Raw genomic sequence first — 115,343 nt, forward strand, 5'->3', positions numbered from 1 at the left:
CCTCATCTACAATAGAAGAACTCCAACAACAAAAGGCCAAGCTGGAACAGCAAAATGCCGAATTGACCGCTAAACTTCAGTGGTACGAGGAACAGTTCCGTCTGGCCCAGCATAAGCGCTTCGGCACCTCCAGCGAGAAGACCCATCCGGATCAGCTCGAGATGAACCTGTTCAATGAAGCCGAGGTGTTAGCGACCCCGGCTTCCGAAGAGCCGCAAACCGAGACCCTTACCTACAGCCGCAAGAAATGGACGGACACTCGCGAGGCCAAACTGGAGAAATTACCTATCGATACCCTTCACTATGAACTGCCTGAAGAGGAGCAGGTTTGTGCGTGCTGTGGCGGAGACCTTCATCCTATGAGCACGGAGACCCGCAACGAAATCACCGTGATTCCAGCAGAAGTCAGAGTCTTGCGTCACATTCGGCAGGTGTATGCCTGCCGCCGGTGTGAACGCGAAGCGATTCAGACTCCAATTGTCACAGCTCCTATGCCGAAATCGGTCTATCCCGGCAGTCTGGCTTCACCGTCCATTCTGGCGCATGTCATGAACCAGAAATATGTGGAGAGTCAGCCTCTCTACCGCCAGGAGCAACAGTTTGCCCGGCTCGGGCTGACGCTCTCGCGGCAGACCCTGGCAAATTGGATGATGTATGGGGCAGATCAATGGCTGACGCCGCTGTTTGAGCGAATGAAAGAACATTTGCTAGGGCAGGAGATTTTGCATGCGGACGAAACGACGCTGCAGGTGCTGCGGGAGCCTGGAAAGTCCGCCGAGTCGCAGTCGTACCTGTGGTTGTATCGGACCGGACGCAGTGGACCGCCCATCGTGTTGTACGAATACTGCAAGGCGCGTGGCGGGGAGCATCCCCGAAATTTCCTGGCCGGATTCAGGGGATACCTGCACGTGGATGGATACCCTGGCTACCATAAGGTAGCCGGGGTGACTCTGGTCGGGTGCTGGGCCCATGCGCGCCGCAAGTTTGACGAAGCGCTGAAGGCCTTGCCCGCCTCCGAAGCCAGGATTGGAACGGCTGCGCAGCAGGGACTCACCTTCTGCAATCAGTTGTTCGCGGTGGAGCGAGAACTGAAGGATGCGACGCCGGAAGAACGAGAGAACGTCCGAATGGAGCGCAGCCGCCCGATTCTGGATGCTTTTTCAGTATGGCTGCGTCAGCAAAAGTCTCGCGTCCTGCCCAAGAGTGCCCTGGGCCAAGCGATCACTTATTGCCTGAATCAATGGGAGAAGTTGTCCGCTTTCCTGAAGGACGGACGCCTGGAGATCGACAATAACCGCAGCGAACGGGCGATTAAACCGTTTGTGATTGGACGCAAAAACTGGCTTTTTGCCAACACCCCACGCGGAGCCAAGGCTAGTGCAGTCATCTATAGCGTGATGGAAACGGCAAAAGAAAACGGACTGAATCCGTTCCAGTACTTGAAGTTTCTATTTGAACAGCTTCCACAACTCCCTGATCTGAAAGATCCAGAAGCGCTGGACCCGTTCTTGCCTTGGTCAGCCGCTTTGCCACCGATCTGTCGGGTATTGAAATCCTAACCTCATTCTAAAATCGAGCCCTCATCTTGGTGTCAAGGTGTGGGCTGTTTGACGCTTACGTCGTAAATAATATAGCCATATATTAAATACTAGACGGACTGGTGGAGATAACGATGACAGGGAAGATTCTAGTAAGCGCATGTCTGTTAGGACATAAAGTACGTTATGATAATGGTGATGTGCCGTGTCTAGATGCCCGTTTCCTGAAGTGGTATGAGGAAGGACGTTTTGTCCATATTTGTCCTGAGGTAGTCGGTGGGTTACCAACGCCTCGCCCCGATGCTCAGCGGCAAGGTGAGCGGGTAGTGACGGGTGCAGGTGCAGATGTTACAGAACCCTTTATGAAAGGTGCTCAAGCAACGCTGAAGCTGGCTACAGAACATCAAGTTGCGTTAGCGATTTTGAAACAGGATAGTCCTTCTTGTGGTAGTCTGTATATTTATGATGGAACATTTATGGATACGAAGATGTCAGGAGAAGGTACAACTACGGAGTTATTACGGCAGTATGGGTTTAAGGTGTTCGGTGAAGATCAACTAGATGAAGTGGAGAAAGAACTAGCCCGGATGGATGGGTAAGTCATTCTTAAAGTCATAAATGGAACTCATGCTACATAATGTGTATAAGGGAAACGAAGCAGTGTCCTTGGGAGAGGAATTGCCGTCCGAAGAGCCATCCTTTATTTGGGATTGGAGGCGGACGCAGATGAGTATTGATCAGCTCATTTCATTGCTCGTTCTTGTCATCATGATCGTACAGCTTGCCGGCTACAAAGGGAAACATTAAGTTCAAAGTCTCACCTCATTGTAACTGCTTCCGGACCTCAGAAACTATTGAGCCGTTCGGAAGCTTTTTTTGTTCCACGCTAAGCATATTGCCGAATCTAAAGGATTCCATCACAGAGATGTCTAATATATACATAATGTGGGTTTTTGGGAAGCTGGAGGAAAATAGGATGATGTTCTACTAAACGGTGTGAAAGGATGGATGAATAGCGTGCCGATGTCTGAGTATTATCAGGAAATCCGAGGAAAAGTGGGATCAGAGTTATTAATGATGCCCTCCGTAGCTGCAGTAATAAGAAATAAAGAAGATGATATTCTATTTATCCGCAAACCTGAAGAGTCCTTGTGGGGATTGCCAGCAGGAGCCATCGAGCCAGGGGAACGTCCGGGAAGAACTTTGCGCAGAGAAGTATATGAAGAGACTGGATTAATGGTAAATCCTACTTCCATTCTTGGGGTTTTTGGTGGAGGGAAATATAGATACGAATATAACAATGGAGACCAGGTGGAATATACAGTCATCGTATTTGAGTGTTCTATCATCCGTGGAACACTGAGAGCAATGGATGGAGAAGTCGAAGAATTTAAGTTCTTTAAAGAGAGTGAGCTGCCCGAGATGACCATTCCCTATCCAGTGGAGATTTTCAAGAAAGACCGTGAGGCAGCAAAAACGATATTTGAATAAGCAGGAGAGGAGTTACTCATGAAGACTTTTATTTATATGATTAGGCACGCAGTATCACCTTTTGTGCTTGGAGATGAAAGGGAACGAGGATTATCTGATAAAGGGCATGAGGATGCTTATAGAATTAAAGAAATATTGGCGGAAGAGGAGATCACACATTTTATCTCCAGTCCTTATAGACGAGCCATAGATACGGTTAAGTATTTGGCTGAGGCTTCGGATCATGAGATTGAGCTGTATGAGGAGCTTAGAGAAAGAGCTATCGCAAGCATGGAGATTGAGATCAGTGAACAAGAATATCTCCAGGGAATACGGACCTCATTCACAGACTTACAATATAAAATGCCGGATGGAGAGAGTACTCAGGAAGCTCAAGAGCGTGCGATTCCAATCATAAAAGAATTGATCCGGCAAAATAAAGGCAGTAAAATCGCACTTGGTACGCACGGGAATATCATGACCATTATCCTGAATTACTTCAATAAAGAGTATGGTTATGAGTTCTTTGAACAGACTTCCAAACCAGATATTTATAAGTTGGAATTTGATGAATTAGAGCTTACTAGTGTGGAACGAATGTGGAATCCCGAAGCGCTGAGTAAATGAGATATTTTATTAAGCTCAATGGATTAAGCGCATTTTATGCCTTTATGTTGTTTGTCGTCATAGAGCTACTAGTGAATATTTATCGAATCAGTAGAATTTCGGGCTTGGAGCTGGGTAAAGTAGATAACTTGCTGCTTATCTTCATGCTTGTATTATTTATATTTTCTTCTATAGGGTTTGTTTGGATTACAAAAAAATATTTGAACGGTAAAAAATCCAAATATTTCACTGCGATCCTTTGGTATCCCTATTTGTTTCTGTTCGTTAATTTATTTGCAGCATGGTTCCCAATTACAGAAGCTGCGGATAAACCAGCACCGGTAACAGGACTGATCATAATAGGGGCCATGATTATTTATCCGTTTTATATCGTGATCATTAATATTATCGCAAGCATAAACTTCAAGTCAGACGCTGGATAGAGGATGGAAATGAGAGTTAATGCTCTGAAAGAAAGACTTTTTTATGGATGCATCTGCCTAATTGTTATTGCACTGGGTTTAAGCTCTAGAGTATTCTCGGAACATCTGCCTTTGTTTGTATCGAGACATTTTGGAGACGCACTTTGGGGCAGCATGGTTTACTTTATGTTTCGCGTACTGCTAGTGAACAGGAAGCTATGGATTGCTTTTATGTGGAGTCTGATGTTTAGCTTCGGCATAGAATTCAGCCAGCTATATCAAGCGGAGTGGATCAATAGCATCCGGGCTACTGTACTCGGTGGATTAATTCTCGGAAAAGGGTTCCTATGGGTTGACCTTGTTAGATATGGCGTTGGAATTATACTTTCTTATGGATTGGATCAGTACTTTCACCCAAAACAGTATCGAGTAGATAAATAGCTTTCTCATTGGAGATGAACCTACAAATGGTTAATAGTTTGATTGTAGTATGCTTGCTTACAATGATTATTCATACCGCAGAAACCTTATCGTATTCGGTAAGATACGCCGGAGTGAAGCTGAATAAGATAGCTATTGCTTTGTCTCTGACAGGCATTATTGTTCTCGTGTCAAGAACCGCAAACATGATTCAAGCTCCACTGACGGCTAAATTCGTAGACTACGCCAAATTGCATCCTGATTTTCCGCTTATTAATTATTTGAGAATTATTCTGTTAGCTTCATCATTAGGCACTTTAATTGCAATTGCCGTGTTTCCTACCTTTGTGGGTCTTTTTGGTAGAATCATATCTAAGCTAGAGATCGAAGGTTCTATTCCCAAGCTGCTTACGAGCGTAACCATTGGGCAGTTAAAGAATACAAGAAAATACATAAGAAAACCAAAAGTGAACCTATATAACTTTAGATACCTGGGAATTCCTAAACGGTTTATTGTCATGAATGTTTTTGTTACAGCATTCTATACGGTTGGTGTATTGGCTTCTCTGTATGCTGCCAAGTTAGTTCCTGAATTCAGCACCACTGCCTCTCAAGCTTCTGGACTAATTAACGGATTAGCAACCATATTGCTCACCGTATTTATCGACCCGCAGCTTGGTCTTATTACTCATAAGGCTACTGAAAATATAGAATATCGCAACCAGCTTGGAAAAATATATGTCGTCTTGATGGGCTCCAGATTTCTAGGGACATTGCTAGCCCAATTGCTGATCGAGCCCGCAGCCGGTTTCATCAGTTTACTGGTAAAACTGATTTAAGGAATGGCGAACCGCTCTACTTATGGAAGCTTAGATTCTGCGGCGCGCAAAGCTAGTGCTATCTTCTGCTCCCAGCTGTAAATATTTTGCTGCATGGCATGAACTCGTATCATTTGATCATAGGATGCTCTCAATTCTGTTGCTGCTGTAATCGCATCTCCTTGTTTTACAGCCGATTTGTAGTGTTTATCTGCTTCTGATCGAACTTTCTGTGCTGCAGCGATATTCTTGTTCTCGTCGGTGATTTGCTTCTTCAAAGCTGTGATCGGTGCCAGCGCATCTTTGATAGGTTTGAGCTTAGTAGCGGTTTGCTTACGGGCGGTTGCCAACGCGTCTGTCTTTGCCTTGATTTCAGTTCTAGCGATGGTTACCGCAGCCTTGAGCTTATTGCGTCTCAGGTCAAGGAGAGTGGCGGTCTTAAAGTCTTTAGCTTTCTTCGCTGCAGCAGACTGCTTACTGAGTGTACTGTATTGTTCCAGGAGGGGAGCGTGCTTCTTTTGAACAGTTGTGGCTTCAGAAGATAAACGACTCAGCAGAGCCTTATCTGTTGACTCTATGACAGTGTGAATAGATTTCAGTGTTTCATTGTTCTGCTTGCGCAGTATCTGGATTTTAGAGCTATCAGACTTGAGGGCAGCTTGAAGAGAGGTATAATTACCATGGAGACCGTTAATGTCATTTAACGCAGAATCCCAATCTGTACCTCCAGCAGCCATCGGAAGGTTGCTAATGAGGAGAGCTACTACAAGGATGAATTGGACGAACCTTTTAAAATAACTAAATTTGTGAATTATCAATCGTTTCAGCTCCTTAATTAGTTTATGCGCGCAAAAAAGCACCTCCAAGATAGGCATGATTGCCTGTCTTGCGAGGTGCTTCTCCCGCACAGAATATAAATGATGCAATCACTATAACTTGAAATTAATGGATAGTCAACCCCGAAATAGAACGTTAGTTTGCTTTTTGGAATAATGAAACATGAGGAGAGTCAAATATGAATTCACAACTAGATCGAATGCAGGATCGAGTGGCCTTAATAACCGGAACTTCTAGTGGATTTGGACTGCTCACAGCCCTCAAACTAGCTGGACAGGGATTCAAAGTTGTAGCAACCATGCGCGATTTGAGTCGTAAAGGTGAGCTTGAACAGCAGGCAGAGCAAGCAGGACTCTTAAAGCAGCTTCATTTCATGACTATGGATGTAACTGATAGTGATTCTATAGAGGCGACTATATCCTCAGTGCATGATACATTTGGAAGAATTGATGTTCTGGTTAACAATGCAGGTTTTGCTATAGGCGGCTTCATAGAAGAGATAACTATGGAGGAATGGCGCCAGCAAATGGAGACGAATTTTTTCGGATTAGTGGCGGTGACAAAAGCTGTGCTGCCAGTGATGCGAGAACAGAGAAGTGGTACGATTATTAATGTGGGGAGTATAAGCGGGTTGTCCGGGTTTCCGGGGTATGCTCCATATGCAGCTTCCAAATTTGCAGTAGAAGGATTCAGTGAAAGTCTACGTCATGAAATGTCTCCTTATGGAATACGTGTAGTATTAATTGAACCTGGCTCTTTCCGTACCCCGATTTGGGGAAAGGGAATAGAACAAATCCGTCGAAGCGAGAATTCTCCTTACAGAAAACGTCTGGATGCAGTGCTACGATATTCCAAACATACCGCTGAAACTGCACCAGATCCAAGTCAAGTCGCAGATCTTATCGGTCGTATTACTGAAATGAAGTCACCAAGGCTTCGGTACCCTATCGGCAAAGGCACCCGGATCTTGATCTTAGGCAAAACGCTGCTCCCGTGGAAATGGCTGGAGAGAATTATTGCGAAAGAATTGAGGTGATGGAATGGAGCAATCCATAAACTTAACAATCATTAAACTCATTGGATATGTATCCAGTTTGATGACCGTTTTTTTATGGTTTATATTTATATTCATTAATCCTTATGCTGAGGTTACGAATCAATCCAGTATTATAATGAGTATGGTAATGCTGGTGTTGCCGGCCGGATTACTAGCGATAGGCATCTCTTTAAACAGAAGTCTTCTCATGCTTCTCGCCTTTATTTGGAGTTTTCCCTACAGTCTGTATATGTTTTTGACGCCAGGTATCTTCAGATTGTTTGGGGTTACAAGCTTAATGTATTTATTGTGTTTTGTGTTATTTAGAATCATCAAGATCAGACTTTGATAAGAATTGAGGTGTGCCGATGCTAGATTCGTCAGGACTGCATATTTGTTTCGATCCAGCAGGCCGTGAAATTGAAATCCTTGATGTAACTCCAGTTGGTAAAGATAAATACCGCATCGAAGAGACGCCGATTTTTAATCCAGGTGTTACAATGGGTGATATTATACGAGTGAAGGAAGAACAAGGAATCTTTTATTATCAGGAAACGGTACAGAAATCTCATTTTAAAAGGTACGCCTGGCTCCTCAGTAAAGAAGCTGTTGATTCAGCAGCCATTTCTGCTTTTAAACAACGGATCACGGATAATGAAGGGAAATGTGAACAAATCTTTGGTGGTTTGATAGTCATTCATATTCCTAAGAATACTTTGATTGATGTGGATGGGGAAATGAATCGAATCATTGAGCGGTTTGAGAAGTGAAGGTACGTAAATATAAACGAAGGATGAATAAGAAAAAATACTGCGGCATGAAATGCAAGGTAGCTTGCACATGATGCAGCAGCATGGAGATTAGGTGAAACGGTTTAGACAATCTGAGCGATACAATCTATACTTATTTTATTTCTTTCATAAATGTCTTAAAATTTTCGGCGATTTCTTTTGATTTGGTATGGTGCAGATAATGTCCTGCATCAAGTTTTACCAATTTTCCTTGTACGGAATTTTTGACTTGCTCTTCATGCAATGATATCCAATCTTTTAAGAGAGTATCATCCCCTTGTACAAAGAGCAATAGGGGAATATCCTTTGGAAAAGTTGAATTTAGAGCCCCTTTATAATTAGAAGACATATGTTCCACTTCATTTAAATTAGTGTAATTATAAGTGTTTCTAAGTGTAAGCAATCTCAATTGTTCTTTAGTTTCATCATCAAACGGCAATTCAGCATAGGGATTTCCACTTGATTTAAATAACAATCTGCCCAATCCTGATTTTCTAAGTAGTTTTAATTTTCCTGTTGGTATTTTAACACCTATTCTGTCTTCCGTTGCAATACTATTATCAATCCCGACAAATGCACTCACTTCGTTTGGATATTTGTTCACATAATTCAAACTGTACATACCGGAAATAGAGTGTGCCATTAGAATATAACGGTCAATCTTAAGCTGCTTTACAGCTTCATGAATCTCACTTACAATATTTTCCGTGGTTCGTTCTTTTTCAGTTCTATCACTTAATCCATAACCGAAAGGCTCGATCACGACAACTTTGTAAAATGGAGATAGTTCATCTACTAGCAGTTTAAAATCAAGTCCCGGTGCCACCGTTCCATAACCAGGTAATAGCACGACTGTCTCTTCGCCTTGTCCTTGAATCAAAACATTCATATTTTTACCATCAACGCTTACAGACTGACCATAAGGTTTTATTCTAGCTTGGTCCGATTTATTGAAGAAAATATTAGCGACAAAAACAGTCACTAGAAAAAGTACTATTGCGGTAGCTAAAGCCCCTAAGGAAATAAGTGTAATTCGAAGCGGTTTATTCATCCTTTTTTTCGTAGCTTCTTCTTTTGGTTTCACGCGTATCTTCACCTGTCCTCATCAGTTATTATGGCTATCCTAAAGACTCGCCAAAGAAAGCTTACCCGATGAAGGTGAACCCTACATGACGACAATATGAACTGAATATGAATGAGCGAAAAAAGCTACAGCACCGATCAAAGAGTCTATAAAATGAATATGAGGTGAGCGATTATGTTGAAATTTATCAAACAATATTTGCCTAGTATTGCTATCGCCGTGGTCATTTCTTTGTTTGTAAGAACTTATGTTGCTGAAGCCATGAAGGTTCCCACGGGCTCTATGATCCCTACAATTGAAATTAATGACCGACTAATCGTTGAAAAAATGTTATGGATGACCACACTTGATCATGGAGATATCGTTGTGTTTACGCCGCCGGTAGCAGGCGATGAGAATAAAAGATATGTGAAGCGGTTGATAGGGCTGCCAGGCGATACCATTGAAATTAAAGATGGAGCACTTTACAGAAACGGAACGGAGATCAATGAGCCCTATCTTAATGAGCGGATGGACTATACTTTTGGACCCGTTACGGTTCCGGCGGACCATTACTTTTTTCTCGGAGATAACCGGAATATAAGCTATGATGCTCATCTTTGGGCTACTCCTTTTGTAGCGAAGGATCAGTTGATCGGAAAAGTGATCGCGGACTTTAGTATTCCTTTTTAGGTGAAGCCGCAGGGGTCTTTTGAACTAATTATGAGCGTTAATGAGACTTTAACCATATTGTGACTTTGGAAGAATTTAGCTATCCTTAAGGTAAAATATACCTATACATAGGAAGGGTGCTGAATTTTGAAAGCTCATGTCACAGATCTAAAACATGGCGATTGTCTTATGATGGACACTTTCAATAGTGTTGGCCTACATGTGCTCCCGAAGGGGACCATTGTCTACAAAGAAGAAATCACCCTCCTGATGAGACATCGTATCGATTATGTCGATATTGAACCTCGCAGCATAGCGATGGATAATGAAGGGATGAATTTGGAGCAAAGTCTGAATGGAAATTTTGATCTTGTGATCCAAAACTATGAGTCTATTTTTCTAGAAGCACTCAGCAAGGGCAGTTTCACGCAGTCAGATGTAGATCTTACGCTGCAGCCCTTGCTGGAAAAAATGGATGAGCATAAGGATGTAGTGTCCTTATTACTGTTGCTTGAGCGGGAGGACGTTGGTACATACAATCATTCTTTGCAGGTCGGACTTTTATCTTTTTACATAGCGACTTGGTTAGGTTATACCAAAGAAGAACGTTACGAGATTAGCCGGGCTGGGTATCTACACGACATAGGAAAAAGTCAGATCGACCCTTCTATCTTGAATAAGGCAGGAAACTTAACCTCTGAGGAAACGGAAGAACTAAAACGTCATACTACATATGGATACGATATTATTCTTAAATCTATGAATGACGAGAAGACTGCACTGGTGGCGCTTCAGCATCATGAATTTGAGGATGGGACAGGTTATCCTAATATGCTTCGTAAGACGGACCTGCACCCGTATACACTGATCGTGGCTGTCGCTAATGCTTACGTCGGGATGACCTCAACAAGAGCGAATCAACCAAAACAGGGGCTAATAACCGTTCTGCGCAAGGTGCATGAGCTAGGCTTTGGTAAACTGAATGGAAATGCGGTACAAGCTTTGATTGGACATTTATTGCCGAACTTTGTAGGTAAAAATGTTCAGCTTAGCAATGGAGAGCAAGGTACGATTATTATGAATAATCCTTTGGACATTTTTAAGCCGTTAGTGAAAGTAGATGAAACTACGTTTAGGGATTTATCCAAGGAGCGTAATTTGACTGTTGAAGAAGTATTTATTTAATGAATAATTTCGTTGCAAAATTAGGCTATCCACTTGGTCGCTAAGATCGAGAGATAGTCTTTTTGTGTTATAATCGAAGCTGGGTTCAAAACCCATAGTAACGAATAGGAGAGTGCTTATCGTGATTATCAAGTTCATTCGTTTGCGTTAAATCGAGGTACAATTCAATGATACCATCATCCATTTATTTTAAAATGTGACCGGTCTTATTTAAGTGTGCAATCTTTGATTACCAAATTCGAATGAAATGAGGATTAACAATGAGCGAAAAGATATTTAAAGTAAACGGTATTGAACTATGTTCGGAGAGTTTTGGAGACTCCAGCAATCCTGCAATATTACTGATTATGGGTGCCACATGTTCTATGGTTTTTTGGGATGAGGAGTTTTGTCAACGATTAGCGGATACAGGACGATACGTTATTAGATATGATAACCGGGATGTAGGACGTTCTGTTGTTTATGAACCTGGGAGTTCCAATTATACAGTGCTTGATATGGCCGATGATGCTGCTGGGTTACTTGACGCTTATAATATAGAACAGGCAGATATCGTGGGGATGTCCTTAGGGGGTATGATTGTACAAGTTCTTGCTATTCGCCATCCTCAGAAAGTTCTAACCTTAACATTGATCGCATCTAGTATTTTTGAATCTGATGATAATGATCGGAACTTGCCTCCAATGGATGAGAGGATCCTCGCTTTTCATGCGGATGGAGCTACTCTGGATTGGTCAGATGAAGAAGCGATAGCGGATTACTTGGTTTCCGGTTCGAGCATACTTTGTGGTTCAAAACATAAATTCGATGAGAAAAGAGCCTATAAACAAGTTAGGATGGAAATAAAACGTGCAAACAACTTACTCAGCATGTTTAATCATGCTCTTCTAACAGGGGTAGATGACTACGAAGGTAAGGCGAAAAATATCGTAGTTTCTACATTAGTTATCCACGGTACAGAAGACAGCGTACTTCCTTTAGAGCATGGCTTGGCGCTTGCCGAAGAAATTCCTAATGTGTCACTACTAACCTTAGAAGGAACGGGTCACGAAGTTCACCCTGATGATTGGGAAACCATAATTAAAGCTATTTCGAATCATACTCTAAGCGGTAAAGCTTAACGAGGTTTAAATATATAAAAAGGGTTACAAATCGGTGATGCCGATTGTAGCCCTTTTTCTACATCTACTTAGGAATTAAATCGTTTCACTAATTTTTCTTTATGCGCAGTAAATACCTCTTCTAAAGTGATGCCATACAAATCGGCTAACAATGCGATATTTCCTAGCACATCTCCGATTTCCTCAATCAAGTCGTTTCTCAGTTGCTCTGGTGGAGGGGTAGATTCATCTGGACGATCTCTTCCGATTTCATAGGACCGTACTGCCCGTGCAACCTCACCGGTTTCTTCCATAAGAAATCCAACGCTTATAAAAGGACCGTAATCGGCCCAGCCTCTTTGCCCATAAAAGCTTTTTATCCATTTCTGCACTTCATTGATCTCCATATTATGTAGCACTCCTTAATCTTTAACATGATTTATTCACCAACATATAGTATATTAGATGTCGGATATTATCAATATATAGTTTGGGGATGAGGATTTGAAATCAATTTGCGTTTTTGCAGGGTCGAATTTAGGGGTACATGAGGAATATAAGGATAAAGCTGTTGAACTTGGAAACTACATGGCGATGAATAATTATCGCTTAATTTACGGGGGGTCCAGAATCGGATTAATGGGTGAAGTCGCCAATGCTGTGTTGAAAGGTGGAGGTGAGGTGATCGGGGTTATGCCTAGGGGGTTGTTTAATGGAGAGATGGTACATAGAGAATTAACGCAGTTGATAGAAGTAGAAGATATGCATGGACGTAAAGCAAAAATGGGAGAATTGGCGGATGGTTTTATTGCATTACCCGGTGGTTTTGGGACGTATGAAGAGCTGTTTGAGGTTTTGTGCTGGTCACAAATTGGTATCCATAAGAAACCGGTGGGTGTTCTAAATATCAGGCATTACTTTGACCCTCTGATGAATTTAATTCAACATAGCATTAACGAGGGATTCTCTAATGCTTCACATCTCAGTCTGCTAAACCTATCAGATGAGCCGCAGGAGCTCTTAACGTTACTGGAGGGTTATATTCCCCAGACGTTAGAACAAAAGTGGAAACAGCTTAACTAGAAAAGTTCAAGCGTATTTTTAAGACAACATGAGTTTGAAAAATGGCGGTAGGTTAATCTTGCTGTCTTCTCTAAATTAATAAGTGAAATCCACTGAATTTGAATTTCACTAGTGGATTGGCTATGATAAATATAGAGAATCGCTACAAGAGGAGAAATGGATTATGACCCCCGAGAATCAAATCGAACAATTTAAAAAGCTAAAGCACGAGGTTACCCGTTTTATGTTGATTTATAAATTTGCATTGGATGAGATGGAGACGAAGATTGAGATCCTGAAACAGGAGTTTCAATCACTTCATGATTACAGCCCGATTGAACATACCAAATCGCGGATCAAGTCTCCAGAGAGTATTATGAACAAAATGCTGCGCAAAAATGGCGAATTATCACTGAACTCAGTGCGAAATTGTATTAAAGACATTGCTGGTTTGCGGATTACCTGTTCTTTTATCTCAGATATTTATCATGTTAGTGAAATGCTTCAAAAGCAGGACGACTTAACGGTTCTTGAAGTGAAGGATTATATTAAGAATCCCAAGCCTAACGGATATCAAAGTTTGCATTTGCTGATTCAAGTACCAGTATTTATGTCAGATCGTCAGGAGCTAGTTTGCGTTGAGGTACAAATTCGTACCATTGCTATGGATTTCTGGGCAAGTCTCGAACATAAAATTTTCTATAAATATAATAAATCGGTACCAGAGAGTATGACACGTGAGCTGAAAAATGCTGCGGATGCCGCTCATGCCCTTGATCTACAAATGGAGCGTCTGCACCGAGATATAAAGGAAATCAAAGACGATGATGAAGATGATCTTAGCTCCTTCGAGGAGGAGCTTCGCCGTATAGTGGTTCATAATAAGCAATTCACACTTCCAGCTAACTTTATTAAATTGCTTGACGGCAAATAAGCTGTGTTTATTTCCTAGGGTTATCCGTTTCGTTTCGGATTAGCTCTAGGTTTTTTCTTGTATACATCATTGCCAGGGATAACTAAAATAGAGTATTCTCAACTTGAAAGAGAGACTTATAACTTGTAATCATCAGCTTCATCAAATTGATATGAAGGAGAATGAAGATGAGCGAGCGTACACTCCGAACCATTACTGTTAATCAAATTGGATATCCGGTGGATGGAGAAAAGATTGCGGTATTTTCTGGTTCTGGACATGACTTTAGGATCGTTAATGTGGACAGTGGTGATGTAGTATTCGAAGGGGTATCGGGTGCAGAACGGTTTGATGAGGCAAGCGGAGTAACTGTACATACAGGTGATTTTTCTGAGGTTAGTGCTACAGGTAGATACCGGATTGAGCAGGGTGAGGGGATAGCTTCGGCATCATTTATAATCTCAGATAAACCTTATCATGAGCTTCAACAGGGCTTGCTGAAGGCCTTTTATTATTATCGCTGCGGGGTTGAGTTAACGGAAGAGTATGCTGGAGATTGGAAGCATAAAGCATGTCATACAGCAGAGGGAATTGTATATGGACAAACAGATCTTCGGCTGGACTGTTCTGGAGGCTGGCATGATGCAGGTGATTATGGAAAATATAGTGGACCCGGAGCAAAGGCCATCGCTGATCTTTTGCTAGCCTATGAATTATATCCATCCGCTTTTGTAAGCGCTATTCCGATCCCTGAAAGTGACGGGCATACGCCAGATATACTGCTGGAATGCAAAGTGGAGCTGGATTGGTTGTTTAAAATGCAGGACCATAAAACAGGTGGAGTCTACCATAAATTAACTACATTGAACTTCCCCGACCTGGATGTAATGCCTGAGGATGACACAGCGGATCTATATTTCTCACCGGTATCAGCTACTGCCACGGGAGATTTTGCTGGAGTCATGGCCATGGCTGCAAGAGTGTATGAGCCATTTGACTCAGCCTATGCGAAGAGATGTCTGGCTGCAGCAACACTAGCTTGGGAGTGGCTTGTTCAACATCCAGACGTACCCGGCTTCACGAATCCACTTGAAATTAGCACTGGAGAATACGGGGATGGGATCGATAAGGATGAGCGCTATTGGGCAGCAGCGGAGTTATATCGTACGACGGGGAATGAAGAATACCATCAAGCTGTTCTGCAACTAGTAAAGCTAGAATTTCCGAGATACAGTTTAGGCTGGGCAGATATGGGCGGCTATGGGACGCTTGCGTACCTGTTAAAGGGTGAGGAGCAAGCAGACCGAACTTTGTATACATCTTTAAAAAAAGGGCTTATAGCTGAAGCGGAACGTTTAGCAGAAGTGAGTCGTAAGGATGGTTTTAGAATCTCCTTGAAAGAGGAGGATTACATTTGGGGAAGTAACATGCTCGTAATGAATAACGCAATGCTGCTGCTTGCAGCTGAATATTTTAGTGGTGATTCGAGTTTTGCGGACTGTGCGCTAGATCATTTACACTATCTGATGGGGCGTAATGTACTTGATATCAGTTATGTTACCGGATATGGCGATCGTCCTGTGAAGCATCCACACCATCGTCCATCTGTTGGTGATCATGTGGCTGATCCAGTCCCGGGTCTAGTGTCTGGGGGGCCAGATCGTGGGCTCCATGATGAATATGTAGTAGAACATCTGCAAGGCAAACCAGCCGCTCAGTGTTTTGTAGATCACGAACTTAGCTACTCTACGAATGAAGTAACGATCTATTGGAATTCACCGGCAGTGTTCGTTACAGCTCGATTTAATCAATAAATTGAAGGGGAAGGCATGTCTCTTAGAGGAGATGCCTTTCTCTTTTTTTATGTTAAAATGCTATAATACGTGGTGGTATGTAATTTGTACGTGTGGCAATAGGAGGTAAGGCATTGGGCCGTATTTTTGAAATTCAAGGAATTGCAAAACTGAACTGGAAAAGCAGCGAACAGGCTTCGAAATATCTATTCTCGGACATCTCCGCAGAAATAACTGAATCGGACCGGATCGCTTTGATCGGCGCCTCAGGTCAAGGTAAAAGCACACTGCTTAGAATAATGGCTCTGTTGGATGCTCCGGATGAAGGGGATATGCTTGTTAATGGCACTTCATTCAAAAGCATGGATTCAAGGCTGTGGAGAATGAAAGTAGGGTTTGTGGCTCAACAAGCGGTTATGTTGCCTGGCAGTATGGAGGATAACCTAAGAACCGTCAGTAAGCTGCATGACAGACCATATGACCTTAAACTAGTACAGCGACTATTGGAGCAGCTAGGGCTGGATCAATTGGATTTAAGTAAAAAAGCGGCAGATTGCTCTGGCGGTGAGAAGCAGCGGATTTCCCTAATTCGGTCATTGCTACTGCGACCTAATGTTCTATTACTCGATGAAATCACAGCATCACTAGACATTGACAGTACTCAAAGGGTTGAGGATCTGCTAGTTCAGTGGCATAAAGAAGAAGGAACTTCAATGATATGGGTGACTCATGACCTTAAACAGGCTAGCCGAATAAGCACTACCACATGGTTTATGGGGAATGGTAAGCTAGAACAACACTTGAGTGAATCTTTTTTTGCTGAATCTGCGGAAGCTTTGGCCAAAAGGTTTATTCGACCGTTAGAAGGAGCGTCATTATTATGAGTTATACTGCACTGAGTTTTACGCTTCTGTTTGTATTAGGAACGATGTTAGTCTCAGTATGGCAAAAGCTCGGACTGGAAAAAGATATTATTGTAGGCACTATAAGGTCGGCGATTCAATTGCTAGCGGTCGGATATGTGCTGCAATTTATTTTTAAAACCGATCAGATGATCTACGTCATTTTGATTATAATCTTCATGATAAGTGTTGCCGCATGGAATGCAGCGAAAAGAGGGAAGGGACTACGTGGATTAGTCTGGAGAATTGGACTTGCGATCGCCTCTATGGAACTTCTCATGATGGGCATTCTGCTTGGCTTACATATTATTGAGGCGACTCCACAATATATCATTCCGATTAGTGGCATGACCATTGGCAGCGCCATGGTTGTCTCGGGGTTGTTCATTAACCACATCAAGCACGAAATACAGCAGAGCAAAGGGGAAATCGAGACCCTGCTGTCACTCGGTGCAACGGTTCCACAGGCGATCCATGAAGTTAGAAAAAGATCTGTGAAATTCAGTATGATCCCAACCATCGACGGAATGAAGACAGTAGGCCTAGTCCAGCTTCCAGGGATGATGACGGGTATGATTATTGCAGGTGCTGATCCAGTAATCGCAGTCCGCTACCAGATTCTGATTGTGTTCTCATTCACCGCTTCTGCGGCCATAACAAGTATACTGCTTAGTGTAATGAGCTACCGGCTCTTTTTCACACCGGACCTACGGCTTAAGCAAACGGTAGAACTATAATAGAATTTTATTTCTCACAAGCGATTCCGTCATTGTCACGGTCGCTTTTTTTGTTGGCATTATAGAGCTCTTTGGATACATAGGGTTTATATTTTGTTTTGCCGCCCTTGTTCTTAGTTGAACTGGAAAGAGCAACACCGCCTTTGTAATCTTTATTTAATTCTGTGCAGTTCTTGTAAGTTTTGGCTTTGGATTCAGCGTTTACCGTGCTCATGGTACCGATGGATAAAGTGAGTAGCAGCCCTGTTGCTATGCATATACTTATCGTTTTTTTCAAGGGAAACATCTCCTTTGGATGAAAAATTCAAGCCAGTACTTTCGTTTATGCACTAGTCCTAGGAATATAATACTATAGAAATGGCACTTGGGAAGTGGAAAGTGACATAATTATTGTTGTTAAGATACATAGAAATTAGCAATAACGGGGAATAATTAGAATTCAATTCACATGAGGTGAAAAGCTTTGTATGAGGTGATTCTGATTAGTAAAAAGAAATTGATGGCTGCCCTGATCGCAGGCGTATTGCTTCTGCCGGGAATCGCAATAGGTGCACCTGACACCGGAACGGTGTTTCATTCTAATGGAAAGCTGCTCTCAGCCATGCCTTTGCCAGCTCCGGAGTCTAAACGAATCCTATTACCAACTGCATTTCAAGCAGCTGAGTTATACGGGTTCGGTTTACAGCACCGGAATGCATCGATTCAATATTCGATCTTTTCCAAAGAACTCAAAAAGGTTATGTACCCGCAGTTTGTTGAACTGAACTGGGTAACTGGCGTATCCAGCCCATGGATCACAAAATACGAGGTTACTAAAGAAACAGTAATTAACCCAAATTCAGAGGTTATAGAAATGCGCATAGATTCCGCGACCTCAGCTGGTCCGGAGCCATCCATGCTTCTGAAGATCTCACTTGTTAAAGATCATAATAGCTGGGTGATTACCGGCGTAAAGCCGAATCCTTAAACGTATGGAGAATTGAAAAAGAGCAAGCGTAATAGGGAACACTCCCGTACGCTTGCTCTTTTTTTACTGACTGAATACATTATTCCTCTATTACGCGACTAGTCTCTTCCCGCCTTGACCATTAATTCCGCCATCATTTTTGGCTCGGTTCTGACAGTGGTCATATGATCTCCTTTACCCTCGATGAAGCGAAAGACACCTAAATGACTGGACTGAGTCGGATGAAATCCATATGGACCTTGTGGGATAGCTGTGTCTTCCGTCAGATAAAGATAACTTTTAGGGATTTGGAGACTGTAAAATTTCTTGAGATCTAGCTTTTCGAATAGTGGGGTAGCCGGTTCAGGTGGTGCTTGTTTATAAAAGGCTTGTGCTTGCGCAAGACTTGCAGTGTTGACGAATGTATCCCGGAAGAGCGGGAAAGGGAGTGTGATGGTGTTATTGCCGGATGCATCTTTAAGCTGTTCAAAGGCTTTGAGCGTATCTGCCGGAAACTGATCCGCCACACTTTGTCCGTCTAGCGGCGCGAAGGCATCGAAGAACACGATCCGTTTGATCCGATCAGGGACTTGCTGGGAAACTGTCTGGATGACTGACCCTCCAAAGCTATGTCCGAGGAGAATAAAATTCTTCAAGTCTTTTTGTTTGATATAGTCGACAACGGACTTTGTGATTTGCTCATGCGTTACGTTATTATTCTTATCCGCACCATGTCCGGCATATTCCGGCGTGTAGACGGTGTGTCCTAATTTGCGGAGCTCGGCTGCAGTTTCATCCCAAAAACCTGCTGTAGCCCAAGATCCATGAATCAGAACAAAGGTTAATGGAGTCTGTTTGGAAGATGATTTGTGATCAGCGGCCACAACAGTGGAGAGTTGATTCAAAGATTGCAAGCCCATCATGGTGAAAAGAGTAATACATAACGCTAAAACTATTTTAGTGTGGATCGATTTCATACTTTGCCTCCTGCATAGTTTGAGAATTTAACACTATAGAGGATGCCCCGTTTAACAGGTAAAGATGAATTTTTAATGGAGTCAGTGAATCTCCGGCACCTAGGCATAGGCAAACGCATATCTTGTTGTTAGGGAATTCAAAAAAATTATAGTAACAGAAGGGTAGGAATTATCAGTGACTTCATACATGGACTACACGTCCCCAGATACAGAATTTACTTTTGATGTGAACACTAATACTCTCTTTAAAAAGGATGCCAACAACTTTATTAATTTGCTGTCCGTTAAGCAGTTGAACACACTGGAGAATACTTCGCTGCTTGATATTTTCTTAGTAAATCGAATGTGGTGGAGCCTCATTATCATCAAAATGCGGCAGAGCTTGTCTATTGTATCTGCGGTTCAGCGGTAGTGTCCTTAATTAATCCGTTTACAAATGAACTTTTGCATTTCCCAATTTGTCCAGGTCAAGTGGCAAATGTACCGCAAGGCTGGTGGCATTATGAAGTAGCAACGGTCGATAATACTCATTTGCTCGCGATTTTTGACGCACCTATTCCTGAGGTTATCTTAGGTTCGGATATTCTAAGCAAAACTCCGGCGAATGTATTAGCTCATACTTACTGTTTGAATGAAGCCTTGGTAAAGGAAGCCTTAGCGCCTATTAAACCTGGAACCTTTATCGGCCCACCTGCCGACTGCTGTGAGGAAGATAAAGTAAAGGGAGTTAGCAATATGGCTCCTAATATGGCTCCAAATATGAATATGCATGCAAATATGAAACCGAACATGCACCCACACATGCATCCGAACATGCAGCCGTACGCTCATATGCAAGCTCAACCCATTCCCATCTCTTCACAAATGCCTCCAGCGACGCAAGCATTTAATTACCAGCCTTACCCGATGCAAGGATACTACACGCAAGGCTATGAACAGCACTATCGTCAACAGCCTTATGTACAACAACAACCGAATTATCAATATTCAAATAATCAAGAGTAACTACAAAAGACCTCCCGAGATCATTTCTCGGGAGGTGTACTTGTTATGGTTTAAGAAATACGGACAAGCACTCTTCCTCGTGTGTTTCCTTGCAGAATATCATTCAATGCCTGCGGCAATTCATTTAAGGTTACTTCACGATCTACAAGGTTCTCAAGCTGTGCAGGCTTCAGATCAGTTGCCATCCGTGTCCACACCTTTTCACGAAGCGAAGCAGGGCACTCTACGGAATCAATGCCTAGCAGATTAACTCCCCGAAGAATAAACGGAAGGACAGTAGTCGGAACAGAAGTGCCGCCGGTCAGGCCGCTAGCTGCAACAGAACCTCTGTAGGAGATTTTACTCAAAATCGCGGCAAGTGAGTTACCCCCAACGGAATCTACAGCAGCCTGCCATTGCTGTTTCTCTAAAGGTTTGGTCGAACTGCCAATAACTTCTTCGCGTGAAATGACTTCTTCCGCACCAAGACCTTTTAGATACTCGTTAGCTTCGGCATTACCAGTACTGGCCACAACGCTATAGCCCTTTGTGCTAAGCATAGCGATAGCTGATCCACCTACTCCGCCGGTCGCTCCAGTTACGAGGACTTTACCATTGTCTGGTACTATGCCGTTGTCCTCCAGTGCTTGAATGGATAAGCCAGCCGTCAGTCCAGCGGTACCATAGATCATAGCTTCTCTTAGTGTAAGTCCTTCCGGGAGAGGGGTGATCCAAGCAGCAGGAATACATGCGTATTCGCTATATCCTCCAAAGTGAGACACGCCAATACCATACCCTGTCGCAATGACTTGCTGTCCTTCATGAAACCGCTCGTCTGTGGAAGACACCACAATACCGGATAAGTCGATGCCAGGAATAAAAGGGTAGGTTCTTAAAATCTTCCCGTTTGGGATACTGGCTAGTCCGTCTTTATAGTTCACACTGGAGTATGCAACCTTAATTACAACTTCTCCTGCGGGTAGTTCTTCTAAGGTAACCGGCTTAACAGCGACGGAGAATGATGATTCTGTTTTGTCGACAACTAGTGCTTGAAATGATTCTGTCATAAGTGTAAGCTCCTTCAATACGTTATAGGTAAGACATGTATATAATATTTATTCTGCCCAGTCAACTTGTCATTGTCTATGATATAACGCAAGTGAGACTCCGTGGATCACACTTTAATTGTGAATTGTAACATTATATCAAACTGGATAGAAAGAATCCTGATTTGATTATTTTAAGGTGAAAACGACTTTGTGCCCGTCGCTACGATCCCTGATGTATTTGGTCATGGTGCCTAAGGGAATACTATATGAAGAAAAATACTAAAGTGATCTATTCAATAGGATGAAAGTTTGTTTAAATGGTATAGTATAGTGTATTTGAAATCTTAGGATTGTAGAAAGAGAGGCTAATTCATGGCGATTGCAACAACGATGATTGTAAGGCTCGAAATTCGGAAATCGGTTGCTTCTTTTGGTGATGTTGCTTCAGGAATTGCCACTGCTGGCGGAGATATCGTTGCGATTGACGTGATTCGTGCAGGTAAGGATGTAACAACTCGAGATATAACAATAAACGTGCAAGATGCCGCGAATGGAGAAATCATGTCTATACTATCGAAGATGCCAGGGGTCAAAGTAATCAACGTGTCAGATCGAACATTTTTAGCTCATCTAGGCGGAAAAATTGAAATCACACCTAAAATGCCTATCAAGAATCGTGAGGATTTATCGCTGGTGTATACTCCGGGAGTTGCCCGAGTGTGTACGGCAATTGCTGAAGATCCGAACAAAGCCTACTCATTGACGATGAAGCGGAATACTGTAGCTGTCGTTACGGACGGTACGGCTGTGCTTGGACTAGGAGATATTGGTCCGGAAGCGGCTATGCCTGTTATGGAAGGTAAGGCTATGCTGTTCAAACAATTGGCGAACATCGATGCCTTTCCACTATGCTTAAATACCAAAGATCCAGATGAAATCATTAATATTGTAAAAGCAGTATCTCCTGGATTTGGGGGAATAAACTTAGAGGATATCAGTTCTCCGCGCTGTTTCGAGATTGAACGTCGGCTTGCCGAAGAGCTGGATATTCCGGTATTTCATGATGATCAGCACGGTACATCTGTTGTAGTTTTGGCAGGTCTTTTGAATGCGCTTAAAGTAGTGAATAAATCTATCGAAGATGTTCGAATTGTCGTTGTGGGTATAGGTGCAGCTGGTGTGTCTATTTGTAATATGCTTCTGGCGGCAGGAGCTCGCAAAATCTACGCGGTAGATCGTGAAGGTGTTCTTAGAAAAGATCTTCAGTATGATAATCAGGAATGGCGGAAGCTTGCTGACGCAACGAACCCGGAAGGCATTGAAGGTGGACTGACGGAGGTTATGCAGGGAGCCGATGTCTTTATTGGGGTGTCACGCGGCGGGATTCTATCCGTCGATCATCTCAAGAGCATGGCCAGCGATAACATTGTGTTTGCAATGGCGAATCCGACACCGGAGATTGAACCAGAATTGGCTGAGCCTTTTGTTCGTGTATTAGCGACAGGTAGAAGTGACTATCCGAATCAGATTAACAATGTGCTGTGTTTTCCCGGGATCTTCCGTGGTGCACTGGATTGCAGAGCAAAAACAGTGAATCTTGAAATGAAGCTGGCCGCGGCAAAAGCGATTGCTTCCGTCGTCCATCCGGATGAAGTTAATGAGCAATACGTAATCCCGAGTATTTTTAACGAAAAAGTAGTAGAGCTAGTGCGTTTGGCAGTGATCCACGCAGCTATCGCAACAGATGTGGCCCGCCGGATTCCTAAGGATATTGCTAAGGATATGGAATAAAGGTTAACTATAAATGGACTGCTTTGCTTAGTGAGAGAGCAGTCTGTTTTTTTATACGAGTCTGTAAAATATATTGTGTAAACTCTCAAACCCATTAAAATGGAAGTAAGAGAAAGGCTGGGGAGAACACATGGGACTTTGGACAAAACAGCAGTTACGGGAATTTATTAAGGAAAACAATTTGGTAAGCGCACAGGATGCGCAGAATGCTCTAAAAGAGCTGTTTGCGGAGACGATTCAGGAGATGCTGGAAGCCGAAATGGATACTCATTTGGGCTATGGAAAGCATGAGGTGAAAGCGAAGCTCACGCCAAACAGCCGTAACGGAAAGAGCCGTAAAACCGTAGTCAGTGAGTATGGTGAGCAGGAAATCGCTATTCCTCGGGATCGGTTGGGCGAGTTTGAGCCCTTGGTCGTCAAGAAGCATCAGTCGAATGTAACGGGCATCGAAGAACAAATTATTGCGCTGTATGCGAAAGGGATTAGCACCCGAGAAATTCAGGACCATTTAGGGCAGATGTATGGTATTGAGGTATCTCCAACGCTCATTTCCAATGTCACGAACAAGATTGTGCCTCTCATTAAAGAATGGCAGAACCGGCCTCTGCAAGGGGTCTATGCCGTCGTCTATTTGGATGCGATCCACTTCAAAGTCAAGCAAGATGGGGCCATTATCAATAAGGCTGCCTACATGGTCATTGGCATTGATCTGGACGGAAACAAAGACGTGCTGGGGATGTGGATTGGTGAGAATGAGTCCTCCAAGTTCTGGCTGAGTGTGCTGAATGAACTGAAGAATCGCGGGGTTCAGGACATTCTCATTATCTGCGTGGATAACCTGTCCGGATTCTCTCAAGCGATTGCCGCCTGCTATCCTCAAACGGAAATCCAGAAGTGTATTATTCACCAAATCCGCAGCTCCACACGGTACGTGTCGTACAAGGATATTAAGAAGGTAACAGCCGACTTAAAGCCTATTTACAAGGCAGCTACCGAGGAAGGTGCCTTGCTTGAACTCGACCGTTTCGAGGAAGTTTGGGGAGCGAAATATCCCCTCATTATCCGTTCCTGGCGGACCAATTGGGACGAACTCGCTACCTTTTTCAAGTACCCGCCTGAGATCCGCAAACTGATTTACACCACCAATATGATTGAGAGTTACCACCGTCAGCTTCGTAAAGTGACGAAGGGAAAAAGCATCTTTCCCACAGATGAGGCGCTACTAAAAATGCTCTATCTGGCCACCGTCGACGTCACTCGGAAATGGACAGGACGTGTCCAAAACTGGGGGCAAATGCTGCTCCAGCTGTCGGTCTTTTTCCCCGATCGGGTCGGTCAACACTTGCGTTAAATTCGCGACTTCCCCCTCGGGGGAATCTGTGCTTAAAAGAGTTTACACAAAATTATTGACAGACCCGTGTGTGATGATTATATCCATTAGTATATGGATCTACCCAAAGTATGAGACATATACCTTTAGAAAGATTATCATTCTTTTTGGATTTGCTTACTTCTATACTCTTTTCTTTTTATATCCGCAAACTTGGACCACCTATATATTGATTTGTCTTATTCCCGCACTTTCTATTCTATTTTTCGATTTAAAACTGTTCTACTTTTCCTTTATTATAAATGGATTATTAATGGTAATCACTTTTAGTTACGTCATTTTTATTGATAAAGGTGATTTATATACTTATTTACATCATGATATTGTAGGCAACATTATTAATATAATAGCTGTTCAAGCGTTATTATTTTTCATTTTCCATTTATCATTTAAGCGGGTGAAGAAGCAGCAACTGTATTATGAACAATTACAGCAATCCGAGCGGTTAAAGATGGTAGGACAATTAACAGCTGCTGTTGCGCATGAAATTCGAAATCCAGTAACAGTGGTCAGAGGCTTTTTGCAATTGTTTAAAGAGGACACTTCATTTGATGATCCTATGAAAGGTAAGTTCAACTTGATGATTGATGATAAAACACAGTAGAACAGATAATCTCTCAATTTCTAACCCTTTCAAAACCAAATGGAGATCAAAGACTAGAGAAAGTAGATGTGAAGGAAGTTCTTCAAAGTGTTACAGGTCTGCTTCATTCCTATGCCATGCTGTCTGATAATCAAATCGATATAAAGGTAGAGGAAGATTGCTTTATTTCTATTAATAAAATAGAGTTTAAGCAGTTACTCATTAATATTATAAAAAATGCGCTAGAAGCTTCAGATGTTGGGAAATCCGTCTCAGTCACAGCAAATAGAAATAATCATTTTATCGAGATAATGATCATGGATGAAGGAAGTGGAATGTCCGAAGTAGAGATTAAGGCGCTCGGCACACCTTTTTATTCATTAAAAAGTAATGGAACTGGTTTAGGGTTAATGATTTGCTTTAATATTGTAGAAAAATATGATGGGGAAATCTTTTATAATAGCTCTAAAGGTAAGGGGACAACCGTTACTATTCGCTTTTTAGCTACGAATGATCAATAATATTCCAAAAATGGAAAAGTTAATTCTGGAGGGAATATATGCGAAGAATTCACATCATGGGTGCATCTGGAGTAGGAACTAGCACATTAGGTCAGCAATTAGCCAAGGTGTTACCTCATATTCAGTTGGATAGTGATGACTATTTCTGGGAGCATAAGTTCACTAAACAGCGTGAAATCAACGATAGATTAACTAGAATTAAGCAGGATTTGGTCCATAAGGAGCCATGGATTCTGAGCGGTGCAGTTTGCGGCTGGGGGGATGGACTTCGGTCCTATTTTGACTTGGTCATTTTTTTATGGATTCCGCAGGAGATCCGTTTGAATCGTTTAAGAGTTAGAGAATACGAGAGATATGGTGACGAAATTTTACCTGGTGGAAATAAATACGAAGCGAATCAGACTTTTATGGAGTGGGCCGCTTTATATGATACTGCAGGAGTTGAAGTCAGAAGCAAGGTACTACACGAGGAATGGATGTCCGCGTTGAAATGTCCTATTTTACGAATAGAAGGAGATTTAACTCCTCAGGAACGTGTTGAAGTCGTGCTGAATTATTTAAAGTCTATGGAATCAGGAGGAACTCATGATGATTAAGAATCTGGGTACGCTGTTGCTGTCTGGGATGTTGTCAGTTCTTCTTGTTGCCTGCAATACAACTACATATAAGCATAATTACACCTTTACAGGTGAAGGAGAAGTATGGTCTGCAGCATATGTTCAAAAGGCTACGGAGAAGTTCATCGATAAAAAGGGTGAAAGGCCAGATTATGAAACTTCACAACAATCTACATTTGAGCTTAAATATAAAGGAGAACAAACGGATCTGGATAAAATAAAAGATTTTAAATATATCTTCAAGGGAACCTCGGGTGAAGAAAGTAAAACCTTAGAAGATGTTAATGGAGTAAGAAGTGAGTTGAAGTCCGAGAGATCCGGGAGTGGGGCGTACGAGCAGGAGGACTCTATCATTAAGGTAGTAGTGGAGTGGGATGGAAAGAAGGAAGAATTTGATCTGGAGGTTCGTAAATAGTGGAGCATATATGAAAATTGGTTTAGTGAGACATTTTAAAGTGGCGCAACAACCGGTGAGTGGGCGAATGTCGGGAAAACAATTCAACGCGTGGGTTGAGGCGTATAATCAATCTAATATTGAGTCTGGGGTGTTCAGTAATTCAGAGCTTGTTTGGGAGGTATGCCTTAGCAGTGATCTTCCTAGAGCTATTCATACGGCGACTCAGATCTACTCAGGCGATATTATCTATACTCAGCAGCTAAGAGAAATCGAGATCGTCGCAGCCTCGCAGACTGAAATTAAGCTGCATCATTCGATTTGGTTAGCGCTGGGACGGATCGCTTGGTACATAGGTCATTCCTCGCAGCGTGAGAGTAGAGGGTCAACGTTACTTCGCACACAAGCAGTTATTGAGCGCTTAGAACGCGACTTTGGATCATCCAATGTACTCATAGTTACTCATGGCGCTTTTATGAAGGTATTAGCACAACAACTGGCCCTCAGAGGTTATATTGGAAAACGGATATTTTATCCACGGAATGGTGAACTGTATTTGTATGAAAAAGATTCTTAAATTAAAGAAGGCAGGTTGAACATTCATGGTTGTTATTAAAGAAATAGAATGGGAGTCTCTCCATGAACTTGGTGATTTATACCAGGAGTTGATGGATCATCCCTCGGATCCTAATAAATTTGAACAAGTATTTAAAGTGATTAAGGCAGATAGTCGGTACATATTGTTGGGCGCTTTTGTGGATGGGGAGTTGATGGGGTCTTTGATGGGGATTGTCTGTCATGACCTAGTAGGGGATTGCAAACCGTTTATGGTGATTGAGAATGTGGTAGTGTCATCGCGTGCCCGTCGTCAAGGTGTGGGGAAAAAACTGATGCTCGCCATCGAAGAAATGGCTCATGAGAGAGGCTGCTTTTATATCATTTTAGTCTCAGGAGAAAAGCGGAAGGAAGCGCATATTTTTTATGAATCCTTAGGGTATAGAGATGAGAAGGTAGAGGGGTACCGGAAACATCTAAGTTCCCATTAAAAGGAGGTAATTGATTTGCAAACATTTTTCCAATATAACTGGATGGTTCGTGAACAATGGTATGAGTGGTGTGAGAGTATTTCTGAGGAAGAGCTCCTTGAGGCACGTATTGGCGGTGTAGGCAGTATATTGAAGACACTCTTCCATATTGTTGATGTGGAATGGAGCTGGATTCAAGTATTGCAAGGGAAACCGGATTTTCAGGAGGACTTTGAGCTTTACAAGTCTTTGCAGCAGGTAAGGATGCTGGATGCGAAGTTCCGGACCGATGTGGAACCCTTTGTACTGTCTTGGCATGAGGGTTTAGAACGGAATATTTTTGAGGATCACCTGGCGGATGGCCGGATCGTGACGGATACTTGGGGCGAAGTGATGCGCCATGTGATCGCTCATGAGATTCATCATGTCGGACAGTTGTCCGTTTGGGCAAGGGAAATTGGGAAGGAGCCAGTTTCTGCTAATTTAATTGGAAAAGGGCTCCGATGATTCGTGAATCGAATGGGTATTGTGTATATCATGTAGTGCTGTCTGTGGAGAGTAACGGCGGAAACCACAAATGGCGAAGATCAACCCAGCCTTGACTATTGAAGCTTACGCCTCGGACAGAGGGCAAATAAGCAGTCTGAGTAGGTTTTTCATACAAGATGTACAAATGATGCTCCTCAAGAAGACGGTTCTCGATAATCCTAAAGCTCTCCGATCTAGCTTCAGGATTAGGTTCCCTTGCAATGGTATAGAGCCAGCCTTCAATATCCGCCCGGGTATGCGGTTCTATATGCTGGGAGAGCGTGAGGTATAAATCAAATAAGCGAAGCTGTTCATCCTCGTCGCGAAATAATGAGAAAACAATCAGGTCAGATTCCAGTCGAACCGGGCCTTTGAATTCCTCTGGAGACACAGAAACAACCGTACATGAATAGCCTTGCCGCCCTAGCTTGGTAGCAATAAATTCAGCATCGCTAGCATATTGCGGAATAGTGGATATTTGCAGCGAGATTTCTTGGTCTTCTATTGAATTTTGCGATACAGATATTGAATTTTCTATTAAACAGGATACAATCTTTGCCCGAAGAAGGGGGTCGCTAAGCGGTCCTTTTTTTTGTGTATTGCAGGTCACAAATTTACGAATGTAGGACTCCGAATGAATTCGGCTCCAAGACGAAGAGTTGGTAGATGAAGGGTTCTGAATCACATGAAAAGCCGAACCTGTATCTGAGGAATCTGTCTCGGTATCCCATGGAACATAGAGTATTTCGACCCGATCTAAATGAGCTCTTCCTTGAAAATAATAAGGAAAAACCTCCAGCACACAGGTGTCCTCGTTCATGTCCACAACCTTGAATGGCCCCGTCCCCACCGGTCTGCGACCAAAGCTAGATTCGTCCATTCCTTCTAAATCACGCGGAACAATAGCGGCTCTGCTCGTACACAAAAACGGGAGAAATAGCTCGTTAGGCTGCTTAAGAGTAATTTGTACGGTGGATGGATTCAGTGCGTTAACCTGCTGGATTTCTTTGAAAATATAACTATAGAGCGTCCGCTTAGAGGTTCGCATTAACCGTCCCAAGGAATAGACTACATCTTTGGCAGTCAGTACTTTTCCGTGATGGAACAAGACTTCCTTGCGCAGAAAAAAAGTCCAGATCGTACGGCTTTCATCCACTTCCCAGGCATGAGCAAGACTAGGTACAATCTTATCCCGTTCCCCGCTGCGTCTCACTAGTCCGTCGAAAACATGACTGGAAACAAAGGACTCTGCCAATAGATTCATATGGAGTGGATCGAAGGTGTGCAGCTGCTGGGTGATGGGAAGTCGAAGGGTATCAATCTGTTTATCACTACGTATTTCGGAATGATGCCCAAAATAGGTCAACAGCCAACCTTGCAATGTATCCTGCAGTGAAGATGAGCTGGCATGGGTTTTGATGCCTTCAATCGCTTTGTGAACATCTTTACGGCTAATGGCCTGCATCATGGATTGCAGTGCAATTTCTTCAGAGGGAACAAGGAACTGTAATAAGGAACGACTTCCCCGTCCTCGCTTAGGTGTCCATTGTACCCATTCGAGCTGTATCATTTTATTCACAATATGCATGGCATTTCGATGTGTACATCCGAAGGTGGATGCTAGTTCATCCATTGTAACTGAGATTTCTGCCGCTCCCCCAAACTGAGAGTGAAGTTTTAAATATTGGTTATGCAGCTTCATGGTTTAGTTCCCTTCAGAAAATAGGAAATTATTAATTAATTCTTTCTCTTTTTTTTCTTATTTTATCATTTAGAATAAGGATAAGAAAGTAAGAATATGGGGGTGTTTACCATGACCGATGAAACGGAGCTTAAGCTTAATCGATCACTTTCCGCTTTAATTGTTGCCTTCTTACTGGCGATTGTTCATCAGTTGTTGTTCTACGGAAAGTTGCCGGGGGTATCTTATCCTATTTTTGTTTGTCTGTTTTATGCATATATGCTTTATTACGCTAAGGCTAAACTGCGTAAACTCACCAAATTCAGTTACTTCTGGTTCGGAGCGATTTTTTTACTTTCGTTGACCTATGTATTCTTTCATAATTTATTCTACTTTGGGTTGAACCTGTTAGTAATCCCGATGCTGATTTTATTACATATGACTTATCTCCTAAGTGATAAACGCCCCTCTTGGAGCAAGTTCAAAGTGCTTTGGGATACACTCGAGCATGTGATTCCACAGAACTTTCGTCACTGGGGTACTGTGTTTAAGGACATCAAAAGTAGCAGTGATCGTAAGGTGAAGGATGAGCGCAAGCAAGTGCTCGGGAAAGTGTTTACCGGGCTTGCGATTTCTTTACCGATACTGCTTGTTGTGATTACCCTGCTTGCCTCGGCCGATGGCGTGTTTCATCATGTGCTAATTTGGCTGCCAAATATGCTCGATCGGATTTCATTTGGCGAAATTATTGGTCGGACGCTCTGGATATTCCTAATGGGGATGGGATTTTTCGGGTTAGTATGGGGCTTTGTAGATTCGAAGATCTATGACTGGGAGGTGCAGCCTAAGGAGTATGGCCCCGTGCTTGCGCCTCTCACCTTTAAGGTTGACCCAGTAATTATGACGACAATTCTTATAGCCGTTAACACGGTATATGTTCTGTTCGTAATCGTGCAGTTTACTTACTTGTTTGGGGCCTGGGAAGGTATTTTACCAGAGGGGAGTTCCTATGCTGATTACGCTCGTAGTGGATTTTTTGAGCTAATTATGGTGACCGCGATTAATTTCATAATTTTAATGCTGGCATTGGGATCGGAAGGAAAGAGGGGCGGGATGCTCCAGAAAGTCATTAATATCCTATTGTATATCTTGGTCGGTTGTTCAACTGTTATGTTATATTCCGCCTTTACTAGACTGACTTTATATGAAGAGGCGTATGGCTATACTACGATTCGATTCCTAGTACATGCGTTTATGATTTTTATGGGATTGCTGTTGATTCTTGCAGCATTGCGGATAGCTGTTCAGCGTTTGCCACTGGCTAAATGTTATATTGTGCTGGGTATGGTCTCTTATGTTGTAATGAACTATATCGGGATGGACGTTATTATTGCTAATAAGAATATGGAGCGTTATGAGGTAAGCGGTAAGCTGGATGCAAATTATTTGGTGGGCTTATCACCAGAGGTTATTCCTTCACTGATTAAATTCAGCCGTAAGGAAGACGGGATGCTGGATCAATTTTTGAAAAATGAACGCTGGGACGGTGCTCAAAGAGAGCGGAAGTGGCAGTCTTTTAATATCCCGGAATATCGAGCGCAGCGCGAGCTGGATAAATATTTTGCACAGTAAAGGTTATAAGAAGGTGTGAGGACAGTGAGAAAGAAGCCATTTAATAAGGGCTGGTCATTTATCGTCATTTTTATTACGGTAGGTTTAAGTTATGGGATTTATCATATTTATTTATATAATGCACCAAGGCAAAGTCATTACTCTCGCGTATCCAGCAGCAATCTAGAGACGGAATATCTGGGAGACATTCAGCTGCTTCAGAGCCTCAAATCGCTCACCAAGGCCCCCAAACTCCGTGACGATATTGAACGGTATCAATATTATAATTTGGATAACGAGACAACAGTGGCTACAGCACGTGGTGATGATAAAATCATTCTAATCAGCGTCTATTCCGATCTGAAGATGAACACTGCCAGAGGTATTCATGTCGGGTCATCTGCCGACGAAGTGATTGAAGCTTGCGGCTCATCTTATTATAAAAGAGGGGAACAAGGGGCTGATATTATCGGGTATGTGGATAAAATCAATCATCGGAGTTTAGAATTTTGGTTACAAGATCATAAAGTGAATATGATCCGATATAGTGTGGACTCTGTTGTGACGTAAGGTGAATTGAACTTATACTTTCTTATATTTTCAAAAAGGACATATGTCCTTTTTTTTGTGGGGTATTCTAAATTACAATGATTTGAGCAAACAATAGAGGGGGCACCACATGCAAACGATAAATGACCGTGAAGCTGTTCGTGCCTTGGCAGTGAAGAACGGTCTGGACGGAATTTTTAGCCCAATGGTAACTCACAAAATGGAACTGAGACGTTATGCAGATGAAGAGAAGCTGTGCTTGGTTGGCGATCAGTTGGATGGGATGTTCATATTGGTTGAGGGCAAGCTCAAAATTCAGACACTGCTGCCGAACGGCAAATCTATGCTGGTGCGGTTTACAAATCCGATATCAGTGATTGGGGATGTGGAGCTGCTTCATCGCTTTCCTGTCAAGAATCAAGTGGAATCTGTGGGTGAGAGCTTGATTCTTTTTGCCGGGAGAAGATTACTGCTGAGAGAGCTTGAGGAAAATACAGCTTTGTTACGTTTTCTCGTAGGGGAACTTAGTCACAAATTGCATACGCTTGGTCAAGCCTCCGCACTTAACCTGTTGTATCCGGTCGAGAATCGATTTGCCAGCTATTTGATGTCTTTATTCGCCGATAAAAACGGTGACCGACGTGTGGAGGAGATTCGAACCTCTAGCCTTATAGAGACAGCAGAGTTGTTAGGTACAAGTTATCGGCATCTTAACCGGATCGTGCGTCGATTCATTGATGAAGGAATTATTGCACGAAATCGTGGGCGCTTAAGCGTATTGGATGAAGGAAAGCTGGCAGAGCTGGCGAACGGAAATTTATACGAATAAAAAGATCTCTAAAGACCATTAGTTCCAGCTGGTCAAGCCCCCATTTTATAGACACTGAAAAAAGACCCTAGGCAATAAGCTGTTTCCGGTACTCTACCGGAGGCAGCTTATTTAACCTTCGTTGTGGCCGATGTTGGTTATAAAATCGAATGTAATCTTCAATTTTCCTTTGTGCCTCATCCATATTTCGGATATCATAAGGATAGAGTCCTTCCGTTTTGAGATGCGAGAAGAAGCTCTCCATAGAGGCGTTGTCATAACAATTGCCTCGGCGAGACATGCTGATTCGGGCCCCAACCTTTGGCAGCATGTCGTGGTATGCATGAGACGTGTATTGGAATCCCTGATCGCTGTGAACGATCAGTCCAGTCACGTCTTTTTGCTGACTCCACGCCTGCTCAAAGGTCCGGAGAACCAGTTCGTTGTCGTTCCTAGCGCTCATTTGATAAGCGATAATTTCGTTATTGAATAAATCTTTAATCGCAGAAAGATAGAGCCACTTTTCGCCTACACGATATTGCGTAATGTCTGTCACCCATTTTTGGTTGGGAGCATCCGCTTTGAAATCCCGTTTCAAAATATTTTTCGCCACACGGTCTCCTTCAGAAGTAGCATAATTACAACGATGTTTTCGGCGGATCCTCGAACGAATGCCTAAATCCTGCATAATTCTGAGTACCTTCTTATGATTCATCCAAACCCCGTGGTCTTGTAGCAAGAACAATTGAATTTGGCGATAACCGTAGACTCCTTCATACCTTTCATAGACCTTCTGAATGAGCGCCTTTGCTTCCTGATCCCGATCTGTTCCTTTGCGCTTCATGAAAGCGTAGTATCCACTTCTAGAGACCCTAAAGAGTTTACACAGGTTGCTAACGGCATACTCTTTTGCAGCGTTCTCAATGACTCTATATTTGTGCGTTTCACCTCCTGCATCCAGATTTCCAAACACTTTTTTAGCATTTCATTTTCCCGTTTGAGCTTTTGAACATACCTATCTTGATCGATATATTCAATACGACGCCCCCGTTGATCTAGTAGCCCAAATTCCCCTAGCTCTCGGTATTTCTTCATCCATCTCTTTACCCGTCCTTGATCTTGTATCTCAAAATGCTCCGTAATTTTCCGATAAGTCCATCTTTCCTCCACATGTAAACGAATGGCCTCTTTTTTAATCTCATCTGAGTAATTTTTAAACTTCTGTCCTTTAATCGCCATAAAAATGCACCCCCTAGAATTTCATCGGATAAACCAGGGGTTTTTTCCAATGTCTATTCTAAGGGGTGCACTTCAAGCCTAGGGCCGGACGTAGAGGTCTTTTTGTTTTTTTAAGCGAACATTCAGTTTAAATTCAGAGAAGCTTAAGGGAGCAATAGTAGGATAAAAGTACCAAATAGAGGCCTACTATACATATAGAGATGAGGAACAACGATGTTCAGAAATATCCGTGGAAAAATAGTATTGGGATTTACTGCTGTGATTGTAGTCTTCCTAGTGGCAATAGCAGGAAACACATTGTTTCAAGGAAAGGCTACGATGCTGACAGATCAGGTCAATCGCAACTGGAACAAGCTGTCGCTTGTTCAGGGATTAACGGATAAAATTCGCACAGCAGATGAGCTAGGGGCTCGTTATGTGATGAGCAACACAGATGCTGAACGTAAATCATATCTGTCTAAGTATGAAGAGACACTTCCATTAATTGAGAATGCTTTTACGGAGCTGGAGAGTGCTAGATTAAGTGAAGAAGACTTAAAGGGTGTAACGGAACTGAAGGGGAAATGGAATGATTATTTGTTCATTTTAAAGGAAGCCTTCGCTTTAGCCAAGGATGGAAACTTCCCGGAGGCGCAGAAGAAATTCACGAATTTATCTTTAGATTCAATGATTGAATCTCAAATTGAGTTTCAGAATATGCTTGTGGAGGAAATACAGATTGGGCAGAGTCAAGCAGAATCCCATCGTAGCAACGCATTGATTACTAGCTTTGGTGTGACCGGATTATCGGTAGCTCTTGCCCTGATCCTTGCGTTAATCATATCAGGACGAATTATTAAACCCCTCCGTGATGTGAACACACAGCTTAGGGAGATTGCAGATGGAGATGCTGATCTAACGCGTAAGTTAAAGGTCCAGTCTAAAGATGAGATCGGAGAACTAGCTTTTAATTTTAATAAAATGACAGAAAATTTGGGATCAATGATTGAACAAGTGAAGCTATCAGCGAATAGTCTCGCGAATTCCTCTACAAATCTTACCTCAGATAGTGGAGTGACAGCAGGTGCCACAGAACGAATATCGGATATTATGGGTGAAGTAGCTTCAGGAACAGCTAAACAGATGAATGATTTACAGACCAATACAATTACAATCTCAGAAATATCGTTAGGAATCGGTCAAATTGCCTCCAGCGTTCAGGATATTTCTGAAGCCTCGCATCGTTCTGCATCGTTTGCTATTGCCGGAGATGAATCACTTCAAGCAGCAGGGCAGCAGATGGAATCCATTAATCGATCCATACAATCTTTGTCACAGCAAGTGCAAGGCTTTGTGAATCGATCACAAGAAATTGGCGGTATTGTTGCTGTCATAAAAGGGATTGCTTCGCAGACGAATATGTTGGCGTTAAATGCGACAATTGAAGCAGCCCGCGCGGGTGAGCAAGGTAGAGGTTTCGCTGTAGTTGCCGATCAAGTTCGTAAACTGGCAGAGCAATCCGCAGAATCTGCGAATCAAATTGCGGAAATGGCGAGCGGAATTCAAAGTGAAGCAGATGATGCCATGAAGGTTATGGTGGGTAGTATGAGTGAAGTTAGAGGAGGCACGGAGATTATTCAGCAGGCTGGACGTTCTTTTGGAGAGATTCGATTATCTATAGATTCACTGGCTGAACAGGTCCAGGAAGTATCCGGAGCTGTGGAAGAGATCACAGCGGCAACGGAAGAGATTGTGGAATCTCTTCGAAATGTTACGGAAATTGCAGAAACTATTGCAGCAAGTACACAGCATGTGTCGGCAGCATCGCAAGAGCAAATGGCCTCGGTGGAACAAATTGCTTCCTCTGCAAGTGAATTGAACTTAATGGCTCATGGACTACAGGGGCTGGTAGCTAGATTTAATGTATAGTGCGAGCTTCAGAGAGTTAAGAGGGAATTTCCCGCTGCTCTCTGAAGCTTTTTTTGTTTGGTTGAACGTAATATCCCACATACTAAGCATAGAAATCGCCATCGACGTCAACCTACCTATAACTTATATTATTACCATTATTAGTTAGTTAGTGGTCAACCTCTGGATATAGATCGGAGACTTGAAAAGTGAGAGTTAAGGAAACAAGAGGATGACTGGCAGCTAATAATGGTGTGATTGTTAAGTCTCGTCGAAACACTATCATATCTATTTTAGGAGGCGGATGTCTATAATAATACTATTTTGAAAGCGCATTCTTAATGGCTGCATAGCTTCACAAATCTTTGGGAGGTGGTTCTCTAATGATAGCAGCTTCTAAAAAATTTACGGGTAAACCGACAGTAATGTATTTTTTGATTGTAATCTTATTTGTAGGTCAGTTAGCTTTATATCCCTCAGTGAGTTTAGCTGCGGGGAATTTAGCCCAAGGGAAGAGTATTACTTCAAGCTCATTCGGCGATGTTTATGTAGCAACTAATGCCAATGACGGCAATCAAGGAACATATTGGGAAAGTGTAAGTAACGCATTCCCGCAATGGATTAAAGTGGACTTAGGCGAAGTAAGCAGCGTCAATCAGGTTGTTCTAAAACTGCCGGCGAACTGGGAATCTAGAACCCAAACATTGTCGGTGGAGGGAAGCTCTGATGATTCTACTTACACTAACTTAGCAGCCTCTGCCAATTACACCTTTAATCCAGCAAGCGTTTCTAATACTGTGACCATTAACTTTACAGCTGCGAGTGCTAGATATGTTAAATTGAACTTCACGGCAAATACAGGCTGGCCGGCAGCACAGCTATCGGAAATTGAGATTTATGGCAGTACAACTACACTCCCAACCACAGGATATGAAGCGGAGAACGCTGCCTTATCCGGTGGAGCAAAAGTCAATACAGATCATACTGGTTATACCGGAACCGGATTCGTAGATGGCTATTTGACACAAGGAGCAACGACTGCCTTTAGTGTTAATGTTGCCTCTGCTGGAAACTATGATACCGCATTAAAATATGCAAATGCTTCAGGGAGCACTAAAACAATAAGTATTTATGTCAATGGGACTAAAATAAAGCAATCTTCTCTTTTAAATCTAGCTAACTGGAATACATGGTCTACAAAGGTTGAAACGCTAGCCTTGAATGCTGGTGCTAATACGATTACTTATAAATATGATGCAGGTGATACTGGAAACGTGAATCTGGATAACTTGATCCTTACTCCGTCTTCAGCACCGACAGCAACACCAACACCGACACCGACACCGACACCGACACCGACACCGACACCGACACCGACACCAACAGCAACACCAACACCGACGCCAACACCAACAGCAACGCCAACACCAACGCCGACAGCTACTCCAACACCCGGGACGGGTTCTAATTTGGCATTGAACAAAAGTATAACTGCGTCCTCTTCAGTCTTTACTTTTGTACAGACGAATGCGAATGACGGGGATGTGACCACTTATTGGGAGGGTGCGGGAGGAAGTTATCCGAACACATTAACGGTTAACTTGGGTAGCAATGCTGATGTTACATCAGTAGTTCTAAAGCTGAATCCTTCATCGGCGTGGTCTACACGTACTCAGACCATTCAAGTGCTTGGGCATAATCAGAATACAACGGCTTTTACGAGTCTTGTACCTGCGACCGTGTATACCTTTAATCCGGCAACCGGTAATACAGTGACGATTCCGGTCACGGCTACGGCTAGTGAATTGCAGCTAAAGATCACTACTAACTCTGGTTCAAGTGCTGGACAAATTGCTGAATTTCAGGTAATTGGTACACCATCTGCGAATCCAGACTTGACGGTGACTGGTCTTACATGGACTCCAACATCTCCCATTGAGACGGATGCCATTACTCTTAATGCAACAGTTAAGAATATCGGGACTCTAGCATCTGCTGCAACTAATGTGAATTTTTATTTAGGCACTACACTTGTAGGTACTAGCCCAGTAGGTGCTCTAGCTGCTGGCGCATCAACGAGCGTATCTCTTAATATGGGGGCAAAAGATGCGGCAACCTACTCATTAAGTGCAAAGGTCGATGAGAATAATACTGTTATTGAATCAAATGAGGGAAATAATAGCTTCACTAGCCCGACTTCCCTTGTAGTTGCACCTGTATCGAGTTCTGACCTGGTTGCTTCCTCCGTCAGTTGGACACCTGGAAATCCAGCAGGCGGCAACACTGTAAGCTTCTCAGTGGCCATTAAGAATCAAGGTACAGCAGCTTCCGCGAGTGGTGCGCATAACATAACTCTGACGGTTTTAGATGCTACTACGAATGCGGTAGTTAAAACTCTTACAGGCACCTATAACGGCGTGATATCAAGTGGGGTAACCACAGCACCTGTAGCTCTCGGTAATTGGACAGCAGGAAATGGCAAATATACTGTGAAGAGTGAAATTGCAGTAGATGCTAATGAGCTGCTTGTGAAACGGGCTAATAATATTCAGACGCAGTCACTGTTCATTGGTCGAGGAGCGAATATGCCTTACGACATGTATGAGGCTGAGGATGGGGTGATTGGCGGCGGAGCTGTGAAGCTTTCAGCTAACCGGACCATCGGCGATCCTGCAGGTGAGGCTTCAGGCAGAAGAGCAGTCACGCTGAACACCACAGGCAGCTATGTTGAATTCACGTCAAAAGCCAGCACAAACACTCTGGTTACTCGTTTCTCAATTCCAGATTCAGCGAGTGGTGACGGCACAAATGCTACGCTTAACATCTATGTTAATGGTGTCTTTAGCAAAGCTATTAACTTAACTTCTAAATATGCATGGTTGTATGGTTCTGAGACAAGTCCTGGCAATTCGCCAAGCGCAGGTTCTCCACGGCATATTTATGATGAAGCTAACATTATGTTTGACAGCACGATTCCGGCAGGAAGTACGATCCGTTTACAAAAGGATAGCGCTAACACCTCTCAATACGCCATTGATTTCATCAGTCTAGAGCAGGTTTCACCGATCGCTAATCCAGATCCGGCTAAATACACTGTTCCAGCAGGCTTTACGCATCAGGATGTTCAAAATGCACTTGATAAAGTGCGCATGGACACCACAGGAAATCTCGTAGGTGTGTATTTGCCACCAGGTAACTATCAGACCTCTAACAAGTTTCAGGTCTACGGCAAGGCAGTGAAGGTTATCGGTGCGGGTCCTTGGTATACAAGGTTTATTGCTCCAACTAACCAAGAGAATACCGATGTCGGCTTCCGCGCCAGTGATACAGCCAATGGATCTACCTTTGCGAATTTCGCTTATTTCGGAAACTACACATCACGAATCGACGGTCCTGGTAAAGTATTTGATTTCTCCAATGTGGCGAATATTACGATCGATAACATTTGGACCGAACATCAGGTATGTATGTACTGGGGAGCTAACACGGATAATATGGTGATTAAAAACTCCCGTATCCGTAACACCTTCGCTGACGGCATTAATATGACTAATGGCAGCACGAACAACCTCGTGTCTAATATTGAAGCCCGGGCAACCGGTGATGATAGCTTTGCGTTGTTCTCGGCGATTGATTCCGGCGGTGCAGATATGAAGGACAACGTCTACGAGAACCTCACTTCAATCTTGACTTGGCGTGCTGCCGGTGTAGCTGTCTATGGCGGATATGCAAATACCTTCCGTAACATTTATATCGCGGATACGCTTTGCTACTCCGGGATTACGATTAGCTCGTTAGACTTTGGATATCCGATGAACGGTTTCGGAGCTTCACCGACTACGAATTTTGAGAATATTTCTATTGTTCGTGCAGGTGGGCATTTCTGGGGCGCGCAGACTTTCCCGGCGATTTGGGTATTCTCGGCCTCGAAGGTCTTCCAAGGTATTCGAGTTAATGATGTGGATATCATTGATCCAACCTATCATGGCATCATGTTCCAGACCAACTATGTAGGTTCCACTCCACAATTCCCAGTAACAGATACCATCTTTAATAACGTTACAATTACCGGTGCACAGAAGAGCGGCGATGCTTTTGATAGCAAATCCGGGGTGGGTATCTGGGTGAATGAAGCTGCTGAGGCAGGTCAAGGTCCAGCCAGAGGCTCAGCAACCTTCAACAATCTGAAGATTACGAATACAGTAACGAATATTAAGAATAATACATCTACCTTTACCATTAACGTGAATCCGTAAGTTGTAGTAGACCAGCATTCAGTTATGATGAAGCCGCCTACCCATAAGTATGGGAGGCGGCTTTTTAAGGTTTTTTAAGTTAGGACTGCTAGTTCCAGAATCGACAGGAGATGCCGCTCAAGTTACAATAATGGGAAGTACAGAAATGAAGGAGGCTCTAGGATGACACCCCTTGTTGTTAACAATATAACAGAGCTTATTGGGAATACACCGGTTGTGCGGCTGAATCGGTTGACCACACCCCAAGATGCAGAACTATATGTGAAGCTGGAACGCTTCAATCCCAGTGGCAGTGTAAAGGATAGAGCCGCTTATAATCTGATCCTGCAAGCGGAACTAGACGGGCTGCTGAAACCTGGAGGAACCATTATTGAGCCGACAAGCGGAAATACAGGCATTGGATTGGCTATGAATGCCGCTGCAAAAGGCTATAAAGCGATTCTTGTCATGCCTGACAATATGACGAAGGAACGAATCAATATTCTAAAAGCTTATGGAGCTGAAGTTGTGTTGACTCCTGCAGCGGAGCGGATGCCGGGGGCTATAGCAAAAGCAATCGAGCTAGGGAAAGAAGTGGCGAATAGCTTTATTCCACAGCAATTCGAGAATAAAGCGAATCCTGACATTCACCGAACAACGACAGCTCTTGAAATTATGGAGCAAATGGAAGGGAAGCTGGACGTGTTCGTTGCATCTTCGGGAACAGGAGGCACAATTACTGGAACTGGGGAAGTGTTGCGTGAGCAGCTTCCGGATATTCGTATTCTTGTTGTTGAACCGCAAGGCTCGCCAGTGTTATCCGGTGGAAAGCCCGGACCGCATAAGCTGGTTGGAACCAGTCCGGGCTTTATACCCGCCATTCTGAATACGAAGGTCTATGATGAAATTGTTCAAGTTTCGGATGAAGATGCACTGAATACTGTGAGAATGCTGGCAGCACAGGAAGGGATTCTGCTAGGCCCATCAGGTGGCGCCGCAGTATGGACAGCATTGCAGGAAGCACGGCGCCTCGGGGCCGGCAAGCGAGTGCTATGTATTGCACCTGATGCGGGGGAACGTTACCTGAGCATGGGAATATTCTAACTTCGTTTGGAGGAATAAGAATGAATAAGCTCATGGTAAGTTTCTTTATTGTCCTTATGTTGGTGGGTTGTTCTAGCAACAACTCTTTGACCAGTGATGGGGATCATGCTGAGTCTACACCTGAACAAAGTGCGGAAACTGTACTGCCTTCTCCAACTCTTCCTTCAAGCGCAGAGCCATTACCGACTCCAAGCAAGCAGAAGACTGATGCTTATCTAGACACTGATAAGCTGAAGATGAGTTTTGGCTTTGCGGATGCAGAGGGGCGGAATATTCTAGTCACCGGGCATGAACAAGGGCTGGATCAGGAGATGGCACAATTAAATGAAGCCATTGGTGATCAGGGTAAAGTGTTAAAAGTGAAATTTAACAAGTGGCAGGATGGAACAGCGGATAGCAATGGCCGGGAGATGGCGCATAATTTTGTGAATCTGGCGGGGTATCTTTTTACGGTGGAAGAAGCAAGTGCGACCCCGGATGAAACCTATTATTTGACGGATCAAGCAGACTTTAAGGTTGATGCGCTTTTGCCTATTGAATCTATGAAGGGCCAACAAGCTTCCACTGTAGAAGTAAGTGTTCGGCAGCGTATTGTGGATACGAAAAACCGTGAAATTCAGAACATATGGAAGCTTGCAGAGCTGTCTACAGATCGGCAGTTGTATCTTGTTCAATTCGTGAGGCTGGATCAGGATATGTTATTTAGTCTCGTCTGGAAAGAAAAAGATGAATTTACCTTTATGGACTATCCTGCGGTGATTCAAGGGGATGAATATTCAGTCTGGCGGGTGGATGATGGCGGAGAGGTTATGCCTGAAATGTTCTCCATTCTTTTTGCTGCCGAAACCTTAAATGGTCCTCTTCTTGGATTAAATTGGTGGGGATCAGAGGGAGTAAATACTTTTTTTCTGAAAAAAGAAGGAGATTTGTTTAAGGAAATGGACATCCAATATGGACGTTATACTTCTCCAATATAGGTAGGGCTTCACGTAAAAGTAGAAATGATTGGGTGCATCGTGAGATGTATCTTTTTTTTGCTACAATATAAGAAAGCTTGCTTGTGATATTATAAATGACAGCATTCACCTTTTAAAATACTTAAATTTGTAACATTAACAGCTTTATATAGCCCGATCGAGTCATGCAGCTGGGATGAGACGGTGATAATGTTAAGCATAAGATGTGCGGGAGGGGACGGCAACGTATAAACGAATAAAGTACATGATCCTGTTACTGCCAACGTTTATGGTAGGAATCTGGGAAGTCGTACGCCATCAGTTTCTAATGCCTTATATTTCAATGGATTTAGGGAACTATTTGACACCGGTTCTCGTGTTTTTAGTCAGTCTTGTATTACTCGTCCCATTGTTCTCTCTTATGGAGAGGAATCAGCGGGAGTTGGAGCAGGAACGTGCGCTTAAGGAAGCAATGAAGGCCCGGGAAGGTCTAGCCAAGGAATTGCATGACGGGATGGCGCAATCTTTATTCCTTTTATCTGTCAAAATCGACCGTCTAGAAGCAAACCGCAAGAACGGTGAAGTCAGTGAGGAAAGTGTGAATCAGATTAAAAAGACGGTCCATGAGGTGAACCGTTATGTGCGGCAAGCCATCGCTAATCTGAAGATTCCGGTCTCTGAGCAGAGTTCTTTTTCATTGGAACAGTCGGTAAAAGACCAGCTAGCCCAGATGGCTAATGAGATTATGATCGAAGCCTCGCTCGATTGGAGTCTGGAAGATGATGCGCTCTCTCCTTCGGAAAAATCAGAATTGTTATCCTGTATCCGTGAAGCGATCATTAATGTTCGTAAGCATACACGAGCGGGGCTGGTTTCAATTACTGGCACTGGCGATGAGAAGAGCTGGAGAGTAGTTGTTGCAGACAACGGAGAAGGATTTCGGCATGATCCATTTGAAGGGAGTGGCAGCTACGGACTTCAGATCATGAAGGAGCGTGTCGAGGGGATGGGATGGAAGCTTAGGCTGATATCCGGTGACACAGGCACCCAGGTTGAAATTACGAAGGGGGATGTCAGTCCATGAGCCGATACCGAGTTTTAGTTGTGGATGATCATGCGCATGCGCGTGAAGCGATGTGTGAGATTTTGTCCATGGATGATAGTTTTGAGGTTATTGGTGTGGTGGAGAGTGGTGCTGAGGCGATCGCTTTCACAGCGCAATGGATGCCTGATCTCATTCTAATCGACATTCAGATGCCGGTGATGGACGGGCTGGAGACGACTCGCCGGATCAAGCAGGAATATCCCTATGTCAAAATCGTTATCGTTACGGTATCGGACGAGATTTCCCATCTCCTCGAAGCGCTGAAGCAAGGAGCACAGGGGTATTTGCTAAAGAATCTGGCACCTTCCACCTGGATTCAATATTTGCAGGCTATTGTTAATGAAGAAGCACCGCTTAGTCGGGAGCTGGCTTTTCAAATCTTGAAGGAGTTCACCGTGCCTTCTGTAACAGATGAAGGGGAGTCGTTGACGGCAAGAGAGAAAGAAATTTTAAGCTGTGTATCTTCTGGATCCAAGAACAAGGAGATTGCCGTGAGCTTGGGGATTTCGGAGCATACCGTAAAAAATCATCTGAAGAACATCCTCCAAAAGCTTCAACTCCAAAATCGAACACAGCTGACGCGTTATGCCTTGGAACAAGGGCTTGCTTCGCGTAAACGGGATTTTCCCAAGGAGATATAGTGGTTTGTTAAATGACGAAATTTATAGGATTACTTATGAGAAGGGGCTAATTATGAACAGATTATCTCGCAAAATAATGACTTTATTCGCACCAGCTGCCGCCACACTATTGTTGTTTGCAGCCGTGGCTAGTGCGCACGTAACTGTGGCACCAGCACAATCCAGTACCGGAGCATGGGAGACCTACACGCTTAAGGTTCCTTCGGAAAAAGATGTGGCAACTGTACAAGTTGATCTGCGCGTTCCAGCAGGTGCAGAGTTTAAACAATATGAGGCTACACCCGGATGGGATGTTACCATTGAAGGGAATAAGGTTAGCTGGATAGCTAATGGTGAGGGCATTCAGAAGGGGCAATTCCAACGCTTCTATTTTACGGCCAAGAACCCTGATGCCGCTGGCGACATTGCATGGGATGCTTATCAGCACTATGCCGATGGAAGCTTGGTGCAATGGTCCGGCGAGGCCGGAACAGAGAATCCACACTCTGTGACCTCGATTGTGCAAGCCGCAGCAGGGGATGAGCATTCTCACGGTGCTAGTGCCGTGGGAGATTCCATGAGTATGGAAGAGCACAACGCTATCATGAAAGATGAAGAGAAGTCAAACAGTGTCAACCCAATGGTCTATATCGCAGTCGGGATATCATTACTAGCTTTTTTAATAGCGGCCATTAGTATATTACGTGGGCGGAAAGAGTAAGAACTAGTTGTATTCCGTGATCATTGTTGGAGATTTTGATAAGAAAAAAGTTTGAGATGAAAACCGAGAACAGTTCCGAGCGAGATATGGAACTGTTCTCAGTAGTTTGTATGTGTAGATTTGGCAATATAATCTTTAAGACATGAAAGAAGCCCCCGTCAATTAACGTCGGAGGCTTCTTCATGTCTTTTTTTGTTGAGGATAATTTCTTACTTTTCTATAACCGTTTGCGTTTATAGAAGGTTACAAAGATTGCGGTTAGTAGCAGAAGCAGGATTGCGACCCCAGTAGTAATGGCTTCACTCGTGCTGCCTTTTTGCTGCATGGCACCACCGCCACCAAAGCCGCCACCGCCAGGACCGTTTCCGCCTTCAGGGATAGTTGGACCACCCATGTCACCAGGCTCACCGCCTGCGCCTCCATTAAATCCGCCTTGAGCAGCTTGCCCGTCAGTGTTGTCTTGCCCACCTTGAACGGCCTGCCCGTTGGCGTTGGTCTGTCCACCTTGAGCAGCCTGCCCGTTAGTGTTGGTCTGATCACCCTGAGGCGCTTGACCGCCAGCTGCTGCTTGCGTGTTACTGCCAGGACCTGCACCGGCATCAGGAATAGCGGGTCCGCCCATGGCGCCGGGCTCACCGCCTGCACCCTGAGGCGCCTGCCCATCAGTAGCTGCTTGCCCGCTTACGGCGTTCGGCGCAGTAGCGCCATCAACAGTGGTAGTGCTCTCGGTCTCCGCGCCAGCCACTTGCCCGTTACTCGCGGCGTTCGCGCCTTGTCCGGCACCAGTGGCACCTGCAGCTGCACCATTTCTAGCGCCACCGCCAAAGCCGCCGCCGCCCATGCCGCCACCCATACCACTTCCCGATCCGTCACCGGAGGAAGGGATGGTGCCATCGAGCTGCTGCTGGATATTTTTCGCCATATTCGACATGAAGGTCTTAACAGATTTAATCCCTTCTTCATATTGCTCGAAGGTGTAGAAAGCTGAAGGATCCGCTTTGACATAGCTGGAAATCATCATGTCCAGCTGGTCCATCCGAGTTTGGAAAGTGTCGTCCGCTAGATAACCATTAATCATCTCGCTGACAATCTCGTGATATTTCGCTTTATATTCGTCATTAGCCAGCAGCTTGGCAATCAGTGGCCGTTCTGCCAGTGCGCCTTGAGTAGGCTCATCAATCAGCACATCTGCGCTGCCCATGCCGCCAAAAGCCATATTATAATCCCACGGCAGAATGGAGAAGACCCCATCGTCTTCATATAAGTAATAATTTTGCTTATTACCACCTAGATAACTGTCCATATTAGCTGTTACCGCATTTAGAGCGATATACTTCAGCGATTCCTCTACGTCGATGTATTTTTCATAATCGGTGCCATTATTAAGCTCATTCAGCATATCGATCAGAATATCATCGTTGGATTTATCCGACTTCATTACCAGTCCAGTATAGAGAGATGGATCATCACCAAGCCAAGTTAAGTCACTGCCTTGACCAGTCATTTCCCCTTTATAAAGTGCACCGTAAGAGTTCCCAAAGTTACGTTCCAGATAAGCGTCGCCGATCTGTTCCACCGCGAGGTAGAAGCCCTTCAGTTCATCGTTGACGTACACATTGACGAAGGAGTATTTCGGCGTAGGGAGTCCGACACTCTCAGCGAGCTCATAGGTTAGGAATTCACGCATATAAGAAGCATCGCTGTAATTGTTATTCAGGTTGATCTTAGTGATGCCGAATAAATTCTGGTTCACATATTCATCAAATGAAATTTTGAAGCTGTAACGATCAGAGTCCGTCATCTGTACTACACTTCTGAGGCTAAGATTTCCTTTGGTTCGAACGGCTACGTTATCGAATTTGATCCCGTTATACTCTACAGAAGCCATTTTGTATTCTTCAGCACTGGCATTATCCAGCATGTCCTGAAAATCATCCGGGTCCAAAGTGATTTTGACATCGACGACCTTATCTTTTGGAAAGACCTGCTCGTCTTGATTTTTCTCGTCGCTCGAGACTACCTTATCCTTAGAATCTGTTGCAGTTTCGTTTGTTGCTGATGGACTTGCGTTCTGGCACCCAGTTACAGCGATGACCAGCAGCAGGCAACAAAGACTCAGCAGGATAGACTTACCTCTTGCTTTCATCTGGGGCACCGCCTTTCATAATATTGTGTTTAGGATACATAGTCGCCGCTATAGCTGATTAGAAGTGCATTTTTGACTCCTTTTAGGTCGGAGACTGTATTGACAAAGCCACCTACTTTATCATCCAGACGAAGCTCCAGTGTTAATTCGATATTGTTTGCAGATACTGTTTTTTGCTTCACATTATAGCGTTTTACTGACTTGGTGATATGGTTGTGTACTTCGCGTTCACTTTCATCACCATCACAGTTAATGACTAGCAAGTATGGAGTTTCGATAGAAGAATGTTTGATGAAGAGGAACAGAATTAGACCGATGATGATTGAACCAACAATTGCTAAAGTGAAGAAGCCTGCTCCGGTTACGATGCCTGCGACTGCTGCCCAGAACAAAAAGATCAAATCAGTTGGATCTTTAATAGGCGTTCTGAAACGAACGATAGACAATGCACCGACCATACCGAGGGACAGCACAAGGTTAGAATTGATCGCGATAATAACAGTGGCAGTAATCATGGTCATGCCTATGAGCGAGACGTTGAAGCTTTTGGAATATAACACTCCGCTAAAAACACGTTTGTAGAGAAGATAAATGAAATATCCGATTAGGAAAGCTACCCCCAAGGTGATGAGCATCTTCGAGATGCTTATGTCGGATACAAAGTTGTCGATCACCGAGCTTTTAATAATATCTGTAAAAGTATTTGTGGTTGTATCTGTTGTTGCGGTTGCTGCTAGCGTTGCTAGTGATGCATTCATAATCAATAATCCTCCCAAGTGTTGGTTTTTAAGAATTTGCGGCAGATTACATATTTTGAAGCGGACTGTCTGTTCAACCCTTCTAACTGCAGCGCAATTTTAATGTACTCCGGAATGTACTCATCGAATTTCACTTCAAAAATAATGAAGTTCTCATCAATCGCTCGAATCGGATGTAAATCCTTATCAAAAATATCCGTCGAATGCAGACCGGTACGTAATTCCTTATCGAATGTAATCCGCACGTTACCGTTCTGACAAACATAAGGCTCACGAACGTAATCGACGATGACCTTAGGCCGCAGTAGGTTGTGACGCATCTGATGGTATAGTTCCATGAACAGCGGACTGTCCGGGACATTCAGGACCTCATAGTTGCCTGCCATGATCTCGTCGTACATTTGACGGGTCAGCGGCTCTTTGATTTTGGCGATATAATCGTCCATTTTGATTTTTTTCTCAAAGTGAATAATGTTGTCTTGAATGTTGTAGATGCGAATACGGTATTTGGCGCGTTCTCTGAGACCACCGAGTTTGTCGGCAAGCGCCGAGTTGTTGATGTCGTCAAAATATAAACTGCGAATATGATATTCGCCACTCTCATTGGCGTGCTCGTCTGTATCAATCAAGCTCTGCAATCGCTGGCGCAATATAAGGTATTGATGATAGTTAATGAAGAATTTCAGCTCATGCCGGAATTGAAGCTTGTTACTCATTTTCCCACCTCGTTTCTATCTCTTTCTCTGTCGTTGGTTGACCTTCTTGCACAACTAATTCTAGGAGACAGACCTTATGCTTAACTTAAAATAGACTGAATGTTAGCTGAATGTTTTACACTGCGTTAACAAAAGTATGGAGGTATAGATTTGACTTCTGACTTTCTGGAAGGCTATCTTAGTTAGAAGACTAGAGAGAGAAATGAAGGAGGAGCCGTGATGAAAGACTATAAATTCGCCATTATCCTAGGGCTAGTAGTGATTGTATTGATCTTGGTGGCTGTTGGGATGGAGTGGTCCAAATCCGGGAGCTCCGCGAAATCATCAACCCCGTATGATCTTGTTACCACCTTTAAAGGAGATGCTGGAACGAGTCGTGCTTTCACTTGGTATACTAACGATTCCAACACCGCAGGAGTTCTGGAGTTGGTCAAGGGACGGAGTTCTTCTTTTGCAAATTCGGATGTATTAAGGGTAGAAGCAGATAGTAGCTCAATAAAAACAGACAATGGTACTAGAGGTGTTCATAAAGCGGAGGTTACGGGACTTGAGCCGGGGGCAATGTATTCTTACAGAGTGGGTAGCGGTGTTGAGGGGGAATGGAGTACAGTTTCGGAATTCACCACGGAAGAGAGAGGACTAGACAGTGCTACATTTATCAACGTTACGGATTCCCAAGGGGATAGTGCGAATGATTTTAAACTGTGGGGGAAGACATTGAGCAAGGCTTTTCAGACCTTTCCAGAGGCCAAGTTTATTGTTCATAATGGTGACATAACGGAGAACCCGGAGGATTCGGGCAGCTGGGATCAATTTTTTGGGAACGTGCAAAGCTTGATTTCTGGGATACCCTTAATGCCTGTTACAGGAAATCATGATGAGGTGGATGGCGATGCGACAGACTTTACTTCCCATTTCAACCTGCCTGATAACGGGGCAAAGGGTTCCGTTGCAGGCACTTCTTATTCTTTCGATTATGGTCCTGTGCATGTATCTGTATTGAATACGGAGAGTAATTTAAAAAAGCAAGCCGAGTGGCTGAAGCAAGATTTAAAGGGCACGGATAAGGAATGGAAGATCGTTGCGATGCACCGTCCGGCATACGGGGGGAATTCATATAAGAAGGTTGAAGATTGGACGGATATTTTTGACGCGTATGAGGTTGATTTGGTACTACAGGGTCATAATCATGAGTACTCCAGATCCTACCCGTTACGGGCTGGAAAAATCATTCCTGAAGGTGAGAATCCGGTAGGTGCTAAAAAAGGTACGGTATATGTGGTAACCAATGCTTCTGCTGGGAAGTTTAATGAGAAAAAAGAAGATCAGTTCTATCATGCGGTGCATTTTCAAAACTACAAGCAAATGTTCGCAGGGATTAGTGTTGCCGGTAATACTCTGACCTATCAGGCTTATGATGTGGATGGGAAGATGCTGGATGAATTTGTGCTCACGCATTAAGCAATAGCAGCTTTCTTCACCCTTAGGGTGGAGAAGGCTTTTTTTAGATTCTTTTGATTTGAGCGGCTATTCCTTAGTTGGTTTTGAGAGCAAACGTAAGTGAGAAGATGGCTGTGTTTGTGAAATGTAATCTGCAGTGTGAAAATGGTACGATTTTTAAAGACAAACTTCATAAAAATACAACCATTTTCTCTCGATAATGAAAAACATTACCATTATAATGAAAGCGTTATCAGTAAATTTTAAATAGTCATGTTTAGGGGGGAGGGAAGAAGCAGGGATACAGAGTAGGAGGAAAGCAAAAGCAAACCAATAAAATTGTAGGAGGCGTAAAACGTGATTCGTAATCGTATCCGAAAAACTGGATTGTTAATCCTGCTTGGCGCGATGGTAGGCTCTTTATTCTCTGCATTCCCAGCTACTACTCATGCGGCTGCAAGTGAACCTTACAATTGGAAGAGTGTTGTAACGGGGGCAGGCGGTGGCTTTGTACCCGGTATTATTTTTAATCAGTCCGAACCCAATTTAATCTATGCCAGAACAGATATCGGGGGTGCCTATCGCTGGAATCAGGCTACCTCTAGCTGGACTTCAATTAGTGACTCCGTGGGCTGGGTCGATTGGAATAAGAATGGTGTAGATGCCCTTGCTACAGATCCTATTGATCCGAACAAAGTGTATATGGCAACAGGTACTTATACTAACTCTTGGGATAATAACGGTCAGATTATGCGCTCTAATGACCGAGGTAACACTTGGCAAACCACTCCACTGCCTTTTAAAGTAGGTGGAAATATGCCGGGCCGATCTGCGGGTGAACGCCTTGTGATCGACCCGAATAAGAATAATATTTTATTCTTCGGAACAAGAAGTGGTAATGGGCTCTGGAAAAGTACGGACTCCGGTGTTACTTGGTCGAAGGTAACCTCCTTTACGAATGTAGGAACATATATTCAGAACCCGACATTGGATTATGGAAATGATCTCGTCGGCTTATCCTGGATTACATTCGATAAAAGTACAGGAACGCTTGGCAATGCGACTCAAACGATATATGTAGGGGTTGCCGATACAGCAAGCAGCGTATATAGGAGCACTGATGGAGGCGCGACTTGGACAGCTCTGGCTGGACAACCTACAGGATACTTGCCACATCATGGTGTGCTTTCCTCTACAGGTGATCTGTATATAACTTATAGCAATGGTGTAGGTCCTTATGACGGAAGTAAAGGTGAAGTTTGGAAATTCAATAAAACAAGCGGTGCATGGACGAACATCAGCCCTTCAACCGGAACGGATAATTGGTATGGCTTCGGTGGTTTGGCGGTGGATGCACAGAATCCTAACACAGTGATGGTATCCAGTTTAAACGCTTGGTGGCCTGATGAAGTGATTTTCCGCAGTACGAACGGTGGTGCAACATGGAGCCGAATTTGGGATTGGGGTAATTATCCAGAACGAACTTATAAGTTCAGTATGGATATCACAGCAGCACCTTGGCTCGATCATGGAACGACTTCGACCTCTCTTGATCCATCACCAAAACTGGGCTGGATGATGGGCGATCTGGAAATTGATCCTTTCAACTCTAACCGGATGATGTATGGTACGGGGGCCACTATTTATGGCTCAAACAATTTGACCTCATGGGATACCGGAGGCAAGGTAAATATCTCTGTTATGGCAAAGGGTGTGGAGGAAACTGCAGTATTAGGCCTGATAAGCCCGCCAACTGGAACGTCCCATTTGATCACTGCGCTTGGTGACGTATCTGGTTTCCGGCATGAGGATTTGTCGGTAGCTCCAACTAAATTCCAGACCAGTCCTTCATGGGCAACAACGATGAGTATTGATTATGCTGAGCTGAGCCCCTCCTACATGGTTCGGGTAGGGAGTGCGGATAAAGAAAAATCCCCAAGCATGAAGTCTATCGGTATCTCTAATGATGGTGGAGTGAACTGGTACATGCCAAATTCCGAACCGTCCAATGGAAACAAAACAACGGTGGGGCATGGACAAGTAGCTGTATCTGCGAGTGGTAACTCCATTCTGTGGAGCACCTCGGATATTGGTGTGTACTACTCCAAAACTTCAGGTAATTCTTGGACAGCAAGCGCCGGTTTACCTGCTGGAGCAAAAGTAGCATCTGATCGAGTGAATACAAACAAATTCTACGGATTCTTTGCTGGAATCTTCTATGTTAGTGTGGATGGCGGAGCTACATTTACGGCCACTTCAGCTTCAGGGTTCCCAACCAATGATGTGGCTGGATTACAGCCGAATGAAGCTCAGATCAGCATGAAGGCAGTACCGGGCATTGAAGGCGACATCTGGTTTGCTGGAGGGAACACGACAGAGAATAAATATGGTTTGTGGCACTCCACGAACTCTGGTGCGAGCTTTACGAAATTAACAAATGTACAAGAAGCTGATCTGATCGGTTATGGAAAGGCTGCGCCGGGTCAAACTTACATGGCGCTGTACACGGTAGCGAAGATTGATGGCGTGCGGGGCGTCTTCCGTTCTGATGATGTTGGCGCAACATGGGTTCGTATTAATGACGATGCCCACCAATATGCCAAAATCAATATGGCGATTACTGGTGACCCAAGAATTTATGGACGTGTGTATCTCGGAACGAATGGCCGAGGTACCTTGTATGCAGATCCTGTGAATGCACCCGTTACAGGATCAACCATTACGCCGACAGCAGCAAGCTTCGATAAGAAAACAGCGAATCAAGCAGACGTTGCAGTAACTATGACGCTCAATGGAAATACGCTGAGTACGATCAAGAACGGAACAGCAACATTGGTTGCTGGGACAGATTACACGGTCAGCGGATCGACAGTGACGATTAAGAAGTCTTATCTAGCTACGCAAGCGGTGGGAACGACCACGCTGACGTTCAGCTTTAGCGCGGGAGCTACGCAATCCTTAGGGATTGCGGTATCGGATACAACAACACCTGTATCCAACTCCACGATAACGCCGACAGCAGCAAGCTTCGATAAGAAAACAGCGAATCAAGCAGACGTTGCAGTAACTATGACGCTCAATGGAAATACGCTGAGTACGATCAAGAACGGAACAGCAACATTGGTTGCTGGGACAGATTACACGGTCAGCGGATCGACAGTGACGATTAAGAAGTCTTATCTAGCTACGCAAGAGGTGGGAACGACCACGCTGACGTTCAGCTTTAGCGCGGGAGCTACTCAATCGTTGGCGGTTTCGGTATCAGATACGACAACACCCGTATCCAACTCCACAATAACGCCGACAACAGCAAGCTTTGATAAGAAAACAGCGAATCAAGCAGACGTTGCAGTATCTATGACGCTCAATGGAAATACGCTGAGTACGATCAAGAACGGAACAGCAACATTGGTTGCTGGGACAGATTACACAGTCAGCGGATCGACTGCGACGATTAAAAAGTCGTATCTGGCAACGCAAGCGGTGGGAACGACCACGCTGACGTTTAGCTTTAGCGCAGGGGCTGCACAATCGTTGGCGGTTGCGGTATCGGATACGACAACACCCGTATCCAACTCAACGATAACGCCATCAACCGCAGGCTTTGACAAGAAAACAGCGAATCAAGCAGACGTCGCAGTAACGCTGACGTTGAACGGAAATACGCTGAGCACGATCAAAAATGGAACAGCCAATCTCGTAGCGGGAACAGATTATGTGATCAGCGGATCGATTGTGACGATTAAAAAGTCGTATCTGGCAACGCAAGCAGTAGGAACGACCACATTGACTTTTGAGTTTAGTGCAGGGGCCACACAATCCTTGGTTGTCACCATTTCAGATACGACAGTAGCTCCGTCAGCAGCACTAAAGGTACAGATGTATAACGGATCATTGTCTGCTTCCGGAAATACGTTGAATCCAAAGTTCAAGCTGGTGAACACGAGCACAAGCGCAATTACGCTCTCTGATGTGAAATTAAGATACTATTACACAATTGATGAAGAAAAGCCGCAAAGCTTCTTCTGTGATTGGTCGCAGGTCGGAAGCGCGAATGTAACTGGAACGTTTGTGAAGCTGCCAACCGCTAAGTCGGATGCGGATTATTATTTGGAGGTCGGATTCACAAGTGCAGCGGGTACACTTGCTGCTGGTGCAAGTATCGATATTCAGGTGCGTGTGTCTAAAAATGACTGGACGAATTACACTCAAACCGGTGATTACTCCTTTAATGCGGTGGATACCAATTATGTGGACTGGACTAAAGCGCCAGCTTACGTCTCAGGAAGTCTGATTTGGGGTAGTGAGCCTAACTAAAAACATCACCAATATTTATGCAATAGAGGCTGTTCTAGAAGTAGAAAATTCTACTTTTGGGGCAGCTTCTATCTTTATAAAATAGACCAAACGACGATCGTGTGAGCTAGAGAGGAATTAGGGAATAACTCCCTGAAAATAGCCGATTTTAGCCTTAAATGAACGAAAACAGGGAATTCCTCCCTAAAAATCAGGGGGATTTCTTTATTTTCCAGCAAATCATCTAAATTATAGGGAGGTTTTCCGTAATTACTATTTGGATGAGTGGATTTGTCAGATTTATAGGGAGAAATTCCCTAATTATTCTATCGGCGCTTCAATTGATATGCCATTTGTTTTGTTGTTATAACGTTTGACCACTATCTACCGTAATGATCTGTCCGGTCATTGCTTCCTGTTCCAGTGTTGCGCAGACGAATTGAGCGATATCCTCAGTGGATGAAATACGCCGGAGCAGTAAATTAGGCGCTAATTTATGCATTTGTTCTTCTCGACCAGACCACCATCTGGTAGCAACAGCTCCCGGAGCGACACAGTTAACTCTAATATTAGGAGCCAGGGCGTGGGCTAAAGATTTTGTAAGACCATGAACAGCAGCTTTGGAGACCGCATAAGGAAGGGAAGAGCCTAAGCCGGTTTGTCCGGCGATACTGCCGAGATTGACGATGGCGCCTGAGGTACTTTTGTTCATATACGGCGCCACTGCTCTGGCGCAGAAGAACATGCCTTTCACATTTACATCATAGAGTTCATCCCATACCTCTTCCGTAGCTTTTTCCAGATCACCTAGCGCAATATGTTTAGTAATACTAGCGTTATTCACCAGCAGATCTACCGTTCCAAAATGCTGAATGATCAAATTCACCATACTCCGTACTTCCTGATCCTTAGAAACATCAGCTTGTACTGCTATGGCTTGCCCCCCTTGATTTACAATCATATTCACCGTTTCTTTGGCCTCTACCTCGGATTTAGAATAGTTCACTGCCACACGGGCTCCGCGTCGGGCTAATTCCAAGCTTACAGCCTTGCCAATTCCAGTACATCCACCAGTTACTAATGCTACTTTATTGTTAAGATCCATCTCATTCACTCCTTAGGTTGGCATATGTGTTTGATATAGAGTATTCTATAGTGAATATTGGATTTCGTATAATTGAATTAAATGAAGGTTTGGTTCAATTTATTTGAACTGAATGGCGGGGGTCACTAGAATGGATCTAAAAACAATAAAAGCCTTTCAAACCATCGTGATTTCAGGAAGCTTTAACCGTGCAGCAGAAGAATTGAATTATGCCCAATCGACTGTTACGATGCAAATGCAGAGGCTTGAATCCGACTTAGGCTGTCAACTGCTTGAGCGTGGAAAACAAATTAGCTTAACCGATGCGGGTAGATTGTTTTATGAACAGAGCTTACATATTGTTAAGGATATGGAGCGGCTTCAGAGTCAGTTGGCTGATTTAAAAATAGGCGAGGCTGGCAACGTCCGCATAGGGGTAACGGATCCTACGGCGAGCTATCGGTTGCCGCAGCTGTTAAGCAGTTTTATGACGCGGTTTCCGAAAATAAAAGTTTCTGTGGAGATTGCGGGAACCGGAGCACTCAGTGAACTACTTTTGCGAGGCGAAATTGATATGGCAGTTTGTTCCGGACCAGAGCTGGGTAAGGAGCTTTATTTTGAACCCTTATTTGCAGAGGAATTTGTGTTACTTATGCCAGAAGCGCATCCCCTTGCTTCCAAGGAGAGTATCACGCCAGAGGATTTACGGGATCATCGATTACTTATAACGGCAGTGAACTGTCCTTATCGCAAAAAATTAGAAAGTGTGCTGCAGGAATCAGGCGGAGCACCATTAGATACTATGGAGATTGGTAGCATGACGGCTCTGAAATATTTTGTGGAAAGTGGTTTAGGTGTCGCTCTTGTCCCTGAGATTGTGCTGAAACCGGCACTTGCAGGAACGGTGGTACGGAAGCTGGAGGGAAGGGTGATTGATATGACCTGCGGTATCCTATGTAAACTTTCGGATTATCCACTCAAGCTTGCGAGCTCCAGATTGTATCATTTTTTAAAGCAGGAATTAACCTCGACAAGGATATTTTGAATTTTAAACGAATTGTATGTATTAGGAAAAAATAGAAAGGGCGGTGCTTGATGTTTTTAAGGAGAAAATTCAGTTTCTGGTTTTCGATTATTAGTATCATCATCTGTCTGTGCGATTATTTGGGGATCGAGATCGCAAACATCATTCTTGTACGACTTAATCCCATTATAGATACGCTGATTTTTACGAAGCCCTTTGCAAACTGGATGGTTGATGTTAATAATACAGAATGGGCTGCCAGCAGTATATTAATTAGCGTCAGATTTCCCACGTATCTCATTCATTTTGGAACGTTCCTAATTTTAGGACTTCTTATAGATTATCTTATTCATATATTTAAACAGAAGTAAAAAGTGAGCCTATTAGCCGAGATGAGGAAAGGTGAGATGAGATGAGCGGAGCAGAGGGAAAGCTTGAGTTGGAGAGGATTGTTTTTATAGGAAGGACCTTTGAGGAATATTTGCAGATGTTCAATTTGAAAGAGGCGGATCTTATGGGCGGGCGGATTTTGGACTGTCCTGCGGGTGCCTGTTCTTTTACAGCGATATCGAATCAGCTCGGGAGTGAGGTAACGGCTGCCGATATTGCTTATTATTACTCTGCGGATGAGCTTGCAGACAAAGGTATTCAAGATATCGAGCATGCTATGTCTGAACTGGAAAAGGTACAAGGTAACTTTGTGTGGGACTACTTCGGGTCTATAGCGGATCTTACACAAGCGAGGAATAGGGCTTTGAACGATAACACCAATGATCGGAGACAAACCCCGGAGCGATATATTCCTGTGGTTTTACCTGATCTGCCTTTTAATGATGAGGCTTTTGATCTGACGTTGTCTGCACACTTCCTGTTTATGTATAGTGATCGGCTGGACTATGATTTTCATCTAAGGACCGTTAATGAACTTATGCGGGTGACGAGGGGAGAGCTTCGTATTTTCCCTTTAGTTGATCTGTGTTGCAAAAGATATGAGCATTTAGATCGCCTTATCGTTGAGATGGTTCACCAAGGTTTCGCTGTGGAGGAGATGGAGGTTCCTTATGAATTTCAAAAAGGGGCAAATCAGATGCTAAGCATTAGAAGAATGAAGCCACAAGATAATAGATAGCTATAGTTTGTTAAAATAAAAACGAGGGCATCCCTAAGCCATTTTCATCGCTTGGGAGACACCCTCGTTTTTAAATATAGTCCTATAAAAAATTTACGCCATTTTCTCTTTACGTTCCGCTACATAACAAGCAATACCAAGTACCAGACCGAGTCCTACCAGAACCGCACCGACCCATGGCAGCGAAGTAATTGCCAGATGAGAAATGACCCATCCACCAATGAAGGCACCTGTTGCGTTTCCGAGATTCCCTGCCGAGTGGCTGGTTGTAGAAGCAAGTGCAGGAGCGGCTTGAGCCAGACTCATGATTCGTATTTGTAATCCTGGCATGACCGCGAAGGACACCATACCCCAGAAGAATATTGTGATGACCGCAGCTACTGGACTATGCATTGTGAAGGAAAAGATCGTAAGAATGACACTAACCGCGAAATAAAGTCCCACAATAGAAGGCATCAGCTTCCAATCTGCAAGCTTCCCGCCAACGATATTCCCGATGGTAACACCACAGCCGAAGAGAACTAGAATCCATGTCACACTATGCTCGGCAAAGCCGGTAACTTCCATTAGCAGTGGCGCTATATAAGTGAATACCGTGAACAAGCTGGCGTTACCAAGCGCACCGATCAGTAAGAATAGAAGCAATTTAGGATTAGCTAGCGCAGAAATTTGTTGGATTACACTAGCAGGTTTGTCTTGTTTAATCTTTGGTATGAAAATAAGAATGCCGATTAGCGCAGCGACTCCCATGACTGCAATCGCAGCAAATGAGGCGCGCCAGCCCATATTTTGCCCAATAAATGTTCCTAGAGGGACACCGACGATATTAGCAATCGTTAGACCAGCCATCATAATGGATACGGCTCCGGCCCGCCTATTGGGCTTGACCAGATTAGAAGCGATCACTGCCCCAACGCCAAAGAAAGTCCCATGTGTTAAAGCTGTAATGATACGAGCTACCATAAGAACGGCATAGTTTGGAGCAAATACAGAGATTCCGTTGCCTAGAATAAATAATACCATGAGCAGGCATAACAGTTTCTTTTGCGGGATTCGTTGTGTAAGGATGGTTAGGATAGGGGCGCCGACGGCTACCCCAAGGGCATACATCGTGATAAGCTGGCCTGCAGTTGAAATACTAACCTGTAAATCCTTGGCTACATTTGGTAAAATACCCATAATGACAAATTCAGTCATTCCAATCGCAAAAGCGCCTACCGTAAGCGAAAGAATAGAGATGGGAAAAGGTTCTTTGCGTGTTTTTTCCACACGGGCTGGTTCCTTGTTGAGGTTTGGAATTGCGTTCATGGTGCCGATGTTCAACCTTTCTTCTGTCTGTAATGAAGCTCCACCCTTATTAAGATGATAGATCCGACATGTAGTACTGCTTTATATTATTTAGTTTTCTGAAAATATTTTCAAGAGAAATATTTATTTCAAATAGTTTTCATTTTAAATCATCATTGAAGGGATGGATTATTCATGCTGGTTGAAGGCCAAGTCCGAGTACTTGAATTACCGGAAATGAAGCTGGTAGGTTTAAGTATTACTTCTTCTTTTGTAGGACACGATCCGGAAAGAGTAGAAGCGATGAAGCAAGAATTTAATAGAAGAAAAGATGAAATCAGTCATATCATTCACGCTGAACGTTATCTTAGCCCACATTTTTCTACCGAAAATTTATTTACTTATATGATCTGTATGGAAGTGGAGGAGCTCACAAATGTTCCTGAGGGCATGCTTGGTTTTGCAATCCCGGCTCATCAGTATGCTCATGTAAGATCCAAAGGTGATCCCTATGATGAACTTCATAGTTATGTGAGGAATAATGATTTGCAGAGTAATGATCGTGCTTTGGCTATAGAAATCTACCAGTTTGCTAATCCTACGTGGCCTGATGAGGTTGATGTGTACATTCCATTGCGATGAGAAATAATTATAAGCAAGCAGCTTTAACAGCGCTCCAGCACTTTGATCTCGATTGGACGCAGATTCGTTTCAATCAACGATCGGACACTTGCACTTTTGTAATAGAGACTAATAATGAGGGGACTTTCTTACTGCGTCTTCATTCGGGGAGGTCAAAAGAGGAAATTAACTCTGAAATCGCATGGCTGGAGCTTTTGAAGAGCAAAATGGATGTACCTCTGCCAAAAGGCGTGCATGATCGCACAGGTTCTGTTACGTTCAAAGTGGAGCAAGGTAATGGGGACGGCGTATATGCATCGTTAATGCGCTGGGTCGAAGGTGAACATGCGAATGAAGGACTTAATGAAGAACAAATTTATAAAGAAGGTGTATTATTAGCGAAGCTACATAAAGCGGCGCAAGAGCTTGAGTTACCCCCAGGCTTTAATCGTCCTGTTTGGGATGAACATAGTTTTAGAAAAGCAATGCTCCGTTTAAAACTGCACTACCATAGTTTTCTTACAGATGATGAGTTCGTGCTGTATCAGTCTGCGGCTGAGAGATTATACGGCTGGTTAAGCAAGCAGCATAAATATAAGAACAGAAGAACTTATGGGGTCATCCATGGTGATTTACATCAAGGGAATATCATTTTTAAAGAGGGGGAACCTCGACCGATTGATTTTGGAAGATGTGGCTGGGGATATTATCTTTATGACGTGGCACACACTATACTAGGACTGTATCCCTTACAAAGAGAGCTGGTCATTAAGGGCTACGAGAGCATTGGCAAGCTTGATGGGGAGTGGTTGCAGACTTTAGAGCATTTTACGGTCATGGTCATGATCGAGAATTATTGCCATCACGCACCCGATCCTAGAGAAACCGACGGACTGAAAGCAGAACAGCCTTATGCGCAAGCGATTCTAAGGAATTATCTGAAGGGAGATCCCTTTCTTTTTAATACAATTGAGATTTAACGTATAAAAATAGGGCCTCTTTGGGGAATTTATAAAAAGTTCCCTAAGGAGGCTGTTTTGATGAAAAAAAGCTGGATTGCTCCTCTTCTTATCGCAGTTTTGCTCTTTCTGGGGCAACAACCTTGCTCCGCTAATGGGTTGGTTCAATCGCAAGCCGAGGCTCCGTCCAGATCTGATTCGGGACCGAAGCTTCCAGATCAGGATTCGCGCGAACTTATGTTTCAAGATATGTTAATGACATTTCTATCACCCTATATTGACAAAAAAATCGCTGAAATTTATGCGCCACTTTTGAGAGAATCGCCAATGGTTTATCCTTACTTTGTGGATGTGACTGAGGTGAAGCGGATCAATGGTTTTCGTGGGTTTGATTTCTTGATTACACTTAACGTATATCCTACAGTAGGTCCACATATTTCAGTTGGAGAAGATACCATGACTTTTAGAATTTCTTCTGGTCCTAAGGTAAAGCTTGAATCGTTCAAGCATCTAAAAGACCCTAATAAGTCAGACTTCCCGCCAAATTATCAGAATATCTTAAGATAGTGCGGTTGTGAGGTAAGATATTATCATGAGTAGGGAGTTCTGGGATAAAGATGATCGGAGCAGTAGGGAAGGGAGTCCTTGGGAGATGGTGAGTGATAGGGAATAAGGTGCTTAGTCACTTTTAGTTGCAGAGAATCACTTTACATCGCTCGGGCAGCACAATGTATAAATATAGATGTATAAAGTGCAATTCACACACTCCGATCTTGGGGTGTTTTTTTATGTTTCGAATGATGGTGGAATAAGGGCGATTATGATATTATGAAAATAGCAGGTATATTGATTTAAGTTACTAAAATCAAAAAAAAGAAGGTGCGAGGGAATGAGTGATCATAAATTCGAAGATGAGGATAAAGTCAAAGTAGGTTTAGCTACAAAAGACGGGCAATTAGGGTTTCTTTTTACAAGGGGAGGTCTTCGGGAAGGAGCAGGTAGAAAAAGCACCGGCATAACTAAAAAGGTATCATTGACGTTATCTGAGGACGTTTGGCAGGAGATAGAGCAGGCTTGTGAGGAACAGAACGCATCTCGCTCCCAAGTATTTCGGAACATTATTGAGGCACATTTTGTAATGGAATCTAAGGAGAGTTAGGTGAAGTCTTTGCTAATCCATGTATCAAAAGATTCTCTTATTACCGCATTACAGGCAGTATCAAAAGCCATATCCGCGAATAGCTCCTCACGTGTTCTATCAGGAATACTTATTCAGGCGCAAACTCAGGGGCTGATAATAACAGCGAGCAATATAAGAATGACCATTGAATATAAGCTCCCTGTGAAGAGGGATTCGGTGGTTGTACACAACACAGGTGAGATCGTAGTACCCGCGCGTTATTTTTATGAGATCATTCGTAAGCTTGATCCTGGACTTATTAGGCTGAAAATCGCAGCATCATTGATGCTAAACATTCAATCAGGGAACACTCAATTTCGTTTATGTGGAATGGATGCGGCAGAGTTTCCGAGAATCCAATACATAGATCATCCAAACATTCAAAGGATAAGTATGAATAACACTCTCTTGAAGCAAATATTTAAAAGAGTGGTTTTTGCGGTCTCTTCATCGGAAACCAGACCTGTGCTCACAGGAGTATCTCTTCAAATTGATAGGCGAAATATTCGTGTAGTTGCCACTGATGGTATTCGTCTCGCCCAGCATGTTGTTGAAAGCGTAGAAGATTACGGTGCAATATCTTTGGATGTTGTAATTCCGGGCAGCACCCTGGAGGATCTTATAAAAATATTAAACGATGATGCAGACAGCAGCACCGAATTAGAAATAGGGCCTAAGCAAATCAGATTTATTTCTAATGGGTTGAGGGTTCAGTCTGCCCTTCTAGAAGGAACCTATCCCTCTGTCAATAATTTAATCCCGAAAGCGTACCTTTCCGAAGTGATTGTTAAGACAGCACGTTTGCTACATGTGGTTGAACGTATTTCTATATTGGCTGGTGAGAGTGTTATGCTGAGCCTACTTCCTTCTCACATGCTAAGTTTAGTGTCCAAGACTTCAGAAATTGGGGATGTAAAAGAAGAGATTCCTTTAGAGTATCTAGAAGGTGATCATTTTCGAGCAGCAGTTAACGGAAAGTATTTCCGGGACATCCTTCGGGCGATTGATAGTGAGACGCTTAGAATCAGGTTCGCGGGCAAAGAAAGGCCGCTGGTGATCCTGCCTGTAGACGCATCTACGTCTACACTTTTTTTAATTACTCCTGTGAGGACGCACGATTGAGTATATGATTATGCACTATAATCCCACTTCAACTTCACAGCTTTCTTTGCTGGGGATGAGGTATATTTGCTCTGGGAGGGGATGGCATGCATAATGCGAAGACGGCTATATTTTATTTCTCAGGTACTGGAAATACGGAGATTATTGCTAAGCAATTTACTGAAGCACTCAGAAGTAGCGGACAAGACGTAGATTTGTTTAGAATGGAAGATGTTCTAAAAGGCACTCGTTCTGTCGAATATGAATCCTACGACCTTATTGGGATTGGTCATCCGGTTCTAGGTTTTGGCGCATCCGGATTTGTCGAACGTTTTGTAGAACAGCTACCTGATTGTAATGGAACTCCGGCTTTTGTATTCAAGACAGCCTCTTCTCCACACTATATTAATAACGGTGCTTCGAATACTGTACTTCGTTATTTACGTAAGAAGGGATTTACACCTTTCCACAATTCCATTTTGGCGATGCCATGCAATTTTTATATAAAATATGATGATAGATTGAATAAGCAGTTATATCAGGTCGCTCAGCGTAAGGTGAAATTATTTGCAGAGGAAATCATGAATCGGATTCCACGGAACCTGCGGATTCATCCTGTGCTGGAGGGAGTTCTGAGAACGGTATATTATTGTGAGGAACATCAAGGGGGGAAATACTTCGCCAAAGGATTGCGAACAACAGACTCTTGCACACGATGTTTGAAATGCGTTAGAAGCTGTCCAACTTCTAATATTAGCAATAGCGCAGATGGGATTATATTCGGTCAAAGTTGCTTATTATGTATGCGTTGTGTTTATTCTTGTCCTCAGAAGGCGATCCAAGCGACAAGGCTTAAGGCCAGCGTTGTAGATCCCTATACTGGAGGTTCAAAACTTCATAATCTAATGAAGGATTCTGAGAATGATGGACGGTTTATAACTCCAAAGTCCAAGGGTTATTACAAGCATTTTATTAAATACTTGGAGGATTGAATGATGAATCTGTTTAAGATAGGATCGAAACCGCTGGGGATAGAGCTGATGGCTGCATTTTTGGAGGATAATTATGTCAGTATCGGCTACCCGGGAATAGGGGATTTGGAGAACATCAGTATAGAAGAGCTGCGTGAACGGTTGCTTCGTACTTATCAATACAGTGAGCTGGAGCTTACAGAACATGTGCAAGCCATTCACCTGTTCGTAAATACAATGCAGGATGGCGATTATGTGCTGGTGTGTGATGGAGACTGGGTACATCTAGGTGATCTTGGCGATTATTTTTACAACGAATTATATGACACGCCTGACAACGGCACATGCCATCGAAGAGGTGTAACTTGGCTGAATAGTCTTCCGATAATCGACCTAAACGAAGAAGTGAAAGAGTTTCTTAGCGATAGTGGATTAGCTGAGCAGTATAAGGGGCCAATACCTAGCGCTCGTGTGGATCTGTGGATTAAAGGGTCTTATGCTTCAGAGCAAGCGGTGAATCATCAAGTGCTTGTGGATGATGAGACACTCTCTATTGCGCTCGGTATTTTGAAGAAAGCTCTAGTCAGTGAAGATGTAGAACGACAAGAACGAGCTGCGATTGCAATTCTTCAGTACGCTAAGCAGTGAAGAAAGGTTTCAGATCCACAGCCTCATTAAAAAGCGTTCCATCCGTTATTCAAACCTCGGATGGAACGCTTTTGTCATAATATTGTTATGCTTCTATAATACTCAGATAAATTCAACGAATTCATTGACCGGTTTACGATAGCCGCGTGGTCTGATTTTATGTTTCTTGTCTTTGCCGATAGTGATCAGCATAACAGGTACCATATGATCGGGTAGATTTAAAGTGGATTGAATGGCTTCCGGATCAAAGCCGATCATCGGGCAGGTATCCCAGCCTTTATCTTTGGCAATCAGCATGAAGTGCATGGCAGACAGAGAAGCATTCCGTATAGCTTCATCTCTTTGAAAAGCATCATTTCCTGAATAAGCATTGTTAATTGTTTCTATCTCTGCATCATAATCCTCTTGGCTCATCGCCCCTAAAGCTTTGAGTCCTCCGTAAATTTCTGGAGCCTTCAGATAAGCATTCTTATCTCCGAGCACCACAATTACCGCTGAGGAAGAGTGTATTTTATATTGACCGTAAGCTGCCTTACGAATCTCTTCTTTCAAATTCTCATCAGAAACGACTTTATAGTTTGTATGTTGAAGATTATAAGCCGATGGTGCCAATCTGGCGTAAGAGAACATTTCCTCTAGTTCATTCTGAGGGATCTTTACCCCTTCAACAAAATTCATCGCAGACCTACGGGATTCAATCAAATCTGTAAAAGTGCTCATGAGTTATTCCTCCATATGTGTATGTATTTGCTTTTTAATTATAAACAAGTGACATTTATAAATAAACTAACTATTTGTTACTAACTCAAAATAGCACAGTTAATTATTTTCGTCAATGATTAAATTCTCACTTCATGTAGCTTAAGTCTTCTAAGTACTTGGAGTGTATGAAGAATAAATACTATGTTGTAAAATATTAGGATGTAAATTAGGATACTAGGATATGCAAAATGCTTTTATAAATGAAAGGGTGGGAATGTTGAACGATACTAGAGAGCAGTTGATCATAGACCTGCAAAGAATTGAAGAGAACGATTATGAGCTTAGAAGTGGAGAGCAGCTAAGGGATTATGTGAAGCTGATGCTTGAGTACATAGGAGATCCACAGCCGGAGCTGCGAGATAATTTGATCTATTCCACCTTCTACAAATGGACGAACGAGAAACAATGGTTTAGTGATGCAGAGCTTCGTGAACTTCTCTTGATTCTCCTTGACGAGCAGCATTTGTTCTATCACATTGGCAGCAAAGAGGATCAGGCTGTGTTCACAAGAACGTTTTCTGTTCTGGTCGTTGCACTTATTCTTCAGCGGCATAGGGAAAAGGCTTTTTTAGATAGCGCTGAGTTTACAAATGTGAAGGAAGCTCTGATTAGATATTATGAGGAAGAACAGGATTTACGAGGATTTATGCAAGAAGAAGGCTGGGCGCACGCTGCAGCGCATGGTGCAGATGCCTTGGATGAACTGGTATTGTGCTCGGAGAGTGATGCTGCAATCAGGGAAGAGGTTCTGGCGGTCATCCAAAGAATGCTTTACAACAATCATCAGTACATTTTTAGCGATGAAGAAGATGAACGGATGGCTACGATTGTAGCTACAATCATAGATCATCATTTACTTCCGCAGCAGTCAATTGTCGACTGGGTCAGCAGCTTGGAGCAATGTGGTGGGTGGCCAAGAAGTCGCAACAAGTATGTTGCTCGTGTGAATACAAAGAATTTCCTTCGTTCTCTTTACTTTAGGTTGCTTCCAACAATGAAGAATCAGGATATGGTGAACGCTTTATTGAAGTCGGAGATGAAATTAAATGAATTTACACAATAAGTATTTAATCACCTAAGCGTATATAAAAAATATCGAAAATTTTAATCAATCGATTTTAATGTAATAAAAATCACAAAACTTTAGAAAAATTCAAAAACTTTGTGACATTTATAACTTGATAAGTGCTATAATAGAAATATGGCGTTAAAAGTTATTATTTTTTATTACTATTAAGCAGCAAAGCTTATTTGCAGAGGAGATTCGGATATGTCAGAAACAATCACTCAAACAACCCCTGAACAAGAATCACCAAAATTAGCTGTTACTCAAGAACAAATGAATGTTCTTGAGCAGCTATTGAAGCCTGAAGTTCAGGAATCGTTAACTGTCTTAGTAGAACAGTTGCCAAAATTAACAGAGCTTGTCGGCGTGCTCACAAAGTCATATGACTTTGTTCAAACTGTCGCTGCGGATGAAGTCTTGAAAAGTGATACGGTAAGTGCAATTAAAGAGCTTGCTGAACCTGTGGTGCATTCTGCGAAGAATATGGCAGCTACAGTGATCGAAGCGCAAGATCGTGCGAATGAAAGTAGCGATGTGATCGGTGTATTTGGTCTAATGAAGATGATGAAAGATCCACAAGCACAAAAGCTTTTCCGTTTTGTAAATGCTTATCTTCAAGTTGCCGGCGAACGCAGTCAGCAGAAATAATATTTTTTATATCTCATTCGTAAGGACGGAGGAAACATCATGTCTAAACATATTGTCATTCTAGGAGCAGGTTATGGTGGTTTACTAAGCGCCTTGACTGTACGCAAGTACCTAAAGAAAGACGAAGCTAAAATTACAGTCGTTAATCAATATCCTACTCATCAAATTATTACAGAATTGCATCGTCTTGCAGCAGGTAGTGTTGCAGAAGGTGCTGTTGCTATGCCGCTAGCTAAGCTTTTTGCAGGTAAAGATATCGACCTGAAAATTGCAAAAGTTAATTCTTTTTCTGTTGAGAACAAACAAATTACACTATCTGATGGTGTGACATTATCCTACGATGCTTTGGTTGTGGGTCTTGGAAGCACAACAGCTTATTTTGGCATTCCAGGTCTTGAGCAATACAGCATGGTCTTGAAATCTGCAGCGGATGCTAACAGAATTCATCGTCACATTGACGAACGTATCCGTGAATATGCAAAGTCTAAAAATCCAGCGGATGCAAGCATTCTAATCGGCGGCGGTGGCTTAACAGGTGTTGAACTGGTTGGTGAAATCGCTGATGTGTTGCCAACACTCACTAAGAAATATGGTGTGGATCCTAAAGAAATTAAACTGATGCTGGTTGAAGCAGGTCCTAAGATTCTTCCGGTATTGCCAGATGCACTGATCGAACGCGCAGTGGCAAGCTTAGAAAAACGTGGTGTACAATTCTTGACAGGTCTACCTGTGACGAATGTAGCAGATAATGTAATTGACTTGAAAGACGGTCAAAAAATTGTTGCTAACACATTTGTATGGACGGGCGGCGTACAAGGAAATCCACTGATTGGTGAGTCCGGTCTTGAAGTGAACCGTGGTCGTGCAACGGTAAATGAATTCCTGCAATCCACCTCACACAAAGACGTATTCGTTGCTGGTGACAGCGCCGTAGTCTTTGCTGAGGATGGTCGTCCATATCCACCTACTGCACAAATCGCTTGGCAAATGGGTGAATTGATCGGTTACAATCTTTATGCGTACTTGAAGGACAAATCTTTTGAATCCTTTAGTCCGATCAACTCAGGTACTCTTGCGAGCTTAGGCCGTAAAGACGGTGTGGCCATCGTTGGTGCAAGCTCTACTCCGCTAAAAGGATTACCAGCAACCTTGATGAAGGAAGCCAGTAATATTCGTTACTTGTCCCACATTAAAGGATTGTTTAGCTTAGCTTATTAATTTATGATTGGAAAACCTGCTCTGAATTGAGCAGGTTTTTTTGTTGATCTCTAGTGGTTTCTACCATGAATTGTAAACGTTATCCTAGTACGCAGTATTCGTTTTTGCTATAATAGATTGGCTAATATTAACAAAGGGAAATAGAGGAGGATTACGTGATGTTATTCCGGCAAAACGATGTCATTCTGTTTCAAGGCGACAGCATAACGGATTGGGGTCGTAATTATGAAGATGCTTCATCGCTTGGTGTAGGTTATGCATTGATGATCGCCGCTCGTCTGGGGCATTTATATCCTGAGAAGAATCTTACGTTCTATAATCGTGGAATTAGCGGCAACCGTGCAGTAGATTTGCAGGGACGCTGGGAGAAGGATTGCCTGAATCTTAAGCCGACTTGGGTGTCCATATATATTGGTATTAACGACACTTGGCGCCGCTTTGATTCTGGTCAGGAAACAACGCCTGAACAATTTGAAGCTGCGTATCGTGACCTGATCGAGCGCACGCAGCATTCGCTCGCTGCTAAATTAGTCCTAATAGAGCCATTCGTGTTGCCTGTTCCTGAAGATCGTAAAGCTTGGCGCCAGGATCTGGACCCGAAAATTCACATTGTACGGGAACTGGCGCGTGAATATGGTGCATTGCTTGTTCCACTGGATGGCCTGTTTGCTGCGGCATCTGTAAAAGCAGAACCTGCTTATTGGGCTCCGGATGGAGTACATCCATCACCTGCAGGCCATGCCCTTATTGCAGATGCTTGGCTTAAGACGGTAGGCGTAACTAAAGCTTAGTCGGCAGATCATATCACAACATGTTTACTTGATTCTATAAGACTAGAACCACTCATTAAAGGAGCAGGTTATAGTCTTTTTTTTAAATATAAGAATTTATATGTTCCATGCTATAAATTATCGCGAAAGCGTTTATGCTTGTAACGGTTCGGAAAGATGATTTCTTTATATTTATGGACGCTGTTATAATTAGGTTATGTTTCTTTTCTTGGAGGTGGTTCGCATTAGGAAATTACTATGGGTTGTACCCTTGTTCTTGGTTGCTCTTTTAAGCGGGTGTAAGAATGATGTGGGCTTCATCAATGCAAGGTGGATCGCCGGAGTGTCTTTAACTCCTGTAACAACTAGTGATCAGAACCAAGTTGATCGACCCGAACATTTTGAGACCCTAATACTGAAGGACTCCGCTCTGATTAAGGCGCTTTCGGAGGCTATGAACAAGAGCAATAAATTATTGGGAGAGCTGGATTGGGCTCCTGAATTTAAAATGAAGCTTGTTTATGGTGATGGCTACTCGAAGGATTATTACATAGCAATAGGTGATGAACCCGGCTATAAAGGAGTATTTACTACAGCTGAGAATAGTGGTCAGGGCTACTCGATTCCGGTGAAGAACGCAGATCAAATAAGAAAACTCATCTATGGAACAGCAGATCAGGCGAACATCGAACAGACGGAGTCGCTGGAGTCTTCTGTTAAGGTTACTGGTCCAGTAACGATATCACATAATGATCTCTATCCCTTAACTAATAGAACTGGATTCTTGAATCTGCAGCTTTTAGATGGAACCTACAGTGAGGATTGGACAATACCAGGTCCGTTGATGGGAAGGAATTGGAGTGGCAGATTTGGGCTTGTTCTTATCGATAATCAAGGGAGAACTTTGAATAGCTTTCCACTCAGTGAACATTTTGAGGATCCCATAATATTTAATGATTTTTTTCAAATTCAGTTTGAGGACTATAATGGCGACGGCGATCCGGATTTTACGATTGGTCAGTACGGAACAAGTAACGGTTACTTCTACAAGCTATTTACGCTTACAAAAAATAACAGTATAGAGGAATTAGAGATTAAACCAGACTCTGATTTGTTTATCAGCAGTCCTAAGGGGTATTCGATAAAGCTCGATAAAGTCGATGATCATAGCTTCAAGAGAAGTTATTACGATAACGCAGCAGGTAAACAGATGGAAGATATTTTTCAGTGGAATGGAAGTGTATTTCAGAAGTTAGACAAGTGATTCATACCAGAAGTGAGAGGAATGTGTGATAGATGACGAGTGATACCATACAGGATTTAGAAGGGCTAAAAGCCATAGGGAAAGTAGTAGGACATACCATCGCCGAGATGAAAAAGAAAGTAACTCCCGGTATGACAACAGCGGAGCTTGATAAGATTGGAGCTGAAATTCTAGCGGAATTCGGAGCATCCTCAGCCCCAATGAAAACGTATAATTTTCCAGGCAGCACCTGCATCAGTGTGAATGAAGAGGTTGCTCATGGGATTCCTGGTCCTAGAGTGATTAATGCCGGAGATTTGATCAATATTGATGTATCTGCTGAACTGAATGGTTATTATGGGGACGCCGGGGTTTCTTTTCAATTGCCTCCCTATAATGATGATATTTTGCGTCTGTGCCAGAGTACAGAGGAAACTATGATGAGTGTGATCAATCATCTGAGAGCAGGGATGAAGGTCAATGAGATTGGCAGAATGATGGAGCTAGAAGCTCGAAAACGCGGCTATAGAGTGGTACGTAATCTGTGCAGCCACGGGATTGGCAAATCACTCCATGAGAAGCCGTTTGAAATCTTACCTTTCTATAATCCAAGAGTGACTACTGTGTTAAAAGAGGGACAGGTGATTACGGTTGAACCCTTCCTCTCTACTGGGGCGGATTACGTGGAGCAGCAGTCGGATGGATGGACACTAAGTGTCGTAGACAATGGCCGGGTAGCACAGTTTGAACATACAATTATCGTGACGAAAGGTGAGCCTATTATTCTAACCAAGCCATAAAGAGGAGAGTGCGGATTTGAAAATCGCCTTTATACTTTTTGACGGGATTACGTTCTTGGATTTTGCCGGGTTCTATGATGTTATTTATCGATTGGGGCAATTTGAAATCGGTAAAGATTTGTCTTGGGATATTTGTGCAGCTTCGGAGGAAATGAAGGATGAGTTAGGATTCACAGTTAAAGCTGGAAAAGTGCTGCCAGAGCTTTCGGAGTATGACATGGTGTTTGTGCCTGGAGGGATGGGGACACGGAAACTCCGTTATGATGAAGCTTTTGTCTTGTGGATTGCAGGTGCCTACAATGTTCCTTATAAGGTGTCGGTCTGCACAGGCTCACTGCTGCTTGGGGCTGCGGGGTTGCTAGAAGGGAAAAAAGCCACTACCCATCCATCTGCCTATGAATTACTAAAACCTTACTGTGATGAAGTTGTGGAGACCCGTATTGTGCATGATGGTAATGTAATTACAGGCGGTGGAGTTTCCACTTCCATTGATCTGGGGTTATATCTGATTTCACACTTGGCAGGAGAAGCAGCTATGAATTCGGTAAAAAAGCAGATTGATTATCCATATGAGATGCAGGGGATTGTTCAAATCTAAAGGTAAATACCGGAGGGACCAGAGATGGCTGGACAAAAAATGATGATTATGTTGTTTCAGCAATGGGTAAGCGATAAGGAGCAGTGGGTAGAGCTTAGAGATTTGCTGATGAAGGAGAGCAATCTTCCCGGACCACGTGTGAATTTGGAGCTCTCAGGCAATTTTGCCAAACATTTTGCCCATCCTAAACTAACAGAAACAGACTGGGAGTTTCTTAATTCATGGGCTAATCTTACAGAGGCAGAAGCTGGGGTGAATGATCCCCGTGAGTTTCTGCCGTTTTGCGCGGTTAGAGCGCTGGGTGCTTATTACAGCTACGCTGAAGAAGCGAAGCAAATTATGATTCAGAGCATCATTAAGACAGCTATGAATGACTCCAGATGGAGGATGCGTGAAGCTTCTGCTATGGCGCTGCAAAGTATAGGGGAGGATGGTTTTTCCCTTGTCAGGCAGCTGATCGGCATGTGGGAGAAGGGTGCGAATAGGCTTGAACAACGAGCTTTTGTAGCAGCGTTAGCGCATCCTCCTCTTTTGAAAAAGAAAGAGAATACGCTTTATTGTCTTCAGTTGGCTACTCGAATCATGGAGAGTGTGGGTAGTGGGGAAGTACAATATGAGGACGCTGAGCATTTTCGTGTGTTATCTAAAGGACTTGAATACAGCTTAAGTGTATTTGTGGCGAGTGAACCTGAAGAGGGTTTTGCCATGCTTGAGAAATTCGCTAAGAGTCGAGATATCCGAATAATTAAGATTGTGAAGAGTAATCTTGGTAAGTCACGTTTGAGTAAAAAGTATGCTCTACAGGTTGCTGAGATCCTCGACAGTTTGACAATATAGGAGAGGACATAATGATCAGCTCTCCATTGAAATCATGAAGTGTAGTAGTTTTACATACATTTAACATGCCACATATCCTTAAGTGATATAACAGAAGGAACTAGGTGAAAAGGTGGCTGTTAGATGAAACTAAGTAAAGAGGAAAAATCATGGATTTTATATGACTGTGGTAATTCGGCTTATTCGATGGCGGTTACAACGGCTTTACTGCCTATTGTATTTGGGATGTTTTCAAATGTGAACCGCAGCATGGATTTGGGGTATTTTAATTCCATTGCGAGTATTCTGGTAGCCATCCTTAGCCCGATTTTAGGGACGATGGCAGATTATAAGGATAAGAAAAAACGCTTCTTCATATTTTTCTCATTGATCGGCGTGATAGCTACTGCTTCGCTGGCTTTCGTTGCACCTGCGAGTGGGCAGTGGCAGTTATTGATTGTATTTTATATTTTGTCAGTCATAGGTTTTGCGGGAGCCAATATTTTTTATGATTCTTTTCTGGTGGATGTAACCACTGATGAAAGGATGGATAAGGTATCTTCAAAAGGATTTGCTTTTGGATATATCGCCAGCGTCATTCCATTTGGTATTAGTCTACTACTGATTCTGTTTATGGGGATGGATAAATCGATTGGTTATCAGATTGGGTTTATAATCACTGCCCTTTGGTGGGGACTGTTGACCATGCCTATGATCAAGGATGTGCAACAGAGATATTACATTGAGCCTGAACCGAAACCGATTATTAATAGCTTTAAAAGACTGGGAGACACATTCAAGAATGTCAGACAGCATAAAGTGGTATTTGTATTCTTAATTGCTTACTTCCTCTATATTGATGGGGTAGATACGATTATTAAAATGGTAGTGCCATATGCAACATCGGTTCTGGGTGCGGATGCTTTTGATACCTTTACTTTACTGGGTATCTTATTAGTTATCCAGATCATCGCATTTCCGTGTGCTATCCTGTATGGTAATCTCGCCAAAAAATACTCAGCTAGAACGATGATCATCGTGGGGATTTTTACATATATCATTTCCTGTATCGCGGCTTACTTTATCACTTCAGTGTGGCATATATTTATTCTGGGTGCACTAATTGGTTCTGCCCAGGGAGGGATTCAGGCGCTCAGCAGATCTTATTATGCGAAGATCATTCCTAAGGAAAAATCTAATGAATTCTTCGGATTCTACAATATCTTTGGCAAGTTTGCGGCGATTGTGGGTCCTGCTGTGATGTCTTTAACAACTACCTTAACAGGCAATGCTAAATTTAGTATTCTTGCGATTATCCCGCTATTTATTATTGGATTCTTCGTATTTATAACTTTACCAAAAGAGCCGTCTGAACATAATGAAACCAAGGGGTTTAACCTATGATGTCAAGCAAAGAACAAGCGGCAAAGGCCAAACATCTGATTGTCATCTCTTATGATGCCTTTTCAGAAGACCAATGGGAAATGGCCAGCCGTCTTCCGAACTTATCGAAATTGATTAAGAGCGGAGCGTATAGCAATAAATTGAAAAGTGTATATCCCACGCTCACTTATGTGGTGCACACTACGATAGCGACCGGTGTATATCCAGATAAACATGGCATCCATCACAACAATCCATTTCAGCCGTTTGTGAGGGAAAAGGAGCAGAGCTGGTTCTGGTTTAGAAATGCGATAAAGGTGCCCACAATTTACGATGCTGCGCGCGAGCATAACATGAGTACCGCTGGCATCCTCTGGCCGGTATCAGGGAAATCCTCAATCCAATACAATATTCCTGAAATCAGAGCCATCAAAAAAGAAAATCAGGCACTGAAGGTGTTAAAAAGCGGGAGCGCTTTATATTGTATCGAGATGGAGCTAAAATATGGCAGGCTTCGAAAAGGGATCGAGCAGCCCTATCTGGATGACTTCACGACAAAGTGTGCGATAGAAACGATTAAGCATAAAAAGCCTAATCTTCTCATGATGCATTTGATTGATCTGGATGACGCCAAGCATGTTTACGGCACTGACAGCGATGAAGTGAAGCGGGTAATCACACGTATGGATAAACGGCTAGGCGATATTATGCAAGCGGTGGATGAAGCCGGGATAAAGGATGACACAGTTTTTTTAGTTTTGGGTGACCATGGCCAGTTCAATGTGAGGTACAAAGTGCATTTGAACAACCTTTTGCAGGAAAAAGGGCTGATCTATGAAGAGAACGGCGAAATGCAGTGGAGAGCTTACTTTCAGTGTGGGGGTGGAGCGGCTTATCTGCATATCAAACAGGGGGATGAAGAAGCTGAACGGTTAGCGTTAGCTGTGATTCGGGATGATATGAAAGACGAAGCTTCTGGAATAGAGGAATTGTATGCTAGAGAGGAGCTGGATCATCTTCATGTGGGCCAATCTGCTAAGTATATGCTTGAAGCTAAGAGAGGCTATTGTTTCGATGAGAGCATGGATGAACCGACGATTGTTGATTTGGACAAACGAGGAATCAAATATGCTACTCACGGCTATTCTCCCGACAAAGAGGATTATAGATGCAACTTGGTAATATCTGGGACTAATATTAAAAGTGATTTTCCTATAGGGGATCTCAAAATGGTAGATATAGCCCCTACGATGGCGAAGATTTTAGGGATTGATTTTAATCCTTGTGACGGAAGAGCTGTAGATGAAATTTTCATTTATTAAAGCAAGCTGTGAGAAAAGCATTTATTATTACTAGATAACGCGTTGGTAGAGAAAAGTCGTCTCTCACCAGCGCGTTATTTGTTTACCTGGAAGGAGGAGAGCTTGTACTTGGTATAGATTAAATATAGATAAAGTCGGGATATTTACTTGAGAGATATCCATATACAATGGAATTAAATTGAACTTAGAGGTGAATTGGATATGGATGCTGATATTAGACAAAAAATTTTAAATAAAAATGACAGACTAATTAGTATGGTTATTGAACGTGCTAAGAGAGATTTTCCTGATGACATTGCAATCATTGGGCTTACAGGTTCTTTCAGTACCGGAGATTTTCATGAAAAAAGCGATCTAGATCTAATCATAATTAATAACACGGCCAAAGGCTGGGGGATATCTTCGTGTTTTATTTTGGAGGATGTTGGCTACGACATATATTGTACGCCATGGGAAACAAGGATAGAAGATCAAGCGAATCTTGAGAGCCCCATGATTTCGTGTCTGATAGATTTAGAACTGTTATATTGTGCGAAACCCGAATATCTGGAAAAGCTAAGTTTATATAAACAGAGAGCTCTCGATGCTTTGGCAAAGCCTATAGGGAGTGAATGTATTAGTAGAGCGAAAAAGAATATAGACATAGCAAAACAAGAATATACGAATACATTACTTTCTGAAGATATCGGAGCAGTGAGGTATGCTTCATGTGAAGTTGTATACAATTTGGTAAATGCTCTAACACATTTAAACAATACCTATTTTAAAAGGGGACTTAAGAGATACCTAGAGGAAATAGCTATGTATCGTTATGTTCCTGATGATTTTGAAAATATATATATGGCTGTGATCGATGCGAAGACAATCGTTGAAATCAGAAGTGCATCATATAGATTTTTAGAAAGCGTCAATGATTTATATAATAAAATGTATAAGGATTTTGTGATTCAGCCTGTCCCAACCTATGATAGTCTTGGTGGCACCTTTGAGGAATTATGGTGTAACTGCCGCAATAAGGTTATAGCAAGTGTGGAATTAAATGATAAATCTTATGCTTATTATGCAGCCATGGGCATACAAAATTTTCTTGATGAAATGACAGAATCAAGGGGAACAAAAAAGTTTGATATTATGCAGTATTTTGATTCAGATCATCTGCATTTATTTAAAGAGCTGTTCCTGCAGGTCATGGATGAATATCTGGAAGAATATAATAAGGTGGGAAGGAAAGTTGAACGATACGATACTTTTGAGGAATTATATAACGAATACATGAAGGTGTGATAGAGAAGATTACCAGATTACGAATTTTCGTAGTCTGGTTTTTTCATTTTTTATGGAACGATAAGATTATTTTAAGTCATATGGGTAAAATAATAGATATCATACTAGCGGCGTCTGATTTGCCAAAGTAGTGAAAATTGTTATAGACTATTTTTTATCGGCTTTTGTCCAGTAGATGTTTTTCACTTGCAGTGATATAAAAAACTAATTTGAAGTGGGGAAATGGAATGCATGGAATAAGACAGCATCAAAAATCAAATAAGCTGAAGATATTTTCAAAAGTCATATTAATTATTATAGGGGCACTTATTACTTCATATGGTCTAGAATCCGTATTAATACCTAACAATGTTTCGGATGGTGGTGTGACAGGCCTAAGTATCGTTGGTTCACAGCTGTTTGGATTACCGTTAGGGCTGCTAATTGTTATAATTAACATCCCTTTTGTTTGGTTAGGATATAAGCAAATTGGTAAAAGTTTTGCTATTTATTCCATTATCGGTATTGCCTCACTAGCCATTGGTACAAGCCTTATGCACCATGTGCCAACGATTATTGAAGGAGATACATTGTTAATTACTGTTGTTGGCGGGATTATCATCGGTTTTGGAATGGGGTTAGCGTTACGTAATGGTGGGGCGTTAGATGGGATAGATATGTTAGCCGTATTACTTTCACGAAAAATACCTTTTGGGACTAGTGATCTGATCTTGTTCCTAAACATGTTTGTCTTTATTGTTGTTTCAACAGCATTTGGTCTACAAGGAGCGATTCTATCCGCACTTGCTTATTTTATTGCTTCTAAAGTAATACATATTGTTGAAGAAGGTTTGAGCGGATCTAAAACTTTTAAAATCATCACCGTTCAACCGGAAATTATGGTAGAGACGATTCGTGACCGATTGGGTCGTGGGGCAACCTATACAGATGCATACGGCGGTTACTCCAATGAACAGTTTAAAGAAATCACCTGTGTAATTAACCGTCTGGAAGAAAGCAAAATCAAAGATATCATTCATGAAATTGACCCTAACGCATTTGTTGTAGTATATGATGTAGCAGAAGTTAAAGGCGGTAATTTCAAAAAGCATAATATTCATTAATTATGATCCTGAAGTGCTATCTCCTCAAGTGTTTGACAAATGCATAAAATGTAACTATTATTGTTGCATCTGATTAATGCACTTGTTACTAGCCGGGTAGTATGGCAAAAGGAGAGATTTATAGTGAACATCAGCACCCGATTTGCGGTAGCCATTCATATATTAACGTTAATTGACAGTAATAAAGAGGGCAAAAGTACCTCGGAGTGGATAGCTGGTAGCGTGAACACAAACCCTGTAGTTATTCGCCGGCTAACGAGTATGCTGCAAAAAGCAGGACTGGTAACAGCCCGCCCAGGAGTCGCAGGAGCCTCGCTTTCACGTAGTAGCGCTGAGATTACACTACTTCAGATTTATAAGGCAGTAAACGCGGTGGAGGAGGATTCGTTGTTCTCGGTTCATGAGCATCCTAATCCGGAATGTCCAGTCGGCAAAAATATAGCCAGTGCCATTGTACCGGTGTTCTCACTCGCGCAAAAGGCGATGGAGAACGTCCTTCAGGAGGTTACTTTGGAGCAGATTGTAAATGAAATGCCTGTAATATAACTACTCCATATCACAACGTAGAATGAAGACCACAACATGTGCTAACGTGATTGTGGTCTTTTTTTTGCAGAGACTAAGGGGTTTTATAAAAAAATAGAAAAGAGGCTGATTTTTTTGAATACTACTATGGTTGATGTCTTAAAGGGTCAGTTTGAGCCAACGTTAGAGATGCTTACTCGATTAGTAGAAGAATGTCCTGATGAGCTTTGGTTTGACCGACAAACGAATTATTGGAAGCATATCTTTCATGCCATTACGGGGATTCAATTTTGGTTTAGACAAGGAAGTGAAGTATTTCACATACCTACCTTAAATAAAGATATCACACCTGATTTGGATAAGGAATGTACGGAGGATCCGACGAAAGCGGAAATGGGTGCTTATGTGCAAGAAATGATAGAAAAGTCTCACTCTTTTATAGAACCATTAAACGACCAGTCTATTTTCGAACCTTGTGACGTATATAACGAATTCACTAAGGCTGATGTTATTCTAATGCAGATCAGGCACATCCAACATCATGTCGGTTATTGCAATCATATTTTAAATTCTCATAATCATAAGGCTGTTCAATGGCTCGGTTAGAGGACTAATGACTCAAAGAAGGGAAGTAAGACATAATTATAGAATCTGTATTTAGAAGGTAGGTAACAAAAGATAGAGGGTATAATACAATCTATATAGTTTACACAGCTGAAGTGGAAAAATGAACGGAGGATCTACAGTGGAACAAATCGCATTAATCTCAGATATACATGGAAATATCCCGGCTTTGACAGCCGTACTGGATGATATTAAGCAGCGTGGAATTAGCAGGATATTTTGCCTGGGAGATATTGTTGGAAAAGGGCCGAATTCAGATCTAGCCGTTGATATCATTAAGAACAATTGTGAAATCAGTGTTATGGGAAACTGGGATGATTTAATGAATCAGGATGTTGATTTTGAAATGGCCCGGTGGAGCCGGAAATTGTTAGGGAAAGAACGTCTTGCTTATTTGGGTACATTACCGTTCTCGATTGAGTTTATGATGAGTGGTAAGTTTATTCGGTTATTTCATGCTTCGCCGCGAAGCTACTATGAACGGATTCAGCCTTGGGACGATTACGAGAAACGACTGTCTATGTTTGGTTGTTCCGATCTGTGCCAGGAGAAGCGACAAGCGGATATCGTTGGTTATGGGGACATTCATAATGCTTTTATTCAACATATAGAAGGGAAGACTTTATTTAATGTAGGCAGCGTGGGGAATCCTCTGGATGTGACTCAGGCATCTTATGTGATTTTGGAGGGGGAGTATGGAGGAGTGACAGGAGCTTCTTTGAACATACAATTTGTAAGAGTCCCTTATGATATTGAGTTAGCCATTCAACAAGCCGTAGACGCGGTTATGCCAGCTACAGAGCCATATATACGAGAGCTTAGAACTGCGCAATACAGGGGAAATGTGCGGGGATAGAAATACCAAAAAAGTAACGGAGGGAACAAATTGAAGCTTAGTCACGTATTTGAGCATTTCCCTACTTTAGAAACTGAACACTTAACACTAAAAAAGATTGAAGTTAGTAACCTCGAAGAGGTATTCGGAATTTATAGCAATGATCAAGTGTTTGAGTACTGTGGTATTATTCCGAAGCATAATAAAGATACAGTGAAAAATATGATTGGACATTTCGAGCGGGATTTTAACAAAGGGGTAAGAGTGAAGTGGGGGATTTTCCGCAAAAATAATCCGTACATACTGCTAGGTATCATCGAAGCTATGGATTTTAATCAAAAAGTGGATATGGTTACAATTGGGTATTTTTTAGCGGAATCTTATTGGGGAAAAGGAATTGCAACTCAGGCGATTCAAGCAGTGAAAAAATATTTATTTGAAACTGCAGAGGTCAATCGAATCCAAGCAGAGGTCATGCCTTTTAATGAGCGGTCCAAGCGGGTGCTCCTAAAAAGTGGCTTTATGAAAGAGGGAACGTTAAGGCAAGCTCATGTATGGTCAGGTAAAGGTCTCGTTGATTTGGAGATTTACAGCATCCTAGCAGAGGAATACGGAAAGGGAGAAAGCGGATCCTAGTGAAAGTAGGGGAGATTATGGGGACTATCGTGGTCATAGGTGGGGGAGAACTAATCGATCTAGAAACGCTAGAAATGGATCGTGAAGTTGTGAAGTTAACCCAAAAAGCTAATCCGAAAGCATTATTTATTCCAACAGCTAGTAGTGATGCTCCAGGTTATTGTGATACGTTCAACAAAGTGTACGGCGAGATTCTAGGCTGTGAGACAAGTCATTTATTACTTGTGAGTCAAACCTATACCCATGAAGAAATCGTTGAGCTTATTACGTCCGCTGATCTGATTTATGTTGGTGGAGGCAATACCCGAAAAATGCTGGAGATTTGGAACAATACCGGTGTGGCTGCTCTTCTAAAAGATGCTTACACCTCTGGGACCGTATTAGCAGGGCTGAGTGCAGGTTCCATTTGCTGGTTTGAATATGGGCATAGTGACTCTGAAGCGTTCGACGACCAAGGGGAATGGCAGTATATTAAACTTGAAGCAATGGGTATTCTGCCTGGTATTCATTGTCCGCATTATAATGAGGATATTCGGGTTGAGGATTTTTCGCGTATGGTTAAAGGTGGAGGGTTGCCTGGCATCGCAGTGGATAATAACTGTGGCATCATCTACAAAGATCATGAATTTAAGGTGATGTCTACCAGAGAAGAAGCCAAAGCCTACCGTGTGATGGACACCGAGCAAGGGGTTGTCGTTACGGAAATCGAAGAACATCTAAGCTACAGACCTCTTAAAGAACTGTATGGTGCGCTATGATTATTTTTGAGCAGCAAGAGATCAGGCTAAGAGCGCTCGAACCGGGTGATGCTGGGTTGCTTATGAAATGGCTCTCAGATCCTGTTGTACTGGAATTTTACGAAGGTCGTGATCGACCGCATGATCTGGAGTTGGTTAGGAAGCATTTTTATGAGGATCGAGATGAAGTCACGCGGTGTATTGTGCAATATAGGGAGCAGGATATAGGATACCTCCAGTTCTATCTGATTGATGAAGAAGAAGTGGAGGAATACGGTTATACTGAATTTAAAGGTAAAATATTCGGGATGGACCAGTTCATTGGTGAGGCGGAGTGGTGGAACCAAGGCATAGGCTCGCAGCTCATCAAAAAAACAGTTAACTATCTTATTGAAAACAAACAGGCTGATAAAATCGTAATGGACCCGCAAGCTTGGAATAAGAGAGCACTGAGGGTGTATGAGAAAAGTGGCTTTGTAAAGAAGAAATACCTTGAGAAGCATGAAATGCATGAAGGAGAATTAAGAGATTGTTGGTTGATTGAATATGAGGAGTAGAGAGGAGGGGGCCATGAAAACAAATCAGATTTATATCGTCCTAGCGAGTTTTATTCTAGGGATTTCATTTATTATTGGATGTTCATTTATTAATGGTGATAAAGAAACGAAAGTCGATCAAGAACAGACTCCATCGATAACAACAGCGGATAAGCTGCTTATGGATATTAAAGAGACGGCCTTATACTTGAATTTGACCGAAGCTCAGGTGATGAATATTATTACAACGGAGCATAATAGTTTAAAAAAGCTTGGGTCTTTTCCTGGTACTCCCTTTCCTTATATAAATGTAGACAATAAATATCTTTTTAACAAAGACTTATTATCAAAATGGGTTGCGGAAGCCTCCTTAAATAGGAGAGTTTATCTGAACGGACAAACAAAATAAGGTTTTACTCGGATAAGGAAGGTGCGCTCTATTAAACTACTGTTCGTCTGCAGCCAGAATCGTTGGCGGAGTCTAACTGCGGAGAAGATATTTCAAGGAATCGACGGTCATGAAGTAAGATCTGCTGGAACAGAGGATCAAGCCAGAATTAAACTTTCTGCGGGGCATGTGGGCTGGGCGGATGTTATTTTTGTGATGGAGAAGAAGCATGTTCGAAGAATTCAAGATAAATTTAGAGACATTGTAATCGGCAAAAGAATAATTTGTCTGAATATATCAGATAATTATAAGTATATGGATGAAGACTTAATTGGACTTCTGGAGTCCAGTGTATCTGAATATTTACAGGAATAGCTCTTCTAAGGATGTTATGAATCATGTTTGGCTGTGAATCAGTCGGCATGATTTTTTTATTGGTAATTGACAAACATATAGAAGGTAACTATACTAAAGATAGTTAATTTGTAACTGAACAAGTTACAGGATATTGGGAGGAAACATTATGACAACTAAAACAACACTTCATCCGGACGTAGCAATTGGTCTGGTACAAATTAGGGTAAGTAATTTAGAGCGTTCGCTCACTTTTTATAAGAACGTTGTGGGACTAAGTGTCTTGCGGCAATCTGGCCGTGAGGTAGAAATGACTGCTGATGGCCAGAATGTGTTATTGATTCTGCGGGAGATTGAGAATGCAAGGGTGCTTCGGCCGAACTCTGTGGCTGGACTGTATCATTTTGCCATCCTTGTTCCGGATCGTCCGAGCTTGGGACTTGTTGTTCGCAACTTGATTGCTTCAGGGATTGAAGTAGGTCAGGGGGATCATTTGGTGAGTGAAGCGCTGTACATTCAGGATCCAGACAACAATGGAATCGAAATTTATCGAGATCGTCCTAAGGATACATGGAAGTATGATGCAGAAGGTCATGTAGTGATGACAACGGATCCAGTAGATGTAGATGGATTGTTGGCAGCTTCTGAAGGTTTGCAATGGAACGGGGTGCCTGCTGGAACAGTGATCGGTCATGTGCACTTTCATGTAGGTAATTTAACTAAGGCGAAGGAGTTCTACGTTGGTTTGCTTGGATTTGATCTAGTAGCTAATTATGGCAGTGCGGCAATGTTCATCTCCGCAGGTGGGTATCATCACCATATTGGGTTGAATATTTGGGCGGGGCAAGGTGCGCCTGCGGCTCCTGCTGATGCAGTAGGAATTGATTATTTCACCTTACTTTTTCCGAATGAAGAGGAACGTGCGGCTGTCGTTGAGCGTGTTCAGCAGGCTGGCTACACTGTTGTGGAAGAGAACGGGGACCCTACATTCAAAGATCCTTGGAACATTGGGATCAGACTCATCGTGCAGAGTCACACGAAATAACTAATCTTTGGGAAAATAAACCTTTATATGGATAGAAAGAACTATTCATTCTCGTCCATTTATTTTATAATATTTGGAAATAGATGGTCGGAAGGGTGAAGGTTGTTGGAATCATTCAAAATGGCGTATGTGATCCTTTGTCACAAAAATTCTGAACAGATCAATATGCTAATCGATAGTTTAACTAGTGAATCCGTCGAGTTTTTCCTGCATGTCGATCAGAAAAGTGATATTGAAGCTGACATTACCCATCGTGATGATATCCATTTTGTGAAAGAGTCTATTGATGTACAGTGGGGACATTATAGTCAGATTGAATGTATTTTGAAGTGTTTTGCGCTGATCAAACAACATGGGAAGTTCAGTTATATTCACATTATAAGTGGTCAGGATATGCCCCTTGCTTCCAATGAAGTTATTCTTGATTTCTTTAAGGAGAATCAGGGGGATGAATTTGTGAAGTATCTCCAATTACCGAACGTTTCTGAAACGTGGGGGTGTTATGAGCGAGTATCGGTTTATTATCCTAGATTCTTGATCTCAAGAACCAGACGTATGGCAGCTATTAGAATGAGGTATATTAAATTAGTAATGAGTGTTCCGTTCCTGCAAAGAAGGTTGGACGCTCTCCCAAAAGCACTATACAAAGGCTCGAACTGGATGTCCATTACAGGTGGATGTATGGAATACATCATGGAGTTCATTTCTACTACTCCGGAGTATGTTAGATTTTTTAAGAACTCACTATGTGGTGATGAAATCTTCTTCCATACGATTATTTTGAATAGTGCTTTTAAGAGCAATGTACGGAGTGAAATTAAAAGGTATACAGACTGGGAAACAGGACCGGATTATCCTCGAACGTTAACGCTAGAAGATTATGAACGGATCACTCGTACCGCTGGTAAAGAATGCTTTTGGGGTAGGAAGTTTGATCTGGATATCGATAGAACCATCGTTCAGAATCTCCTTAATATAAATTCTAAAATAAAAATATCGTAAACACATACAGGAGGACAAGCTTATGAAAATCGCAGTTGTTGGAGCAAGTGGAAAAGCCGGAAGCCGAATCACTCAGGAAGCGCTAGATAGAGGCCATGAAGTTACAGCCATTGTACGGGATGCATCGAAAGTTACAAATAAGAAGGCAAAAGTTTTCGAAAAGGATGTATTTGCACTTACCGCTGAAGATTTAAAGGGTTTTGATGTGGTGGTAAATGCTTTTGGAGCACCGTTTGGACAAGAGCATCTGCATGTGGAGGCCGGCAATGTGCTTATTGAAGCGTTGAAGGATGCCCCTAACACAAGATTGATTGTAGTTGGAGGTGCGGGAAGTCTATATGTTGATGAAGCTAAGACGCTTAAAGTGATAGATACCCCTGATTTCCCTGACTTTATCAAGCCAACGGCTACGAATCAAGGGAAGAACCTGGAGATTCTGCAAGGTACAGATTCCCTGTCTTGGACTTTCGTTAGCCCATCCGCTAATTTTGCTATAGGGACAAGAACGGGGTCTTACGTAAAAGGTAAAGATAATCTGCTTGTGAATTCCAAGGGTGAGAGCTATGTGAGCTATGAAGATTATGCGATTGCTATTGTAGATGAGATTGAACAACCACAGCATATTCGCGAGCGCTTTACAGTTGTTTCGGAATCTTAAGTGAGTATAACGAGTAGGGATCAACTATGAATAAGAAGGCAGAGCCATCCGGGCTCTGCCTTCTTGTATATACTTATTCTTTTTCTTCAGCAATTTCAGCAATTCGTTCTTTGCATCACCGCGATAAATCCCGCCATGATAGCAAATGACCTTCTCAATTTCATACTCAGAGAACTTAGCCAGAGAGGATAAGGCTAACTTCATGTCAGGCGTTGCCGAAGGAGTGGGCCCATGCAGCTCACCGTCTTGAACCGTTAGCGCATCCGCGGCAATCAGCGTACGGCTATTATGATGGTACAGACTCAGATGCCCAGGGCTATGTCCTGGTGTATGAATAATCGTAATTCCCCCGGCAAGAGGCAGCATTTCCCCATCCATGAGGGTTTGATCTACTCTTCCCTTAGGGGGATGGGATAACACGGATAGGAAAGCGTGGCGCCATTCCTCTGGTACATGAGGGGGGATCATGGCTTCTGCCGCTGCTAAAGCTTCAGGGGTGTGTTTAAGGAGCATCCGCTCTCCTTCAATATAAGGCTTTTCGATTTCATGAGCCAGAACAGTAAGGCTTAGGCTTTCATCTGATAACAGGGCAGGTAAGCTCCCAATATGATCTAAATCTTGATGTGTGATGATTACAGTACGTAGTTGTTCCCAAGGTACGTGGGCTTCTTTTAGAGCCTCTTTGAACATGGGGAGCAGGCCCGGAAATCCAGTGTCGACGAGTACAGCTGAATTTTGATCCCAGAGCAATGTGGGGTAAATGGTGTCACTGCCACCCATAACCTGTGCTGTAATCTCTAACATTTCTATTCCACTAGCAATATGCATAAGATCCCTCCATGATTGGTAATAAGAGCGATGCCGTTAGGCTAATGCATATAATACTCAAAATAAATTATGATTTCAATAGTGTAATTTATTATTATAACACATAAAAATATTTTTGTCAATATTCATTTGATGTATTTTTTGTGGAATTTCTAGATGAAAATGATCTTTAGGATCGCCTTACGCTTGATTTTGCCCTCAACTAAAAATTTGCGATATAATAATCAAATAAAAAATGGGAGCTGATGTGGTTTGGAGACTTTTCTAGTTGTACTCGTCCTACTGGGGCTTATCGCAATATCCAATATCATAAACCGATTCATTCCCTCTGTACCGATACCGTTAATTCAGATTGGTCTGGGTGTAATGGCTGTGTTAATGCCTTTGGGAATACATATGACACTGGAACCGGAGCTGTTCTTCGTGTTATTCATTGCTCCGCTTTTGTTTAATGATGGGAAACGAACACCAAGAAATGAATTATGGAACTTACGTGGCCCGATATTAATGCTGGCACTGGGTTTGGTTTTTGCCACGGTGCTTATTGCTGGTTATTCGATTAACTGGATGATCCCAACGATTCCACTAGCGGCTGCATTTGCTCTGGCAGCAATCTTATCGCCGACAGATGCAGTCGCAGTCAGCGCCATCGCTGGAAGGGTGCATCTTCCGAAGAGTATTCATCGCATTCTAGAGGGTGAATCATTAATGAATGATGCCTCTGGGCTTGTTGCCTTTAATTTCGCCATTGCCGCAGCAGTTACGGGTGTGTTTTCTTTACCGAAAGCCTCCATTAGCTTTGTAGTTATAGCTGTAGGCGGGTTGATTGTCGGGGCATTATTGGCTTTTCTTCTGATCCGGCTAAGTGTAATTATTCGCAGGCTGGGGATGGAGGATATCACGGTGCATGTGCTGCTGCAGATCCTAACCCCTTTTATTATCTATCTGATCAGTGAAGAGATAGGGGTATCTGGCATTTTAGCAGTGGTTGCAGGAGGGATTATTCATGCGGTGGAGAAGGACCGTGCTGTATCTCCGCAGTATAAGCTGCAACTGGTATCCGCCAGTACATGGTCTGTTCTACTCTATATATTGAACGGTCTGGTCTTCCTTATTCTCGGTTTATCTATTCCAGACGTTATTGAAGTAATCTACCGTGATACGGCCGTGGATAATCTTATGGTCGTTGGTTATGTATTAGCCATTACCGTGCTGCTGTTTGTACTACGGTTTCTATGGGTGTATGTGTTCTCTCTAGTGGGATCTCGTCTGCGAAAAATAGAAAAATCGTCAGTTAAGTCACTATTAATCCTCACCATTTCAGGAGTGCGTGGAGCGGTTACCTTAGCAGGTGCTTTCTCGATTCCTTTTGTTCTAGGGGATGGATCGCCATTTCCTGAGCGTGATTTAATCATCTTTATCGCTGCAGGTGTTATTCTAATGTCGCTGCTGATCGCCAGTATCTTTTTGCCAATTCTAGCAGGTAAAGAAGAGTCGGTTGCCGAATCAGGTGATACAGGAGCCGAGCAGGTGGCCAAATCTGAGGTTATTGCTGCCGGTATAACCATGCTGCAAAGTATGATGACAGAAGAGAGCAAGGAATCCGCATTGCCAGCTTTGAGTGAATTTAGAGATAAGGTTTATAGTCTAAACCGTGAGGACCAAGCGAATGATCCAGCACTCGAGGACTTCCGCCGCTTGGGGGTTGAAGCAAGGATTGTAGGTCTGCAAGCCGAGCGCAAAGAGCTGAACCAATTGCTGGAGAACAATGAGATTCCCGCCTCAGTTGCTCAGAAGCTGGAAGAATTCCTGGATCATAGTGAAGTCTTTCTAGCTAGGAGTCTGAATTCTCAAATTAGAATATCGATTACCGAGATTAGACGGCTGTTTGCGGGGATGTTCTCAGGACAGAATGAAGGGGAAGCTAGCCAACAAATGCTGCGACAGGCTGAATGTGCAAGAGAAGCGAAAATTGCTATGGCCCAAGCAGCTATAGCTGCTGTTAATGCGAGTAAGAACGAGAATAACCGAAAAGCAGTAGAGAAGATTGCAAGCAGTTATGAGCAGCTAATCTCACGTCTAGAGCAGGGGAAAGGCTGGACTAAGGATGGTCTTGTGGATGATCAAAAGCTTGAAATGAAGCTGAAAGCCATTCAAGAGCAGCGGGATAAGGTGCAGCAAATGTACCAGGATGGAACCATTAACCGCAAGCTAGCCGGCAAGTTACGCAAGTTCGTAGATCATTTGGAGACATCGATTTGGGAGGATTAGCTGTGTTAAACAAAGTAATGGGAGAGAGCTTGTTATTTACTGAAATTCGTGAAGAACATCTGGCAGATGTTCTTGATATTTATAACTATTATGTGCTTAACACCACGGTATCTTTTCACACGGAGCCCTTAGGTTTGGATGAAATGCGTCAATCCGTGATGAATGATGATCCGCGATTCAAATCGTACGTGATTTTATCCTGGGATAATATCATTCAGGGTTATGTACTGATTGCTAGACATAAGAGCAAACCGGCTTATGATACCTCTGGGGAGATCAGTGTGTATTTGAAACCGGCTTGTGTGGGTAATAGAATAGGACAGCATGCCTTACGCTTTATTGAAAAGAGGGCTGCCGAGCTTGATTTTCATGTATTAGTAGCTACTGTATGCGCAGAGAATGAACGCAGTCGCCAGCTTTTTTTGAATAATGGATATGAGCAATGCGCTTACTTTAAGGAGATTGGCTGTAAATTTGGTCGAAAATTAGATATCGCCAGCTATCAGAAAATCTTAGGAGGAATTCAGATATGAAACTCGCGGAAGCGTTAGTGAATCGGAGTGATCTTACCCGTAAAATCGCGCAGCTAAAGCAGCGCCTGGAGCGAGTCGTTAAAGTTCAAGAGGGTGAGGAGCCGGCTGAACAGCCAGAGGTTCTTTTACAAGAGTTAGAAAGAGCTGTGAATGAACAGACGATTTTGATCCGAGCGATTAATCGAACGAATTCATCTGTGGCTTTCAATGAGAACTGGAGTATTGCCGATGCGCTAGCGGAACGGGATAAAATGCTACAGCTGCGGAAGCTACTTAGCGATTTGCTTGAACAGGCTTCCATTACTCAGGACCGTTATAGCCGCTCAGAGGTTCGTTTTCAGAGAACGGTGGATGTCGTTCAGATTCAGAAGCAGATGGATGATCTATCGAAGTCTTACCGTGAGTTGGATTTTAAGATTCAGGAGAAGAACTGGACGGTATCCTTAACTATACCGCAATAAGAAATACCACAGCAGAAGGTAACTGGTCTTCATAAAGGTGAGCGCAACCCGCCAACAGGGGAAGTTGGAAAATTGACAGATGCCGGGCCATATCTGACCAAATGATAATTTAGCCCCGTACTGTAACAAATGTAAAGTGTACCTATTAATGTAACTACCAAGCGCTGATTTATGGAAGAACGGTGAGGGCGGGGACGGGGATATTTTACTGTGGTTTAGCTTTTTCATAACATGAAGTGAGTCTTTTAGGATAGGTATATTTGTCATATATAATGTGAAATAATGTCGAATAATGTTGAAATAAATTGAATAAAATTTGCATGAACGGCCTGTTTTGCCTATATTAACGCTTGTTATCCTGTATAATTTACGAATACGCGGATTACTTAACCGCTGTTCAATTTTCAAGTTGATTATTCAGGATGAGCGTGTGATTCACTGGTCTGAAATTCGTGGCCCTTGTCTCCTCATTCATTCTACTATTCCCTTTATGAAAGAGAGAAGTGACAAGTGACCATGAAATCAATTGCCTGGGTAACCGACAGTACAAGTATAATAGATCCGGAATTCGCCAAGAACAATCATGTGTATATTATTCCGTTACGAATTATTATCAACAACGAATGTTATAAAGAAAATATAGATATTACAATTGATGACTTCTATGAGAAAATGCGTCAGCATGAAAAGGTAGGCAGTTCACAGCCTCCAATCGGTGAGTTTATCGAGCTATACGAACGGTTGAAGGAAGAATACGATGAAATTATCGCTGTACATCTATCGTCAGAACTCAGTGGCACCTACAATGCTTCGATGCAAGGCGCCGAAATAGCGGAGGCCAATGTAATTGGAATTGATGCCAAGGTAGGCGCTTATCCGATCAGAGAAATGATCATGCGCGGTATACATTGGCAGAAAAAGGGCCTTTCTGGACTGGAAATTAAAGCGAAGATTGAAAATATTATTCAGAATATGTCCTTTTACTTAATTCCTGCGAGCTTGACACAGCTTCATCGCAGTGGACGTGTTTCTGGATCACAATTTGTACTTAGCCAATTGCTGCGCATAAACCTGCTGCTTCGTTTTGACGAAGGGAAGGCCGTTGTTGTGGAGAAGATTCGCACGATGAAGAAGACGCAACAGACGCTTTTGGATATATTTAAACAGGATGTAGGACTTGTTAGTGATGTATGCATCATGCATTCTAATAATTTAGAGATGGCACTTAAGTTAGAAGAGGACATCAAAGCGATGGCCCCCGACTTACGTACAGAGATTATGACATATATTCCTGCTGTGGCTGTTCATGCGGGTGAAGGTACTGTAGGGCTGTCCTGGATCAAGAACACTAGCATCAATAGTATTCATCCGGATGTTACACCCGCAGCCTTTCCGGAAGCAGCACTTGTATAGAGATGGAATCAAGTATAGTGTGAAACTTATACTTTCTTATATTTGAACAAAGAAATCGCTCCTTGGGAGATGGATGGGTGTCCACCATTGTACCAAAGGGCGATTTCTTTTTGTTGAAAATATGTTGTTATTTGATTGCGCGGCGCCGGAACATTTGTCCAATTACATCACTTAGCACGAGTCCAGCTGCAATGGCTCCAGAGAGCATTAATGCCCGAACAGCGATTTCTACAGCCAGAGTATAGTCCTCTTCCACAAATTTACGCATAGCATCGTAAGCGAGGCCACCCGGAACAAGTGGGATAATACCACCTACACTAAAAATAATAACCGGCATTTTGAAGGATCGCGCAAAAAATTGGCTGACGATGCCCACTATTACACTAGCTGCAAATGTAGCTACAACAGGTCCGAACTCTACATTAAGAAGCACATACACCATCCAGCCCACCATTCCGGCAAAACCACACTGTAGTAGTGAGCGCTTAGGCGCATTAAATAGAATACAGAAGGTTGCCGCGGCGATAAAACTGGTTATAAGTTGCAAAATCATGAAGGGCTAACCTCTTTCACATGGATATTAAAATAGTGATAGTACAAGCCCGATACCTGTACCGATCGCAAATGCAGTTAGAAAGGCATCGGCACCCTTGGATATGCCTGAGACAAGATGACCGGCCATCAGATCACGAACGGCATTAGTAATGAGTAGTCCGGGTACTAGAGGCATAACGGAGCCGATAATGATTTTGTCCATCTCTTGACCAATTCCCAGCTTTACAGAACAGAAGGCTAGAAGTCCGATCAGGAAGGAAGCAGAAAACTCTGCGAAGAATTTAGTCTGCACTAAACGATGCAGATAAATGACCGCAGCGAAGCCTAGTCCGGAAATCGGCAAGGCGGGGAGAGCATCCCACAAACTGCCTTTAAACATAACGGTGAAGCAAGCACCTGTAAGGGCGGCTGCTAAGATCTGCAGCCATACGGGATAGACAGGTGAGGCTTCATCGACTTCTCCTAATCTTGCACGGGCTTCCTCAGCTGTAATCTGACGTTCGCTTAAACGCCGAGAAATATCATTGACCTCCGATACCTTCTGCAGATCTGTTGTTCGTTCCGCAATCCTGTATAACTTAACAGGCTCTATTCTATTTGTGGTGAACATAATTACGGTTGGCGTCACATAACTGTGTGCTCCCGGGAACCCGAGAGATCCAGCCATTCGCGTCATCGTATCTTCAACTCTGGATGTTTCTGCACCATTCTGCAGCATGATCTTGCCAGCAAGAAGACAGAGATCAACGATTTCATAATAGGTAGTGTTACTCGTACTATCCAACTTCTCCGATCCTCCCCTGGAATGTTATATCTATAATTCCACATATCCGATTGTCGCCTTATTGATTGAAAATATCAAGCCTAAAATAGTATTACCATGAATAAATCTCATACTTAAAATGCTCGAAAAAGATACAATTTAGAAGAGTTGGCATTACATCCAGTTCCTACCAATTGTACATGCATAAAATATAGTGAATAGGACAGGTTGGGCTTGTCTTATATTTTTGCAGGTATAAAGGAGGAGTGATCATGACTTTCGGCATTGGAATAACAACCTTTGTCTTCATAATGGCTATGCTAGTTATTTTTATGAGACCGGGAGGCATTAATGAAGCATGGCCAGCATCAATCGGGGCTGGGATTTTATTGTTAACGGGAATTGTGTCTGGTAGTGATATTGCTGATATTATCGGGAAAATAGGTGGGGCGTCTATCACTATTATGGCCACCATCGTCATGGCGGTAATACTAGAAAGTTTCGGCTTTTTTAACTGGGCGGCTGCACGACTTGTGATTTTGTCAAAAAGATCGGGACATCGTTTATATTGGTATATTCAATTATTATGCTTTTTGATGACTCTTTTATTCAATAATGACGGAAGTATCTTGATCACGACTCCAATCTTAATATTGCTCCTAAGAAATCTTCATCTAAAACCTCATCAAAAGTTCAGAAGGTGGAAGAACTTCAATCGCTATAGAGAGGTCTTGAACGACATGGAAAACGCAAAGATCAAAATATGCCAAGGGACTTTTTTAAGAAATTTTCGCTCATTTATAGTGTCCGCCGATCTTTCCAGACCTGTCCTTAAGCTGCCCGGCGTCTGTGAAAGAAGCTGCCCGTCCAATGATCGTCTCCCCGTATTTATTTTTGAGAGCATCGGTGGCCCGCTCGAGTTCACGATAGCGAGGGCGAGACTCAAATAGCGTTAGCTGGTACTGGCTTTCGTCAGATAGATTGGACAAGCTTAAGTGAATTCTGCGTACAGGCTGGCCGTCCCAGTGTAGCTTAAAGAGCGAAAGAGCAGCCTCATATACTAACAGGGTGGCATTCGTAGGGTCACTCATTGTAGTCTGTCTTGAGAAGCCTGTTGGGTCATCAAAGCTGGCACCTTGGCAGCCGACAGACACGACTGCACCATGTACTTTCAATTTGCGGCAACGTCTACATACAAGCTCAGACAGCTCTAGGATGATGGTCTTGATATCTTGCAGCTTATAGTAATCCCGTGGCAGCGTCATTTGGTGCCCAACACTTTTGGGTGCGACTTCATAGGTGCTGGGGCTCACGGGGCTGTCATCGATTCCATTGGCTATCCGCCAATATAGCTCGGCATCGATATCACATTTTTTGTGGAATTTCTCCCGCATGCGCCATTTTAGCTCGCTTAACGGCATCTGTGCCAAATGGCCAATCGTTGTGATACCCATACTCTGGAAGTGAACAGACATGCGGCGGCCTACCATGAATAGCTCGCTAATGGGGAGGGGCCAGAGTACATCGGGAAGTTGTTCTTTAGTGAGGGTGAATATACCCGCTTTGTTCTTCTTGGCCCACAGGTCGCAGGCCATTTTGGCGGTAACCTTGGAGTATCCAATGCCAATGCGCGCACGTACGCCTGTATTTCTGAGAATTAGATCTTGAATGGCGGTGGCAATCTCGCTTGGGCTGCCAAATAAACTGAGGCTACCGCTGACATCTATAAACTGCTCATCGATAGAATAGGGTTCTACCTGGTCACTAAATTTGCGCAGAATGTCTGTGATTTGAGAGGAGACGTCGATATATTGCTGCATATGCGGTCTGACCACGATGACCTCGGGGCATTTCGCCAGCGCTTCTTTCAACGTCTCGGCAGTAGTAATGCCAAAAGATTTGGCTATAGGACAGGCAGCAAGTACAATACCGCTCCGTCGAGCGGGGTCTCCAGCGACGATAAGTGGCTTGTTGCTGTACTGCGGATTAGAGGCTTTCTCCACGGAGGCATAGAAGCTTTGGCAATCGGATAGCATAATGACACGCTCTTTATTCATAGGTTCACACGCTCCAGGTGAGGTAGAGATACATTAGATTTTTTCTTCTTATTATAATACGAACATATGATCGTGTATATTCATATTTATTTCCATTATTTTGTTTCGAGTGTGCACAGACCTGTAGCCACCCCTCCAGAGACAATCGTGAGGATGGAGTGGAAGAAGGTTTCTTTAGAAATCAGGAGTCCCCCAGCGCCGATAATCATAAAGTCAGTTAAGAAGATGATAACTCCAAGGTTGAGCGGTACATACTTTTTAATAAATTGAGCAAGCAGATCGGTTCCACCCGTACTTGCTTTAAACCGCAGCATGATCCCAAGCCCCGTTCCCATCAAAAAACCGCCAATAATGGCGCTAGAAACGGAACCAAACTCAAAATAATACAGAAAGTAATATTGAAAAGGACCAAGAAGTTCGATTAGAAATGATGAGGTCAATAGACCGAGTACACTGTTGTAAAAGATATCGCGTTCCTTTAACCAAGCGAGCAGGAAGATAGGGAAGCTGCAGAGAATTATAGCTACGCCAATTTTAGCGTCGGATAAATAATTGATAATGAGGGCTATCCCTATTATTCCCCCATCCAGGATTTTATATGGGACGAGAAAAAAATTAGTTCCCGTAGCAATGAGTAAGCTTCCTAAAAGAATGATTAGGTATCTTAATGGCTGCATATTTAACATCTCCACATTAAAGGCATGTCTATAAATATGCTTGTCACTTCCAAAAAATTGCAGTTGAACAAAAAAACCTGATTAGAAATCAGGCTTAGAAAGTCTTATGTTACATAGTGTGTGAGGGATAGGGCACCTAATGCTCAATAGATACCAAGTAAAAGTGAGTAATGCAATAGAGTCCGAAACGTACAATAGATACCAGTACACGAGACCAAGTAGAAGCTACCAAGTTCACAAGACCAAGTAGTCCGCTTAACGGGAGTAACGCTTGCGGAAGCGAAGCGGAGAGATTCCGATCTGCTGAGCAAACCGACGCGAGAAGTAGGCGGTGCTCTCGAAGCCGGTACGTTCTGCGATTCCGGCTATAGATATCTCTGTCTTGAGCAGCAGCAGCTTGGCTTGTTCCAAACGATAGTCTGTTAAATACTCCATTGGAGTCAGTCCGTATACCCGTTTCATGCAGCGAGCAAGGTAGTTATAGTGAAAATGCAGCACATCCGCCAGTGAGGTATTGGAAAGAGGCTCCGCATAATGATTGCGGATATAAGTCTCCGTCTGCTCGGCGATTTCCACCGCATGACTTTCTGAAGTATCATGCTGTGCTAGATCCATCATCCGCAGCATTTCTTCAAATATACGTTGCTGCTGCCAAACTGCGCTGGAACGCCGACCCGTAGACAGCTGCAATAGCATCTGGGCTTGTCCGCTCCGTTCAAAGGGGTCAGGAAGGGGACCAAACTGTGGCACGCGAATGGTATATGGATGAGTAAGAAACTGCCGAAAATGTGTTTCACGGTTAATATACACGGGTTCACCCTCAGAGCTAGACCAATCTGCAAGGGTATGAAAATGAATCCATATGAATGAAGTGATCTCTTCGCACGGCTTAACGGAATAATGATAGCGATCGGGCAGCAGTAGCAGTGTATGGCCAGCCGAAACCTCCCATTGATTACGCTCTTCGCCGATAAATAGACAGCCCTGTTCTACAATAAGCAGATCAAATACCCCAATATGGCTTCTATTCGGATGCTGATCTCCGGGTTGATAAACGGTGTGATTGCATTCTAGAAAATAAGGAAATGGCGGGGCAGCGAAATGTATAAATGAAGGGCCCACTGTGTAATTTATCGCTCCTTTCTATATTCGTTCAAACTTAAATCAAACTTCGAAAGTGAAGTGTGAAATAGTACAAAAAAGGGGTTGCTTCTGATCGTATTTTTTATCTATTCTACCCTCTATAATTGTAATTAGCGAGTATGAAATAAGATGAGGGGAAGATGAGAATGAACAAAATTATACAAGATCAGCAAGTTGCAAAAGATCAAACGGTTAACATTAAGGATGATTTCTGGGGCGGGTATATTCGGCTGGTTCAGGATGTTGTAATTCCGTATCAATATGAGGCCTTGCACGATAGAGCACCGGGTGCTGAGCCCAGTCATGCCATTGCTAACTTTGAGATTGCTGCGGGCCGGAAGACTGGGGAGTTTTACGGCTGGGTATTTCAAGACAGTGATGTGGCCAAGTGGCTGGAAGCCGTAGGTTATTCTTTAAGCATCAAACGTGATTCCGATCTGGAGCGTCAAGCGGATGAAGTGATTGACCTCGTTGGCGAAGCACAGCAGGAGGATGGATACTTAAATACTTATTTTACGATCAAAGAACCGGGTAAACGCTGGACCAATCTGAACGATTGTCACGAGTTGTACTGCGCGGGACATTTCATTGAGGCCGCTGTTTCTTACTATGAAGCTACCGGAAAAAGAAAACTGCTCGACATCATGTGCCGAATGGTTGATCATATCGATTCTGTGTTTGGCCCGGAAGAAGGTAAAATGCGGGGCTATGATGGACATCAGGAGATTGAACTCGCACTCGTTAAGTTATACCGGCTTACAGGTGAGGAACGATATTTGAAGCTCAGCAGCTTTTTTATTAATGAGCGAGGACAACAACCAAACTTTTTAAAGGAACAATGGGATAATCTGGGGAGTATCAATTTTTTCACGGGTCAGAAGGAGAAATTAGATTTAAAATATTACCAGAGCCATCTTCCGGTAAGAGAGCAGGAAGTGGCTGTAGGGCATGCTGTACGTGCGGTTTATATGTATACTGCTATGGCAGATCTAGCTGCTATTACAGGAGATGCTACACTTCGTGAGGCATGCGAGAGACTGTGGAATAACATAACTAACAAGCAAATGTATATTACTGGCGGGATCGGTTCTACGCATCGAGGTGAGGCGTTCACCTTCGACTATGATTTGCCTAACGATTCGGTGTACGCAGAGACCTGTGCCTCTATTGGATTGATCTTTTTTGCACAGCGTATGCTGAGAATATCGCCGGATGCACGTTATGGCGATGTTATGGAGCGGGCACTTTATAACAATGTGCTGGGCTCGATGGCACAGGATGGCAAGCACTATTTTTATGTGAATCCACTGGAAGTATGGCCACAGGCATGCAGCTGCAACCCGGATAAACATCATGTGAAGTCTGAGCGTCAAGGTTGGTTTGGCTGTGCCTGCTGTCCTCCGAATGTGGCGCGTCTGCTGACTTCGCTCAATCAATACATTTACACGGTTCATGGGGATACGCTCTACACGAATTTGTATATTGGCAGTGAGCTGACAACTAAGCTGGGTGGAGCGGAGGTTACAATTCAGCAAGAGAGTAACTATCCATGGAAAGGTACAGTCTCCATGAAGATTAATCCGGCCGTGGAAGCGGAGTTTGGCATTGCATTGCGGATTCCGTCGTGGAGTCAAGGGATGGAGATCAGAGTCAATGGTGAAGCCTTGAATACAGCTGAGAACATTGAACAGGGGTACCTCGTTATTCGGAGAGAGTGGAGAGCCGGAGATGTCATCGAAATGCATGACCCAATGGAGGCACATCGCGTCTACGCTCATCCAAATTTGCGTGCCGATGCTCAAAAGGTAACAATTCAACGCGGGCCGCTTGTGTATTGTCTTGAAAGTATCGATAATGGTGAGCCTTTAAGCTCTATTTCTTTAAAAGAAGACGGTGAACTTACGGCGGCGTTCAATGAGACTTTGCTTGGCGGCGCGGTTGTTGTCGAGGCAGACGGACTGCGTATTGATCAAGAGGGCTGGAGTGGAGGACTTTACAGCAGAGAGAAAGCACCCCTTCAACCGGTTAAGGTTAAGGCTGTTCCATATTACTTATGGGGGAATCGTGGCAGTGGTGAAATGAAGGTGTGGATTCCTGAAGCCAGCGTTTAAGGTATAGGATAGACATAGACTTCGGGGAATGGTTACTGTTTAGCAATCGGGGCAGCTGGATTATTCAGCCTGTCCCTTTTTTTGATTAAGATGTACGGTGATGCTCGTCGCCCCTATGTCCAGCCAATTTGATCTATTCTTACGCTCGGATTCATACGCCTTAATACTCCTAACAGCATTCCATCCACGCTGTTCACCAAATCAGAGGAATCTGTATTTAGGATAGCTGGGATTTGCGCTTTATTGTATGCTATATTTGATTGAACGGGATAAGGTAGCTGATTATTTTACAGAAAATATTGGAGGCATCACAATGAGCAAACGTTATCGAATTACAAGAGCTATGCAGAATGATGGAGATTCAGTACAAATCATATCTTTAGAAGAGTGTAAGCAATATTTCGCGTCCAAACCTGATTTCACCTATACATCAGTTTATACAGTAGTAGGCGCCACTACGATGTCGATTGAGGGAGAATTCTTTATGTGGAGCTTTGGCGATGCTACAATCCCGTTTAGGTATTATGAAGGCGATATTTACGTTTCTGGCAGCAATGAAGCTGTGATCCCGAGAATGCTTGAGGTTGCGAGTGATTTAAGAGCAGATATTATGGAAGGGTAAAAAAAATGACCCCTGAAGGGTTCAGGGGTCATCTAGTGTTATTTATAGATCCGCCCAATCGTTCAAGCGAACGGTTGAGCGGATTTTTTTTAACCCAGTTCTACAACTACTTGGTGTACAGCACCGTCTCCAACAGGAGCGATGATGTTACCTTCTACAGCTACACCATCCAAAGTAAGACTAGCTACACCTTTAGATACATGGTTCGGGTTCTTGATTTGAATCACATAAGTATCTCCACGGAAGACACGTGTGATTTCAAAGCTGTCCCACTCTGTAGGAATACAAGGATCGATCTTCAGACCATTGAAATCGGCTTGAATACCAAGGATAGATTGTGTAATCGCTACATAGTTCCAAGCAGCAGTACCAGTCAACCAGGAGTTTTTAGCTTCCCCGTGACGAACGGCATCTTTACCTGCGATCATTTGGGAGTAGACATAAGGCTCTGTGCGGTGAATTTCGCTGATATCCTCCAAATAAGCCGGAGCAATTTTAGCGTAAATTTCAAACGCTCTGTCGCCATGTCCAAGTACCGTTTCAGCGATCATGATCCAAGGGTTGTTGTGGCAGAAAATACCGGCATTTTCTTTGTAGCCCGGAGGGTACGTAGAAATTTCACCCAGGTTCAGATAGTACTTGGAATATGGTGGTTGTTGCAATACAATACCGTATTTAGTGTCCAAATGTTCTTGAACGGAAGACAGGGCTTTTTCAGCTTGACCATCTTCTACACCGATACCAGCCATAACACAGATTCCTTGTGGCTCGATGAAGATTTTACCTTCTTCGTTTTCTTTGGAACCGATCTTGTCGCCATAGTGGTCATAAGCGCGTAGGAACCAGTCGCCATCGAAGCCGTGAGTCAGTGTGATTTCACGCATGTTGTCAATTTTAGCTTCGGCATCCACAGCTACATCGTCAAGTCCACGCATCCGGCAGATTTCAGCATAGTCCGGTCCAACGAAGACGAACAGACCTGCGATAAATACGGATTCCGCTACGCGACCTTCGATGTTGGCAGTGGTTTGGAAAGATTCACCTGGCTCTGTAGAGAAGCAATTCAGGTTCAAGCAGTCATTCCAGTCCGCACGTCCGATCAGCGGCAAGCCGTGAGGTCCGAGATTGTTAGTTACATGCTCGAAAGAGCGTTTCAAGTGCTCGAACAGAGTAGCCGTGTTATCCGGGTTGCTGTCAAAAGGAACCTGCTCATCGAGAATCGAAGTGTCGCCAGTTTCTTTAATGTAAGCAGCCGTTCCTAGGATCAACCAAAGCGGATCATCGTTAAAGCCGGTGCCGACTTCGTTGTTACCTTTTTTGGTGAGCGGTTGGTACTGGTGATACGCACTGCCATCTTCAAATTGTGTAGCCGCGATATCGAGAATACGTTCTTTAGCACGTTCAGGGATTTGGTGCACAAATCCGAGCAAGTCTTGGTTGGAATCACGGAAGCCCATACCACGGCCAATACCGGATTCAAAGTAAGAAGCGGAACGGGACATATTGAAGGTAACCATACATTGATATGGATTCCAGATGTTAACCATGCGATCTAGTTTCTCGTCGCCGCTTTGGATTTGATATTTAGACAGCAGGTTATCCCAGTGAGCAGCAAGTGCGGCAAGTGCAGCATCTACTTGAGCGTCTGTAGCAAATTGTGCGATCATCGCTTCTGCTGGTTTTTTGTTGATTACGTTCAGGGATTCCCATTTATCTTCTTCAGGGTTCTCGATGTAGCCGAGTACAAAGATGAAGCTTTGTTCTTCGCCTGGTTCAAGTGTAATGTTCAGTGCGTGTGATCCGATAGGGGACCAGCCGCTAGCTACGGAGTTAGTAGGTTCACCTGCAACTACAGCTTGCGGGCTTTCCAGACCGTTGTACATGCCTACGAAGGCTTCACGGTCAGTATCGAAACCAGCGATTTCTTTATTTACGGAGTAGAAAGCATAGTGATTTCTGCGCTCACGGTATTCGGTTTTGTGATAGATAACGGAATCCTTCACTTCAACTTCACCGGTGCTGAGATTGCGTTGGAAGTTGGTCATATCATCTTGTGCATTCCAGAGACAGAACTCTGCAAAAGAGAACAGTTTCACGGATTTTTTAGCGGAGCCAGTATTCTTCACTACAAGACGGTGTACTTCAGCATTATGACCCATAGGTACGAAAGCAAGCTGGTTCACAGAGATGCCATTGCGTTCGCCAGTAATGGAAGTGTAGCCAAGACCGTGACGGCATTCGTAGAAGTCTAGATCACGTTTTACCGGCATCCAGCCTGGGGTCCAGAAATCACCATCGTCATAAAGATAGTAGTAGCGGCCGCCAGTATCCAATGGGATATTGTTATAACGGTAACGGGTCAATCTTCTGAGACGAGCGTCTCTATAGAAGGTGTAACCACCAGCTGTATTAGAAATAAGTCCGAAAAATTGCTCATTACCAAGGTAGTTAATCCAAGGGTAAGGTGTTTTAGGTGTGTTAATTACATACTCTTTACGAGTGTCGTCAAAGGTACCGAATTTCATGTGAGAAAGTCTCCTTTCGATTGTGAACGCGCGTTTATAAGTTTCAGAAAAAATTCCCTCGAGGGAAGGGAGTTTTCTCAATGGTTTTCAAGCAGGATAACTAAAGCAGTAGTTTCGATACCGAATCATAGCAGCTTCACAGAAAAATATGTAGATTTCTTCAGCGAAGGATGATCTTAAGCTACTTCTTCGGTGGTTGACAGGAATCTCTCTCCACTAAACGAGCTGGAAAGCTGATCGTACTAAACGTCGGCTGCTGTGAATCACACAGCTCGATTACTTTTTCGACTGCGGCCTTGGACATTTCATAGATCGGCAAGCGTACAGAGGTCAGCTTAGGCTGAATACGAGATGCTAACTGAATGTCATCAAATCCGGCAATGGAGATATCCTCGGGGATAATAATTCCATGCTCAGAGAACGCTTCCATCGCTGATATAGCCATGTCATCGTTGGAGGAGAAGAAGGCTGTTGGCAATGGCTCGCCAGAAGCGAGAAGCTTCTTAACCTCTTCGTAAGCGGTCTCCTTCAGAAAATCACCCTTCAGGATAAATTTCTCATTCATAGGTAGGCCATGCTTCTTCAGCGTATCCTCATAAGCAGTATAACGCTCTCGACCAGAGTACGTATTCATTTGCCCACAGATGATGCCGATCTCTTGATGACCTTGAGAGATCAAATATTCAATCGCTTCTGTGGTGCCCTCGTAATCCTTGGAGTTCACAATAGCCAGATGATTGCGATCTAGGTGCTCCGACATAATCTCAGAAATATCATAATCAATTAATACGAGAGGAGAGTCTAGCCCTACCATTTCTCGGACGATATTAATATCCTTCTGAGTGCCGACAATTATACCGCCGTCAATCCGTTTCTGAAGAAAAGCTTGCTTTACCTTGATAAAATCGTCGGGAGAGTAAACCGTATGAATCAGTACATAACATCCGCGGGCATTCGAGGTGTCGACTACGGCATCAACGAATGGAGCAAAGTAATTGTTCTGATAAATTCGGGTAGTATTCTCCTTCTCGTTCATACTGATGGCGAAGAGTCCGATTGTATCGGTCTTCTTACCGGCTAAAGCCCTTGCAAAGCTGTTCGGTTCGTACTGATGTTGCTCAATCACCCGCAGCACCTTGGCACGGGTCTCTTCAGGGACGTTGGAATAGTTGTTGATCACGCGGGATACCGTGCTTCGGGAAACCCCGGCCAACTTAGCTATATCTTCGCTGCGCATGTTTCCCCTCTTTTCATAAACGCGCGTTTATGAGTTTATTGTAAGCGAAAGCATTATATAAATCAATCGTAAATAAAAAGAAATTTGAGAAGGCGTGAAGAAACTAGTTAATAGTTTGTATAAGATTTTTACGGAGAAAGTGCATTGAAAGCTATAAAAGTCATGCTACTATTGTGATAATGATTATTGAGAATGATAATCAATGAAAATATAACATTGGAGTGAAGGGATAATGACAAGATGGGGTCGGAAGTTTTTGTGGGCAGCAGTACTTATTATGGCATTGACCGCGCTGGCGGCGTGCGGAACGAACAATACTGCAAAAGATAACGTTGCTAAAACAGAGAATGCAGGGGAATCAACCTCTGCTAGCAACAGCACGCCAACCGAAGGAAGTGGAAATGCCCAAGAAGAGGGTGCAACTCGGACGATTACAGGGGAATTTGGGGAAGTAGAGATTCCAGTTAGCCCTAAACGGGTGGCCGGGATCTATGTTGAAGACTATTTGAAGGCATTGGGTATTACCCCTGTGGTGCAGTGGTATCATCCAAGCTGGGGTAAACAGGATTATTTAAATCTGGATGTGCCAGAATTTGATATCACCGGAAGCATGGAGGTGTTGCTGGAAAAAGACCCCGATTTGATCATTGCGGACGGAGGCGCTGATGCGGCGAGGTATGAACAGTATTCCAAGGTAGCACCAACCTATCGTCTCCCAGAAGCGGTGCTGCAGGACTCAAGACAAGTGCTTACAGCCATTGCTGATGCGCTCGGGATTCCGGAGAAGGCTGAGGCTGTGCTCACCGAGTATGATCAGAAAGTGACAGATGGAAAAGCTAAATTGCAGCAGGCTCTGGGCCAGGAGAAGGTGGCTGTGATTCGGCTTAATGTAGCGGATAAGACCTTTGCTTTGTTCGGTGTTAAAAACCGTTTTATCGGTGTGATTTATTCTCAATTTGGCCTGACACCCGTGCCTATGGCTGCAGAAATGACCGAATATCAATCTATTATTTCCGAAGAGCTTATTCCTCAGCTCGAAGCGGATCATATCATCGTATTCCCTGACAATGGGGGCTGGGATACTGAAGGAAATCAGGAAGCGATCCAAATTCTTGATGGGCCGCTGTGGAAGAGCCTGCCCGCAGTGAAGAACGGGAATGTTTATAGAATGGAACGTTCCCACTGGCAGACGGGTGCCATCACGGCAAATTCGATGAAGCTTGATGACCTGCTGGAGGCTATGGTGAAATAAACGGCAGCCGCCTATAAGGAATAGCAAAAAGAAGGTCTATCAGCACCCTTGATAGACCTTCTTTTTTGTTTTAAACTGAAGTGAATGAAAATGGTTCTCAATTGGGGGTGGGAGAATGGCAAAAGATTTGCAAGACAGCAATAGAAGGAAGCTATTCTATAGCTTGATAAATATAGAAACCCAATCCCTGTCAGGAAGCGGACAGAGTGAGGTGTTTCAAGATCACACCCTACTCATTGTATCGGAAGGACAGGGGTTTGTTGAGGCTGAGATGAGGCAGTTTCCACTGGAAAAAGGTGCGGGGTTCTTATTCGAACCAGGGCTATTAAGCAAAATCCATGCCGAAGAGCGTGGACTTAGCTTTTATCGGCTTACTTTTGAAATCATCGAAACCGGGGGAAACAGGCAGAGTGAAATAGAAGGAAGGACTAAAGAGGACATCCTTCGATCTGGTTTGCTAAGCTGTAAACCCTTTTCACAATGTAAATTACTGCTAGAGGCTATCAGTCATAGCCGTAGAAGCGCAGATGAGATCGAATGGTTCGCAGGCCATACGCGCTTTCAGGAGCTGCTACTGCTAATCATGCGTGCAAATTCCTCTGTCGTTCAGATCACAGCTGATCATGAGGCCATACAACGTTCCATTCACTATATGGAGGAGCATTATAACCAAGCCGTAACCGTTGATCAGTTGGCTGAAGTTGCAGGCATTACACGTGCTCGCTACACACAAACTTTTAAAGAAGTGACAGGGCGGATTCCCTTGGAGCATTTAAACGGGCTTCGTATTGAAAGAGCGCAGCAGCAGCTACTGCTAACGAATGACCGTATGCATGATATCGCGTTATCAGTCGGATACAGTAATGAGTATTATTTTAATCGGCGTTTTAAAAGATCGGTTGGTGTTACTCCAGGTCAATACAGAAGCTTCCATCAGGAGGGATTGAGGGTGTTTGCTCCTTTTCTGGAAGATTATCTATTGGCTCTGGATATTACGCCTGTGGCGCAATATTCTCACGCCGAGTGGGGGAAACAAGAGTACCTGGCTCTCCACAATGTGCCTGAGGTAGATATTTCGACTCGTAATTGGCAGGAGCTCTCCCAGTATACGCCCGAATTGATCTTGCTGGATAATGGCTTTCATCGTTGGCATCTGGAGGAGTGCAGCCGGATCGCTCCGTTGTTCAAGCTGCCTGTTCATCAAGAGGATTGGCGTGCCACATTGTATTCCGCAGCAGCGGTCTTTGGCAGAACGGAACGTGTCCAGGAAGTGATCGGCAATTATGAGCATCAGGCACAGCAAGCCAAGCAGTTACTTACCCGTTACGTCCATAGTCAGACCGTAGCTTGTTTAAGAATCTCAGTCTACGGAATCACTCTCTATGGATGTGAGCATTTGGGGTATACAGGAAGCGTGCTTCATCATGATTTGGGTTTGCAGCCCCATAGCTTGGTTCGGAAGTTGACCCGTGGAAAGAATCGGGTAAACCTGACAAAAGAAGAGCTTGCAAATCTGACTGCGGATCATTTGTTCATTACTTTTGATCGGCTTGAAGGAGGAGGACGGGAACTGCTGGATACACAACTCTGGCGCAGCTTGCCTGCTGTGCGTAACGGCTGCGTATATGAGGTGGATTTCATGGCTTGGATGAATTATGGTGTATTGTCGCATCAGCGCAAGATTGAGGATGTGCTAAAAGCGTTAGGTTAAATTAGAAGCTGGACCATAAGAAGAATAGGACAACAAGTGCCACTATACTGCTGAAGCGGGTCATTAGTAAATAAGCGTCACTCGGCTCAATATTACCTTTCACCATCCAACCATATCTCATGTACCATCCGAATCGTGGAAAAAAGATGTTAAGCAGTGCTAACAGCACAAAGAGGAACATAAAAAAACCATGATTTATCACTTCTTTATGTAATGTATACGTGAGACTGAATGGAGGGTGCCCAGCTCAGTGTGAGTTTCCATATATTTATTTAAGCTTAGGCAATATAGACTGATAAAAATGAAAATTGCTTAAGGAGATGATAAATCGTATGGAACATACAGGGCTTTTTTTCGGAGGGGGAGTAGGTGTTATGTTCTTTTTAATTTGGCTTATATCTATTGGATTGGGGATCTACTTTTTCGTCCTGCTTGTAAAATTGGCACGTAGAGGAATAGTGGCCTTAGATTTATACATCTACGCTAAAAATCGTGAGATCCGTACTCGTTATGAGTCGGCGCAAGGCAGGTCAGATGAAATTTAAGGCCATTAAATGATAATGATACATAGAGTATGAAATACCCTAGCTGCCTCAATAGGCGGTTGGGGTATTTTTTGCGGATATATGCAGGACTGTACTTTCGATAAGGTGTGTTTAGCGGTGTACTGTTGTGTTTACATAAAAAAGAGTTCGAAAAATAAAAAAAACGTGTTTCTAAAAAAGGAGGAATTGATCGATGTCTAACCAATATACGATGCAAGATCCTACCACTCAGTACACCAAGGCTGGACCTGAATTTCAACAGCAGCAACAAGAGCCGGGGCTCCAGAAGGAGATGAATCCCGTTCCTGATACAGGTGAAGATACCTATCAAGGCACCGGACGTCTGACTGGACGTAAAGCGATTGTTACCGGGGCGGACAGTGGCATAGGTCGTGCTGTTGCGATTGCTTTTGCTCGTGAAGGCGCAGATGTTGTTCTATCCTACATGCCAGAGGAAGAAGCGGATGCAAAGCAGGTTCTCAAGCTGGTGCAGGAAGCAGGACGTACCGCAATCGCCATCCCGGGCGATCTGAAAGATGAGGAATACTGTGAACAGCTCATCGATACTGCGGTTAAGCAGCTAGGTGGGATTGATATATTAGCTAATATTGCGGGCAAGCAGCAATTCGTCTCAGACATCGCTGATCTTACTACGAAGCATTTTGACGATACATTTAAGACGAATGTGTATGCCATGTTCTGGCTGTGCAAAGCGGCAGTGAAGCATATGCAACCGGGTAGCACCATCATCAACACTTCTTCCATTCAAGCCTATAAGCCCTCGCCGATTCTGTTGGACTATGCGACGACCAAAGCTGCAATAAATACATTCAGTAAATCACTCGCTCAGCAAGTTGCCCATAAGGGGATTCGAGTTAATGTAGTGGCGCCAGGTCCCGTGTGGACACCTCTTCAGGTAGTGGGTGGGCAACCAGAGGAAGTGCTGAAAGAGTTCGGTGCGAGCACACCACTTGGTCGTCCGGGACAGCCTGCAGAGATGGCTCCGGCATATGTATTTCTTGCCAGCCAAGAATCGAGCTATGTCAGCGGCGAGACACTGAATGCTAACGGTGGAACTCCAACTCCATAAAATGCTCGCGGAATATTGATATTGTAAAATATCAGCGAATCCTACAAAAGTACCCTACTAATTTCAGTTGTGGGGTGCTTTTGTTTTTATATAGAGAAAGGAGTATTATAGAATTTGATACTTTTTATCCCATTATCTGCATGGAATATAATCTACAACTGATCAAGATTGTCGAATACATAGATTTCCTGCGATTACCCGAGAAATATTTGAGTTGGAACTAAATTAGAGTTTAGTGTAAACCATAGAAAGAACTAGGAGCTGTGTCATGCGTAAAAAGAAACTAGCAATACTTATCATTTCCTTTGTCCTAATTATAGTGTGTTTTCCATCAGGAGCAGTCTTTGCTGATAAAGAAAATGGAGCTGTAATGGATAGTGGAACAAAGGAAAGGCTGATGGAAAAGTATGATCTTGTAGAGCCTGAACTTAAAAATCCAAAATCACTTTGGAGCCAAAGCGATTTTGGATTCAGTAACCCTATTGCTATATTTGTAAGTATCAGTAGGTTATATCTGAATCCATATGTTTTTGCTGCGCAAGAAATGATTAGTCATTTGATTGATGATAACTAAAGATTTTGTGAAAGTATTAATACGGTGAAAATACAAAAGAAATACACTTAAGAGAATTAAAATATAAACATTTACATATAGGGGGCACCGTGAAAAAAATATCGCTATTCTATGCCTTGCATTTGGTTTAAGTGGGCTTTTATCTTCTCACTCCCTGGCTTTTGAGAGTTCTTATGAAGGAACAATTAAAATGAAAAAACCATTTAGGGCGTGGCAAGGTGTGGGATCTAATGGAAAGACCGTGTATGTCACCTCAGACCGTTCGGAAAAGTTCACCCTATCAAATACAATTTCAGTTTATGATCTTGATGGAAATTATATAAAGGAGATAAAAAGAGCATACACCGGAACGGACAGTCATAATCGGTTTATGTCATTTGGTGATTGTTATGTTTCTAGTGGTTTTTTATATGCCACTGTCTATAATTTTAATTCAGCACCACCAGAGAATGAGCGAATTAGTAGAATAGTCAAGTACAGCTTGCCGGATTTAAAACAAGTCGATGTATTCGATATCGGTGATGGAACGGCGGAATCGTTAGCAAAGTTTAAAGGATTTTTCTGGATAGTATATCATGACAAAAATGAGATTAGAAAATTTGATGCCCAATTCAGACTGCTAAAAAGATACCCACTTTCAGGGATATTTGGAGATGAAGGTGGATATCAAGGCATTTTTTTTGATGGGGACAATCTTTATGCAAATCTACATGGCTCAAATAAATTTGGGGAGAAGTATGCTCAGGGGTTGGATAAATATCATTTTGAGGGTCATTCTTTCAAGCTTATAGAGAGGATTAAGCCTCCTACCTATGGAAGTGGTCAAGGTGTAGAGAAGGTCGGAAATTCAATTTTTTGGGTAGATCGTCCTGGCAATCAAATCATTGTTCAAAAATTATAAAAAATATTAGTAAAAAAGAGCTGTTTCCAGCTCCTATAGTCGTTGATTTATTCTGGCATTATCCAAACAATCTCGCAAATACGCACAAAAAATCTTCTGCCTCGTGTATCTAAAGCTACATGGTCTGGTTTAACATCAACGACACATCCGCTGATTCCACCACGTGTGGTTTCAAGAACAACTTGTTTGCCCATTACACTCTTTAGAGTTTCTACGACATATGCATCAACAGGGTAGACTATAACGGATTGAGGCATTTGGTTCATTTGATGCATTTGAAAATTATTCAATGGATTACCTCCCAGTATTTTATACGTAAGCGTCAAACCTAGCCCACCTGTAAACCCAACGCCAGCCATGAGATCATAGGCATATCTTAAATCAAGGAGATCTGCCAGATGACCAATGCCGAACAACGCCAGTATGAGTGGACAGAACGCATCAGGGACTATCGGACCAGTGGCCTTTCCATGTCTGCCTGGTGCGAAGCACAGGGCTTGACCTTACATCAATTGAAATATTGGCTCCGCAAAATCGATTCCAGCCAGCCTTGCTCTTCCTCCCCTTCCTTTATTCCGGTGACCGTTTCTCCGCGTTCCTCGTCTTCCTCCTTGACGCTTCGTATCGGTCCGGCCTCTCTTGACGTACAGACAGGTTTTTCTCCTGAACTGCTTCGTCAAGTGGTTCAAGCGCTGGAGGCCTTATGCTGACGCTGCCGGAAAAGGTCTATTTAGCCGGCGGCAGCACAGATTTACGCAAGTCCATCGACGGCTTGGCCGCCCTGGTTCAGGAGCGATTTCAGCTCGATCCGTTCGCGCCTTGTCTGTTTGTCTTTTGTAACCGTCAGCGCGACAAACTCAAAATGCTCTACTGGGAACATAATGGCTTCTGGCTGCTGTACCGCCGCCTGGAACGAGGAACCTTCCAGTGGCCGGGCCCTGGCGACTCGCCGGTTGCCCTTTCCTTTCGCGAACTTCGCTGGCTCTTGGATGGGCTTTCCCTTCACCAGCGGCAGGCCCATAAACAGGTCAAGGCTCAGACCGTCGTTTAACGGATTTTTCATTTTTGCAGGCCTGGTAGCAGGGAAATCATCCGTGTTGTCGAAATTTTAGGGTATGGAAAATCAAGCGAACCCCTCATCTACAATAGAAGAACTCCAACAACAAAAGGCCAAGCTGGAACAGCAAAATGCCGAATTGACCGCTAAACTTCAGTGGTACGAGGAACAGTTCCGTCTGGCCCAGCATAAGCGCTTCGGCACCTCCAGCGAGAAGACCCATCCGGATCAGCTCGAGATGAACCTGTTCAATGAAGCCGAGGTGTTAGCGACCCCGGCTTCCGAAGAGCCGCAAACCGAGACCCTTACCTACAGCCGCAAGAAATGGACGGACACTCGCGAGGCCAAACTGGAGAAATTACCTATCGATACCCTTCACTATGAACTGCCTGAAGAGGAGCAGGTTTGTGCGTGCTGTGGCGGAGACCTTCATCCTATGAGCACGGAGACCCGCAACGAAATCACCGTGATTCCAGCAGAAGTCAGAGTCTTGCGTCACATTCGGCAGGTGTATGCCTGCCGCCGGTGTGAACGCGAAGCGATTCAGACTCCAATTGTCACAGCTCCTATGCCGAAATCGGTCTATCCCGGCAGTCTGGCTTCACCGTCCATTCTGGCGCATGTCATGAACCAGAAATATGTGGAGAGTCAGCCTCTCTACCGCCAGGAGCAACAGTTTGCCCGGCTCGGGCTGACGCTCTCGCGGCAGACCCTGGCAAATTGGATGATGTATGGGGCAGATCAATGGCTGACGCCGCTGTTTGAGCGAATGAAAGAACATTTGCTAGGGCAGGAGATTTTGCATGCGGACGAAACGACGCTGCAGGTGCTGCGGGAGCCTGGAAAGTCCGCCGAGTCGCAGTCGTACCTGTGGTTGTATCGGACCGGACGCAGTGGACCGCCCATCGTGTTGTACGAATACTGCAAGGCGCGTGGCGGGGAGCATCCCCGAAATTTCCTGGCCGGATTCAGGGGATACCTGCACGTGGATGGATACCCTGGCTACCATAAGGTAGCCGGGGTGACTCTGGTCGGGTGCTGGGCCCATGCGCGCCGCAAGTTTGACGAAGCGCTGAAGGCCTTGCCCGCCTCCGAAGCCAGGATTGGAACGGCTGCGCAGCAGGGACTCACCTTCTGCAATCAGTTGTTCGCGGTGGAGCGAGAACTGAAGGATGCGACGCCGGAAGAACGAGAGAACGTCCGAATGGAGCGCAGCCGCCCGATTCTGGATGCTTTTTCAGTATGGCTGCGTCAGCAAAAGTCTCGCGTCCTGCCCAAGAGTGCCCTGGGCCAAGCGATCACTTATTGCCTGAATCAATGGGAGAAGTTGTCCGCTTTCCTGAAGGACGGACGCCTGGAGATCGACAATAACCGCAGCGAACGGGCGATTAAACCGTTTGTGATTGGACGCAAAAACTGGCTTTTTGCCAACACCCCACGCGGAGCCAAGGCTAGTGCAGTCATCTATAGCGTGATGGAAACGGCAAAAGAAAACGGACTGAATCCGTTCCAGTACTTGAAGTTTCTATTTGAACAGCTTCCACAACTCCCTGATCTGAAAGATCCAGAAGCGCTGGACCCGTTCTTGCCTTGGTCAGCCGCTTTGCCACCGATCTGTCGGGTATTGAAATCCTAACCTCATTCTAAAATCGAGCCCTCATCTTGGTGTCAAGGTGTGGGCTGTTTGACGCTTACTTTTATACGCTATTCTATGCACCCGCCCAATTAATGTTCTAGGCAGTTTATTATGTAGTCTTATACAACAAAAATGACCCGGAAGAGGGCCGTTTTTGTTTGTGATTTTAAGGGTTATTTATTTGTATATCTTTCAAAATATAATCCCAGCTATCATAATCATTCATATCATCAGGAACTTCTAACACACAAACATTATCAATATCCCATTTGATTTCTCGTACCGATGTTAATTCAAGAACGGGATTAAGGATAAGAACAGTAAATTCGTTCGGCTTTAATATATCAGACAAAATCGCTTGTAGCTCTACAGCCTGTTCGTATGTGGCGAACCATCTAATGAATAGAATTTTTTTACTGCTTAGTAATTTGTCCCAAAATCTCTTCATTCGTAAATCCAGCTTTGCTTTATAAGATGGATAGGTCGTAGACCAATGTTTACCCGAGGTGATTGGAAAATCATGTACCGAGATAATGTTATAACAGGTATCCTGAATAAAATACGATTTCACTAAAGCATTCTTGTTTCCATTAGGATAAGCAGGCACTCCATCCTCTAGAAAAAAATGTGTCTCTTTGAGCATCTGCAGATTTGTTAACTCCATGAAATTCTGAAATCTATTCTTATAAAGTCTGTTTACATCAGTTAATGAATAAGAAATCATCCAGTCGAGAGGCATGGAGAATGTTCTCAAGTTATTTCTTTGCATATTTATAGCAGGAGCACAAGACATACCTAAGCTTACGATTAAATCATAGCTTTTCTTTACATCTTGTAAGTTCATGGACTCACCTAATTTCTCTCTGGAAAATATTAATGGCGTTGTAACAGCAAATAACCGCTAATCCTTGAAGTTTTTTTACGAAACACCACTCTAAAACCAACGTCGTTGTCTAATAAACAAGCTAAGGCGGTGTCAAGTAGTCCATTGGGTCTTAAGCTAGGTCGACAAGGCTCAGCATTTCCTATGATGCGGACAGAAATAATCCTGCGTGCAGAGCCGCGAACCAAAGGATTTCTGCTCCAAGTGATCAATACTAAATCAGGTTGACGAGTTGCCATTCTGATCCACCCCTTTCTATTAAGCTTCTCTATATAAAATGCACAATAGATTGTAATGTGCTAAACAGAAGCGGAGTGCTAAATTGATTAGCGGTGAGAATTAATGAGTTACTCTTGTTTGATCTTGGTTTTCAGAATACAATAAAGTAAATTTATGGAGTGTTTGAATAGCGTAGACATAGATGACCAAAAGGGAGCATATATACATAACGCCGTACGACTGAGCAAGTATTTGATCAATGATCAAGTACTTTTTTATTTTTCGTTTATGAGAAGCTAAATGGGGGGACACGATGAGGAAAGGGAAACCGATTAGAAAGAAGGTATACGGATTTATTTTGCAAGACAATGAAGTTGGAGAAAAGACCTTATTAGTTTATCTTAATGTACTAGAAGTACCCTTTAGATTGGTAGGTGGAAATGTCGATGCCGGAGAAACAGAAGAAGAAGCGTTATTCAGAGAAATTCAAGAAGAAAGTGGACTTAAACAATTTAAATTAGTCAAGAAAATAGGAACACAATATTATTATAAGGATTATATAGATGCTAATGTTGAAAGACATGACTATCTTCTGATTCCAGAAACAAGATTACCTGAAAAGTGGAGATTTACTGGAGCGGGTGAAGGAGAGGACTGTGGAACTGTTTTTAACTACCAGTGGATAAAACAAGATGAAATATACTTATTAGATAAAGAGTTTAGTGAATATATGTCGGAAAAATATATACAAGAATTGTTTGGTGATAGATATGAATAATCGTAAAATCTTCTCATTTCTTCCTTTGATCATTTTTTTATTTAGTCACAATCCCGAAAGGAATATTTAAGTTGATTAATATAAATGAGGAGTACTTTATTTCCTATAATAGTAGAATAGGGCAAAAGCCTTTTTTAACTTCAATAGAACCAAGTGCTAAATGATAATTAGCAGATTCGACAAAGCATAAAATTGGTGGGATTTCTTTGCGTCTTTGAAATGTCTTGTAAAAGACTCTGATGAAAAAACTAATTAATTCTACCAGATATAGGAATGTCAATCTATGTAATGATGAAACCATTATATTGGATATTCGTATTCCTATAAAATGATGTTGAAAGGTCGTGTGCGTGATGGATAACGGGTATTTTGTTGGATGGGGTACATTAGCATTAATAAATGCCGGGTTAGCGCAAGGTAAGAATAGGAGTGGATTAAACTGGTTTTTAATTTCATTGCTTTGTGGCCCATTGGCTACATTTTTTCTTGTAATATCGAGTAAGCTGCAAATTCATTAGCCCATTATATTTTGGAAGGGGATTTTTTGCTGAAAGCACTAAGGTTGTTCGGTATTCTATTTAGTGCAGCAACAATCATTCCGGCAATACTATTTTTCCGTGGTCAGGATCAAGTGATCATGTCTTGGACAATGATAGGGATGTGTGGAGCTCTGATTTTTAATGGAGGAGTTACCTATTTTAAAACTAAAGATAAAATGGAGGCTCTGTCTTCGATTGTTGGGATGGTACTCTTAATAATCTCGCTTACTAAATTTCCATTTTGTTGGGGTCTGTCAATAATTTTGTGTAAACTCTTTTAAGCACAGATTCCCCCGAGGGGGAAGTCGCGAATTTAACGCAAGTGTTGACCGACCCGATCGGGGAAAAAGACCGACAGCTGGAGCAGCATTTGCCCCCAGTTTTGGACACGTCCTGTCCATTTCCGAGTGACGTCGACGGTGGCCAGATAGAGCATTTTTAGTAGCGCCTCATCTGTGGGAAAGATGCTTTTTCCCTTCGTCACTTTACGAAGCTGACGGTGGTAACTCTCAATCATATTGGTGGTGTAAATCAGTTTGCGGATCTCAGGCGGGTACTTGAAAAAGGTAGCGAGTTCGTCCCAATTGGTCCGCCAGGAACGGATAATGAGGGGATATTTCGCTCCCCAAACTTCCTCGAAACGGTCGAGTTCAAGCAAGGCACCTTCCTCGGTAGCTGCCTTGTAAATAGGCTTTAAGTCGGCTGTTACCTTCTTAATATCCTTGTACGACACGTACCGTGTGGAGCTGCGGATTTGGTGAATAATACACTTCTGGATTTCCGTTTGAGGATAGCAGGCGGCAATCGCTTGAGAGAATCCGGACAGGTTATCCACGCAGATAATGAGAATGTCCTGAACCCCGCGATTCTTCAGTTCATTCAGCACACTCAGCCAGAACTTGGAGGACTCATTCTCACCAATCCACATCCCCAGCACGTCTTTGTTTCCGTCCAGATCAATGCCAATGACCATGTAGGCAGCCTTATTGATAATGGCCCCATCTTGCTTGACTTTGAAGTGGATCGCATCCAAATAGACGACGGCATAGACCCCTTGCAGAGGCCGGTTCTGCCATTCTTTAATGAGAGGCACAATCTTGTTCGTGACATTGGAAATGAGCGTTGGAGATACCTCAATACCATACATCTGCCCTAAATGGTCCTGAATTTCTCGGGTGCTAATCCCTTTCGCATACAGCGCAATAATTTGTTCTTCGATGCCCGTTACATTCGACTGATGCTTCTTGACGACCAAGGGCTCAAACTCGCCCAACCGATCCCGAGGAATAGCGATTTCCTGCTCACCATACTCACTGACTACGGTTTTACGGCTCTTTCCGTTACGGCTGTTTGGCGTGAGCTTCGCTTTCACCTCATGCTTTCCATAGCCCAAATGAGTATCCATTTCGGCTTCCAGCATCTCCTGAATCGTCTCCGCAAACAGCTCTTTTAGAGCATTCTGCGCATCCTGTGCGCTTACCAAATTGTTTTCCTTAATAAATTCCCGTAACTGCTGTTTTGTCCAAAGTCCCATGTGTTCTCCCCAACCTTTCTCTTACTTCCATTTTAATGGGTTTGAGAGTTTACACAATATATTTTACAGACTCTTTTGTTGATAAAATACCCCATCACCTATAATGAACTGACCCCAAAAACTTGGATATTTAGTGTATTAAGCTGCCTCCAAGGACTGTAGCCGGTATTCTACCGGAGACAGTCCTTGGAGCTTTTCTTTGGTTCTTCGGTGGTTGTAATAATGCATGTATTCATGAAGTTGCTCGATGAAGTCTTCCATAGACTCGAAAGTTTGAATATATAAAAGCTCTGTTTTTAGGATTCCGAAGAAGTTTTCTATGACGGAATTATCCAGACAGTTCCCCTTTCGGGACATGCTTTGAGCGATCCCGTTTTTCGCAAGGCGGTGCTGGTACTGCTTCTGTTGGTATTGCCATCCTTGATCAGAATGAAGGATGAGCTCATGTACCTCTGGGAGCGTCTTGCACGCCTCTCCGAGCATATCCATAACCATGGAAAAGGTTGGCCTAGGGGAGAGAGTGTAGCTGATGATTTCCCGGTTATACAGGTCCATGATGGGCGAAAGGTATAGTTTCCTGCCGAAGAGATGGAACTCAGTTACATCCGTTACCCACTTCTGATTTGGAGCATCTGCCTTAAAATTTCTTTTCAAGAGATTTGGTGCAATCTTTCCGGGTTCCCCTTTATACGAACGATACTTTTTCCTACGAACCATACAATGAAGTCCAAGTTCCTTCATTAACCGCTGGACGGTTTTATGATTGACACGGATTGTTTTACGGACTTCTCGGGTCAACGTGCGATAACCGGCTCGGCGTTTTAGTTCACCATTAAATAGACGTTCCATCTCCGCCTTAACTTCACTGTATTTGTCTGGCTTCTCCCACGTCTTAACATGATAGTAATAGGTACTGCGGGGAATCCCTGCGATTTTGACAAGCTCTTTCACGTTGTATTCCTGCCTTAGCTCGTATATTACATGAGCTTTGTCGTCGTTCGTGATGCGTTTTTCTCCTGAACTAAGGCA

At 43.2% G+C, this 115,343-nt stretch carries 117 protein-coding genes and 4 pseudogenes (2 of these 121 cut by a window edge); 92 read left to right on the forward strand and 29 right to left on the reverse strand.

Features of this window, described 5'->3' with window-relative positions; all coding sequences use genetic code 11:
- The 8 genes from NSU15_RS11550 to NSU15_RS11585 all read left to right on the forward strand — a co-directional run.
- Positions 1-1,559 carry the 3' portion of an IS66 family transposase gene (locus NSU15_RS11550; RefSeq protein WP_076147732.1) on the forward strand. Its footprint begins 19 nt before the window's first position, so the window shows 1,559 of its 1,578 coding nt (coding positions 20-1,578); its start codon lies off the left edge, out of view; the stop codon is at positions 1,557-1,559.
- Between the two features lie 113 nt (positions 1,560-1,672).
- On the forward strand, positions 1,673-2,137 hold the full coding sequence (locus NSU15_RS11555) for a DUF523 domain-containing protein (RefSeq protein ID WP_042126593.1): 465 nt from the start codon (positions 1,673-1,675) through the stop codon (positions 2,135-2,137).
- Positions 2,138-2,198: 61 nt separating this feature from the next.
- A complete protein-coding gene (locus tag NSU15_RS11560) occupies positions 2,199-2,345 on the forward strand; it encodes a hypothetical protein (RefSeq protein WP_339290469.1) in 147 nt (48 codons plus the stop codon).
- A 210-nt stretch (positions 2,346-2,555) separates the two neighbouring features.
- Positions 2,556-3,029 carry an NUDIX domain-containing protein gene (locus tag NSU15_RS11565; protein ID WP_339291324.1) on the forward strand — a complete coding sequence of 158 codons (474 nt, stop codon included), beginning with the start codon at positions 2,556-2,558 and terminating at the stop codon, positions 3,027-3,029.
- Between the two features lie 18 nt (positions 3,030-3,047).
- Positions 3,048-3,635 carry a histidine phosphatase family protein gene (locus NSU15_RS11570; RefSeq protein ID WP_076117088.1) on the forward strand — a complete coding sequence of 196 codons (588 nt, stop codon included), beginning with the start codon at positions 3,048-3,050 and terminating at the stop codon, positions 3,633-3,635.
- Positions 3,632-4,057 carry a hypothetical protein gene (locus NSU15_RS11575; RefSeq protein WP_339290471.1) on the forward strand — a complete coding sequence of 142 codons (426 nt, stop codon included), beginning with the start codon at positions 3,632-3,634 and terminating at the stop codon, positions 4,055-4,057. Before NSU15_RS11570 ends, NSU15_RS11575 begins: the two co-directional genes overlap by 4 nt.
- Positions 4,058-4,066: 9 nt before the next feature.
- Positions 4,067-4,477, forward strand: coding sequence for a DUF2809 domain-containing protein (locus tag NSU15_RS11580; RefSeq protein ID WP_339290473.1), 411 nt, complete (start codon positions 4,067-4,069; stop codon positions 4,475-4,477).
- A gap of 26 nt (positions 4,478-4,503) precedes the next feature.
- Positions 4,504-5,295 carry a lipid II flippase Amj family protein gene (locus tag NSU15_RS11585; protein ID WP_042126599.1) on the forward strand — a complete coding sequence of 264 codons (792 nt, stop codon included), beginning with the start codon at positions 4,504-4,506 and terminating at the stop codon, positions 5,293-5,295.
- Positions 5,296-5,315: 20 nt separating this feature from the next.
- Here the strand turns inward: NSU15_RS11585 and NSU15_RS11590 are convergent, their stop codons facing one another.
- Positions 5,316-6,092, reverse strand: a complete 777-nt coding sequence (locus NSU15_RS11590) for a hypothetical protein (RefSeq protein WP_156114778.1) — start codon at positions 6,090-6,092, stop codon at positions 5,316-5,318.
- Between the two features lie 197 nt (positions 6,093-6,289).
- Between NSU15_RS11590 and NSU15_RS11595 the strand changes: the two genes are divergently transcribed.
- The 3 genes from NSU15_RS11595 to NSU15_RS11605 are packed head-to-tail and all read left to right on the forward strand — an operon-like array spanning position 6,290 to position 7,917.
- Positions 6,290-7,147 (forward strand): SDR family oxidoreductase, encoded by an 858-nt coding sequence (locus NSU15_RS11595; RefSeq protein WP_042126601.1) that lies wholly within the window; start codon positions 6,290-6,292, stop codon positions 7,145-7,147.
- Between the two features lie 4 nt (positions 7,148-7,151).
- The gene (locus tag NSU15_RS11600; protein WP_042126602.1) at positions 7,152-7,496 is read left to right on the forward strand and encodes a hypothetical protein; all 345 of its coding nucleotides are present in this window, start codon (positions 7,152-7,154) and stop codon (positions 7,494-7,496) included.
- Between the two features lie 19 nt (positions 7,497-7,515).
- Positions 7,516-7,917 (forward strand): DUF4265 domain-containing protein, encoded by a 402-nt coding sequence (locus NSU15_RS11605; protein WP_042126603.1) that lies wholly within the window; start codon positions 7,516-7,518, stop codon positions 7,915-7,917.
- 133 nt (positions 7,918-8,050) lie between these two features.
- Here NSU15_RS11605 and NSU15_RS11610 read toward each other — a convergent pair whose 3' ends face one another.
- Positions 8,051-8,989 carry an alpha/beta hydrolase gene (locus NSU15_RS11610; protein ID WP_042132083.1) on the reverse strand — a complete coding sequence of 313 codons (939 nt, stop codon included), beginning with the start codon at positions 8,987-8,989 and terminating at the stop codon, positions 8,051-8,053.
- A gap of 207 nt (positions 8,990-9,196) precedes the next feature.
- Between NSU15_RS11610 and lepB the strand changes: the two genes are divergently transcribed.
- The 3 genes from lepB (at position 9,197) to NSU15_RS11625 (ending at position 11,979) form a co-directional block, all read left to right on the forward strand.
- Entirely contained in the window at positions 9,197-9,694 is a 498-nt protein-coding gene (lepB, locus tag NSU15_RS11615; RefSeq protein WP_042126605.1) for a signal peptidase I, read from the forward strand.
- Between the two features lie 126 nt (positions 9,695-9,820).
- Positions 9,821-10,858: an HD domain-containing phosphohydrolase gene (locus NSU15_RS11620; protein WP_042126607.1), complete on the forward strand. Its 1,038-nt coding sequence runs from the start codon at positions 9,821-9,823 to the stop codon at positions 10,856-10,858.
- A gap of 260 nt (positions 10,859-11,118) precedes the next feature.
- Entirely contained in the window at positions 11,119-11,979 is an 861-nt protein-coding gene (locus NSU15_RS11625) for an alpha/beta hydrolase (protein WP_339290477.1), read from the forward strand.
- 68 nt (positions 11,980-12,047) lie between these two features.
- On the opposite strand, the gene NSU15_RS11630 is transcribed toward NSU15_RS11625, so the two are convergent.
- Positions 12,048-12,365 carry a MazG-like family protein gene (locus tag NSU15_RS11630; protein WP_339290479.1) on the reverse strand — a complete coding sequence of 106 codons (318 nt, stop codon included), beginning with the start codon at positions 12,363-12,365 and terminating at the stop codon, positions 12,048-12,050.
- A gap of 97 nt (positions 12,366-12,462) precedes the next feature.
- On the opposite strand from NSU15_RS11630, the gene NSU15_RS11635 reads away from it, so the two are divergent.
- The 5 genes from NSU15_RS11635 (at position 12,463) to fetB (ending at position 17,365) form a co-directional block, all read left to right on the forward strand.
- Positions 12,463-13,041, forward strand: a complete 579-nt coding sequence (locus tag NSU15_RS11635; RefSeq protein ID WP_042126615.1) for a TIGR00730 family Rossman fold protein — start codon at positions 12,463-12,465, stop codon at positions 13,039-13,041.
- A gap of 163 nt (positions 13,042-13,204) precedes the next feature.
- A complete protein-coding gene (locus NSU15_RS11640) occupies positions 13,205-13,954 on the forward strand; it encodes a GTP pyrophosphokinase family protein (protein ID WP_042126617.1) in 750 nt (249 codons plus the stop codon).
- A 167-nt stretch (positions 13,955-14,121) separates the two neighbouring features.
- A complete protein-coding gene (locus NSU15_RS11645; protein WP_339290482.1) occupies positions 14,122-15,747 on the forward strand; it encodes a glycoside hydrolase family 9 protein in 1,626 nt (541 codons plus the stop codon).
- A 113-nt stretch (positions 15,748-15,860) separates the two neighbouring features.
- A complete protein-coding gene (locus NSU15_RS11650) occupies positions 15,861-16,610 on the forward strand; it encodes an ATP-binding cassette domain-containing protein (RefSeq protein ID WP_081954056.1) in 750 nt (249 codons plus the stop codon).
- Entirely contained in the window at positions 16,607-17,365 is a 759-nt protein-coding gene (gene fetB / locus NSU15_RS11655; RefSeq protein WP_076121899.1) for an iron export ABC transporter permease subunit FetB, read from the forward strand. The genes NSU15_RS11650 and fetB overlap by 4 nt, the downstream gene beginning before the upstream one ends.
- A 7-nt stretch (positions 17,366-17,372) precedes the next feature.
- Here the strand turns inward: fetB and NSU15_RS11660 are convergent, their stop codons facing one another.
- Complete coding sequence (locus tag NSU15_RS11660; RefSeq protein ID WP_231574261.1) at positions 17,373-17,579, reverse strand: excalibur calcium-binding domain-containing protein; 207 nt, start codon at positions 17,577-17,579, stop codon at positions 17,373-17,375.
- Positions 17,580-17,828: 249 nt separating this feature from the next.
- On the opposite strand from NSU15_RS11660, the gene NSU15_RS11665 reads away from it, so the two are divergent.
- Positions 17,829-18,332 (forward strand): hypothetical protein, encoded by a 504-nt coding sequence (locus NSU15_RS11665; protein ID WP_339290485.1) that lies wholly within the window; start codon positions 17,829-17,831, stop codon positions 18,330-18,332.
- Between the two features lie 98 nt (positions 18,333-18,430).
- Here NSU15_RS11665 and NSU15_RS11670 read toward each other — a convergent pair whose 3' ends face one another.
- Entirely contained in the window at positions 18,431-19,288 is an 858-nt protein-coding gene (locus NSU15_RS11670) for an alpha/beta hydrolase (RefSeq protein WP_339290487.1), read from the reverse strand.
- 187 nt (positions 19,289-19,475) lie between these two features.
- Here NSU15_RS11670 and NSU15_RS11675 point away from each other — a divergent pair.
- Positions 19,476-20,293: pseudogene (locus tag NSU15_RS11675) on the forward strand (cupin domain-containing protein).
- A gap of 50 nt (positions 20,294-20,343) precedes the next feature.
- On the opposite strand, the gene NSU15_RS11680 reads toward NSU15_RS11675, so the two are convergent.
- A complete protein-coding gene (locus NSU15_RS11680; RefSeq protein WP_076121892.1) occupies positions 20,344-21,339 on the reverse strand; it encodes an acryloyl-CoA reductase in 996 nt (331 codons plus the stop codon).
- A 354-nt stretch (positions 21,340-21,693) separates the two neighbouring features.
- Here NSU15_RS11680 and NSU15_RS11685 point away from each other — a divergent pair, with 354 nt between their 5' ends.
- From NSU15_RS11685 to NSU15_RS11725, 9 genes are all read left to right on the forward strand, one after another.
- Positions 21,694-23,112 (forward strand): NAD-dependent malic enzyme, encoded by a 1,419-nt coding sequence (locus tag NSU15_RS11685; RefSeq protein ID WP_076121891.1) that lies wholly within the window; start codon positions 21,694-21,696, stop codon positions 23,110-23,112.
- A gap of 130 nt (positions 23,113-23,242) precedes the next feature.
- Positions 23,243-24,463 carry an IS256 family transposase gene (locus tag NSU15_RS11690; protein WP_076119303.1) on the forward strand — a complete coding sequence of 407 codons (1,221 nt, stop codon included), beginning with the start codon at positions 23,243-23,245 and terminating at the stop codon, positions 24,461-24,463.
- A 292-nt stretch (positions 24,464-24,755) separates the two neighbouring features.
- Positions 24,756-25,106, forward strand: a complete 351-nt coding sequence (locus NSU15_RS11695) for a histidine kinase dimerization/phospho-acceptor domain-containing protein (protein WP_339290489.1) — start codon at positions 24,756-24,758, stop codon at positions 25,104-25,106.
- 68 nt (positions 25,107-25,174) lie between these two features.
- On the forward strand, positions 25,175-25,606 hold the full coding sequence (locus NSU15_RS11700; protein WP_339290491.1) for an ATP-binding protein: 432 nt from the start codon (positions 25,175-25,177) through the stop codon (positions 25,604-25,606).
- Positions 25,607-25,644: 38 nt separating this feature from the next.
- Positions 25,645-26,202, forward strand: a complete 558-nt coding sequence (locus NSU15_RS11705; RefSeq protein ID WP_339290493.1) for an AAA family ATPase — start codon at positions 25,645-25,647, stop codon at positions 26,200-26,202.
- On the forward strand, positions 26,192-26,638 hold the full coding sequence (locus NSU15_RS11710; protein WP_339290495.1) for a hypothetical protein: 447 nt from the start codon (positions 26,192-26,194) through the stop codon (positions 26,636-26,638). Before NSU15_RS11705 ends, NSU15_RS11710 begins: the two co-directional genes overlap by 11 nt.
- A 10-nt stretch (positions 26,639-26,648) precedes the next feature.
- Positions 26,649-27,194 carry a histidine phosphatase family protein gene (locus tag NSU15_RS11715; RefSeq protein ID WP_339290497.1) on the forward strand — a complete coding sequence of 182 codons (546 nt, stop codon included), beginning with the start codon at positions 26,649-26,651 and terminating at the stop codon, positions 27,192-27,194.
- Positions 27,195-27,219: 25 nt separating this feature from the next.
- On the forward strand, positions 27,220-27,663 hold the full coding sequence (locus NSU15_RS11720) for a GNAT family N-acetyltransferase (RefSeq protein ID WP_042126638.1): 444 nt from the start codon (positions 27,220-27,222) through the stop codon (positions 27,661-27,663).
- A gap of 15 nt (positions 27,664-27,678) precedes the next feature.
- Complete coding sequence (locus tag NSU15_RS11725) at positions 27,679-28,149, forward strand: DinB family protein (protein ID WP_339290500.1); 471 nt, start codon at positions 27,679-27,681, stop codon at positions 28,147-28,149.
- Positions 28,150-28,177: 28 nt separating this feature from the next.
- Here the strand turns inward: NSU15_RS11725 and NSU15_RS11730 are convergent, their stop codons facing one another.
- The gene (locus NSU15_RS11730; protein WP_339290502.1) at positions 28,178-29,872 is read right to left on the reverse strand and encodes an ABC transporter substrate-binding protein; all 1,695 of its coding nucleotides are present in this window, start codon (positions 29,870-29,872) and stop codon (positions 28,178-28,180) included.
- 111 nt (positions 29,873-29,983) lie between these two features.
- On the opposite strand from NSU15_RS11730, the gene NSU15_RS11735 reads away from it, so the two are divergent.
- The 3 genes from NSU15_RS11735 (at position 29,984) to NSU15_RS11745 (ending at position 32,840) form a co-directional block, all read left to right on the forward strand.
- Positions 29,984-31,483, forward strand: coding sequence for a DUF4173 domain-containing protein (locus NSU15_RS11735; protein ID WP_339290504.1), 1,500 nt, complete (start codon positions 29,984-29,986; stop codon positions 31,481-31,483).
- 24 nt (positions 31,484-31,507) lie between these two features.
- Positions 31,508-32,032, forward strand: coding sequence for a hypothetical protein (locus NSU15_RS11740; RefSeq protein WP_339290506.1), 525 nt, complete (start codon positions 31,508-31,510; stop codon positions 32,030-32,032).
- 109 nt (positions 32,033-32,141) lie between these two features.
- Positions 32,142-32,840 carry a cyclic nucleotide-binding domain-containing protein gene (locus NSU15_RS11745; RefSeq protein WP_339290508.1) on the forward strand — a complete coding sequence of 233 codons (699 nt, stop codon included), beginning with the start codon at positions 32,142-32,144 and terminating at the stop codon, positions 32,838-32,840.
- Positions 32,841-32,907: 67 nt separating this feature from the next.
- Here the strand turns inward: NSU15_RS11745 and NSU15_RS11750 are convergent, their stop codons facing one another.
- Together NSU15_RS11750 and NSU15_RS11755 are read right to left on the reverse strand one after the other, a co-directional pair.
- Positions 32,908-33,744 (reverse strand): IS3 family transposase, encoded by an 837-nt coding sequence (locus tag NSU15_RS11750; protein WP_339291227.1) that lies wholly within the window; start codon positions 33,742-33,744, stop codon positions 32,908-32,910.
- The gene (locus tag NSU15_RS11755; RefSeq protein WP_042123336.1) at positions 33,660-34,058 is read right to left on the reverse strand and encodes a helix-turn-helix domain-containing protein; all 399 of its coding nucleotides are present in this window, start codon (positions 34,056-34,058) and stop codon (positions 33,660-33,662) included. Before NSU15_RS11755 ends, NSU15_RS11750 begins: the two co-directional genes overlap by 85 nt.
- 213 nt (positions 34,059-34,271) lie before the next feature.
- Between NSU15_RS11755 and NSU15_RS11760 the strand changes: the two genes are divergently transcribed.
- The 7 genes from NSU15_RS11760 (at position 34,272) to NSU15_RS11790 (ending at position 44,686) form a co-directional block, all read left to right on the forward strand.
- Positions 34,272-35,966 (forward strand): methyl-accepting chemotaxis protein, encoded by a 1,695-nt coding sequence (locus NSU15_RS11760; protein ID WP_076117802.1) that lies wholly within the window; start codon positions 34,272-34,274, stop codon positions 35,964-35,966.
- A 362-nt stretch (positions 35,967-36,328) separates the two neighbouring features.
- Complete coding sequence (locus NSU15_RS11765) at positions 36,329-40,201, forward strand: discoidin domain-containing protein (protein WP_339290511.1); 3,873 nt, start codon at positions 36,329-36,331, stop codon at positions 40,199-40,201.
- A 162-nt stretch (positions 40,202-40,363) separates the two neighbouring features.
- A complete protein-coding gene (gene cysK, locus NSU15_RS11770; protein ID WP_076117798.1) occupies positions 40,364-41,284 on the forward strand; it encodes a cysteine synthase A in 921 nt (306 codons plus the stop codon).
- Between the two features lie 20 nt (positions 41,285-41,304).
- The gene (locus tag NSU15_RS11775) at positions 41,305-42,261 is read left to right on the forward strand and encodes a hypothetical protein (protein ID WP_339290514.1); all 957 of its coding nucleotides are present in this window, start codon (positions 41,305-41,307) and stop codon (positions 42,259-42,261) included.
- 244 nt (positions 42,262-42,505) lie between these two features.
- Positions 42,506-43,324, forward strand: a complete 819-nt coding sequence (locus NSU15_RS11780) for a histidine kinase (RefSeq protein ID WP_042126653.1) — start codon at positions 42,506-42,508, stop codon at positions 43,322-43,324.
- A complete protein-coding gene (locus tag NSU15_RS11785) occupies positions 43,321-43,986 on the forward strand; it encodes a response regulator transcription factor (protein WP_042126655.1) in 666 nt (221 codons plus the stop codon). The genes NSU15_RS11780 and NSU15_RS11785 overlap by 4 nt, the downstream gene beginning before the upstream one ends.
- Before the next feature lie 52 nt (positions 43,987-44,038).
- Complete coding sequence (locus NSU15_RS11790; protein WP_076117857.1) at positions 44,039-44,686, forward strand: DUF1775 domain-containing protein; 648 nt, start codon at positions 44,039-44,041, stop codon at positions 44,684-44,686.
- 217 nt (positions 44,687-44,903) lie between these two features.
- On the opposite strand, the gene NSU15_RS11795 is transcribed toward NSU15_RS11790, so the two are convergent.
- From NSU15_RS11795 to NSU15_RS11805, 3 genes are read right to left on the reverse strand one after another with little or no spacing between them, the layout of a single operon-like run.
- Complete coding sequence (locus tag NSU15_RS11795; RefSeq protein ID WP_339290517.1) at positions 44,904-46,832, reverse strand: CotH kinase family protein; 1,929 nt, start codon at positions 46,830-46,832, stop codon at positions 44,904-44,906.
- A gap of 29 nt (positions 46,833-46,861) precedes the next feature.
- On the reverse strand, positions 46,862-47,590 hold the full coding sequence (locus tag NSU15_RS11800; protein WP_339290519.1) for a DUF4956 domain-containing protein: 729 nt from the start codon (positions 47,588-47,590) through the stop codon (positions 46,862-46,864).
- A gap of 2 nt (positions 47,591-47,592) precedes the next feature.
- Positions 47,593-48,306 carry a polyphosphate polymerase domain-containing protein gene (locus tag NSU15_RS11805; RefSeq protein ID WP_042126661.1) on the reverse strand — a complete coding sequence of 238 codons (714 nt, stop codon included), beginning with the start codon at positions 48,304-48,306 and terminating at the stop codon, positions 47,593-47,595.
- A 219-nt stretch (positions 48,307-48,525) separates the two neighbouring features.
- On the opposite strand from NSU15_RS11805, the gene NSU15_RS11810 reads away from it, so the two are divergent.
- The 3 genes and pseudogenes from NSU15_RS11810 to NSU15_RS11820 form a co-directional block, all read left to right on the forward strand.
- Positions 48,526-49,767 (forward strand): metallophosphoesterase family protein, encoded by a 1,242-nt coding sequence (locus tag NSU15_RS11810; RefSeq protein ID WP_339290521.1) that lies wholly within the window; start codon positions 48,526-48,528, stop codon positions 49,765-49,767.
- Between the two features lie 387 nt (positions 49,768-50,154).
- Positions 50,155-53,307: pseudogene (locus NSU15_RS11815) on the forward strand (X2-like carbohydrate binding domain-containing protein); the annotation flags it as partial.
- 33 nt (positions 53,308-53,340) lie between these two features.
- Positions 53,341-54,063: pseudogene (locus NSU15_RS11820) on the forward strand (X2-like carbohydrate binding domain-containing protein); the annotation flags it as partial.
- Positions 54,064-54,406: 343 nt separating this feature from the next.
- Here NSU15_RS11820 and NSU15_RS11825 read toward each other — a convergent pair.
- On the reverse strand, positions 54,407-55,147 hold the full coding sequence (locus NSU15_RS11825) for an SDR family NAD(P)-dependent oxidoreductase (protein ID WP_339290522.1): 741 nt from the start codon (positions 55,145-55,147) through the stop codon (positions 54,407-54,409).
- Between the two features lie 130 nt (positions 55,148-55,277).
- On the opposite strand from NSU15_RS11825, the gene NSU15_RS11830 reads away from it, so the two are divergent.
- Positions 55,278-56,171 carry a LysR family transcriptional regulator gene (locus NSU15_RS11830; RefSeq protein ID WP_339290523.1) on the forward strand — a complete coding sequence of 298 codons (894 nt, stop codon included), beginning with the start codon at positions 55,278-55,280 and terminating at the stop codon, positions 56,169-56,171.
- Positions 56,172-56,562: 391 nt separating this feature from the next.
- Positions 56,563-57,279: an SAM-dependent methyltransferase gene (locus NSU15_RS11835; RefSeq protein WP_042126673.1), complete on the forward strand. Its 717-nt coding sequence runs from the start codon at positions 56,563-56,565 to the stop codon at positions 57,277-57,279.
- 93 nt (positions 57,280-57,372) lie between these two features.
- Here NSU15_RS11835 and NSU15_RS11840 read toward each other — a convergent pair whose 3' ends face one another.
- The gene (locus NSU15_RS11840; RefSeq protein ID WP_339290525.1) at positions 57,373-58,587 is read right to left on the reverse strand and encodes an MFS transporter; all 1,215 of its coding nucleotides are present in this window, start codon (positions 58,585-58,587) and stop codon (positions 57,373-57,375) included.
- A gap of 174 nt (positions 58,588-58,761) precedes the next feature.
- Here NSU15_RS11840 and NSU15_RS11845 point away from each other — a divergent pair, with 174 nt between their 5' ends.
- The 7 genes from NSU15_RS11845 to NSU15_RS11875 all read left to right on the forward strand — a co-directional run bounded on the left by NSU15_RS11845 (position 58,762) and on the right by NSU15_RS11875 (position 64,046).
- Positions 58,762-59,208 carry a GyrI-like domain-containing protein gene (locus NSU15_RS11845; protein WP_076117777.1) on the forward strand — a complete coding sequence of 149 codons (447 nt, stop codon included), beginning with the start codon at positions 58,762-58,764 and terminating at the stop codon, positions 59,206-59,208.
- A complete protein-coding gene (locus NSU15_RS11850) occupies positions 59,205-60,167 on the forward strand; it encodes a phosphotransferase (RefSeq protein WP_339290527.1) in 963 nt (320 codons plus the stop codon). Before NSU15_RS11845 ends, NSU15_RS11850 begins: the two co-directional genes overlap by 4 nt.
- 60 nt (positions 60,168-60,227) lie before the next feature.
- Entirely contained in the window at positions 60,228-60,713 is a 486-nt protein-coding gene (locus NSU15_RS11855; protein WP_339290529.1) for a DUF3888 domain-containing protein, read from the forward strand.
- A gap of 322 nt (positions 60,714-61,035) precedes the next feature.
- Positions 61,036-61,305 (forward strand): hypothetical protein, encoded by a 270-nt coding sequence (locus NSU15_RS11860; protein ID WP_339290531.1) that lies wholly within the window; start codon positions 61,036-61,038, stop codon positions 61,303-61,305.
- The gene (dnaN, locus tag NSU15_RS11865; protein ID WP_339290533.1) at positions 61,306-62,448 is read left to right on the forward strand and encodes a DNA polymerase III subunit beta; all 1,143 of its coding nucleotides are present in this window, start codon (positions 61,306-61,308) and stop codon (positions 62,446-62,448) included. It begins immediately after the preceding gene.
- Between the two features lie 86 nt (positions 62,449-62,534).
- A complete protein-coding gene (locus NSU15_RS11870) occupies positions 62,535-63,419 on the forward strand; it encodes an EFR1 family ferrodoxin (RefSeq protein WP_339290535.1) in 885 nt (294 codons plus the stop codon).
- On the forward strand, positions 63,420-64,046 hold the full coding sequence (locus NSU15_RS11875) for a hypothetical protein (protein ID WP_339290537.1): 627 nt from the start codon (positions 63,420-63,422) through the stop codon (positions 64,044-64,046). It abuts the gene before it with no gap.
- Between the two features lie 102 nt (positions 64,047-64,148).
- Here the strand turns inward: NSU15_RS11875 and NSU15_RS11880 are convergent, their stop codons facing one another.
- The gene (locus NSU15_RS11880; RefSeq protein ID WP_042126687.1) at positions 64,149-64,766 is read right to left on the reverse strand and encodes a nitroreductase family protein; all 618 of its coding nucleotides are present in this window, start codon (positions 64,764-64,766) and stop codon (positions 64,149-64,151) included.
- A 223-nt stretch (positions 64,767-64,989) separates the two neighbouring features.
- Here NSU15_RS11880 and NSU15_RS11885 point away from each other — a divergent pair, with 223 nt between their 5' ends.
- From NSU15_RS11885 to NSU15_RS11995, 23 genes are all read left to right on the forward strand, one after another.
- Positions 64,990-65,871: a DUF2785 domain-containing protein gene (locus tag NSU15_RS11885; protein WP_339290539.1), complete on the forward strand. Its 882-nt coding sequence runs from the start codon at positions 64,990-64,992 to the stop codon at positions 65,869-65,871.
- A gap of 207 nt (positions 65,872-66,078) precedes the next feature.
- Complete coding sequence (locus tag NSU15_RS11890; RefSeq protein ID WP_076117762.1) at positions 66,079-66,522, forward strand: DUF1641 domain-containing protein; 444 nt, start codon at positions 66,079-66,081, stop codon at positions 66,520-66,522.
- 39 nt (positions 66,523-66,561) lie between these two features.
- A complete protein-coding gene (locus tag NSU15_RS11895; RefSeq protein WP_042126690.1) occupies positions 66,562-67,740 on the forward strand; it encodes an NAD(P)/FAD-dependent oxidoreductase in 1,179 nt (392 codons plus the stop codon).
- Between the two features lie 158 nt (positions 67,741-67,898).
- A complete protein-coding gene (locus NSU15_RS11900) occupies positions 67,899-68,531 on the forward strand; it encodes an SGNH/GDSL hydrolase family protein (protein ID WP_339290543.1) in 633 nt (210 codons plus the stop codon).
- A gap of 322 nt (positions 68,532-68,853) precedes the next feature.
- Positions 68,854-69,774: a hypothetical protein gene (locus NSU15_RS11905; RefSeq protein ID WP_339290545.1), complete on the forward strand. Its 921-nt coding sequence runs from the start codon at positions 68,854-68,856 to the stop codon at positions 69,772-69,774.
- A gap of 32 nt (positions 69,775-69,806) precedes the next feature.
- A complete protein-coding gene (gene map / locus NSU15_RS11910) occupies positions 69,807-70,553 on the forward strand; it encodes a type I methionyl aminopeptidase (RefSeq protein WP_339290547.1) in 747 nt (248 codons plus the stop codon).
- Between the two features lie 16 nt (positions 70,554-70,569).
- Positions 70,570-71,151, forward strand: a complete 582-nt coding sequence (locus NSU15_RS11915; RefSeq protein WP_339290549.1) for a DJ-1/PfpI family protein — start codon at positions 70,570-70,572, stop codon at positions 71,149-71,151.
- Between the two features lie 24 nt (positions 71,152-71,175).
- Positions 71,176-71,988: a hypothetical protein gene (locus NSU15_RS11920; RefSeq protein WP_339290551.1), complete on the forward strand. Its 813-nt coding sequence runs from the start codon at positions 71,176-71,178 to the stop codon at positions 71,986-71,988.
- Positions 71,989-72,111: 123 nt separating this feature from the next.
- A complete protein-coding gene (locus tag NSU15_RS11925) occupies positions 72,112-73,371 on the forward strand; it encodes an MFS transporter (protein ID WP_339290553.1) in 1,260 nt (419 codons plus the stop codon).
- Positions 73,368-74,672, forward strand: coding sequence for an ectonucleotide pyrophosphatase/phosphodiesterase (locus NSU15_RS11930; RefSeq protein WP_339290555.1), 1,305 nt, complete (start codon positions 73,368-73,370; stop codon positions 74,670-74,672). Before NSU15_RS11925 ends, NSU15_RS11930 begins: the two co-directional genes overlap by 4 nt.
- A gap of 201 nt (positions 74,673-74,873) precedes the next feature.
- Entirely contained in the window at positions 74,874-75,956 is a 1,083-nt protein-coding gene (locus tag NSU15_RS11935; protein WP_339290557.1) for a nucleotidyltransferase domain-containing protein, read from the forward strand.
- Between the two features lie 227 nt (positions 75,957-76,183).
- Positions 76,184-77,059, forward strand: coding sequence for a YitT family protein (locus NSU15_RS11940; protein ID WP_339290558.1), 876 nt, complete (start codon positions 76,184-76,186; stop codon positions 77,057-77,059).
- 123 nt (positions 77,060-77,182) lie between these two features.
- A complete protein-coding gene (locus tag NSU15_RS11945) occupies positions 77,183-77,605 on the forward strand; it encodes an Rrf2 family transcriptional regulator (RefSeq protein ID WP_339290560.1) in 423 nt (140 codons plus the stop codon).
- Between the two features lie 114 nt (positions 77,606-77,719).
- Positions 77,720-78,190 carry a DinB family protein gene (locus NSU15_RS11950; protein ID WP_339290562.1) on the forward strand — a complete coding sequence of 157 codons (471 nt, stop codon included), beginning with the start codon at positions 77,720-77,722 and terminating at the stop codon, positions 78,188-78,190.
- Positions 78,191-78,329: 139 nt separating this feature from the next.
- Positions 78,330-79,064, forward strand: a complete 735-nt coding sequence (locus NSU15_RS11955) for a metallophosphoesterase family protein (protein ID WP_042126713.1) — start codon at positions 78,330-78,332, stop codon at positions 79,062-79,064.
- A gap of 30 nt (positions 79,065-79,094) precedes the next feature.
- On the forward strand, positions 79,095-79,679 hold the full coding sequence (locus NSU15_RS11960; RefSeq protein ID WP_042126715.1) for a GNAT family protein: 585 nt from the start codon (positions 79,095-79,097) through the stop codon (positions 79,677-79,679).
- 17 nt (positions 79,680-79,696) lie between these two features.
- Positions 79,697-80,437: a peptidase E gene (locus tag NSU15_RS11965; RefSeq protein WP_339290564.1), complete on the forward strand. Its 741-nt coding sequence runs from the start codon at positions 79,697-79,699 to the stop codon at positions 80,435-80,437.
- Positions 80,434-80,973: a GNAT family N-acetyltransferase gene (locus NSU15_RS11970; RefSeq protein ID WP_339290566.1), complete on the forward strand. Its 540-nt coding sequence runs from the start codon at positions 80,434-80,436 to the stop codon at positions 80,971-80,973. Before NSU15_RS11965 ends, NSU15_RS11970 begins: the two co-directional genes overlap by 4 nt.
- A 13-nt stretch (positions 80,974-80,986) precedes the next feature.
- Complete coding sequence (locus NSU15_RS11975) at positions 80,987-81,361, forward strand: hypothetical protein (RefSeq protein ID WP_339290568.1); 375 nt, start codon at positions 80,987-80,989, stop codon at positions 81,359-81,361.
- A 30-nt stretch (positions 81,362-81,391) separates the two neighbouring features.
- On the forward strand, positions 81,392-81,715 hold the full coding sequence (locus tag NSU15_RS11980; RefSeq protein WP_339291327.1) for a protein tyrosine phosphatase: 324 nt from the start codon (positions 81,392-81,394) through the stop codon (positions 81,713-81,715).
- 148 nt (positions 81,716-81,863) lie between these two features.
- Positions 81,864-82,739 carry a VOC family protein gene (locus NSU15_RS11985; RefSeq protein WP_339290570.1) on the forward strand — a complete coding sequence of 292 codons (876 nt, stop codon included), beginning with the start codon at positions 81,864-81,866 and terminating at the stop codon, positions 82,737-82,739.
- 120 nt (positions 82,740-82,859) lie between these two features.
- Entirely contained in the window at positions 82,860-83,741 is an 882-nt protein-coding gene (locus NSU15_RS11990; RefSeq protein WP_339290572.1) for a beta-1,6-N-acetylglucosaminyltransferase, read from the forward strand.
- A 22-nt stretch (positions 83,742-83,763) separates the two neighbouring features.
- A complete protein-coding gene (locus NSU15_RS11995; RefSeq protein WP_339290574.1) occupies positions 83,764-84,399 on the forward strand; it encodes an NAD(P)-dependent oxidoreductase in 636 nt (211 codons plus the stop codon).
- Positions 84,400-84,423: 24 nt separating this feature from the next.
- Here NSU15_RS11995 and NSU15_RS12000 read toward each other — a convergent pair whose 3' ends face one another.
- Positions 84,424-85,227 carry an MBL fold metallo-hydrolase gene (locus tag NSU15_RS12000; RefSeq protein WP_339290576.1) on the reverse strand — a complete coding sequence of 268 codons (804 nt, stop codon included), beginning with the start codon at positions 85,225-85,227 and terminating at the stop codon, positions 84,424-84,426.
- Between the two features lie 252 nt (positions 85,228-85,479).
- Here NSU15_RS12000 and NSU15_RS12005 point away from each other — a divergent pair, with 252 nt between their 5' ends.
- From NSU15_RS12005 to NSU15_RS12020, 4 genes are all read left to right on the forward strand, one after another.
- Positions 85,480-87,498 (forward strand): Na+/H+ antiporter, encoded by a 2,019-nt coding sequence (locus NSU15_RS12005; RefSeq protein ID WP_339290578.1) that lies wholly within the window; start codon positions 85,480-85,482, stop codon positions 87,496-87,498.
- 2 nt (positions 87,499-87,500) lie between these two features.
- Entirely contained in the window at positions 87,501-88,031 is a 531-nt protein-coding gene (locus NSU15_RS12010; protein WP_231574162.1) for a GNAT family N-acetyltransferase, read from the forward strand.
- Positions 88,028-88,492 carry a DIP1984 family protein gene (locus NSU15_RS12015; RefSeq protein WP_042126725.1) on the forward strand — a complete coding sequence of 155 codons (465 nt, stop codon included), beginning with the start codon at positions 88,028-88,030 and terminating at the stop codon, positions 88,490-88,492. Before NSU15_RS12010 ends, NSU15_RS12015 begins: the two co-directional genes overlap by 4 nt.
- Positions 88,493-89,008: 516 nt before the next feature.
- Positions 89,009-89,905 carry a DegV family protein gene (locus NSU15_RS12020; protein WP_081389757.1) on the forward strand — a complete coding sequence of 299 codons (897 nt, stop codon included), beginning with the start codon at positions 89,009-89,011 and terminating at the stop codon, positions 89,903-89,905.
- Between the two features lie 127 nt (positions 89,906-90,032).
- Here NSU15_RS12020 and NSU15_RS12025 read toward each other — a convergent pair whose 3' ends face one another.
- Together NSU15_RS12025 and NSU15_RS12030 are read right to left on the reverse strand one after the other, a co-directional pair.
- On the reverse strand, positions 90,033-90,458 hold the full coding sequence (locus NSU15_RS12025; protein WP_042126727.1) for a threonine/serine exporter family protein: 426 nt from the start codon (positions 90,456-90,458) through the stop codon (positions 90,033-90,035).
- 27 nt (positions 90,459-90,485) lie between these two features.
- A complete protein-coding gene (locus tag NSU15_RS12030) occupies positions 90,486-91,244 on the reverse strand; it encodes a threonine/serine exporter family protein (RefSeq protein ID WP_076117735.1) in 759 nt (252 codons plus the stop codon).
- Positions 91,245-91,495: 251 nt separating this feature from the next.
- Between NSU15_RS12030 and NSU15_RS12035 the strand changes: the two are divergent.
- A pseudogene (locus NSU15_RS12035) lies at positions 91,496-91,915 on the forward strand (ArsB/NhaD family transporter); the annotation flags it as partial.
- A 102-nt stretch (positions 91,916-92,017) separates the two neighbouring features.
- Here NSU15_RS12035 and NSU15_RS12040 read toward each other — a convergent pair.
- The 3 genes from NSU15_RS12040 to NSU15_RS12050 form a co-directional block, all read right to left on the reverse strand.
- On the reverse strand, positions 92,018-93,280 hold the full coding sequence (locus NSU15_RS12040) for a DNA polymerase IV (protein ID WP_042126734.1): 1,263 nt from the start codon (positions 93,278-93,280) through the stop codon (positions 92,018-92,020).
- A 95-nt stretch (positions 93,281-93,375) separates the two neighbouring features.
- Positions 93,376-93,966 carry a YitT family protein gene (locus NSU15_RS12045; RefSeq protein WP_042132102.1) on the reverse strand — a complete coding sequence of 197 codons (591 nt, stop codon included), beginning with the start codon at positions 93,964-93,966 and terminating at the stop codon, positions 93,376-93,378.
- A gap of 246 nt (positions 93,967-94,212) precedes the next feature.
- Positions 94,213-95,079, reverse strand: coding sequence for an AraC family transcriptional regulator (locus tag NSU15_RS12050; RefSeq protein ID WP_042126736.1), 867 nt, complete (start codon positions 95,077-95,079; stop codon positions 94,213-94,215).
- 167 nt (positions 95,080-95,246) lie between these two features.
- On the opposite strand from NSU15_RS12050, the gene NSU15_RS12055 reads away from it, so the two are divergent.
- Both NSU15_RS12055 and NSU15_RS12060 read left to right on the forward strand, forming a co-directional pair.
- The gene (locus tag NSU15_RS12055; RefSeq protein WP_076117733.1) at positions 95,247-97,211 is read left to right on the forward strand and encodes a beta-L-arabinofuranosidase domain-containing protein; all 1,965 of its coding nucleotides are present in this window, start codon (positions 95,247-95,249) and stop codon (positions 97,209-97,211) included.
- Positions 97,212-97,524: 313 nt separating this feature from the next.
- Complete coding sequence (locus NSU15_RS12060; RefSeq protein WP_076117731.1) at positions 97,525-97,833, forward strand: hypothetical protein; 309 nt, start codon at positions 97,525-97,527, stop codon at positions 97,831-97,833.
- 89 nt (positions 97,834-97,922) lie between these two features.
- Here the strand turns inward: NSU15_RS12060 and NSU15_RS12065 are convergent, their stop codons facing one another.
- Together NSU15_RS12065 and NSU15_RS12070 are read right to left on the reverse strand one after the other, a co-directional pair.
- A complete protein-coding gene (locus NSU15_RS12065; RefSeq protein WP_042126742.1) occupies positions 97,923-100,358 on the reverse strand; it encodes a glycosyl transferase in 2,436 nt (811 codons plus the stop codon).
- A gap of 181 nt (positions 100,359-100,539) precedes the next feature.
- Positions 100,540-101,595 (reverse strand): LacI family DNA-binding transcriptional regulator, encoded by a 1,056-nt coding sequence (locus NSU15_RS12070; RefSeq protein ID WP_042126745.1) that lies wholly within the window; start codon positions 101,593-101,595, stop codon positions 100,540-100,542.
- 232 nt (positions 101,596-101,827) lie between these two features.
- On the opposite strand from NSU15_RS12070, the gene NSU15_RS12075 reads away from it, so the two are divergent.
- Entirely contained in the window at positions 101,828-102,847 is a 1,020-nt protein-coding gene (locus tag NSU15_RS12075; protein WP_042126747.1) for an ABC transporter substrate-binding protein, read from the forward strand.
- A 115-nt stretch (positions 102,848-102,962) separates the two neighbouring features.
- Positions 102,963-104,558: an AraC family transcriptional regulator gene (locus tag NSU15_RS12080; protein ID WP_339290583.1), complete on the forward strand. Its 1,596-nt coding sequence runs from the start codon at positions 102,963-102,965 to the stop codon at positions 104,556-104,558.
- A 1-nt stretch (position 104,559) separates the two neighbouring features.
- On the opposite strand, the gene NSU15_RS12085 is transcribed toward NSU15_RS12080, so the two are convergent.
- Positions 104,560-104,739, reverse strand: a complete 180-nt coding sequence (locus NSU15_RS12085) for a DUF6199 family natural product biosynthesis protein (protein WP_076117727.1) — start codon at positions 104,737-104,739, stop codon at positions 104,560-104,562.
- A gap of 151 nt (positions 104,740-104,890) precedes the next feature.
- Between NSU15_RS12085 and NSU15_RS12090 the strand changes: the two genes are divergently transcribed.
- From NSU15_RS12090 to NSU15_RS12105, 4 genes are all read left to right on the forward strand, one after another.
- Positions 104,891-105,103, forward strand: a complete 213-nt coding sequence (locus tag NSU15_RS12090; RefSeq protein WP_042126752.1) for a hypothetical protein — start codon at positions 104,891-104,893, stop codon at positions 105,101-105,103.
- Between the two features lie 193 nt (positions 105,104-105,296).
- Positions 105,297-106,193 carry an SDR family oxidoreductase gene (locus NSU15_RS12095; RefSeq protein WP_042126754.1) on the forward strand — a complete coding sequence of 299 codons (897 nt, stop codon included), beginning with the start codon at positions 105,297-105,299 and terminating at the stop codon, positions 106,191-106,193.
- Between the two features lie 268 nt (positions 106,194-106,461).
- Entirely contained in the window at positions 106,462-106,767 is a 306-nt protein-coding gene (locus tag NSU15_RS12100) for a hypothetical protein (RefSeq protein WP_339290584.1), read from the forward strand.
- A gap of 190 nt (positions 106,768-106,957) precedes the next feature.
- Positions 106,958-107,668, forward strand: coding sequence for a hypothetical protein (locus NSU15_RS12105; RefSeq protein WP_339290585.1), 711 nt, complete (start codon positions 106,958-106,960; stop codon positions 107,666-107,668).
- 47 nt (positions 107,669-107,715) lie between these two features.
- Here NSU15_RS12105 and NSU15_RS12110 read toward each other — a convergent pair whose 3' ends face one another.
- A complete protein-coding gene (locus NSU15_RS12110; protein ID WP_339291328.1) occupies positions 107,716-107,943 on the reverse strand; it encodes a DUF2642 domain-containing protein in 228 nt (75 codons plus the stop codon).
- A gap of 123 nt (positions 107,944-108,066) precedes the next feature.
- Here NSU15_RS12110 and NSU15_RS12115 point away from each other — a divergent pair, with 123 nt between their 5' ends.
- The 3 genes from NSU15_RS12115 (at position 108,067) to NSU15_RS12125 (ending at position 110,361) form a co-directional block, all read left to right on the forward strand.
- Positions 108,067-108,378, forward strand: coding sequence for a hypothetical protein (locus NSU15_RS12115; protein WP_076147737.1), 312 nt, complete (start codon positions 108,067-108,069; stop codon positions 108,376-108,378).
- Positions 108,372-108,719, forward strand: a complete 348-nt coding sequence (gene tnpB, locus NSU15_RS12120; RefSeq protein WP_076147734.1) for an IS66 family insertion sequence element accessory protein TnpB — start codon at positions 108,372-108,374, stop codon at positions 108,717-108,719. Before NSU15_RS12115 ends, tnpB begins: the two co-directional genes overlap by 7 nt.
- A 64-nt stretch (positions 108,720-108,783) precedes the next feature.
- Positions 108,784-110,361 carry an IS66 family transposase gene (locus NSU15_RS12125; protein WP_076147732.1) on the forward strand — a complete coding sequence of 526 codons (1,578 nt, stop codon included), beginning with the start codon at positions 108,784-108,786 and terminating at the stop codon, positions 110,359-110,361.
- A 166-nt stretch (positions 110,362-110,527) separates the two neighbouring features.
- Here the strand turns inward: NSU15_RS12125 and NSU15_RS12130 are convergent, their stop codons facing one another.
- Positions 110,528-111,205, reverse strand: coding sequence for a DUF1796 family putative cysteine peptidase (locus tag NSU15_RS12130; RefSeq protein ID WP_339290586.1), 678 nt, complete (start codon positions 111,203-111,205; stop codon positions 110,528-110,530).
- A gap of 29 nt (positions 111,206-111,234) precedes the next feature.
- Positions 111,235-111,483 (reverse strand): hypothetical protein, encoded by a 249-nt coding sequence (locus NSU15_RS12135; RefSeq protein WP_076117720.1) that lies wholly within the window; start codon positions 111,481-111,483, stop codon positions 111,235-111,237.
- A gap of 293 nt (positions 111,484-111,776) precedes the next feature.
- Between NSU15_RS12135 and NSU15_RS12140 the strand changes: the two genes are divergently transcribed.
- Positions 111,777-112,241, forward strand: coding sequence for an NUDIX domain-containing protein (locus tag NSU15_RS12140; RefSeq protein WP_339290589.1), 465 nt, complete (start codon positions 111,777-111,779; stop codon positions 112,239-112,241).
- 852 nt (positions 112,242-113,093) lie between these two features.
- On the opposite strand, the gene NSU15_RS12145 is transcribed toward NSU15_RS12140, so the two are convergent.
- Both NSU15_RS12145 and NSU15_RS12150 read right to left on the reverse strand, forming a co-directional pair.
- Positions 113,094-114,314: an IS256 family transposase gene (locus tag NSU15_RS12145; protein ID WP_076119303.1), complete on the reverse strand. Its 1,221-nt coding sequence runs from the start codon at positions 114,312-114,314 to the stop codon at positions 113,094-113,096.
- A 138-nt stretch (positions 114,315-114,452) separates the two neighbouring features.
- The gene (locus NSU15_RS12150; RefSeq protein ID WP_339287280.1) for an IS3 family transposase occupies positions 114,453-115,343 on the reverse strand; it runs 461 nt beyond the window's last position. Within the gene, positions 114,453-115,343 belong to an annotated coding region that runs on past the window's edge; the region does not span the whole gene.

This window comes from Paenibacillus sp. FSL E2-0201 (genome assembly GCF_037963325.1).
Lineage (GTDB): Bacteria > Bacillota > Bacilli > Paenibacillales > Paenibacillaceae > Paenibacillus_AQ.

Bases quoted from the DNA above. Each gene is read 5' to 3' on its own strand.
- NSU15_RS11845 (WP_076117777.1), top strand. From the start codon at position 58,762: ATGCTGGTTGAAGGCCAAGTCCGAGTACTTGAATTACCGGAAATGAAG.
- NSU15_RS11775 (WP_339290514.1), top strand. From the start codon at position 41,305: ATGAATAAGCTCATGGTAAGTTTCTTTATTGTCCTTATGTTGGTGGGT.
- NSU15_RS11645 (WP_339290482.1), top strand. From the start codon at position 14,122: ATGAGCGAGCGTACACTCCGAACCATTACTGTTAATCAAATTGGATAT.
- NSU15_RS11860 (WP_339290531.1), top strand. From the start codon at position 61,036: ATGAGTGATCATAAATTCGAAGATGAGGATAAAGTCAAAGTAGGTTTA.
- NSU15_RS11795 (WP_339290517.1), bottom strand. From the start codon at position 46,832: ATGAAAGCAAGAGGTAAGTCTATCCTGCTGAGTCTTTGTTGCCTGCTG.
- NSU15_RS11920 (WP_339290551.1), top strand. From the start codon at position 71,176: ATGGCTGGACAAAAAATGATGATTATGTTGTTTCAGCAATGGGTAAGC.
- NSU15_RS12135 (WP_076117720.1), bottom strand. From the start codon at position 111,483: ATGGCAACTCGTCAACCTGATTTAGTATTGATCACTTGGAGCAGAAAT.
- NSU15_RS11875 (WP_339290537.1), top strand. From the start codon at position 63,420: ATGATGAATCTGTTTAAGATAGGATCGAAACCGCTGGGGATAGAGCTG.
- NSU15_RS11975 (WP_339290568.1), top strand. From the start codon at position 80,987: ATGAAAACAAATCAGATTTATATCGTCCTAGCGAGTTTTATTCTAGGG.
- NSU15_RS12070 (WP_042126745.1), bottom strand. From the start codon at position 101,595: ATGCGCAGCGAAGATATAGCTAAGTTGGCCGGGGTTTCCCGAAGCACG.
- NSU15_RS11690 (WP_076119303.1), top strand. From the start codon at position 23,243: ATGGGACTTTGGACAAAACAGCAGTTACGGGAATTTATTAAGGAAAAC.
- NSU15_RS12140 (WP_339290589.1), top strand. From the start codon at position 111,777: ATGAGGAAAGGGAAACCGATTAGAAAGAAGGTATACGGATTTATTTTG.
- NSU15_RS11870 (WP_339290535.1), top strand. From the start codon at position 62,535: ATGCATAATGCGAAGACGGCTATATTTTATTTCTCAGGTACTGGAAAT.
- NSU15_RS11965 (WP_339290564.1), top strand. From the start codon at position 79,697: ATGGGGACTATCGTGGTCATAGGTGGGGGAGAACTAATCGATCTAGAA.
- NSU15_RS12105 (WP_339290585.1), top strand. From the start codon at position 106,958: ATGAAAAAACCATTTAGGGCGTGGCAAGGTGTGGGATCTAATGGAAAG.
- NSU15_RS12075 (WP_042126747.1), top strand. From the start codon at position 101,828: ATGACAAGATGGGGTCGGAAGTTTTTGTGGGCAGCAGTACTTATTATG.
- NSU15_RS11790 (WP_076117857.1), top strand. From the start codon at position 44,039: ATGAACAGATTATCTCGCAAAATAATGACTTTATTCGCACCAGCTGCC.
- NSU15_RS11760 (WP_076117802.1), top strand. From the start codon at position 34,272: ATGTTCAGAAATATCCGTGGAAAAATAGTATTGGGATTTACTGCTGTG.
- NSU15_RS11850 (WP_339290527.1), top strand. From the start codon at position 59,205: ATGAGAAATAATTATAAGCAAGCAGCTTTAACAGCGCTCCAGCACTTT.
- NSU15_RS11880 (WP_042126687.1), bottom strand. From the start codon at position 64,766: ATGAGCACTTTTACAGATTTGATTGAATCCCGTAGGTCTGCGATGAAT.
- NSU15_RS11710 (WP_339290495.1), top strand. From the start codon at position 26,192: ATGATGATTAAGAATCTGGGTACGCTGTTGCTGTCTGGGATGTTGTCA.
- NSU15_RS11825 (WP_339290522.1), bottom strand. From the start codon at position 55,147: ATGGATCTTAACAATAAAGTAGCATTAGTAACTGGTGGATGTACTGGA.
- NSU15_RS11985 (WP_339290570.1), top strand. From the start codon at position 81,864: ATGACAACTAAAACAACACTTCATCCGGACGTAGCAATTGGTCTGGTA.
- fetB (WP_076121899.1), top strand. From the start codon at position 16,607: ATGAGTTATACTGCACTGAGTTTTACGCTTCTGTTTGTATTAGGAACG.
- NSU15_RS12040 (WP_042126734.1), bottom strand. From the start codon at position 93,280: ATGAATAAAGAGCGTGTCATTATGCTATCCGATTGCCAAAGCTTCTAT.
- NSU15_RS11940 (WP_339290558.1), top strand. From the start codon at position 76,184: ATGCATGGAATAAGACAGCATCAAAAATCAAATAAGCTGAAGATATTT.
- NSU15_RS12145 (WP_076119303.1), bottom strand. From the start codon at position 114,314: ATGGGACTTTGGACAAAACAGCAGTTACGGGAATTTATTAAGGAAAAC.
- NSU15_RS11660 (WP_231574261.1), bottom strand. From the start codon at position 17,579: ATGAGCACGGTAAACGCTGAATCCAAAGCCAAAACTTACAAGAACTGC.
- NSU15_RS11835 (WP_042126673.1), top strand. From the start codon at position 56,563: ATGAGCGGAGCAGAGGGAAAGCTTGAGTTGGAGAGGATTGTTTTTATA.
- NSU15_RS11610 (WP_042132083.1), bottom strand. From the start codon at position 8,989: ATGAATAAACCGCTTCGAATTACACTTATTTCCTTAGGGGCTTTAGCT.
- lepB (WP_042126605.1), top strand. From the start codon at position 9,197: ATGTTGAAATTTATCAAACAATATTTGCCTAGTATTGCTATCGCCGTG.
- NSU15_RS11830 (WP_339290523.1), top strand. From the start codon at position 55,278: ATGGATCTAAAAACAATAAAAGCCTTTCAAACCATCGTGATTTCAGGA.
- map (WP_339290547.1), top strand. From the start codon at position 69,807: ATGACGAGTGATACCATACAGGATTTAGAAGGGCTAAAAGCCATAGGG.
- NSU15_RS12020 (WP_081389757.1), top strand. From the start codon at position 89,009: ATGAAATCAATTGCCTGGGTAACCGACAGTACAAGTATAATAGATCCG.
- NSU15_RS12090 (WP_042126752.1), top strand. From the start codon at position 104,891: ATGGAACATACAGGGCTTTTTTTCGGAGGGGGAGTAGGTGTTATGTTC.
- NSU15_RS11890 (WP_076117762.1), top strand. From the start codon at position 66,079: ATGTCAGAAACAATCACTCAAACAACCCCTGAACAAGAATCACCAAAA.
- NSU15_RS12065 (WP_042126742.1), bottom strand. From the start codon at position 100,358: ATGAAATTCGGTACCTTTGACGACACTCGTAAAGAGTATGTAATTAAC.
- tnpB (WP_076147734.1), top strand. From the start codon at position 108,372: ATGCTGACGCTGCCGGAAAAGGTCTATTTAGCCGGCGGCAGCACAGAT.
- NSU15_RS11680 (WP_076121892.1), bottom strand. From the start codon at position 21,339: ATGACAGAATCATTTCAAGCACTAGTTGTCGACAAAACAGAATCATCA.
- NSU15_RS11625 (WP_339290477.1), top strand. From the start codon at position 11,119: ATGAGCGAAAAGATATTTAAAGTAAACGGTATTGAACTATGTTCGGAG.
- NSU15_RS12115 (WP_076147737.1), top strand. From the start codon at position 108,067: ATGACCAATGCCGAACAACGCCAGTATGAGTGGACAGAACGCATCAGG.
- NSU15_RS12130 (WP_339290586.1), bottom strand. From the start codon at position 111,205: ATGAACTTACAAGATGTAAAGAAAAGCTATGATTTAATCGTAAGCTTA.
- NSU15_RS11925 (WP_339290553.1), top strand. From the start codon at position 72,112: ATGAAACTAAGTAAAGAGGAAAAATCATGGATTTTATATGACTGTGGT.
- NSU15_RS11595 (WP_042126601.1), top strand. From the start codon at position 6,290: ATGAATTCACAACTAGATCGAATGCAGGATCGAGTGGCCTTAATAACC.
- NSU15_RS11640 (WP_042126617.1), top strand. From the start codon at position 13,205: ATGACCCCCGAGAATCAAATCGAACAATTTAAAAAGCTAAAGCACGAG.
- NSU15_RS12080 (WP_339290583.1), top strand. From the start codon at position 102,963: ATGGCAAAAGATTTGCAAGACAGCAATAGAAGGAAGCTATTCTATAGC.
- NSU15_RS11685 (WP_076121891.1), top strand. From the start codon at position 21,694: ATGGCGATTGCAACAACGATGATTGTAAGGCTCGAAATTCGGAAATCG.
- NSU15_RS11995 (WP_339290574.1), top strand. From the start codon at position 83,764: ATGAAAATCGCAGTTGTTGGAGCAAGTGGAAAAGCCGGAAGCCGAATC.
- NSU15_RS11800 (WP_339290519.1), bottom strand. From the start codon at position 47,590: ATGAATGCATCACTAGCAACGCTAGCAGCAACCGCAACAACAGATACA.
- NSU15_RS12085 (WP_076117727.1), bottom strand. From the start codon at position 104,739: ATGTTCCTCTTTGTGCTGTTAGCACTGCTTAACATCTTTTTTCCACGA.
- NSU15_RS12110 (WP_339291328.1), bottom strand. From the start codon at position 107,943: ATGCATCAAATGAACCAAATGCCTCAATCCGTTATAGTCTACCCTGTT.
- NSU15_RS11855 (WP_339290529.1), top strand. From the start codon at position 60,228: ATGAAAAAAAGCTGGATTGCTCCTCTTCTTATCGCAGTTTTGCTCTTT.
- NSU15_RS11630 (WP_339290479.1), bottom strand. From the start codon at position 12,365: ATGGAGATCAATGAAGTGCAGAAATGGATAAAAAGCTTTTATGGGCAA.
- NSU15_RS11735 (WP_339290504.1), top strand. From the start codon at position 29,984: ATGACCGATGAAACGGAGCTTAAGCTTAATCGATCACTTTCCGCTTTA.
- NSU15_RS12095 (WP_042126754.1), top strand. From the start codon at position 105,297: ATGTCTAACCAATATACGATGCAAGATCCTACCACTCAGTACACCAAG.
- NSU15_RS11715 (WP_339290497.1), top strand. From the start codon at position 26,649: ATGAAAATTGGTTTAGTGAGACATTTTAAAGTGGCGCAACAACCGGTG.
- NSU15_RS11580 (WP_339290473.1), top strand. From the start codon at position 4,067: ATGAGAGTTAATGCTCTGAAAGAAAGACTTTTTTATGGATGCATCTGC.
- NSU15_RS12060 (WP_076117731.1), top strand. From the start codon at position 97,525: ATGAGCAAACGTTATCGAATTACAAGAGCTATGCAGAATGATGGAGAT.
- NSU15_RS11900 (WP_339290543.1), top strand. From the start codon at position 67,899: ATGTTATTCCGGCAAAACGATGTCATTCTGTTTCAAGGCGACAGCATA.
- NSU15_RS11570 (WP_076117088.1), top strand. From the start codon at position 3,048: ATGAAGACTTTTATTTATATGATTAGGCACGCAGTATCACCTTTTGTG.
- NSU15_RS11895 (WP_042126690.1), top strand. From the start codon at position 66,562: ATGTCTAAACATATTGTCATTCTAGGAGCAGGTTATGGTGGTTTACTA.
- NSU15_RS12000 (WP_339290576.1), bottom strand. From the start codon at position 85,227: ATGCATATTGCTAGTGGAATAGAAATGTTAGAGATTACAGCACAGGTT.
- NSU15_RS11935 (WP_339290557.1), top strand. From the start codon at position 74,874: ATGGATGCTGATATTAGACAAAAAATTTTAAATAAAAATGACAGACTA.
- NSU15_RS11600 (WP_042126602.1), top strand. From the start codon at position 7,152: ATGGAGCAATCCATAAACTTAACAATCATTAAACTCATTGGATATGTA.
- NSU15_RS11810 (WP_339290521.1), top strand. From the start codon at position 48,526: ATGAAAGACTATAAATTCGCCATTATCCTAGGGCTAGTAGTGATTGTA.
- NSU15_RS12015 (WP_042126725.1), top strand. From the start codon at position 88,028: ATGAAACTCGCGGAAGCGTTAGTGAATCGGAGTGATCTTACCCGTAAA.
- cysK (WP_076117798.1), top strand. From the start codon at position 40,364: ATGACACCCCTTGTTGTTAACAATATAACAGAGCTTATTGGGAATACA.
- NSU15_RS11720 (WP_042126638.1), top strand. From the start codon at position 27,220: ATGGTTGTTATTAAAGAAATAGAATGGGAGTCTCTCCATGAACTTGGT.
- NSU15_RS11575 (WP_339290471.1), top strand. From the start codon at position 3,632: ATGAGATATTTTATTAAGCTCAATGGATTAAGCGCATTTTATGCCTTT.
- NSU15_RS11745 (WP_339290508.1), top strand. From the start codon at position 32,142: ATGCAAACGATAAATGACCGTGAAGCTGTTCGTGCCTTGGCAGTGAAG.
- NSU15_RS12025 (WP_042126727.1), bottom strand. From the start codon at position 90,458: ATGATTTTGCAACTTATAACCAGTTTTATCGCCGCGGCAACCTTCTGT.
- NSU15_RS12045 (WP_042132102.1), bottom strand. From the start codon at position 93,966: ATGTTAAATATGCAGCCATTAAGATACCTAATCATTCTTTTAGGAAGC.
- NSU15_RS11930 (WP_339290555.1), top strand. From the start codon at position 73,368: ATGATGTCAAGCAAAGAACAAGCGGCAAAGGCCAAACATCTGATTGTC.
- NSU15_RS11885 (WP_339290539.1), top strand. From the start codon at position 64,990: ATGCAAAATGCTTTTATAAATGAAAGGGTGGGAATGTTGAACGATACT.
- NSU15_RS11755 (WP_042123336.1), bottom strand. From the start codon at position 34,058: ATGGCGATTAAAGGACAGAAGTTTAAAAATTACTCAGATGAGATTAAA.
- NSU15_RS11765 (WP_339290511.1), top strand. From the start codon at position 36,329: ATGATAGCAGCTTCTAAAAAATTTACGGGTAAACCGACAGTAATGTAT.
- NSU15_RS11805 (WP_042126661.1), bottom strand. From the start codon at position 48,306: ATGAGTAACAAGCTTCAATTCCGGCATGAGCTGAAATTCTTCATTAAC.
- NSU15_RS11585 (WP_042126599.1), top strand. From the start codon at position 4,504: ATGGTTAATAGTTTGATTGTAGTATGCTTGCTTACAATGATTATTCAT.
- NSU15_RS11970 (WP_339290566.1), top strand. From the start codon at position 80,434: ATGATTATTTTTGAGCAGCAAGAGATCAGGCTAAGAGCGCTCGAACCG.
- NSU15_RS11990 (WP_339290572.1), top strand. From the start codon at position 82,860: ATGGCGTATGTGATCCTTTGTCACAAAAATTCTGAACAGATCAATATG.
- NSU15_RS11730 (WP_339290502.1), bottom strand. From the start codon at position 29,872: ATGAAGCTGCATAACCAATATTTAAAACTTCACTCTCAGTTTGGGGGA.
- NSU15_RS11670 (WP_339290487.1), bottom strand. From the start codon at position 19,288: ATGAAATCGATCCACACTAAAATAGTTTTAGCGTTATGTATTACTCTT.
- NSU15_RS11780 (WP_042126653.1), top strand. From the start codon at position 42,506: ATGATCCTGTTACTGCCAACGTTTATGGTAGGAATCTGGGAAGTCGTA.
- NSU15_RS11840 (WP_339290525.1), bottom strand. From the start codon at position 58,587: ATGAACGCAATTCCAAACCTCAACAAGGAACCAGCCCGTGTGGAAAAA.
- NSU15_RS12125 (WP_076147732.1), top strand. From the start codon at position 108,784: ATGGAAAATCAAGCGAACCCCTCATCTACAATAGAAGAACTCCAACAA.
- NSU15_RS11695 (WP_339290489.1), top strand. From the start codon at position 24,756: ATGGTAATCACTTTTAGTTACGTCATTTTTATTGATAAAGGTGATTTA.
- NSU15_RS12055 (WP_076117733.1), top strand. From the start codon at position 95,247: ATGAACAAAATTATACAAGATCAGCAAGTTGCAAAAGATCAAACGGTT.
- NSU15_RS11605 (WP_042126603.1), top strand. From the start codon at position 7,516: ATGCTAGATTCGTCAGGACTGCATATTTGTTTCGATCCAGCAGGCCGT.
- NSU15_RS11785 (WP_042126655.1), top strand. From the start codon at position 43,321: ATGAGCCGATACCGAGTTTTAGTTGTGGATGATCATGCGCATGCGCGT.
- NSU15_RS11555 (WP_042126593.1), top strand. From the start codon at position 1,673: ATGACAGGGAAGATTCTAGTAAGCGCATGTCTGTTAGGACATAAAGTA.
- NSU15_RS12100 (WP_339290584.1), top strand. From the start codon at position 106,462: ATGCGTAAAAAGAAACTAGCAATACTTATCATTTCCTTTGTCCTAATT.
- NSU15_RS11705 (WP_339290493.1), top strand. From the start codon at position 25,645: ATGCGAAGAATTCACATCATGGGTGCATCTGGAGTAGGAACTAGCACA.